Raw genomic sequence first — 109981 nt, forward strand, 5'->3', positions numbered from 1 at the left:
ATCCTCGTCGGGTTCAGCCAGGGCGCGATGATGGCGTTGCACACCGGCCTTTCGCTTAACCGCCAGCTGATGGGCATTATCGCCTTTTCCGGTGCCTTCGTGCCGCCCGACAGTTTCGGCTCTGCCGCCTTCGCCAAGCCTGCTGTCTGCCTGGTCCATGGCGATATGGATGAGGTGGTCGATCCCGAGCACAGCGCCGATGCCGATACGGCCCTGCGGCTTGCCGGCTATGATGTCAGCTATCACGTCAGCGCCGGCGTTGGCCACGGTATCGCGCCGGATGGGCTCGAATATGCGACGCAATTCATCACGCGCGTCTCGCAAAAATAACAGCTTAACGCCCGCTTCACAGGCCTGACATATTGGGCCTAGTATAAGAGGGCTATGGACTTACTCGATTCCCGTTCCGGGAGACTCAAGTGACGATCCACGTGTCGCCTGAGGCCTGTCCCGCACTGGTACTGAACGCCGACTTCCGGCCGCTCAGCTACTATCCCTTGTCGCTTTGGTCCTGGCAGGACGCCATCAAGGCCGTGTGCCTGGATCGCGTCAATATCGTCAGCCATTACGATACCGTCATCCATTCGCCGAGCTTTGAAATGCGGCTGCCCAGCGTGGTTTCGCTGCGCGACTACGTCAAGCCGGCGCGCCATCCTGCCTTCACGCGGTTCAATGTCTTCCTGCGTGATCGCTTCCAGTGCCAGTATTGCGGCAGCAAGGACGACCTGACCTTCGACCATGTCATTCCCCGCTCCAAGGGCGGGCTGACGACCTGGGAAAATGTCGTCGCCGCCTGCGCGCCCTGCAACTTGCGCAAGGCCGATCGCCTGCCAAGCGAAATCCGCATGTTTCCGCATCAGGCGCCCTATCCGCCGACGGTGCATGACCTGCACAATAATGGCCGAGCCTTCCCGCCCAATCACTTGCACCAGAGCTGGCTGGACTATCTCTATTGGGACATCGAACTCGAGCCGTGAACCTTGTCCTTGCTCAGTCCAATAACTATTATTGGCCAATCAGGACAGGAGCATGAGCCATGCCGATCAGTGCCGATCTGGGTGAAAACCTCGAAAAGGTCGTCAACGACCTCGTCGAAAACGGCCGCTACAACTCCAAGAGCGAAGTATTGCGCGAAGGCGTGCGCCTGGTGCAGGAGCGCGAGGCTGCATTTCAGCGATTGGCGGCCAAGCTGCAGGCCGGGCAGGACGACATTGATGCGGGGCGAGTTCAGCCAGCCGAAGAAGTGTTCGCTGAATTGAGAGAGCTTATCGATCAAATCTCCAAGAAAGCATCGTGATGCGCGTCACGTTCTCGATAGAATCGAAACGTGGCCTGCGCTACATAACCAGCTTTATCGCTGAAGACAGCCCGCACCGGGCCGGGCAATTTCTCAGAGATATTGAGGCGGCCTGTCTTGGTTTGGCCGATCATCCCCAGCAGTATGCTTTGCTTCCTGGGTTCGAGCGGCAGGCCTATCGCCGCCGGCCCTTCGGCCACTATGCGATTATTCTGTCGGCAGCAGCATGGTCACGATCGTCCGTGTCCTACACTCGGCAATGGATTTGGCAGCTGCGCTCGGGGACTAGCCTCGTTTGCTGCGAGTTGCCTGAGCCCAGATCGAAAAGACCAGGAGAGCGACAACGACGAGGGAGACCAGCGCATTATAGCCTGCCAACGAAATGCCCAGGAGGCGGAACTGGACGACGTCGCAGCCGACAACCGGGGTCAAGTTGTTGAGGGCGCTGAAATCCATGGTTTCGCCGACGCCGGTACAGGCGGTTGGGCCGGGCCAGAAACCCCATTCGACGCCAGCGTGATAGGCGCCCATATAGGTGCCCCAGAGGAAAATGCCGGTGGCGGCGGCCATGCCGACATACCAGGCGGGCAGGGGCAGACGGTTCCATGTCACCAGCACGAGGAAAAGCACAGGCAGGCCAATATAATAGGCCAGGCGCTGTTCGAGGCAGAGCTCGCAGGGCACGAGGCCGCCGAAGACCTGGCTGGCCAGGGCGAGCAGGATGGCAGCGAGGCCGAGGAGGAAGGCAAGTCCGGCAGAAATTTTGTCGAGTGCTGGACGACTTCTTGTAGGCATGCTGGAGACTTTCGAGATGACGCTGTGATGGTGGCTGGATAGAGCGCCATTGCGGCACTTTCCAGCAGGGAACGGGCTTGTGATCAATCGCCCGCTATCGTGATGCCGGCGGCTTGACGCAGCGCGATGGCATTGGCCGGGGCGTGCAGTTTGTCCTCGTGAACGAAATAGGCGAAGACGTCCTTGCCTTGCGCCGCCCAGGTCTTTGCCGTCTCGGCCCAGTTCGTGATCTCGGATGGACCATAGCCGGTGCCGGCAGGTGGGCCCTGCAGGCGGCAATAGGCGAAATCGGCGGTCAGGGTTCGGGCCGGGTTTTCCGACGTGTCCGCGATGACGCGGGCGACATTGTGTTCAGCTAGCAGGGCGTCGACTTCGGGATTGTCGAAACTGGCGTTGCGCATTTCGACCGCGTGGCGGATCGGACCGACGCCGTCGGCACCGAGATAGGGTTCAGATTTCAGCCGATCATCCGCCTTGCCAGCCAAGTCGACATAGTCGGCAGTGGTCTGTGGCAGGAGCTTCAGGAAATCGCCCAGCACGTTCCGGTCATAACTGACATTAGGCGGTAGCTGCCAGATGAAGGGGCCAAGCCTCTCGCCTAAGGCCAGCGGGCCGGAGGCGAAGAAATTGGCCAGCTCGGTCTCGCAATTTTTCAGTCGCTTGATGTGGGTGACCAGTTGCGGGCCCTTGATGGAGAAAACGAAGCCAGGCTGGCTGACCTCGCCGGCCCATTTGGCAAAGCTTGCCGGTTTCTGGTTGGCGCGGAAGGTGGCGTTGATCTCTATCGTGGTCAGGCGAGAACTGGCATGGGCCAGTTCCTTTTTCTGCACGAGGCCCTCGGGAAAGAAGCTACCGCGCCAGGGTTCGAAGACCCAGCCTGCTGTTCCTGTGCGTATCGTGCCCTGCGCCATGCTGCGTCCTCCGTTGCATCAGCTTTGCCCCGGTCCCACGAAAACCGCAACATCGCAGAGAACGCCATCGTGCGCCCGGGACTTGCCGAGGCGGTGCGAAGTCGGCAAGAAGCCGGCAGTTCCCCACGGCAGTTTTCCGATGACAGTGACATCTCCCAATGAGTGCTCGGCATTTGGCACGGCGGGCGGCTTTGCCTCCGTGCTGATCTGGTCGCTCACGGCGCCGGTGATGGCCACCGCGGTGGGGGTCGATCCCTTTCTTTATGTCGCCTTGGGCGATGGCGTGGGCGCACTCGCCTTTGTCGCGATGTGGATCATTAGACGGCATAATCCCTTACCCGAACTGCGGCGCGTACCCGTGTGGTTTTACCTGCTTGGCTTTGTCGGCATCGGGTTGCACAACCTGACCTGGGTCGCGGCCCTGCAGCAGGCGCCGCCGCTCGAGGCGACGCTGATCATCTATACCTGGCCGCTGCTGGTGGTGGTGTTCACCACCATCTCGCTGCAGCGAAAGCTTAGATGGTATCACATGGTTGCCGGCTCGCTGGGACTGGCCGGCGTCGCAGCGCTGATGATGGGGCGCGGGCTGGAGTTGGGATCGCCAAGCTTCACCTCGGGCCATCTGTGGGCTGTGTTGTCGTCGCTGACCTGGAGCATCTTCTCGGCGGTCGCGGCGCGGCATTCCTATCTCAGCAATAATTTCCTCGGGGGCGTGTTTGCGCTGAGTGCGCTGTTCAACGGGGTGATCTGGCTGGTCGTGCTGGGGGCACCGCCGGCGCCGGCGAGCAGTCTCTGGATTGTGGGGATTTCGTCCATCTTCTTTGCGCTCAGCTATGCCATGTGGGATTTTGGCATGAAGCACGGCAATGCGCAGTTGATCGGCGTGCTGAGCTTCCTCACGCCGGTGCTGTCGGCGGTCTATCTGGTCCTGCTCGGCAAGGCTGAGATGACCGTCTATTTGCTGGCGGCCCTGGTCCTGGTGGTGACGGGAATCGGTATTGCCAAATTCGGCGAGCAGATCACCAGTCGATAGGGTGCGAAAAAATTATTGCCATTGCGTGGAAGGCGGAGGCCCCGGCATCCGTATACCCAGCATGACACCGCCCAAACCACCCGCAAAGGTCATGGACGAGCTGCCGGCGTTGCGCCGTTATGCGCTGAGCCTGACGCGGCACGCCGCCGATGCCGAAGACCTCGTGCATGATGCCTTGGTGCGGGCACTGGAGCGCGGTTCGGGCTATCGGCCCGAGGGCAGCCTCCGCGGCTGGCTGATGTCGATCCTCCACAATCTTCATATCGACCGGCTCCGCTCAGGCCGGAGCGCTGCCGGGCGTGATCGGGCCATGGCGCAGGATGCCGAGGAACGTACTGCCCCCAATCAGGTCGACAGCGTGCGGTTGTCGCAGGTCCGCCGGGCATTCGACGACCTGCCGGTCGAGCAGCGCGAGGCACTGCATCTGGTGACCATCGAGGGGCTTTCCTATGACGAAGCGGCCGCCATTCTCAAGGTGCCCAGTGGTACGGTGATGTCGCGGGTGTCCCGTGGCCGCGAGGCCCTGCGGCAATGGGAGGCTGGTCCGGCGCTGAGACTGGTCAGGGGAGGCGAATGATGCAGAGGTCCGATGTAATCGATCCGCTGGAACTGGCAGCCTATATCGATGATCAACTCGATCCTGGAAGCCGCATTGCAATCGAACATGCGCTGTCGCGCAATCCGGCAGCGGCGGCGGAAGTGATGGCCGATCTGCGGGTGCGCGACGAATTGCGGCTGGCCCTGGCCGGCGGCGAGACCCGGACTATGCCCAAAACCGGCGATCTGGCGCGGCGGCTGCAGGGGGGGCTCGATCGTGGACGGTTCCTGCGCCGGGTAAGGCCGCTGATGGTGGCGAGTGTGCTTCTAGCGGCGGGTTGGCTGGCCAATGGGCAGCTCGGCCAATTCAGTAGCTTGCAGGCGTCGAGCGACGTGCCCGTTTTTGTGGCCGACGCCATTGCCGCCAATCGCACCAGCACCCTGCGCGCGCGGATGATCTCGCAGATCGAAGCGCCCGACTACGATGCTGACGAATTGCTTGCCGAGACGGCGATCCGCATGCCTCCGCTGATGGCGGACTGGCGGGTGACCGATGTTCAGGTCTTTCCTTCGCGCTTTGGCCCCAGCGTCGAAATGGCCGTCGAGGCAGGCGGCCTGGGCACGATTTCGATCTTTGCGGTGCGGCCGGGCGAATTCCTGATTGCCGAGCCGACGACGATGCAGGTCGAGAACACCACGACCGCCTATTGGCAGTTCGGCGACATTGCCTATGCCCTGGTGGCGCAGGCTGATGCAGGCGAGGTCAGCCTCGCGGCTGGCAAATTGCTGGACAGTCTTTACTAGCCAAGGAGAAAAGTCTTTTCTTGCAGAGGCATAGGCCGATGCGGGGAACGCAAAACGATGTCTGAACCCAGCCGAAGTCCCCTCGAGGGCCAGGAACTTCCGCCGCACGACCATCGCCTATCGGCAACCCTGTTGCGCATCGCCGCCAGGCCTGGGCGTGACCGCATCTATATCCGTGACCTGCTCGCCGAACTGGATCATCGCGCCATTGCCGCGATGCTCTTCATCTTCGCCGTGCCCAATACGATCCCGGTTCCGCCGGGGGTTTCCGGCGTGCTGGGGGCGCCGCTGCTGTTCCTTGCCACCCAGCTCATGCTGGGCATGCGGCCCTGGTTGCCGCGGATCATTGCCGACCGCAGCTTTGCCCGCGCCGATTTCGAAAAGGTGGTGACCAAGGTCGGGCCCTGGCTGCAAAAGGCGGAAAAGCTGATGAGGCCGCGCTTCGAATTCCTTGCCAGGCCGCCGGTGGAATATCTCGTCGGGGCAATGGTGCTGCTTCTGTCGATCGTGCTGTTCCTGCCCATTCCCCTGGGCAATATGCTGCCGGCTATCGCCATCTGCATCTATGCGCTCGGCCTGATCGAACGGGACGGCTTGTGGATCCTCATCGGCACAGTGACCTCGCTGGTGTCGCTGGTGATCGTCTCAGGCGTCATCGCCGCCTTCGTCTATGCCGGCTGGCTGGCCCTGACCACTTTCTTCAATTTCTAAAGGACGGTCGCCGAGAGGCGCCGCAGGCACATGTTTTTTGAATGGATGTCCGACCCCGCCGCCTGGGCTGGCCTCGGCACGCTTATTCTGCTCGAAATCGTTCTGGGCATCGACAATCTCGTCTTCATCGCCATCCTGGCCGACAAGCTGCCCGAGCATCAGCGCAACCGGGCCCGGGTCATCGGTTTGTCGCTGGCTCTGGTGATGCGGCTGGGGCTTCTGGCCTCGGTCGCCTGGATCGTGACGCTGACAGCGCCACTGTTCACCCTGCTCACCATGGACTTTTCAGGGCGTGACCTGATCCTGATCCTGGGTGGCCTGTTCCTGCTCGCCAAGGGTACGATGGAGCTACACGAACGACTGGAAGGCCATGCGACGGCGACGACCGGCAAGGTGGTGCATGCCGTGTTCTGGCAGGTGCTGGTGCAGATCGTGGTGCTCGATGCGGTGTTCTCGCTCGACAGCGTCATCACGGCCGTGGGCATGGTGGACGAGCTTTCCATCATGATGATTGCCGTCATCGTGGCGGTGGCGACCATGCTGGCGCTGTCCAAGCCGCTGATGGCCTTCGTCTCCAAACACCCCACAGTGGTCATCCTCTGCCTCGGCTTCCTGCTGATGATCGGTTTCTCACTGGTGGTGGAGGGCTTCGGCTATCATATGCCCAAGGGCTATCTCTATGCGGCCATCGGCTTTTCCATCGCCATCGAAGCCTGCAACCAGATTGCCCGGCGCAATCGGGAGAAGGCGCTGCGCTCATCGGCCCTGCGCGAAAAGACCGCTGATGCCGTGCTGCGCATGCTGGGCGGCCGGCGCGGCGATGCGAGCCTTGGCGAAACGGCCGATGTGATCGCCGAGCAGGCCGAGGCCAATGCGTTGTTCGCCGAAGAGGAAAAGGACATGGTTCGTGGCGTGCTCGACCTGGGCGACAGGACCGTCATGTCGATCATGACGCCCCGTCGTGAAATCGACTGGCTCGACCTCGAGGACGATGTGCAGGCGCTGCAGGACAAGATCCTCGATCTTGGCCATTCGCGGTTCCTGCTCGGTCGCGGCAGCCTTGATGAGTTGGCCGGTGTCGCCTTGGCCAAGGACCTCCTACGCGACATCATTGTCAGCAGGGCCATCGATCTCGACGGTTCGGTACAGGCGCCGATGATCGTGCATGAAAGCGCCACGGCGCTGAAGCTGATCGAGCGGCTACGCGAAAATCCGGTGCAGATGGCAGTGATCGTCGACGAGTATGGCGTGCTGCAGGGCATTGCCACGCCGATGGATGTGCTCGAAGCCATCGCTGGCGAATTCCCCGATGCCGACGACCCGCTGCCCCGCATCGAGCGGCAGGATGATGGTCGCTGGCTGATCGATGGCGATGCCGATATCCGCCTGGTGTCGGTGGCACTCGGGGTAGACCTCGTCGACGAGGCCGATCGCTATGCGACGCTAGCCGGCTATCTGCTCTACGAGACTGGCGATCTGCCGGCCCAGGGTGCGTCGATCACCATTGGCGACATGACGTTTACGGTCGCTATGCTGGAGGGATCGCAGATCACCACGATCGAGGCGCGCGTGGCGGAGGCAGCGGTGGCCTGAGCCACCGGAGCCGCGCCGGACGCGTCAGAGCCTGGCCTGGGATTGATCGGCAAAGCCGTGGTACAGCAGAACGCGTTCTTCCTCGCCGTCGAGGCTGGTGTAGGAAACCTCGGCGTAAAGGTTTTGAGGATCGCCCACCAGGTAGAGCCTGGTTTGCATGACGCGTTCGGCGGCAGCGATCGGATGGGCGGCGATGGTGCGCACGGGCTTGTCGAAATCGAGTGCGCCATCCGTGCCGATATAGCGCGCAACATGAAAGATGAAGACCAGATCAGCCATAGGTTCCCCCTTGGCAACAGCATCGCGCAAAGCGGGCGGCCCCGATGAGACGAGTGGCCGGACAACTTCGTTGGCTTTCATGCCGCTGCTTCAAATCGTTTCGGTCCTGCAGCAAAGCCGCCGTTCCGATCAGTTTATGCCGGTCAATTCATTGCCGATCGAAGGCGTGGTTACCTTATGGCACGAGCTTTCGACTGCGGGAATGTAACTGGTGGGGCGCCCGGTTCCCTGCTGTGCTTCAGCTCAGGCGCGTCACAAGTTCAATGAGCGTATTGGCCTGACGTCATCACTGCGTGATTGCAGTGAAGAGTCAGCGTGATTTATTCGTGATTTGTGTTATTGCTACTGACGTTCGGTATTGTCTATTCAGCAGGCAGAATGTCGATGCAGTCGGCCCAATTCCATCTTGACCTGCTGGGACCGTTCGAGGCTCGTTTCGAGGGTGGCGAACCGATCGACCTCAAGCTCAAGTCCGAACGCCTGATGTTGTCGTGGCTGGCACTGCGACCAAGGCAAAGCGGCAGTCGCGAGGAAATCGCGGCTCTGTTGTGGAGCGAGCGCAGCGATGCCCAGGCCTACCAGAGCCTGCGACAAACCTTGGCGGCGCTGCGTCGCGCGCTCGGTGGCAAGGCGCAAGATCTGCTGCGGATTGACCGCGAAAAGGTGATGCTCGTCGCCGGCGCCGTCGGTTCGGATGTGGCTTTCATGCTCGGCTTGGTGGCCAATAGCGCGGTCGAGGAGCTTGAACGGGCGGCCGCGCAGTATCGGGGCGAATTTCTCGAAGGCCTCAACATCCGTGACCCGCTGGTGCAGCAATGGCTCGAGGATCGGCGCGTTGAATTGCGCGTGGCGGCGGTGCAGCGGTTCGAATGGCTGCTTTCTGCCTATGCCCGGTCTGGGCGGCATGCTGATGCCGAAGCTATTGCCTCGCGGCTGATCGAGATCGACCCGCTGGCCGAGGAGGGCTATCGGGCGCTGATCCGGGTCTATCTGGCGCGCGGGGAGCGGGCCATGGCGCTGCGGCACTATCGGCGGTGCCGCGATGTGTTGGCGCGTAACCTCTCGGTCGAGCCCTCGGAGGAAACCAAGGCGCTGATGCGGCTGGCGAGCGAGCCGCAGATCAGCACGGCAGTGGCGGTTCCGCCGCGGGATCTGTCGCTTGAGCGGTCGCAGCGGGTGCATAACCTGCCGCGGCCGATGACAAGCCTGGTCGGTCGCGAGCGGACGGTCGAGGAAGTGGTGGAACGGCTGGGCATTTATCGGCTGGTCACCGTGACCGGGGCCGGGGGCGCAGGCAAGACACGCATTGCCGTGGAGACGGGTTTCCGGCTCGATGGCACATTTGCCGATGGGGTCTGGCTGGTCGAACTGGCGGGGATTGCCGATCCGCAGTTGATTGGCGAGGCGCTGTGCGGGGCGCTGGGGGTGCCGGTTTCGCTCGACCGTCCAGCGGTCGAGAGCGCCGTGGCCTATCTGGCGCAGCGGCAGGCGTTGCTGATCCTCGACAATTGCGAGCATGTGGTCGCGCAATCGGCGCAGCTTGCCGAAATGGTGCTGGCGTCGTGTCCCTCCGTCGCCGTGTTGGCGACCAGCCGCGAAAGCCTGGGCGTGGCGGGGGAAAGCCTTTATCGCGTGCCGCGGCTGACTTATCCGGCCGAGGCGGAGGGCATCAGTGCTGAAGCCGCCATTGCCTTTAGCGCGGTGCAACTGTTTGTCGACCGTGCGGCCGCCGTGGTCGAGCAGTTTACCCTCGATGATGCAGTGGCGCCGGCGGTGGCCAGCATCTGCATGCAGGTCGAGGGTATTCCCCTGGCCATCGAGCTGGCGGTGGGGCGGCTCAAGATGATGCGTCCGGAGCGGCTGGCAGCGGACCTCAGTTCGTCGCTCCTGACGCTCCGTCGCTCGACACGCGCCGGGCACAAGCATCACGAGACGCTGCGGGCCATGCTCGACTGGAGCTATGCCCTGCTGCAACCGGACGAGCAGACCTTTTTGCGCCGGCTCGCCGTCTTTGCTGGGGGCTGCTCGCTGGCCTCGGCAATGCAGGTGGCCCGCGGCGGAACGATCGAGGAGGATGCTGTCTTTGACCTCCTGTCGTCGCTGGTCGAAAAATCCCTGCTCAGCGTTGACCTCTCGGAGGCCGAGCCGCGCTACCGGCTGCTCGAGACCACCCGGCAATATGCGCTGCAGCGACAGCGCGAAAGCGGCGAACAGGGACGGCAGCGCGCCCTGGCCGACTATCTGGTGGCCAGGTTCGACGAGGCTGGGCAGTCTTGGGCGGGCACACCAACCCTTACCTGGCTCGGACGTTATGAGCCGGAGGTGGATAACCTTCGCGCCTCGCTCGACTGGGCATTCGGCGCCGGCGGGGATATGGCGCTGGGCATGGACCTGGTCAGTCTCAGTGTGCGGCTCTGGGACGAGCTGTCGCTGTTCCGGGAGAAGGAGCGCTGGGTCGAGACGGCGATGACCCATCTTCACGACGACTTGCCGCCTGCCATTGCTGCGCGGCTCTACCTGGCCAAGACATCGAACAGCGCGCATGGCAACCAGTCCTTTTTTGCCTATGCCGAGCAGGCGTCGCAACTGTTCCGGTCAGCCGGGCGCGCCGTCGATCTGGGCGAGGCGCTGGCGCGGGCCGGGGCCACGCTTCTGACCATCGACACGATCGTCGAAGCGCTGCCCTATCTTGAGGACGCCCTGAAGGTTCTCGAACCGCTGGGGCCGACCAAGCCGCTGGCGAGTTGCCTGCGCTCCAAGGGGATTGCGGCCTATCTGGGCGGTGACATTGCTGCCGCACAAACTTCCATCAACCGATCAATGGCGGTGTGCCGCAGCATTGGCGATACACGCGGGCTGGCGAGCGCACAAATCGCGCTGGCCGAAATGGATTTCGTCGCCGGCAAGGTCGAGAGCGCCATCGAGGGCATCAGGTATATGCTGGACGGGTCGGGGCACAATCACCGGCAGGCCGCCCTGGGCCTGAGCAATCTCGGCGCCTATCTCTTGGCCCATGGAAAAACGGCGGAAGCCCGCGATGCGGCGCGCGAAGGGCTGCGTGTTGCGAGAGCCTTGGGCTGGCCGGCGGCCGTCGTGCGTGCCGGCGAGCATCTCGCGCTGGTGGCCGTGCTGGGCGGGGAGCTTGAGCTGGCAGCCCGGCTATCGGGCTATGCCAGAGAGTTTTACGCCAGGGGCGTCTCCAGCCGGGAATGGACCGAAGAGGTGACGCACCGACGGCTGGTTGCGGAACTGTCGGAACAGCTCTCCGCTGCCCAGCTGGAAGGGCTGATGGCGGAAGGCGCAGCCTGGAGCGAACCCCAGGCTGCGGAAGCTGCCGAGACGATTGGCGGGCTGCGTTTCAGTCGAGCCTGAAGGCTCAGGCGGACTGCGGCGAACTGGGTATCGGCATGATCGCCTTCTCGCCGCTCGCCCAAGGCGTGCTCTCAGGCAAATACAACACTGGCGACACCGAGGGCGCGCGCGGCACCTCAAACAATCCCTTCCTCAAGGCCGACCGCATCAAGCCCGAAACCCTCGACGCCGTCGGCAAGTTGGCCGCTATCGCCAAGGCCCGCGGTCAGAGCCTACCGCAGCTCGCTTTGGCCTGGGTGCTGCGTCGCCCCGAGCTGACCTCGGCACTGATCGGCATTCGTACCCTGGATCAGTTGAAGGACAATCTAGGTGCACTCGACAATCTCGCCTTCGCGCCCGACGAAATCATCGCCATCGCCATCGACGCCGCGACTGCCAACGGCCTCACCCCGTCGCACCCGTGCTGGTGGTAAAAGGGAAGCAACGGTTTGACCTGGCTTAGCAATGTCCGCATTCAGGAAGCGGGGCAGTGCCGCTGAATGTCTGGTGTGGGGCGCGCTTCTGACGATAAAGCGCCCTCGCTCAGGTGGCGGTGGCTTGCCGTGCTGTCGCCAAAAACTGGGAAACTGACGGATTCGAAAGCGTCCGCTCGAAATAAATCGCACCAGAATGGCTGCCTGCGCCCACATCCTCCAAGGCAAGTGGAACGATGCCATACTGCCGGAACAGCGCAGCAAATCCACTCGATCCTGACATCAGAAATTGTGAACCCTTGAGAATTTGCAGCGCAGTCAGCAGCGTGTCCGCCCTGACGGCATAATCGCGCCGCTGGCGGCCCGGCAATGTCGTGTCGCTTGGGTCTTCGTAGCCGCTGCTGATCCAGCGGCATCCGGTAAGATCTTCCGTCGATACGACGCTCCGTGTAGCGAGGGGGTGGTGCAGGTCGCAGTAAACGTTTGTACCTTGTTGCGTGAGCGGTTCAAACACCACATCCAGAGCTGCGCCATAGCGCGTCGAAAGGGTGCCGAAGGCAAGATCAAAGGTGCCATTGCGTAGCCCTTCGAGGCGTTTTGATTCATCGGCAATGCCCAGGTGAACCACAATATCGGGATGCGTTCCGGCAAAACGGCTCATCACTGCAGGCAGGATGGCGAAGCCCCACAGATCGCCGGCGACAATCCGGATCGATGCCCTGGAGCGACCCTGGAGCTGTTCGATTTCATCCCGCGCCTGATCCAGTACGGGCAGCACTCGAAGCGCGTGCCCATACAAAGTGACGCCGCTCGGACTGAGTTCCATGCCGCCGCCGGTGCGCACGAAAAGCGAAGCGCCGTAGCTCTCTTCGAGCTTTTGCATGGCGCGTGACAGAGCGGACTGGGAAATATTCAGATGCCTTGCTGCCAGCGAAATAGAACGGCGGCCCGCCACTTCGACAAACTGACGCAATTCCTTCATTTCCAGGCACCATTATGCGGAATTTGCATAGGATATGCACGGTTTGCATTTGACTGGCAAGGCCCGGTTTGGCTCAATGTCTACAAGTTCAATCGAGAATTAAATCCCTGAATTGCTGAATGATGTGGCGCGTCTGCAGACATCGCCTGCCGAGAAGCCAAACCGACCTGACTTCAAACGGCTAGTTGCGGGAATGCAGTATTTGCATATCCAGCATTTTCGTTATTAACTCTCTTTCGAGGAGGAACGACAAATGAACAAGAATTGGACGCGCTCTGCCGCCATGACTTTGCTTGTGGCTGCTGGAGTTTATTCGGCATCGGCCCACGCCCAGGAGACGGTGCAACTCACTTTCCGGCAGTTCGATCCGCCCACAGAGATCGAAGGACTGGTAAAGGCGATCGACGCCTGGAACGCGGCTCATCCCGATATCCAGGTCAAGCTCGAGACGATGGCCGGCGCCGACACGCTGGCCCAGCTTGCCCGCGAAGTCCCGGCCGGGGCCGGTCCTGACATCCAGCACATGGCCTTCGTCTGGACGCGCGATCTTGCCCGCTCGGGCCTCGTCGCCGATTTGACTGACCATATCGCCGCCAGCCCACCGGGCGCCGGCATTGAAGATTTCCTTGCCACCGATCTCGCAACACTCGATGGCAAGGTCTATGGCATTCCCTGGACGTCCGACACGTTCGCCATGGCCTATCGCCCCGACCTGCTTGATGCCGCCGGCATCGCCTTTCCCGAAACCTGGGACGAGTTGCGGACGGCCGCCGGCGCACTGACCACGGGGGACGGTCAATATGGCTTCTGTTTTCCCGCCGGCAGCTCACCCGATAGCGGCATGTGGACGCTGGCCAACTATTACCTCTGGAGCAATGGCTCGACGCTGGTCGACGAGACCTTGCCCGGCAAATGGGAAGTGGTGGTCAAGCCTGAAGAGCTTGTTGCGGCCATGACCTATTTCAACGATTTTTTCGTCAACCAGTCGTCGCCGGAAAGCCTGATTACCGTAAACAGTTGGGGCGATCCCGAAATCATGGGCGGACTGGGCCGCGGCGATTGTGCCATCGCCGTCTTCCCGCCCCAGACCTTTCGTGCCGCCGAAGCGCAGTCGGAAGCAGCGCTGATGACGGCCAAGATCCCTCAGGGCGAGGTCAGGCGCATCTCCCATCTGGGCGGTCGAGCCTTGGGCATCAATCCCAATAGCAAGCACCCAGAAGAAGCCTGGCAGTTCGTTCAATATCTGGTCAGTGCCGATACTTTCGCGACCTACCAGCAATATCCGGCGCAGAATTCGCTACTTGAAGAGCTTCAATTCCCGCCGACCGAACAGGGTTATGTCGAAATGCTGCCGTTGGCGCAGACCTTCGAGCGCTACATTTCCTCGCCCATCCCCGTCTCGACCATGACGGCGCTGATTAACCGCGAATTTGGCGCGGTCTATTCCGGCCAGCGCTCACCCGATGAAGCCGCCCAGGCGGTCATCGCCGAATTGCAGGACCTTTTGGCTCGCGGCAAGAGTTGAGCCGATGGCCACCACACAACTATCGAACGCGCCAGCCTCCGGGCTGGTGCGTCCATTGCGCACGCGGCTCGAGCCCTATTGGCTCGTGCTGCCGGCCATGCTGATTCTCGCCTTCTTCTTTGCCGGACCGGCCATCTACAATATCGGCCTGTCGTTTCAGGAATTGAGCCTGTTCGATATCGGCAAGCAGGGCGAATGGGTGGGCTTTGCTAATTTCGCCGAAGTGCTCAACGATCCGGCGACGCGCCAAGCGCTGTTCAACACCACGCTACCGCTGACCATCGTCACGGTTGTCATTCGCCTGTTTCTGGGTCTTGGGCTTGCGCTGCTGCTCAACGCCTCGGTCTTTGCCCGTTGGCGGCTGGGCTGGCTGGTTCGTTCGCTTATCCTCGTGCCCTGGGTTACGCCGCCCGTGGTCGCCGTCGCTGCCTGGAAATGGCTGCTCGATGCGCGCTATGGCGTGGTCAACCAGTTGCTGGTCGGTGCCGGCATTCTCGATCAGGGCATTCCCTTTCTCGCGCGCACCTCAACCGTATGGGGCGCCATCGAGACCATGCTGATCTGGCGCGAACTGCCTTTCGTCGTCATCACCTTCCTTGCCGCCCTCCAGTCGATCCCCACTGACCTGCGCGACGCGGCCCGCATCGATGGCGCCAATGCCTGGCAGATCCAGACGCGCATCGTGCTGCCGCTCCTAAAGCCGGTTATGGCGGTGGTCGTGCTGCTTACCACGATCTGGACCTTCAACAATTTCGTCTATGTCTGGCTGGCCACGCGCGGAGGCCCGGGCGACTACACCCATGTACTAGCGACGCAGATGTATACCGCCTCCTTCATCGACTATCGCATGGGGACGGGCGCGGCCGTGGGCGTCGTGATGAGCCTCATCATGTTTGTCTTCGCGCTCATCTACTTCTTCGTGCTGTTCCGGGAGAAGTGAGCCATGGCCCTTGCCAACAATACCGGGCTGCGCCGCTTCGCGCTCGATCTCTTTGTCGCGGTCTTCGGCATCATGCTGTGCCTGATCCTGGCCTTCCCCTTCATCTGGGTGGTGCTGATCTCGTTTCGACCCGACAACGAGATCTTCACCCGCACCTTCCAGCTGATCACGAGCTTCACCCTCGACAACTATGCCAAGCTCCTGGACGGCTCACCTTTCCCGACCTATCTGCGCAACTCGATAATCGTCTGCTCCGTCGCGACGGTGGTAGCCGTTTCGATCTCGCTGATCACCGCCTATGGCTTTTCCCGCTGGCGTACTTTTCGCGGAAGGCAGTTGCTGCTGATCCTCGTCATCACCACGCAGCTTTTTCCCTTCGTCATCCTGATCACGCCGCTTTACGCGACTTTCTTCCAGCTCGGCCTGATCAACAATCCGCTGGCGCTGGTCATCTCCTACATCGCGGTCAATTTGCCGTTCTGCATCTACATGCTGCTCGGTTACCTCGACACCATTCCGCGCGAGCTGGACGAGGCGGCGCGTATCGACGGCGCCAATACGCTTCAGATCATCTTCCGCGTCATCTTGCCGGTCGCCTGGCCGGGTGTCGTCACGGTCGCCGTCTATGCCTTCGTGTCGGCATGGGACGAATTCCTCTTCGCCCTGACACTGATGACCTCGGATGAAAACAAGACCGTGCCGGTCGGACTGGCAGGCTTTTTCGGCGAATACACCACGCAGTGGAACCTGGTCATGACCGCTTCGGTCGTCTCTACCGTACCCACCCTCGTGCTCTTCATGTTCCTGCAGAAAAAGCTCGTATCCGACCTCGCCGCCGGCGCCATCAAGCAATAGGCCATTCTCAAATGAACATCATTCTCGTGCTCATCGACAGCGTCAATCGCAGCGCCTTGTCGGCCTATGGCGGCACCGAATTTGCGACGCCGAACCTGCAGGCTTTTGCCGATCGCGCTTGGCGCTTCGACAATCACTTCGTGGGCAGCCTGCCCTGCATGCCGGCCCGCCGCGAAATCTTTGCCGGCGTCATGAACATGCAGTGGCGCCCTTGGGGGCCGCTCGAACCCTTCGATCATCGCCTGCCCAAGCTGCTGGAACAGGCGGGCTACACAACGGCCATCGTCACGGACCATTACCACTACTGGGAAGAGTCGGCGAACGGTTACATTCAGAGCTTCCAGGGCGCCGACTTCATTCGTGGGCACGAGCTCGATTTCTGGAAGCCACTGGTGCCCTTCGAGGAGCTTCCGCAATGGGCGCTCAATATCGAAAAGTGGCGGCCCGGCTATGGCCACCGCTATTACTCCAACATCGCCCGGTTCGGCGATGACGCAGATTTCTTTCCGGCCAAGGTGTTCACCGCCGCCAGCGATTGGCTCAAGGAACACAAGCAGGACAATCCCTTCTTCCTCCAAGTCGAATCGTTCGACGTGCATGAGCCGTTCGACGTGCCTGAGCCCTACGCCTCCATGTATGGCGATGGCGCGGCACGTGACCGTTTCTCGCTCTGGCCGCCCTATCAGGATGCGGCCAAACAGGCTGAATTCCTGGCCCAGGCAACGCAGGAGGAGCTGGCCTTTGTGCGCGCCCAATATGGCGCCAAACTCACCATGACCGATCACTGGTTCGGCAAGCTGCTCGAGACCATGGATGAACAGGACTTATGGAAGGACACGATGGTCGTCGTCACCACCGACCATGGACACGACCTCGCCGACCGCTTTGGCTATGGCAAGCAATTCCCCCATTTCGACAGCCACGCCAATATTCCGCTGATGATCTGGCATCCCGATCATTCTGGGCAGGGGCGTTCCGTCGTCGGACTGACGAGCACGGTTGATCTCTTTGCGACCGTTCTGGCTGGTGGCGGCGTGGACTTGCCCTCGGGCACGCACTCCCGATCAATCCTGCCCATGATCACCTCAGACGACGATGGCCGTGACGTGCTCCTCTATGGCACGTTCGGGCAGGGTCTGTGCTGCACCGATGGCGAATGGACGCTGATTCAACCGCCCAACCGTGAGCTGCCGGTCTATGCCTACTCGTCCATGGTGCCTACCACTATCATCCCGCCCGACCAGCCGATCGGGAGCGGCCATTACATCCCCGGCGTCGACATTCCGCAGTGGAAAATCCCCTTCACCGTCGACCGCCCCAGCGACCGCCGCCCCCTCGACAGCGAGACTTTGCTCTACAACCGGAAGGCCGATCCAGGGCAGAGAGACAATCTCGTGACAAGCGAGCCCGAACAACTCGCCCGGATGCGGACGCTGATGGCCGATACCCTGAGATCTCTCGGCGCCCCATCAGAGCTTTTCACTCGGCTAGGTCTGGGCTAGCTGGCTACACACCGAAGGTGCGCCTTCGAAAATTGGTGGCCGGGGCACTCACTAGTCAGGTCCGCTTTTTCGGAACTGGCAAACTGCCAGCGAATAACCGGAATGGGGCGATCACGGATGGGCTTTGTGTTCCGGCACTAGGGCTGAATCCTTTGCCATGCAATAACGGTCAGAGTTTCGTGACGCCAATTGAGGGAGATGGTGGTGACTGGAGAGTCAATTCACTCAATCGTTCAGAATATCGCGAACCAAGTGACCCAGAAGCTGGGCGCGCAAGTCGGCGAAACAGTCGAGCGCTGTCTGATAGATATGCTCACCAGAACCGTCACTCATCTGCCCGACGGGACCGCGTTCGTCATAACCGGCGACATTCCAGCAATGTGGCTCCGAGACTCGACGGCGCAACTGGCCCCGTTCCTGCACCTTGCGCACCAGCATTCTGATTTGGCTGATCTGATTGCGGCAGTATCCCGGCGCCAGCTCGACTATGTTTTGCTTGATCCCTATGCCAATGCTTTCAACGCCAGCGGCAATGCAGCAGGACACCAAGACGCCTTTCCGCAGTCTCCTTGGGTCTGGGAACGCAAATACGAGATCGACTCGCTCGCCTATACGGTCCAGTTAGCCTTCGATCTGTGGGCGACAACCCGCCGAACAGACCATCTGCAAAGCTTTGTGGACGTGGCGAAAATCGTCATCCGCACATGGCGGACGGAGCAAGACCACGAGCGCAATTCGACCTATCGTTTTGCCCGTCTGGATTGTCCCCAGAGCGATACGCTGACGCGCGATGGGCTGGGCCCGGTCACCAGCCATACCGGAATGACCTGGGCTGGGTTCCGGCCGAGCGATGATGCCTGTGTGTACGGCTACAATATTCCCGGCAACGCCTTGGCTGCGGTGGCACTGCGATACATCGCCGAACTTGCCGTCCAGGTTTTTGGCGATCCTGATCTTGCCCAAGATGCCGATCTCCTTCGCGACGACATCGAGCAGGGCATCGAGAGCTTCGGCCTCGTTAAAGTCGATGGCCACGACCCGGTCTACGCCTACGAGGTCGATGGGCTTGGCAACAGCTTTCTGGCCGACGACGCCAATGTGCCGAGCCTGCTCTCGTTGCCCATGCTGGGCTGGTGCACGCCGACTGACCCGATCTATAAGGCGACCCGCTCGCGCATCCTGAGCAAGGCAAACCCCTATTTCTACGCCGGTTCGGCCGCGTCGGGCATCGGCAGCCCACATACTCCGCCGGACCAGATCTGTCCGATTGCTCTGGCCGTGCAGGGCCTGACGAGTGATAATCCAGCCGAAAAGCGCGACTTGCTTGCTCTGATGCTGGCTACGGACGGGGGAACAGGGCTCATGCACGAATCCTTCCACGTCGACGATCCAGAAAAGTTCACGCGGCCATGGTTCTCCTGGGCCAACGCCATGTTTTGCGAGCTTGCTCTGGACGTCGCAGGCCTGAGAACTTATCGGCGCCCTACTGTCCGCTTTTAGGAAGGCGCGTTCGTTAGGCGGATGACCGGAATGGGGCGCTAAGCGGTCTAAGTACTACGCCACTATGAACGTCAGGCACGGTCTGGCCATGTCACCGTCATTGGCCTTGCGCCATCTTGGTGATATCTGGGATCTATGACAAATTCCGACGGAACCGCCACATCCTTCGGTGGCATCTCGATCGTGTCTTCGCAGTTGCGGCTGACCGCTGCACTTCTTTGGCGTTTCTGGCCCCAGCTGGCGGCAATCTGGTTGCTGGGCTTTATCGGCAATCTCCTGCTCAACGAACTCGCGGCCTATATCGGCCGCTGGAATTCGCTGGCCGGTCTTTCCCTGCTGGCCGTGGTCGTTCTGCTCAAGCTGATAGTCATCGTGGCGCTCTTAGAGACGGTCCGGAAGGGCCTACCATCCCTTAACAGCGCATCCCAGGCTCAGGCCAATCAACCCGCCACCGAAGCCGTTGCGCCGACCCCGTCCGCCAGTTTCGTCAGCGCGTTGACGCTGACCCTCGTTCCCTTCTTCGCCTTCTATGCCGCCTGGGGCTTTCTGGGCGACACGCTGCGGGACTATTCCAAGCTGGCGCTCAGCCTCTTCCTGTCGGGCGAAGCCGGCAGCCTGCTTGAGGTAACCGGCGGAGCCTGGCTGACCGCACCCATTCTCGTCGCCTGGGCAGTGCGCTGGTTCTCCAAGCGAATGGAGAAGCGGTCGCGGGCCTGGATTTGGCCGGTGCTGACCGTGATCTGCGAGGCGAATTGGGCCTTCATCGGTATTTTCGTGCTCTCGCAGTGGCAGGGCGACGTCGTCAACTGGTTCATGCAACTGCCGGGAAACATCGCCATGCTGTTGGGCATCCTGTCGCCCGTCAGCGAGGCCGTGGCACAGTCGGCCATTCCGGTGCCACCCGAATTTGCCGGGCCGCCGATCGGCACGCGGCTGACCAGCCTCTTCTTCTACGGGCTTTATCCTGTCGTCTGGCTGGCGCTGGCCGCCCTCGTCTATGGCTATGACATCAATGGGACGCCGGCGCCTGCCCAGGGGCGTTTTGCCGATGCCATATCGCAATGGCAGGCGCTGCCCAAGTCGGTCCGCGAATTCATCGCGCGTTTTGCTGCCGGCACGGTCAAACGCTATCGCGCGCTCGCCGAGGGCATCGGCCTGACCCTGGGCGCAGGCGTGCCGCTGATCGTGATGGCAATTTTGGGCTATCGTTTCCTCGACTGGCTCTCCTCCTGGGCCTGGTATGGCCTGACCCAGGTCATCGGTCCGCATGATCTGCCGCTCTGGCAAGTCATCGCCCAGGTCATCTCACCCTTCATCGGCACGCCGAGCGATCCCGGCGAGGGCCTTCTGGTAACGCCGACCAAGATCTGCCTCCTGGCCGCGACGCTCGAAGTCGGCTTCGCCCAAGGCCGGCAATGGCGCGGGCGTATGCAGGCCAAGCCAGCAAGCTGACGTCAGTCTAGACCCAGCGGGAAAGCGATCGCAGTCGGTCGCAAACTGCCGGTGCTAAGCCGGACGGACAATGCCGGCACGGCCTCTGCCGGAACCACGAATTTTTCCTCGATCGTCGTCGCCTGGTCCTTTTGCGGCGGGTTGAGCGAGGCAATGCCGCAGCCATCGAGCGGCTCTGCGTTGGGATCGAGGTCGCGACTGATATCGCTGGAAAGGATGACATCGAGCGGCAGCCAGCGACGGCCCGTTCCATCGCCCAGGCTGACCTCGCATTGTCCCCAGCCTTCGCCGATGTCCTGCGTGGCCCTGGCCGCCATGCGAACGATGACCAGCCGCATCTCGCCGGGAAAGCGGACCTCGGTGTCGCGGCCGTCGCCGATCATCCGGGTCTGCTCAAGGCTCCAGGTCGCGCCGGCATAGTCGAGCTCGGGCGATCCCTGCACAATTTCGGTTTCGATGCCATGCCGGTACTCGCCAAAATTCCGCGCGGTGTTGATGCCGACGGCAATGGCGGCAAGGATCGGTACACTGGCCAGCGACAGCCACCAGATCTTTCTTTCGCGGTCAGATACCATTGGGGCCAATCTCAAGTCGTTCCTGCGGCGCGGTGGCGTCAGAGGCGAGCGACACGGCAATCTCGTCCTGGAGCTGTGGATCATATTGCTCGGAGACCCGCAGCGTCATCTCGGCGGTCTCGTCCTCGGGCAGCTCGAAGATGAAGAGCCCCGTCGTCGGCAGGCCCGGCTGCAGGGTTTTGAGCGAGAGGATGTTTGGCGCGCCTCCGGCCCGTTCCGATTGACGATAGAGCCGGCCCGAGGCGCCAACGATGGTCGCCGCGCGAATGGGCATAGTCTGCACGAAGCCGCGCAGTTCTGCCGAAACCACGATCCAGACGCCCGAACTCTCCAGCTCGACCGCCTTGCCAAACTGGTCATAGGCAATGATTCGCGCCTTGGCGATGTCACCCACGTCGAGACTGAATGTCTTGCCCGCGACTGTTTCTGAGGCAGCCTCACCCGTCCGTATCGGCCCAGTCAGCATGGCATAGGGCGGGGTCGTGGTCTGCAATGTGGCCAGCACCACTGCCATCGCGAGCACCGCGGAAATCCGCAGGATATGTCGCATCAGGGCGTACTCCCCGCCGGCTCATCTGTAAGCGGCAGATCCATTTTCGCGACGACACCCGCCGGAAACCAGCCGGGCGCGGCATAGAGATTGTCTCGCGGCTTGAAGAATGAGCCTTCGATATGAATTTCCAGACCCTCCGGTCGATCCATAGCGGCCGGAACCTCCCAGACGGCCGCCACCGTTTCGGGCATTCTGGGCTGCAGATCCCACAGGATGGCGTGGTCACGCACAAGATAATACTGCGGTTTTGGCGCGTCGGCGACATTGGCGAGAACGATGAGGTCGCCATAAAGGTTGGAGCTTTCGGACGAGATATTCTCCAGCGTCATATCGACGATGATCGCCCTCTTGTCAGGAGCGACAGTCAGTCCGTTCGGCAGGGTCGAGCCAAAACTGCTGCCCAATATCGCCACCGTCCACCGCCCGGCCTCGACGGGCGTGGCGACCTCGACCCTGGGGACAATGCTGCCGATGCTCTGCTGATAGACGGAGTAGCCGAGGGAGACGGCGGCCGCCATCAATGCGCCTACGGCCGTCAGAAGCCTGGTACGCCATGCCTTGGGCGTTTTTTGTGGAGGTGGTCTTGTCAAACTGCGGATCGTCCCGATGTGGTCGGCCGTGATTGTGCCATGTCAGCATTCCTCACGCCTCGACCGATTGCAAGAAGGGCGGCTTTGACGATTTCGCAGCGCCGCCTAGTTCTTCAGGATCCACACGATCGCCACCGCGGCAAGGGCGATAAAGGCGATAACACCCTGGAGCGCCGACGTGGTGAGCCAGGTATGGGCGACGCCGCACCAACCAAAGTTACGCTTTGCGACCGGCGAAACCGGATAGCCACAGTCCGGACAGCATAGGCCTTGTCAGAGATCTGCTGACTGCATTTGGGGGCAGGCAGTGAGTGCCATTTTATGCCTCCGCTTCTGGTGGCGTGTCCATCTCGATGGAAGCTCGGTGCTCATCCGTGGGCCGGTCGCACGGCAATGGGCGCGGACGGCTCAGCGGGCTCGCGACACCATGGAACTGGCCTTCGTCAAGACAGGGGCGAGCGCCGGGCCGGAATTTCTGGAGCTACAGCGATTGGGCGCGACAGGCTCGTACACGGCCATAGCGAGGGTTTCGGCGGACTGCGGCTGAGAACCTCTCTGGCGCAATCGCTGAAGACCGCGCCAGAGACGATTTTTCTACTGTTCGAGGGCCACCGCGTCGGCACCGGCAGGGATGCGCATCGGCGCTGACGGATCGGTCGCCGCCCGCCAGACGGCGTCGACGACATCCGACGACAGCGTCTTGGGCGCGCCCGGCGTGCGCATGGCGGAGATGACGCTATTGGCAAAACCCGAATAGGCTTCTGGGAAGCCACCATTGGCGTTCAGCAAGGCCATGGCGTTGCTGCCAAAGCTTGTATCGGGGGCCGCGCCGGGGAGGACGATCTTGACCGCGATCCCCAGCGGGGCCAGTTCGAGGGCGAGGGACTCCGTCAAAGCGTTCACAGCAGCCTTGCTGGCCGTATAGACCGACAGCAGGGGCAGCGGCTTCATGGTGACGCTCGATGTCACGTTGATGATGAGCCCGGCGCCGCGCTCGCGGAACTGCGGCAGGACCGCACGGACCATGCGCATGGTGCCGATGGTATTGGTCTCGAAGATAGACTGGGCAACATCGATCGGTGTTCCCTCGAGCGCATTGAGCCAGCCGATGCCGGCATTGTTGACCAACACGTCGATTGGACCGGCGGCCTCGACGGCGCTGCGAACGCTGTCGTCGCTGGTAACGTCCAGCGGCAGCAGGACCAGATTGTCGGATGCCGGGAAAAGCTCTGGCTTCGGTGACCGCATGGTGGCCACGACCTTCCAGCCCTGTTCGAGGAAGTGCCTGGCGGTGTCGAGACCGAAGCCGGAGGAGCAGCCGGTGATGAGAACGGTTTTCATGGAAATGTCCTTTGCGTGGATACCACGCTTATGTGGACTACCTGTGCCGGACCTTCTATAATGCGTTATCCTGATTGCATTAGAGATCGTCCGGATGATCGATCCGCTTGCCGAAATTGTATCCATGCTACAGCCGAGCTTGCCCTTCTCCAAGATGGCGAGCGGGTCCGGCCATTGGCGGGTAGACGGCGCCAGAGATGGCAGCCCCTTCTTCGCTGTCATTCTGGAAGGCTCGACCCGGCTGTCCATGAATGGACAGTCCGATATCCGGCTGGAAGCGGATGACTTCGTCCTCATCCCCGCGGCCTACACCTTCGCCATGACCAGCGATGACGCGCCGGACGATGGCGAAGATCCGTTGCGGGTCACAAGCCTGGGCGACGAAACGCGCCTCGGTGATCCATCAGGGCAGCCCAATATGCGTGTCCTGATCGGCCGGCTTGCCTTTGGAACGCCTGACACAACGCTGGTCTTCGCACTGCTGCCTTGCCTGTTGCTGATCCGCGGCCAGGCCCGTCTCACCAATCTTGTCCGGATGATCCGCGAAGAGTCGAAGGCGGAACGGGCCGCAAAGGGCATCGTGCTCGAGCGCCTCCTCCAACTGCTGCTGATCGAGGCGCTTCGGTCCGATGCCGCCGGCCTTGAAACCCCCGGCCTGCTGCGCGGCCTGGCGGACAGGCAACTCGGCCCCGCCATTCGTCTCCTGCACGAGGCGCCGTCGCGGACCTGGACTGTGGACGAACTGGCGCGTGCGGCGACCCTGTCGCGCTCTGTATTCTTCGACCGTTTCCAGAAGCAGACGGGCATGGCCCCGATGGAATATCTGCTGTCCTGGCGCATGGCTCTGGCCAAGGACATGCTGCGGCGTCGGGACGGTGGCATCAAGGAAATCGCGAGGCGCGTCGGTTATGGCTCGGCCAGTGCCTTTAGCGTGGCCTTCTCAAAATTCACAGGCTTGCCACCCAGCCTCTATGGTCGAGCTGAACAGACCACTGGAGTGTGACGTCTTGCGTCGCGGGCCATAGTTTAAAAGCGCACCGTCTGGCTTCCTTCCCGAACCGCCACTCGCCTGGCGCCGCGCCCATGTCCGCTTTTTGGAATTCGTGAAAGCTCCTCAAGCGGCCGAAATGGGGCGCATCTTAGAAGTTTTATCATCCGATCGCCAACTTGCGTGAAGTCACCAACGCATACCTGGTTGCCCAGCGGCATGTTCCCGGCGATAAAGCCGCATGTCCGACGCGCTCTCTATCCTTGTCATCGATGACAATGCCATACGCGCCTCGATCATCGAGGCGGGATTGCGCGAGGCCGGGCATCAACGCGTGCAGGTCATGGTCGATATCGAGGACGTAGCTAAGAAGATCGGCGCCATCGCGCCCGATGTCGTCATCATCGATCTTGAAAACCCCAACCGCGACGTGCTCGAGCATTTCTTCGCGCTCTCGCGCAGCCTAAAGCGCCCCATCGCAATGTTTGTCGACAAGGCGGACCTCAGCTCCATCGAAGCCGCGGTGGATGCGGGCGTTTCAGCCTATGTGGTCGATGGATTGCGCAAGGACCGCGTCAAACCCATTCTCGACATGGCCATCCTGCGCTTTCGCGCCTTTTCGCGCATGCAGGACGAGCTGGACGCTGCACGCTCAGAACTGCAGGGACGCAAGGTCGTGGACAAGGCAAAAGGCATTCTCATGACGTCCAAGGGCATTTCGGAAGAACAAGCCTATGGTCTGCTGCGCAGTGCCGCCATGAACCAGAACCGCAAGATCGCCGAAATCGCCCAGAGCCTGGTGACGGCGTCCGAACTGCTCGGGCCATAGGAGACGCGCATGGGGCTGACGCAGATCACTCTTGGCTTTGCGCCGCTGCTCGACAGCGCCGTGCTGATCGCGGCGCAGGAAAAAGGCTTTGCCGAGGCCGAAGGGCTGTCGCTCAAGCTGGTGCGCGAAACATCCTGGGCCAATATCCGCGATCGCGTGGCCATCGGCCATTTCGATGCCGCCCATATGCTGGGGCCGATGCCGCTCAGTGCCAATCTGGGCCTCACCCCGCTCGATGCGCCGCTGATTGCCCCTATGGCACTGGGGCTCGGTGGCAATGCCATTACCGTGTCCAACGCGCTCTGGGACGACATGGCGGCCGCCGGGGCACCGGCCGATGGCTCGGCCTCAGGCTCAGGCGTCGCGCTGCGGAAGGTGATTTCGCGCCGGGCAGAACAGGGCCTGCCGCGCCTGCGTTTTGGCGTGGTGCATCGCGAAAGCGGGCACAATTACGAATTGCGCTACTGGCTGGCGGCCTCGGGTGTCGATCCGGATCGCGACATAGAGATTATGGTCGTGCCGCCATCTTTCCAGCCCGATGCCTTGGCGTCGCACCGCACGGACGCCTACTGCGTTGGCGAGCCATGGGGTTCGGTGGCTGTCGCCCGGGGTATCGGCCGCATCGTCACCACCAAGTCCGCAATCTGGCGGCTGAGCCCGGAAAAGGTGCTGGGCACCCGCGTGCAATGGGCCAATCGCTATCCCGAGCAGCTTGCAGCCCTCATTCGCGCCCTGACCCGCGCCGCCCGCTGGTGCGGCGATCCTGACAATGCGCCGGCCCTGGCCGAGCTCCTGTCGCGTGACGACCGGCTCGGACTGCCTGCCGAGCTGTTGCTGCGCCCGCTATCGGGAAACTTGCTGATCGGGTCGGACGAAGAGTGCCAGGTCGACGAATTCTTCGTGCCCTTCCTGCGCGCCGCCAATTTTCCCTGGGTCAGCCACGCCATGTGGTTCTATTCCCAGATGGTGCGCTGGGGGCAGGTCGAGCATACGCCTGAAAATGCCGCCAAAGCGCGAGCCAGCTATCGCCCGGATCTGTTCCGCGCAGCGCTGGCCGGGCAGGGGATTGCCGTGCCCTCGGCCAATGCCAAGATCGAAGGCGCGCTCACCGAACCCACCATTGTCGGCGCCGCCGGCGGCACGTTGACCCTTGGCCCCGACGGGTTCTTCGATGGCATGCAATTCGACCTCGATCACCTCGATGATTATATCGCGAGCCAGAAGCGCTGATTGCTCATGGATTGAGCAATCAGCCGCAGGCTTGTGCGTAATCGGCGATTTTTCGTCATTGCGCCGCATGACTCGAAATATGCGAATGACCTGATTTTGCTGGATTTTCCGAAGCATCGGCAATCTGGCACGTTTCCTGCAATGTCTGTGACAAGCGCTTCGGCGCAATGACTTCCGGCGTCCAATGACGGGCGCCAACACATCTGGCAACGCCGCCAACCATCAAGACAGGTCTCCCCAAGGGGCAGACGGTCGTGACGGTTGGCGGCGTTTTCGTTTTTGGCCCGCGGATAGGCAAGCATCCGCCAGCAGGAAAGCAGACGACCCAATGGCTCAAAAACTCGTCATCATCGGCGCCGGCATGGCCTCGGGCTGCATGCTCGAGCATCTGTTTGAAACCGACCACGGCTATGAGGTGACCCTGTTCGGCGCCGAACCGCGCGGCAATTACAACCGCATCATGCTTTCGCCTGTGCTCGCCGGCGAGAAGGCCTATGAGGACATAGTAACCCATGACGCCGCCTGGTACACGGCCAATGGTGTCGATACCCGCTTCGGCCATGCCGTTACCAAGATCGACCGGCAGTCCAGGACTGTCTTCGCCAATGGCGTTGAAACCCCTTACGACAAGCTGGTCGTGGCCACCGGCTCGGCCCCCTTCATCCTTCCCGTCGCCGGCCGCGACCTGCCCGGTGTGCGTGCCTTCCGCGATCTCGACGACGTCAATGCGATGCTCACCGCAGCCGATCGTCCGGGCAGCCGGGCCGTGGTGATCGGTGGTGGCCTGCTGGGACTTGAGGCCGCCGCGGCCCTGCGCGGGCGCGGCATGAGCGTGACCGTGTTGCACCTGGCCGGGCACCTGATGGATCGCCAGCTCGATCCGGCAGCAGGATATCTGCTGGAGCGAGAACTCACCAGCCGCGGCATCAAGGTGCATTGCCGCGCGCATACCAAAGCTATTCTCGGCATTGATCGAGTCGAGGCTGTGCTGCTCGAGGATGGCACGATCTACGAAGCCGATCTCGTCGTTATGGCCGCCGGCATTCGTCCCGAAACGCGCCTCGCCACCGACGCCGGCATCGAAGTGCAGCGCGGTGTCGTCGTCGATGCCGCCATGCGCACTTCCGACCCGGATATTCTGGCGCTGGGCGAATGTGTCGAGCACGACGGTGCCGTCTATGGCCTCGTCGCCCCGCTCTATGACATGGCCAAGGTGGCAGCAAAAACGCTGACCGGGGCGGCTGCTGCCTTTTCTGCCCCCAAGACCGCCACCCAGCTCAAGGTCACCGGCGTCAGCCTCTATTCGGCGGGTGATTTCGCTGAAGGCGAGGGGCGCGAGGAGATCGTACTGCGCAATGCCGCCTCGGGCATCTACAAGCGCGTCGTCCTCGCCGGCAACAAGGTCATCGGCACGGTGCTCTATGGCGATACCGGCGACGGCGCCTGGTTCTTCGACCTCATCAAACGCGGCACCGATATCACCCAGCTGCGCGACACGCTGATCTATGGCCAGTCCTATGGCGGTGGTGCAGTGGCAGATCCGCTGGCTGCGGTGGCAGCACTGCCGGCCGATGCTGAAATCTGCGGCTGCAACGGCGTCTGCAAGGGCAAGATCACCGAGACGATCACCGCCCGGGGCCTGACCTCGCTCGACGATGTGCGCGCCCATACCAAGGCGTCCGCCTCCTGCGGCTCCTGCACCGGGCTGGTCGAGAAGCTGATCATGGCAACGCTTGGCGATGCCTATAACCCTGCCGCCATCCAGCCGATGTGCAATTGCACCGCGCTCGGCCATGACGAAGTCCGCCGGCTGATCGTCGCACAGGATCTGACCTCAATTCCCGCCGTGATGCAGGAGCTGGGCTGGAAGACCTCCTGCGGTTGCGCCAAGTGCCGGCCGGCGCTCAATTACTATCTCATCGCCAGCTGGCCGGGCGCATATGAGGATGATGGCCAGAGCCGTTACATCAACGAGCGCGTCCACGCCAATATCCAGAAAGACGGCACCTATTCGGTCGTGCCGCGCATGTTCGGCGGCATCACCAATGTCAAGGAACTGCGCGCCATTGCCGATGTGGCGGAAAAGTTCGAGGTGCCCACGATCAAGGTCACCGGCGGCCAGCGCATCGATCTGCTGGGCGTCAAGAAGGAAGACCTGCCCGCCGTCTGGGCCGACCTCAATGCCGCCGGAATGGTATCGGGCGCCGCCTACGCCAAGGGGCTGCGAACGGTCAAGACCTGCGTCGGCTCCGACTGGTGCCGCTTCGGCACCCAGGATTCCACCGGCCTGGGCATTCGCATCGAAAAATTCATGTGGGGCTCGTGGACCCCGGCCAAGCTCAAGCTCGCCGTCTCCGGCTGCCCGCGCAATTGCGCCGAGGCCACCTGCAAGGACATCGGCGTGATCTGCGTCGATAGTGGCTACGAAATCCATTTCGGTGGCGCTGCCGGCCTCGATATCCGGGGCACCGAAGTGCTCGGGCATGCGAAAACCGAGGACGAAACCATCGGGATCATCGCGGCCCTCACCCAGCTCTACCGCGAACAGGGTCGCTATCTCGAACGCATCTACAAGTGGATGAAGCGCGTCGGTATTCCCTCGATCAAGGAGGCCGTGATCGAGGATGCGACGCGGCGCAGGGCGCTGTTCGACCGCTTCGTTTTTTCCCAGCAATTCGCCCAGGTCGATCCGTGGGAAGAGCGCGTCAACGGCAAGGACGCCCATGAATTCGCCGCCATGGCCGAGTTCGCCATGCTCGAAGCGGCGGAGTAGGCATCATGACCCACATGTCCCCCATCAACTGGATCGAAATCGGCGCTCTCAGCGATGTGCCGCGCCGCGGCGCCCGCTGCATCACCACCCCGCTCGGCAAGGTGGCGGTTTTCCGCACCGCCACTGACGACGTCTATGCGATCGACGACAAGTGCCCGCACAAGGGCGGCCCTTTGAGCCAGGGTATCGTCCATGGCGTCCAGGTCACCTGTCCGCTGCACAATTGGGTGTTTTCGCTCGAAACCGGCACCGCCCAGGGCGCCGACGAGGGCGCTGTCCGCACCTATCCGATGCGCTCCGAAAACGGACGCCTTTTCATCGACGCCACCATTCTCGCGGCCGCCACGGCCGCCTGATCCCTCAGCAGCAATCCAAACCGGAGACTTCCAATGGACTATGTAGCCCCCAAGGACTTCGTCACCAAAATGATCGACGCCGGTGAGGCCAAGGTCTTCATGTCGACGCGCGACACCCTGATCCGCGCCTTCATGGCCGGAGCCATATTGGCGCTGGCGGCCGCCTTTGCCATTACCATCACCACCCAGACCGGCCAGCCCCTGCTGGGTGCCGTCCTCTTCCCCGTTGGCTTCATCCTGCTCTATCTGATGGGGTTTGACCTGCTCACCGGCGTCTTCACTCTCGTTCCCCTTGCCCTCATCGACAAGCGCCCCGGCGTCACCTTCAAGGGTGTGCTGCGCAACTGGGGTTTGGTCTTTACCGGCAATTTCGCCGGCGCTTTGACCGTAGCGCTGATGATGGCCATCATCGTCACCTTCGGCTTCAGCCAGGCGCCCGATGCGGTGGGCGAAAAGATCGGCCATATCGGGGAAGGCCGCACCGTGGGCTATGCCGCCCATGGCGCTGCCGGCATGCTGACGCTCTTTATCCGTGCGGTGCTCTGCAACTGGATGGTCTCTACCGGCGTCGTCGCCGCCATGATGTCCACCTCGGTTTCGGGCAAGGTCATCGGCATGTGGATGCCTATCATGCTGTTCTTCTACATGGGTTTCGAGCATTCCATCGTGAACATGTTCCTCTTCCCCTCGGGCCTCATGCTGGGCGGCAACTTCTCGATCATGGACTATCTGATCTGGAACGAGATTCCGACCGTGGTCGGCAATCTGGTCGGCGGCCTGACCTTTGTGGGCCTGACGCTTTACATCACCCATTCCCGCACCGCGCCACGCCGCCAGGTGAGTGTCCGGAAGGGGCAGCTCGACGCCAGCGTCGTCCCTGCCGAATAAATCAATACTCAAGGAGACCGACATGCATATCGTGCCAGACCATCGTGCCGAGACCGCCCCGCTTCGCATGGCCGAGCTGGCCACGCTGCCGGTCTTCTATACGCTCACCAACAAGCCCGTGATCGTTGCCGGCGGCTCGGATGCCGCCGCCTGGAAAGCGGAATTGCTGGTTGCCGCGGGTGCCCGGGTCACCGTCCATGCCCCGGGTGCCTGCGATCCACAAATGCAGGCGCTGGCCGATACGGGCCGGATCGTGCTTGTTCAATCGCACTGGGAGGAGGCGGACTGGAGCGGGCTCGCCATGGCCGTCGGCGATTGCGAGGAGGCCGAGGCACCCGCTTTGGCTGCCCATGCCAAAGCCATGGGCGTGCCGGTCAATGTCATCGACAAGCCGGCATATTGCAGCTTCCAGTTCGGCTCCATCGTCAATCGCTCGCCTCTGGTGGTCGGTATATCGACCACGGGCGCCGCGCCGATCCTCGGGCAGGCTGTGCGCCGCCGCATTGAAATGCTGTTGCCGCCAGCCCTGGCCGGCTGGGCCGAGATTGCCCGCAGCCTGCGCGACAAAGTCACCGTCTTGCTCGACCACGGGGCAGAGCGCCGAGCCTTTTGGGAAAGGCTGGCGGATGCGGCCTTCGTCGAGCAACCCAATGATGGTGCCATCACGCGCTGGCTGGGCGAGGCGAAGAAGGCGAAATCGGGCAAGGTCACCCTGGTTGGTGCCGGTCCGGGCGATGCCGAATATCTCACCATCAAGGCCGTGCGCGCGCTGCAGGCTGCCGATGTCATCCTGTTCGACGACCTCGTATCGGACGATGTGCTTGAGCTGGCGCGCCGCGAGGCCAAGCGCATCCTCGTTGGCAAGCGGAGCGGCCGCCCCAGCTGCAAGCAGGAGGAGATCAATGCTATGATGATCTCGCTGGCAAAGCAGGGCCGCCATGTCGTGCGCCTCAAGTCCGGCGATCCGATGATCTTCGGCCGTGCCGGGGAAGAGATCGCGGCGCTCGAGGCCGAGAATATCCCGGTGCAGGTCGTACCGGGCATCAGTGCGGCCATGGCGCTGGCGGCTAGCCTCAATATATCGCTCACCCATCGCGACTACGCGCAGTCGGTGCGCTTCGTCACTGGCCATTCTCGCCATGGCGGCCTGCCGGAAACGCTGGACTGGCGCGCGCTGAGCGACCCGTCGACTACACATGTTTATTACATGGCCGGCCAGAATGGCGCCGCCATCGCCGGACAATTGATTGCCCACGGTATGCCGCCGCGGACCTGTGTCGCCATCGCCAGCAACATCAGCCGCCCGGACGAGGTCGTGACCTATACCACGCTCGATGACATGGGAGCCACTTTGGAGGGCGCTTCCCTGACAGGCCCAGTTTTGATCATGGTGGGGGACGTGCTCAAGCGGAACGGAAAGACAGGCAGCGCCGAAACAACTGTGGCGCGGGCTTCATAGCATTCGATACGTATCCCGGGAGAGCTGGAGAAAATTCGACTCAACTGCTGGCTGCACCAGACACAGAACCACTGACGCCCTTGTTTGGCACCAGAGGATATTTCAGAGGCGTCGAAGCTGGGGCACAGTGGATACAAAGGTATCCGCAAAAACGCTCAGGACCCCAAGCAACCCAATTGTCCTGGGAAGCTCGAAGCCCTGTAAGCTCATTCCAAATGGGCGCGAGGATAAAAGGATTCACTCGCCTGTAAAATGAAATGGTCGGTCGACTAGAACTTGTAGTTCACGCCGGCGCGGACGACGCTGAAACGCTGCGTCACGTCGAGACCGCCGCTTGGTAGACCGGCATATTCCTGGGTGCCGAGGTCGACATAGAGATATTCGGCCTTGAGCGAGATGTTGGACGTCGCCTGGGCTTCGAGGCCCGCGCCGATGGTCCAGCCCATGTGGGTGGCCGACTGCGAGACCGTGGCGCCGCCGCCATTGGGCTCGCTGGTCGTACCACGGCCAGCGGCAAAACCACCGGTGACATAGGGCATGACCTGACCAAAGGTCATGCCGGCGCGGCCACGGATGGTACCGAAAAAGTCGATGTCGGACTTGAACTCGCCGCCGCCGGCGAGATCTTCGGAATAGCCGATAGCTGCCCACTGCAGATCGGCTTCCGTGCCAAGCACAAAGCCGCCCATGTCGAGATTATAACCGGCCGTCGCGCCCAGAGCGCCGCCACCAGAGTTATTCTCGGTGGTGGCACCGCCCGTGATCGGACGGGTCTCATGGTTGCCCCAGGCAAAGCCGCCGTTGGCGCCGATGTAGAAGCCCGACCAGGACGAAGCCGCGCTGGGCGAATAGAGGTTATTGCTTGGCGCGCTGTTCCAGTTGAGGTCAGCAGCGTAAGCCGAGGCAGAAGCCAGAAGGGAAGCAGAAAGCACAATGCCAAGGCGCTTCATGGAGAGGTCCTCACAAGACTAAGGGATCGATAAGGTTGAGGGGAAAATGCGACCTAAGCCCTTAACAGCGCGGTAAGGAACAAGGTTAACGCCATGCAGATGCGCATGGCTGGCGATCACAAATGCGTCGGCTTGCATGGAACGAAAACGGCGCTGCCGAAGCAGCGCCGTTAAGAGAAGACCGAGATCAGGCAGGGGCTACTGAAAAGTCGCCGGGCGCGGTCGCGGGAATGGCGTGGCGTCGCTGGCGGTTGGCCCCGCAAGACCTGGACGCAGATCACCAGTCAATGCGGCCTCATCGACCGGCACGGGGAACACCGGAATATGTGCGGGGCGCGGGCGCGGCAGGTTGACGCCAACGGCGATGCGGCCGAGGTCCGTTGCGGCATAGGAGGCGGGCACCACAGTGTCGATCAGGTTGGATGGCTGGCCCTTGAGGCCGAGCGGAAATTCGGCTTCCTGGCCGGCTACATAGGTCTTGGCATCCTTGCCGCAAATCAGCGGGCGCATGTCGACGGGCGCGGCGCCAACATTGTTGGCGAGGTTCAGCACGGTCTGTCCATTTGGCTGGACGGCGCCATTGAGGCCCTTGAGCACGAGATCGGCGGCGCGTTCGTTGCGGTCGCGGGCGGAGGAACCACCCAGCACCACGGCCAGCATGTGGCGGCCATTGCGTTCGACGGTGGCCACCATGTTGAGACCCGAGGCGCAAACGAAACCGGTCTTCATGCCGGTGGTGCCGGCAAAGCTGCCGAGCAGCTTGTTTTCCGATTCGAGGGTCTTGCCGTTCAGCACCACGGTGCCGGTGCCGAAGATGGGCAGATATTGCGGAAAGCTCTGGCGGATATAGAGGGCGAGCACGGCCATGTCTCGGGCCGAGGTGACTTGGGCCGGGTTGTGCAGCCCGTTGGCATTGGCATAATGCGTGGCGGTCATGCCCATGCGCTGGGCCGCGTCATTCATCAGGGTGACAAAGCTTGCCTGGTCGCCGGCCACGGTCTCGGCGATGGCTACCGAGACGTCATTGGCCGATTTGACCAGCATGACATAGAGCGCGTCCTTCATGGTCAGCGCCGAGCCGACGGGCAGGCCTGATTTTGACGGCGCCTCGTTGAAGGCCTTCTGCGAGATGACCACGGGTGTGTCGAGGGTGACCTTGCCGAGCGCGATCTGCTCGAAGGTGACATAGGCGGTCATCATCTTTGTGAGGGATGCCGGATGCCAGGGCTGGCCAGCCTCATCGGCATAGAGCACGTTGAAATTGTCCATATCGACCAGCAGCATCGGATTGGCGCGCGCCGGCGCAAGGCTCAGCAGGGCCAGGATCAGGGCGATGGCGATACGACGGGCAAACAGCACGGGCGGACGACTCCGGGATATTAAGAAATCGTGCCGCTTCTAACAGCGCGGGGCGCCGATCTCAATGCAAGCGGGCCACAGTGACGGCCAAGTGAACGCTGCTGACACGATCTGTCGCCCATGCGCCACAGTCTGGATCGCAGACAAGGAGAGAGACCCATGACCACGATCGTGACCATTCTGACCGAGGGCTATGCCGATTGGGAAACCGCATTGCTCAATGCAGCGGCCCGCAGCCACTATGGCATCGAGACCAGGTTTGCCACGCCGGGCGGTGTGCCCGTGACGTCGGCCGGTGGGCTCAGGGTGTCGCCGGATCTGGCGGTGGAGGATATCGACACTGCTGCGATCGATGCGCTGGTGGTCAATGGCGGCGAGGCCTGGAGCCGGGAGGATGCGCCCGACATTTCTGCCGCGCTGGTCGCAGCACGCGATGCGGGCAAGGTGGTGGGCGGGATTTGCGACGGCACACTGACCTTGGCCAAGGCGGGCCTGCTCGATGCGGTCAGCCACACATCCAACAGTGCCGACAACCTGCCTAAGACGGGCTATCGCGGCGCGGCCCACTATCAGGACCAGCCCCAGGCGGTTGTCGCCGGCAAGATCATCACCGCGCCCGGCACCGCGCCGGTCAGTTTCATGGGTGGAGTGATGCAGGCGCTGGGCCTGCGCGACGGCAATCTCGATTTCTACATCGGCATGTATGGCGCCGAGCATGCGCAGGGCTGACGTGCAGATTGTACCCTAGGCACAGAAAGGAACCTTGGCTATATAAGTGACCAAGTTGAGAAGCCGAGGTTCCGCCATGTCCCTGCACGATACGTCCAAGTCCGCCAATTGCCACGCCATGAGCGATGTTCTCAATCGCATCGGCGACAAGTGGAGCGTGATGGTGGTCGGCATGCTCGGCCGCAATGGCACGCTGCGCTTCAACGAGCTCAAGCGCATGATCAATGGCGTCAGCCAGCGCATGCTGACGCTGACGCTGCGCAATCTCGAACGCGATGGCCTGGTCACCCGCACCATCTATCCCGAAGTGCCGCCGCGCGTCGAATATGGCCTGACCGAAATGGGCAAGACGCTGGATGGCCCGATCAGCAAGCTGTGGGACTGGTCGGCCGAGCACCACACGGCGATTCTCGAAGCCCGTGACGTCTACGACGCCCGCGAGAATGCCGTTGCCGCGGCGGAGCCGCGCAAGGTCGCCTACGCGCAGTAGTTTTGCATGCTTTGGATGAGAAGGCGGGTCCGGGAAACCGAGCCCGCCTTTTTCGTCAGACCAAGGCCACTATCTTCTTTTTCTTCCAGACGAACTGATACCAGCTTGCCTGCAGCACCAGCATGGCCACGAAGCTGGCGGCATAGGCGACCCAGATGCCAACGAGACCGAGGCTGGTCTGGCTGAGCCAGATGGCGCCGGGCAGTTCGATCAAGAGGATGCAGGAGAGCGCTATGGCCATCGGCGCATAGACCGTGCCGCTGGCCCGCATGATGCCGGAGAAGATGACGCTCCAGCCAAAGCAGATCATGCTCCAGAGCACGACATGCAGCAGGCTTTCGGTCAGTTCGACCACGGCCGGATCGGTGATGAAAAGCGCTACCAGGTGCTGGCTGAACATATAGGCCAGCAGCACCAGCGATCCGGTGATGATCAGGTTGAGCATCAGGGCCGTGCGGGTGATGGCGCCAAGCTGGCTGATCTGGCCGGCGCCGATGGCCTGGGCCCCGAAGATCGAGGCGGCAATGCCGATCGACATGGCGGGGAACTGCACATAGCTCATCACTTGGCCCAGCGCGCCATAGGCGGCCGTGGCGTCGGAGCCGAAGCGGTTGACCAGACCAACCACGACAATGCCGGCGACCGACGAGATCACCATCTGCAGTCCCGCCGGCACGCCGAGCTTGAGAATGAGACCCAGCAATTTGATGTCGGGGCGGACGATGGCGGTCAGCAGCACGCGATCGGGTGCCAGCGGCATGTTGCGGGCGCGCATGTAGACGATGAGGAAGATGATGACCGTGACGAAGCCGGCGATGGTGGCGACGGCAGCGGCATTGACGCCGATCTGCGGCAGGCCGAACCAGCCCAGGATCAGGGCCGGCGTTACCACCAGGCCGACCAGCATGGACATGATCAGCGAGAACAGCGGGGTGATCGTATCGCCAACGCCGCGCAGCACTGATGTGGCCACGAAGAAGATGAAGAAGGCCGGCATGCAGACGAACATGATGCGGGCATAGCCCACGGCGATATGGATGATGTTGTCCGGCGCGCCGAGGATGGAGAGGATCTGTTCGGTCCAGATGCCGCCGACCACGGCCACGAGCAGGCCCAGCATGATGGCGGTGGCCATGGTGGTGCCGGTCACCTGCTTGACCTTGTCGATGTTTCGCGCGCCCCAGGCCTGGCCGATCAGAACGGTCGAACCGGCGGAAAGGCCGATGGTGAAGCTCAAAAGGAAAAACAGGATCGGGAAGAAGGTGGCGATGGCAGCCAGCGCCTCAACGCCGATCAACTGTCCGACATAGATGGAATTGAGCGTGCCCGACAGCGCCTGCAGAATATTTGAAGCCATCAGGGGAAGCAGAAAGACAACGAACCTTTGCCAGAGCGGCCTGGTTTTCGGGTTCATGCGAAAACTCCGTGGGACCTCGAACAATGCGCATCACGTCCCGGATCCCGGGGGGCAGCTGCAGGCGGGGAGCCTGATGACTGCGGGGACCTATTCACAACCGATGATTCGGATGCCGGCAGGACGGGCGCTGGAGGCGTGGAAATGACACGTCGCGAGGATTACGCCTGACCAGGATGGGCGTCAATCAGCGCAAAGAATAGATGCCATCAGCACTTGTCATGGCGCGCCTGCCGATTTGCCGATGCGGAATGCCGCGCTGGCAGATAGAGAGAGTGCCATGTCCATGGTTGCGCCGACCTATCGCTTTTCCGACCAGTTTGCCGCCGGCGCCCGCGCCTGCATTCCCGTGGTCATTTCGGTTTCGGCCTATGGCGTGGTCTGGGGTGTGCTGGCGCGCGGGGCGGGGTTGACCCTGCTCGAAGTCATCATGATGAGCGGCATATTGTTTGCCGGCTCGGCGCAATTTGTGGCGCTTGATCTGTGGAGCGCGACGCCCGCCAGCCTGCCCATCGGGCCGCTGGTGCTGGCGGCGTTGATCGTCAACCTGCGTTATTTGTTGCTGACCGCGACCCTGCGGCCATTGTTCGGGCCGGGCGAGCAGATCAAGGGCGTGCTCTCGACTTTTCTCGTTACAGACGAGAATTGGGCCATCACCATGGGCGAGATCGTCAAGGGGCGCGGCACGGCAGCCTTTCTGCTCGGCGGGGGCGCTCTCACATATAGCTGCTGGTTGGCCAGTTCGGTGATCGGGCATAGCCTCGGTTCGGCGATCGACGATCCGCGTACCTATGGTCTCGACTTTGCCTTCACCGCCACATTCCTCGCCCTGCTGCTTGGCATGTGGAAGGGCAAGGGCGATCTCCTGCCCTGGCTGGTCGGGGCGCTGGTCGCCATCATCTCGGCCAAGCTCATCCCCGGCAGCTGGTATATTCTGATCGGCGGCATTGCAGGGAGCCTTGCTGGCGCCATTTCCGACAAGGTACGCCATGTGGACTAGTCCCGAAGCGCTGATCGCCATCTTCGGCATGGCGGCCGTCACTTTTGCGGTCAAGGCGAGCGGACTGCTGCTCGCCAACCGCCTGCCGCAGCACGGCTTTGTTGCCGCCTGGCTCAAGCATATCCCGGGCGCGGTCCTCGCATCGCTGGTGGCCCCGGCGGTAGCGACCGGCACGGCGGCCGAGGTGGTTGCCGCAGCGGCGACGGCTGTCGCCTATTTCGCTACGCGCAATATACTGGCGGCCATGGCTGCCGGCGTTCTGGTTGTCTATCTGGCGCGGCTCTGGCTTGCAGCCTGAAGCGACCTGCGCTAGAGACCTTGCTCGTGCCCCTCTGGCGGAATGGTAGACGCAGAGGACTCAAAATCCTCCGCCGCAAGGCGTGCCGGTTCGAGTCCGGCGGGGGGCACCAGTTTTCCTGACAGTCTGCACATGGACTCCGCTGATTGGGCGGAACCGTCGTCCTGCACTCACCATTGGCCCTGCTCGTTTTCACAAGGAGCAGACCATGTCCGATCGCCTCACCATGCAGGATCCGCGCAAGCAATATCCTGCCCCGCCCTTTCCGCAGCAGAAGCAATCGGCGCCCGGCATCGCGGCCCGCATGGAGCCAAAGCCGGATCACGGCGAAGAAAGCTACAAGGGTTCGGGCAAGCTCATTGGCCGCAAGGCGCTGATTACCGGCGCTGATTCGGGCATTGGTCGTGCCGCCGCCATCGCCTATGCGCGCGAGGGCGCCGACGTCGCCATCGGCTACCTGCCGAGCGAAGAGGCCGACGCCAGGGAGGTCATCGCCCTGATCGAGGCCGAGGGTCGCAAGGGCGTGGCGTTGCCGGGCGACGTCAAGGAGGAGGACTTCTGCCGGCAATTGGTCGAGACGGCGGTCAAGGAATTGGGTGGGCTCGATATCCTGGTCATCAACGCGGCGCGCCAGCAGTTTCGCGAGGATGTGTCCAAGGTCACGACCGAGGACTTCGACGCAACGCTCAAGACCAATCTCTATGCGCTGCATTGGATCGCCCAGGCGGCGACGCCTCACTTGCCGCCGGGAGGAGCGGTGATCACCACAGCCTCGATCCAGGCCTACGAGCCCTCGCCGATCCTGCTCGACTATGCCACCACCAAGGCAGGCATCGTTGCCTATACCAAGGCGCTGGCCAAGCAGCTGATCGAAAAGGGCATTCGCGCCAATATCGTGGCGCCCGGACCGTTCTGGACCGTGCTGCAGCCGAGCGGCGGTCAGCCGGACGAGAAGGTGGAAAATTTCGGCAAGGACAGCGACTTCGGTCGGCCCGGCCAGCCGGTCGAACTGGCGCCGATCTATGTGCTGCTGGCCAGTCAGGAAGCCAGCTATATCAATGGCGAAGTGTTCGGTGCCACGGGCGGCAAGGGCGTCGCCTAGCAACCTCGACCAGCACAAAAGGGAAGGGCGGCAATCCGGATGGATTGCCGCCCTTCAAACCTTTCGCGTCAGGCTGACGCGGAGCGGTTCTTAGAAGTGGTAGAACACGCCGACGGTTGCCTTAGCGTTGTCGAAGAAGTCGTCTTCGAGGTCGTCTTCGAAGCCGCCCTGGCCAACGACTTCACCGCGAACGGTGATCGAGTCGGTCACGGCCAGTTCAACACCGCCACCGAGCTGGTAGACGCCAGTCGAGTCGCCATCAACGGCAGCAACGCCAACACCGGCGAGAGCGTAGACGAGGACCGAGTCGGTCACGATGGCACCGGCGCGGACGTTGGCGTAGAAATCGCCGTAGTCTTCAAAATCGTCGGACCAGACGTAGTCAGCAGTGGCTTCAACGCCGAGCAGGAAAGCGTCGGCCGGGAGGAAGTTCACGCCAACAGCGCCACCAACTGCGAGACCCGAAACGTCGTCAGCGAACACGCCGCCGATACGGGCACCAGCATAGAGGCCTTCCCAATCGAAGCCGGCAGCTTCGTAGATCGGCTCGGGAGTGGTCGGGATGATCAGGTCAGCAGCGTTGGCAGCGGACGAGAGAAGAGCAACGGCAGCAACGCCGATAGCGAGCGAACGAACGAGCATGAAAGCCCCCTTTGGTTTTGGTGATTCCTATTTGCACTCCGCTCGGAGCGGAATCAATGGGCTCACGCTAAAACTTGGGCACCCGGCCGACATTGCAGGCAGGGGTGTGGCACAAAATCACCACTTCCGGTTACGAAGCCTTAATAATTGTGAAGCGCAGCAAGTCATTAGCAGCGTCCAGCCGGCATTCGTGGTGGTTCTGCCTGCAATAGAGCGGAATGTCGATCCTCGCCATCGAATCGGTAGCCAGGACCACGAGAACCGCTCCGGGCGGCAGCGCGCCGAGTCGTTTTTCCATCTTGAGGACGGGCAGGGGGCATTTCAGCCCCCGCGCGTCGACGAGCTCCGGCTCAGTTGCCAAGGACGAGGACCCAGTGGATGCCATAGCTCGAGGTAGGGTTGAACATGACGGCCACGCCCGCCTTGGTGGCATTGGCACGCAGGCCCGCCGCATCGGCCGGATTGTTGCGCCAGCCCGAGAAGGTTTCGGCGAAGGTGGCATAGCCGGCGCTGAGCTTCATCACCGTCAGGCCCTGGGGTGTCTTGGGCGGGGTGCCGGTCTGGGCATATTCATTGGCCAGGGCCTGGGCGGTACCATCGAGCGCGGCGTCCGAGGTGAGGGCGGGCAGGCCGGTGGTGGCGCGATAGGCATTGACGATGCCGATGGCCTCGGCGCGGTTGAGCGTGGCGCCCGGCTGGTCCATGCGCGCCGACAGGCCCGGCGACAAGGCTGTCGCGGAGGTGTTGCCGGCCATGCCACCCATGCTGCAGGCCGCAATGGTGGTGGCAGCGAGAATGGCGGCGAGCGGCAGCAGGGCTGGCTTGATGAGGCGCGACAGGGTCATGGTCAATCCTGGGTCAGGGGCGAAAGGGCGAATGCTGGCCGAATAGGCAGCCAGCAAGGCCAAAAGATGGTTGTCTTTCCCTACCTCGCATCATCCTCCCATCCTCTTAATGGCGGAGAAGCGATCGCCGGGGAAAAATGCTGATGCGCATATTATATAGAGTGAAGATGGTGATCTCGACGGGATCTCAATGCAGAGCCTCTGTTCTGGCAAGTTATTGATATTGAACGTTATTTTTCAAGGTGCGGGGAAGCAATTAAAAGGTGCGGGGATAGAATGTTCCCGTCCTGTCCTTCTCCGAGCATTCTCGCGGCCTCTCCGGCGAGCTTCCAGCGGCGTGCTCGGCGGGTATAAAGTCCGGCTTGTCGCTCGTCCGTCCATCCCCACATCGCCATCAATTGTTGATCGCTAGCGCCATTTTCAGCGGCAATCGTTGCGCCTGCTTTCCGCAGTCCGTGGGCGCGACCCGGCACTTTTGCCAACTGACACTGCTTGCGAAACCAGTTGCCGAAGCTCGCTGCTGACTTGAATGGACCTCCATGCTCGGTGACCAAATAGGTGAGATCGCCAGTCTGCGTTGCAGCAATTGATTCGTTGAGAGCCGATAGAATCGGGAAATCGACCTCGATGCCGGTCTTGACCGATCGGTAGTGTGCCCAGCCGGCGCGAACGTGCTGCCGTCCGAAGAGAACTGCATCGCTGCTGCGCATTCCAGTCAGCAAAAGAATGTCGAGCGCGAGGCGCGGCTTAGTGCCGACTGGATGTCTGGCCCAGAATCGCTTGACCTCCTCCACCGTCCAAGTGTGATGCCCTTCTGTTTTCGGGGCTGGGTTCTTGAGGTCCGCTGCCGGGTTGGACGGCATTATTTCAGCCTCTACAGCCCACGCGAAAAGGGCCTTCATCGCCTTCACGAAGTTAGCGGCCGCTGCTGGCGTGTCCTTGCGCCGATCGCGGCCGGACACAACGGTGCCGCGCGAGATCTGGGCGAGTTTAAGTGTACCGCCCGTTTCCTTCACTCTCTTTAGTATAGAGCGGCGAGCTTTTTGGGTGCCGGCAGCAAGGTTGGCAAAGGTCAGGCTGTCCTGGTAGCGGTCGATCAGCCATCCCAGAGTGCCTTGTGTGGCCTTGGCCGGCGCCGGATCCGAATTGATGATGCCGAGGGCAGCGTCATAGTCCGCCAGCCATTCCGGGCTTTCATAATCGCCACGCAGACGAACGCGCGGTCCATCTCCCTTCCGGAAATACCAAACCGTCTTTTTATGACGGGTTTTTTCTCTTTGAACGTAGGGTTTGCGAGGGCGCGGCATGGTGCGCATCAAAGATATCCCTCGGGCTCCTTGTCAATCGGCTTGGGCTTCCCGGCCAGGGCGGCCGGGATAATTCGTATTGTGCCGATCGGCGTCTCGACCTCGACAATGCCGCCGGCCTTATCCGCGGCGGCGAATAAGGTGTCTGCCTGGCGGCGAGTGATGGCGAGTACGCGGGTCATTAGTGAGCGGCCTCGTCCAGTGCCTTTCGGCCAGTGGCCGTGATGTCGGCGAAAAGCTTGCAGTCGTAGTCGGCCCAGGAGAAGGCTTCGCCATTCGCCTCAAGACGATCGAGAATGGCGACCGTGGCGCTATGGGTGATCTGGATCGGACCGGGCGCGCGGAGAAGCTGGCGCAATAGCTGCAACTCCCCCGCACGCGGGTTTGGTTCGGTGGACATCAGAGCGTGCCCGCTGCGAGATAGGCGAAGCCCGCGAAGGCAAAGCCGATGGCGTAGGCGAAAATGATGCTCACCTCTGCACCCCATCGGCGTGGGTCTTAGCTACATGCATCTTGAGGCCTTTGCTGCCGCTTAGCTTCTTGCCGCAGTAAGGACATGCCGCATCAGCACCAGACCGGCTGCGCTTTTTGGTGCGCGTGGCCATCAGTTGACCTCGCCTGGCGCAGCGCTGCGATGCTCGACGACGAGGCGGCAGGTGCGGTCTATGACGTCCGGGTAGATTTCCGCCAGTTCCTTGGTCGGAAAGCCGCTCTTGCGAAGCGTTTCGAAGATCAGACCTTCGTTCGACAGGATCTGGCCGGCGACGAGATGGGCGGCCTTCTCGACGCGGCCTTCCCGATCATAATCGGCGCCGGCACTTGCCACGTCGCGGCTGGCTAGCGTTTCTTTGGCGATGCGGCGAGCGGCGGCATAAAGGCGGATAATTTCGCCAGGGGTGAAGCCCTCGGCTTCGAGATCGTCCTTTGTGGTTGGATAGCCGAGACGGTCATTGCGAATGAACAGTTCGGCCATTCGGACGGCGACGGGGTCATCGTTGGCACGCACGCGGGGACGTTCAGATTGGGCAGTGGTATCGGTCGCGAGCATGATGCACTCCAGTTTGAAACTGGAGGCATAATATACGCATACGTATAAAGTGCAACTAAAATATACGCCGACGTATTATCAGTGGCGCCATTGGAAGGACGCAATCACGCGACCATAAACCCGTAACTCGTCCCGTTGCAGCTCATAGTTAGAATAGCGCTCGTTGTCGGATATGATTTTGACGGTATCGGACCTGGGGACTAGCTCAATGCGCTTGATCATCAGCCCGTCACCGTAATCAATCGCATAAAGGTCAGGAGGCGACGGCATGTTGTGCGTTGTATCAACGAACACAACAGAACCGCCTGGTAGGGTCGGCTCCATGCTGTCTCCCTTCACCGGGAGTGCGTGAGTGCGTGATGGGTGGCTGATCCCCGCGCGAATGCTGTCGGGGAAGGTCCAATAACCATCAAGGTAGTTCTGGTCGGTCAGCTGGCCGTTAGCATCTACCTCCACGTGCTCCAGCCCGCCGCTACCTAGGCCTGCGTGAATAGTCAAATTTGGCACATCGCCCGAAGTCTTGGCGGCTTCGACAGGTGCCGGCCGGGCGACCGCGTGGTCGTCATCCTCGATCATCGCCATAAGGGCGTCGCGGTTCTCAGTCTCGGGCATCGTGCCTCCCAGCCATCTTTGGATGGTTGGCTGGGTAACGCCAAGCTCATCGGCCAGGCGAGCCTGGGTCCACTTTTTCTTCTTCAGAATGGTACGGACGATGAGTGCGATTTCGGTCATGAGATTCGCCTAGCACCGGGAATAGCCGAAGAAAAATACGTCTGCGTATAATTTTGCTTGCAGAAATATACGTGCGCGTATTATACGTTGGCGTATGAACCCGATCCGCTTCATACGCACATCGTTGTTTGGCATCTCGCAGAGCGAGTTCGCCTCGTTGATCAATCGCACTCAAGCGAGTGTTTCTCGCTGGGAAGCCGGCGGTCCATTCACAAACGAGGACATGTCAGCAATTCGTGGAGCGGCTGCGGCTCGATCCATTGATTGGGATGACAAGTATTTCTTCGAGCCTGCAGAGGCTCAATCATGATCCGCCCCCTTTTCTATCCGATGCGCTATGCCCCTCATGGCGTCATCGTGGCCCGGCGTGTCGCGCGCAGCATTGACCTCCTCCACCTGCGTGCGGCCGCTGGCTTTCTCATCCTTGGCGCGCGCCTCGCGATATCGCGTGATGGCCTGACGCAGGTCGGTGCTGGGCTCGTAGCCCGGAAATCTCTTGCTCATGGCCAGGGTTTTCGCGCAGGGCGCGACTGCTGTCACTGCGTAAAGTCGGAAGGTTTTACGTCATGACGGACAGAAGGCATCGCGCCGATTTCTATCGTGCGCTGAAAACTGATTTTGGTTTGTTGGTGGACGAAATTGGAACGCAGTCTCAAGCCGCCGAGCTTACCCGTGTCGATCAGCAGGCGCTTTCATCCTACGAGAACCGCAATAGGCCAGAGTTTGCGCCAATCGACGTGGTTGCGGACCTTTTGGACAAAGCTGGTACGACACACGTCGTTCGCATGTTGGCCGATGTCATCGGCGCGATCGTCGTTCCTCTGCCGCGAAACACTGGGCCAATGGTTGTCGTTGAGGGCGCTGGTCAGATGGCCCAAGCTCTCGGCAAAGCCATGGTGGCGATCGGGACCGCTTTAGCCGATGGAAAAATCACGGCCGAAGAAGCCGAGATTATCATTCCTAAGCTACAATCGATAATCCTGAGTGCGCATTCGCTGATCCGCCAGATCAACGCGGAGGTGGGCAAATGAGCGCGTGGGCAAAGCCGGGCGCCAAGTGCGTCTGCATCGTCGCGGCGCCTGGCTGCTGGATCAGTCCCAATGGGACGATGCCAGGCCCATTGGCGCCTCAGCACAATGGCACCTACACCATTGCCGCGATCGAGTTGAAGCTCGGAGAGATCTACCTCGTGCTCGCGGAATGCGACAGAGAGGAGATGTTCCACGTCAGCTGCTTCCGGCCTGCCGCCAACCAAGGCAGTGATGTCGCCCTGTTCGCCCATCACCTCGCTTACGCGGGTGAGCCGGCATGAGCACGGAACTCGCCCTCTTCGACCATGCCAAAGAAGCCCTCGCCGCAGCCGTGCGCTTCGACGAAGTGCAGTCCATCCGCAGTGCGGCCGAACAGGCCAAAGCTTATGCCCGCATTGCCCGCGACCGCAAAATGATGGCCGATGCGCAGGAAATCATCGCTCGTGCCGAGCGCAAGCTGGGGATCATGCTGCGCCAGGCAAAAGGCGATGGCCTGTTGAGCCAAGGCGGGCGCCCATCTGCCGAGCGCAGCAATGTGAGCGAGCCTGAAACCGGTGCCGACGAGGAACCGGTTTTCGACAATACGCCCTTCACCCTCTCCGATATCGGCGTGGACAAGAAGCTGTCGAGCCGGGCGCAGCGATCGGCAGAGATGGCTGACGATGAATTTGAAGCGGCTGTGACCGCCAAGCGCGAGCAAACGCTCTCGGCCGATGCTGCCGTCGTGAGCCCGCCGAAGGTCCATCGCGCGCCGGCTGCGCCCAAGGCACCCGTGGTGAAGTCGCTGGGCGAGGAAGAGTGGCACCGCTTCGCATTCTCGGTCATCGCACTGAGCATGGCCAGCGACCGCGTGTCGAGCGAGGCCATCCTCCTGATGGCTGAGAGCCGCGGCATCGTCGAACTGGACGGCGACACTATCGATTTCACGCCTGAGGCAATGAAGGCGATGGGGCCGCTTGGCGAAATCGCGCTGCGGGCCATTGAAGGCGACTTTGAAAATACCCCAGAGGGGTCCGGCACGGCTCGCGAGGCCTCCGGCGGTCAACCTCTCCCCAGCAATGGGGACATTGGAGACCTGCAACACGGGACACAGTCCGCCCCTCGTCCCCATCCGTCTGAGCCTCTCTCGACCGAGGAGGCCGATGTCATTATCCGCGCCGGTTACATGGCCGATCCGCCTGCCTCTGTCTCCAGCCTCGCCGATGCGATCGGTCGCCCGTGCAACAAGGCCTATGTGCGCAACCGCGCACGGGTAATGAAGATCTCGGATCCCGAGAACCAGCGCTCAGCCGCCTCGGCCTTTGCCACAGCGCTCAATGCCTCGCGCAAGGCAGGTGACGCATGAGGCCTGCCCCGCGGATCACGCCGGGCGAGATCGTCGCCCGTGCCATCCTCTATCCCAACGGCGCCCATCTGCTCGAAGTGGCGGTGCCCAGCGGCATCGTCGGCATGAAGTTCGATGCCGGTCAGGTGGCGCAGCTCGAAGCCGCTATCGTCGAGTTCAAGGCCCAGGCTGTCAGCGCCGATGGCGGCCCCGATTTCCATCACATCAAGTCTGTTCCCCTGGAGGTTTCCCGATGAATGCCCTCGCGCGTAATCCGCAGCAAATGTTTGGCGTCTTGATCGGGCTGGAACAGGGGCTAGACCCCGCGAGCTTTGCCGCGCGCCTGGGCACCGGCGCCAACGCCCTCCTCGACCTCGCCGAAGCCGCCCGTGCTGGCGAGTTACCACGCCAGGCATACTGGAAGGGCGAACGCATGCGTAGCGAACTGACCCGCGAGCAGCAGGTCAAGCGCTATCAGGGCACGGAACTGTTTCTGACCGACTGGTACCGGCCGGCCATCGAAATGATGCTTCGTCCGGAAGGCGCACTCAGCGGCGAACTCATGGCCGTCTGTACCAGCTTTGGTCGCAGCCGAAGCAATTCCAAGCTGGTCATGCGTTTGCGCGAATGCGTCGAAAGCCATGGTTTTGCCGTCGATTTCGAGCGACACGAAACCAGTAGCCAGTATCGCTACACGATCAATGCCGAGGATGCGCCGCGGCTACGCGCCATCATCGCCAATGGCTGGGTGTCGCTGTGATCGCCTTCGACCCCGTCACCTGCGTGCTCGGCTTCATCGCCCTGATCGCCATCTTCGTGGGAGCCTGCATCTTCTTCGTGCCCTATCGGGCGATCGAGCATGGGCGGCAGGGCTGCGCCGTGGAACTCAACCCCGCCTATTTCCTCGACGGCTGCCACTACGTGAAGGCTGAAGCCGACGAGAAATCCATGCCCGACCTGTTCCGGCTCATGACCCTTGAGCATGAGGAGAAAGTGGCATGAGCGAATTTCCATTCCCGTATGAACCGGCTCTTTCCGCCAACGTCATGCATAGAGACGATGAGGCCGTGGCCTCGTTCGTTGGCGCGATGTGCTTGAAGCTTGCACATAGGCGTCACGAGGGCCGAGAAGGCTGGGAAGACAGAGATCAGTGCTCCGCAGAATTCCTGTCTCAGCTTCTCCGCGAACACGTCGAAAAAGGCGATCCGGTAGAAGTGGCTAATTTCGCCATGATGCTGCACCAGCGCGGCGAGCGCATCGCCACGGCTATGCAGATAGCGGCTTGGGAAGATCTCGAGGCGAACCGCCATGGCTGATCGCTCAAGAGCAATGCGCACAATGATCCTAATCGTAGAGATATATCGAGATAGGAACTTTGTGATGTCCTCCTGCGCCTTTGGGCTCGAAGTAGGCGTTGAGGGTAACCTCAACCGTGCCGTTGGGGGCACGAACGAAGATGACTTGCGAGATCTGTCCCGCTTTACCCGGCGCGAAAGGGAAATCCACGTCAACTTTCAGCAGGTAACTTTCAAAAGGCATGTCGTCGAATGGACGAAGCACAGAACTTCCAGCGGTGTTGTATTCGTACGCATCTGCCTCAAGGCATGCTTCAGTTTTTTTAGAGCGATCAAGCCCAATCCTCGCCCATCGCAGCCAGTCGTTACTGTCGGTAGCAGTAGCGATCAACGAAACGCGCCATATTTGGTCACTACCGCTGCGAACAGGCTTTTCCACCGAGTGAACGTGGAGAAGAGGCTGGCCTTTCATGGCCTGGGCGGCCCTGTGTTGTCCGTATGCCCAGAGGCCACCGACAACTGCGACGACTGCCGTCACCACATTCGCGCCAGCGGATATCACATCGGTCCAACCATCCATTTACTACCTCAAATACAGCAGGTTTTATCCGACAGTATTTATGCCCGCATGCGTCCGCCACTCAATGAGCAGCAGGCGGCAGTATGAGCCTTCCGCCTGAGCTTGCATCCCTGCGTGACGAAGCCGACGCCGTGACCTGCTGGAGTTGGTCCAGCTTCAAGGGCTGGAAACTCGGCCCTGGCCCGGACAAGGCTGGCCCTTGCCCCAATTGCGGCGGCACTGATCGCTTTGCCATCCACACCACCAAAAACACTTTCAACTGCCGCCGTTGCGGCCTTTCTGGCCATGGCGTGATCGACCTCGTCATGAAAACCGAGAAGGTCAAATTCGTGCCCGCATGCGAAATGATTACCGGTCGGCGAGTGGCCGATCCGATCTCGGCCGAGGAAGCGGCGCGCATTCATATGGAGGCTCAAAAGCGCGAACAGGACCGTGCGGCCGAAGAGGATCGGCGCCGCCTGCGTGCTATTAGCGAGGGCCGTGCGATCTGGGGTCGCACCAGCCAGCCGGAAGCGGTCGGCGCTGGCGGGGTAGCGGACTATCTCGACCTTCGAGGCGTCGGTGGCTTGCATTTCGACAGGATCATGCTGCGCGAAATCGCCCGGCTCGACTACATCGTCGAGGTAACGAGCGATGATGGTCGCAAGACGTATCCCGTGCTCCATTCCGGGCCAGCTATGGTCGCAGCCGTGGTCCTGCCTGACGGCAGCTTCGGCGCCGTGCATCAGACGTGGATCGACCTGGCGCAGGCCAATGGAAAAGTGGCGCTGCACCACCCCAAGAAAACGAATAATGACGGCTCGGCCTTTGCGTTGCCTGCGAAGAAGGTGCGCGGCAGCAAGAAGGGCGGCGCGATCAAGCTCTACACGCCCAAGACAGTGACGCGTATCGTGATGGGCGAGGGTATCGAGACCACGCTGACCGCCCTGCGGCACAATTTCGAGCAGAACACGGCCTATTGGGCTGGTGTCGATCTCGGCAACATGGCCGGCAGAGCAGCAATCGGCTTCGACAATAAACGCCATGAAGACGAGCCGAACCTCGATGATCTCGAATGCTTCCTGCCGCCCGACTGGTGCGAGGAACTGGTCTTTCTCTGCGACAGCGACGAGCCCGAGACCAAGACGGTGGAGAAGGTCAGTCGCGGGATGAAGCGCGCACAGCATTTCCGCGATGTCGCAAGGCAGACACGGCCAGAGCTGCCGCCCCTGGCCACGGCATATGTGGAGCCGATCGGCGACGGAAAAGACCTCAATGACCTGGTGAGGGTTGGGGCATGACCGACACGCCAGACGACGAGAATGCCGTCAAAGAGGCCATGGGCAAAAAGCGCACGGTGAAACTCACCGTGGTTGATGGCGGCAAGACCGAGGATAAGCCGAAGCGCACGCGCAAGCCAAAGGTGAAACCAGAAGAAGAAACGCCACCGGCGCCCGAGGCTGGCGATCCCGGCCCGGACGAATCCGACGTGATGAGCGGGCCTGATGACTTCGGCAACAATGAAGGCCTTGAAGAGGCGGAGCGGATTGTCATCCGCTGGTGCGCTGGTCTCGACCAGAACGACCGCGACAACGGCCGGCGCCTCGTTGCGTGGTTCGGCGAGAACCTGCGCTATGTGACTGGCCTTGGCTGGCTGTTCTGGCGCGGGAGCCATTGGGCGCGCGACGAAGCCGATCTCGAAGTGCGGCTGCTTGCCCAATACATAGTCGACAAGATCAAACTCGAAGCGATCGAGCTGGAAGCTAGCGAGCGGCAGAAACGCATGCTGGAGCGATCGGCCGAGCTGCTCAAGAAGAAAGAGGATCTCAGCACGGCAGAAGAGCGCGTCATCAAGACTGCCTCCGAAATCATGGTGGCGCTGTCGAAGCGCCGGTCCTCCCGCATCGCCTGGGCGGTTACCTCGGGCAATTCCGGACGCACCAAGGCCATGCTGGAACAGGCACAGTCGCTCAAGGCCCTGCCGATCGAGCGGCTCGACTTCGACCATATGCTGTTCAATGTGGCCAATGGCACGCTGCGCTTCTGGCGCGAGCTTGACCCCGACCAGCCCGAAGGCGGCGACCGCAAGATCGGCCGCTTCGAATTCCGGCCGCATGACCGGGACGATCTGATCACGAAGGTCGCCGAGGCCGAGTATCATCCGGATGCCACCTGCCCATTCTTCATCGAGGACTTTCTCGGCAAGGTGCAGCCGGAATCTCGCTGGCGCACCTTCATCCAGGTGTCCACGGCCGTGGCGCTGCTGTTCGGTGGCAATGACGAGCAAAAGCTGTTCTATCACTACGGTACCGGCGCCAACGGCAAGTCGGCATTCTTCGAACTGATAGGCCGCCTTGCTGGCAGCTATCGTCAGATCGCCTCACCAGAAACCATCACGGGTGATGGTCAGCGCGCCGGCCAACAGGCGAACCCCGACATTGCACGACTGCACAATGCCCGCCTCGTGACGATCGAGGAACTGCCGAAGAATACGCCGCTAAAGGAAGAGCTGATCAAGGCGCTGACCGGCGGAACGAAGATCCTTGCGCGCTTTCTCAACAAAGACTTCTTCGAGTTCATGCCGCAGTTCACGCCAATGCTCTCCGGCAATAACAAGCCGGCCATTTCGGGCACGGATGAAGGTATCTGGCGTCGTTTCCTGTTCATCATCTGGGGCGTCAAGATCCCGGAAGGCGAACGCATGGCGCCGACGCTCTTGGCCGCACGGCTCGATGCCGAGCGATCGGGCGTGCTCAACTGGTTGATTGAGGGTGCCTTGCTCTATCTGACCCATGGCCTGGATCATTTCACGCCCCACGAGGCCAAGGCATTTGCCCAGGACTATCGCGAAGAGCGGGACAATGTGGGGGTCTTTGCCGAAGCCTGCATCGAGCGGATCGACGGCCAGAAGGTCAAGGCGGGCGTTCTGTTCGAGGCCTATGAGACCTGGTGCAAGGGTAACGGCCTGCGCGCGGCCAGCCAGCGCAGTTTCGGCGATCGCCTGAATGACCTCAACTACAAGAAGCAGCGCGGCAACTTCTACTTCTACCTCGATGTACAGCTAAAGGCCAATCAGGCCACGCCGGCCGATGCCGACGGCCCGCCGCAGCGCGACCCAAGCGACCCGGGTTTCTAACTCGCCAGTCCGAGCGAAGCGGCGCCAGAGGTTCGATCCCTCCGCGCCGCGCCCCGCACCCCTTTTCAGAAAGAAAATGGAAGTCTTGACCCTCTCGCAGCTTGCGCGGCGCGATAGAGGGTCAAGAGGTTTGCGAGAGGGTTAAATGCAAACCTCTGTGCTGAATTTCAATAACTAAATCAGTCGCTTGCAAGATTTTTGAGAGGGTCGAGAGGGTCTTGGCTCGCCTATATATGAGAGGGGCGGGGGTGCCCTGTCGTGGATGCTGATAGCGGCAAAATGCTCATAGGGCGTGGGGCAACCCTCTCAACCCTCTTTTTGCTCTCTAACCATCTACATCAATTCATCTATTTCCGAAGAGAGGTTTGAAATCAAACCTCTTAGACCCTCTAAGAGGTTGAGAATGGCCAAGACGATCGATGTGGAAGACCTGCTGGTCTGGGCCTTTCGGGATCAGAAGATCGAGAACGTGGCCAATGGCATGCGGCCAAAGGCGCCGAGAGGTTCCAGCGCAAGCTCGCTGGGAGAATTGCTGACGCTGGGTACCAGGGTTGATACTTCTTCAGCCGGCGCCAACTTTCTCGGTTCGGCGCGATGCCATGAAGATGCGGCAGTGATTTATGATGCGGTGATGTCTTTACCGCCGGAGGCATGGTTCGTGGTGATTAAGCATGCCCGCACAGGAACTCGACCGGATTGGTACCCGGAAGGTCCAGGGAGATGGGTGACGCCGCTTGATCGCAGCGGGAAACCGAAGCGTCTTTGGCGGGACCCGGCCCGGCAAAGGGGCGATCTAGGCCCAGCCCCTGCCGAATTCATTGGCACCCGACATTCAACCGTCGCGTCAGGTCGTGCTGAGTATGTGCTCTGGTATGCTGCGCTCGCCGACTTGGTCGGGATGCTTAATGTCGAAATGGTCGATCATGCGGCCACTGGTCCAGAGGCGCCGCTCGCACCTTGGAATATGCCAAATTAGCATGGACAGGGCGAGGCGTTGACGGGGGAAGAAATTTGACACATGTTCCGTCACAGCAAATCAGGTCTTTGAACAGGCGCACGGGTCACCGGGCGCCTTTTCTATTTTCTCTCAAAGCGCCTGCTCGATCTGTAGTGAAGCCTGTCGTGCGTGGTACTGCGCAGCAGCAAACTCCCCAGCAGCTAAGGTTGGCAGCACCATCGCCATATAGGCCATGGCAAAGTTGATGGTCGCATCAACTGGCAAGTGCGTTCCCGACAGGTCGGGCGTCTGCAGACCGATGGCTTCTGACAATTGCCAAAGCGTTTCGATCTTGGCGAGTTTCTCAGGGATACGAGACGGTTCTGTTAGCGGCTCGGCGTCTTCGTCAGTGGCTAGCTGAGAGCGCAGCAGCGTCATGAAGCGAGCGATCGCGAGGCCTTTTCGGTTCGTCATGGCAATCTCCTCGGTCGCTTAAAAGAAACTAATGTCCGCAACCTCCCGTCGGGTCCTTTATTCCGCATCACACTTTCGGGGGAGGTGGCCATGGTTGGACTGAAGATAACCTGGGCCGACGTTTCTGGGCTTCGACGCGTCCAGGCGATGATTGAAGCTCTCGGAGATGACCGTTTTCGCACGGTAGCTGCGAGGGCCATCAACCGCACTGGCGATATGGCTAAAACACAGGTCGTCCGGGCGATGATCAGGCAGACGGGACTGAAGCGTCCGGTGTTGGTCAAGGCCATCGGTAAACCTAAGGGGTCCTCATCGACCGACCTGACTTATGTCATGACCACGCGCGGCGGTGATATCGCGCTGAAATACTTCGATGCCCGAGAGGTGGGGCGCGGTGTCTCGGCCAAGCCATTCGGCAAGCGGCGGCGGTTCGTGGGCAAGTTCATGAAGGCAGGCTGGACGCCGAACCGTGTGGCTGTGCGCAAGTTCGCCGGACATGTCTTCGAGCGCGCCAGCTCCGACCGAACGCCGATCGAGAAGGTCAAGTCTGGCGTGATCATTCCGGTCGAGATGGTGCAGGGCCAGTCGGCTCAGGCCTTTGAGCGAGCGGTTCGGACCAATCTACCGCGCCGCGTCGAGCACGAGATCAAGCGGCTGTCGAAGGGCACGCTGAGCTGATCGACACCCCCCGGGGTCAAGGGACCGTACGGGTGCCCCCGCCTTAGCGCGGTGCGGAAGCGGCCCAATTCCTTTTCAGTTTTTCAGTTCCCGGCGAACGGTTAACAGGGTTGACAGAGTTAACACCCATGGCAGATCGGGTTAACAGCGACGGCCTGATCGTAATGTGGTCGATCGGCCAGATCGCCGAGCGCGACGGAGTGTCGAAGGCTGCCGTCAGCAAGATGGTGGCCAAGCTTGTGAGCGAGCACAATCTGCCGGTGCGGCGAGACAGCCGCGACCGCGTCGCCGGTGTCAGCATTGCCGATTACGACCATCATCGCGCCTTCTTCGGATCCTCCGAGCAGGATCAGACGCCACAGGTCGGCACTGGCGCGAAGGGCCCGACGCCTAATTTGCCGCCTTCCGAGAGCCGCGATGAAGCGCTGCGGCAAGAAGCTTGGATGCGCGTGCGGCGGCAGAAGCTCGAAGACGCAAAAGCTGCTGGCCAGTTGGTGCGAGCCGACATCCTCGCCGAGGCTTTGACGGTCGCCGGCCGGACGATCCAGGCAGAGGTGGCGAGGCTACAGCACCGCGCAGACGACATTGCCCTGGCTGTATCGAAAGAGGGGACGAGCGGTGCTCGGATCGCGCTGAGAAAGGCCGCTGAGGAGATCAGTAACAGGATCGCCGACGCCCTAGCAAAGGTCGCCGAGAACGCGCCGGAGATGGATGAGGCGATTGAGGGGATTGAAGAGTGAACTTCCATCCTGGTGCTCACCACATCGTCGCTTCGAAGCTTGCCGATGCGATCCGGCCAGTGCCGCCTCTGCCGTTTCGTAAGTGGTTGCCGAAGAATATCGTTCTCGTCGACGGGCCGAAGAAAGGGGAACTCTGGTCAGAGCTGGATGCGCCTTACCTTGGCCCCATCGCCGAGGTCCTGGACGTCGATCATCCCAGCAACCTTGTGTCGATTAGAAAGAGCCAGCAGACGGGCGTATCGATCCTGGGGCTGGCGTGGTCGCTGTATCTGGCAGAGATCGCACCGGATAACATCCTCTATGCCGTGCCTGGTATCGACGCCCTGCAGGACGTGAATGGCAAGAAACTGCAGCCGATGATCGAGGCTTGGCAGGATCGCTCGGGCAAGAAAATCATACTGCCGACCGTGGCGCGGTCAGGATCTGGCTCGACAACATATGAAAAGCGTTTTGTCGGCGGCTCTCTGAGCCTGGCGAATGCCAACTCGGTTATGGACCTGTCGAGTAACACCTCGCGCTATGGCGTGAAGGACGAAGTTTCGAAGTGGCAGAATTCGCCCAATGGCGATGATCCGGAGGTTCTGTTCTTCGGCCGCTTCACAGCATTTCGGCGTTTGAAGCTCTGGAAGATCCTTGAGCTTTCGACGCCCGAACTCGATAGCGGTGACCCGCTGGGCGACGAGCCCGGTCACTGTCGCATCGACAGGTCATTCCGGCGCTCGGATCAGCGCTTCTGGAACATAAAGTGTCCCGAGTGCGGCAACGAGTTCGTGCAAACGATCCTGGGCTTTGTCATCAATAAGGCTCACCCGCATCTCAGCACTTATGAGTGCCCGCACTGCGAACACCATGTCAGCGAAATGGAGCGGGTGCCCGCGGTGCGCGCTGGACGGTTTATTCCGACCAGCGAGGGACACCCGGGGTTCCACGTCGATGCCTTCATCTCGCTGATGATGAGCTACGAGGCGATCGCAGAGGAGTGGCTGGATCGGCAGAACAAGGGGGAGGAAGGGGCTAAAGGCTTCACCAACCTCGTCGGGGGTTTGCCTTACGCCATGAAAGGCGATGCGCCAGACCACAAGCGATTGCTTGAGCGTCGAGAGAGTTATCACCGTGGCGTTGTGCCAGCAGATGGATTGATCCTGACGGCCGGCGCCGACGTTCACCACAACAACATCATGGTCGAAACGGTCGCTTTTGGTCAGGACAGGCAGAGCTGGTCGGTCGAGGTCGCCTATCTCGACGGCCCGACTGACGACATCAATGCCGGCGCCTGGCTCAAGCTGGACGAGTACTTCCGCACTCCAGTGCGAGATGCGTTCGGCCAGGACCGGCGGATAGAAGCGCTGGGTGTCGACTCCGGCGACGGGCTTCGCACCACGCAGGTCTATAGCTGGTGCGCCAATAGGGTCGGCACCCATGCGATCAAGGGTATGCAGGGACGCGGAGTTCCGGCCATCGGCCTGCCGCAGAAGGTCTCGGTTCGAAAGAGCGGCAAGAGACAGAAGGTCGGCGCCGCCAAAGTCTGGCCGGTTGGCACCTGGACGCTCAAAGGCGAGCTGATGGGCAATCTCCATAAGGAGATCGTCCGCGATGACGGCCGGACGATTGTGCCGGGCGGCTACTGCCACTTCGCCGACTGGCATGACGAGAGCTACTTCAAGCAGCTGACCGCCGAGTATTTCCAGCGCAAGTTGGTCAAAGGCAAACCGCACGAAGGTTGGGACAAGCTCCGCCGCGAGAACCATTGGCTCGACGTTCGCGTCTACGCCATGGCGATGGCCGAGCTTCTCGGGATCTCCAAACTAACAGCTGACGGGTGGGCAAGCCTTCGCGCTCTGTGGCAGCCGACCGAGCCCATCGACCTACTGTCCAGCGTTACGGCCATCATCGCTGCAGAGCCTAACGCGCCGACGATCGTCGTAGCCGTGCCGCAACAAGTGCCTGTCGAAGCCACCAACATCGAGGAAAGTAGGAAAGCATGGAAGCGACGGTGACCAAGCCCCGCATTCGGGTGAAGGCAGGATCTGCCGCATCTCGCCCGATTGGGAGCGTGGCGCCGCGATCCGAAGCATACTTGCGTGACACCAAGTCGGGCATCATTGCCAGCCGTCGAGCACCACTTCGACTGCATCGCGATGATGTCCGGCATTCGTGGGTTCAGGCGGCTGCCATCGCGTCCGACATCATGCAGAACTCGGGCCGGATCCGGGGTGCTGCCGACCAGGTCATTTCCGACACCGTCGGCGCAGAACTGATCTTCAACCCGCAGCCCGACCTGACCGGGCTTGGCTACGACGACAAAGAGAAGGCTGATCTGGTCAACCTGCTCAAGCTTCGTTGGAAGCAATGGGCATGGAACCCCAAAGAATGCGACGCGCGTGGCAAGTTCACCGTGCCGCAAATGATCGACATCGGTCTGCGCTGGGACATGGTCTATGGCGAACTCACCGGCGTCATCACCTACATGACGCCAGCGGAACGCCTGCGCTATGGGCTGACCACCGGGACCAAGATCACCATGGTACCGCCACCTCGGCTGGTGCAGGACACCAACGAGATCGAGGGTATGGTACAGGGCGTCATCCACGATCCAAACGGTCGCGTGGCCGCTTATCGGTTCCGCGAGCGGGAGGGTGGCATCAATCGCCTCAAAGACTGGCGCGCCTTCGATGCCGAAGGGCGAGCGCAGGTCATGCATATCTTTGACCCGCAGGATGCTGAGGACGTACGCGGCATCTCGCGGTTGGCGACGGGTTTTCGCCAGCACCTGCAGCACGAAGTAGCGCAGGACACGACGCTGCAGACCTTCATCCTTCAGACAATGTGGGCCGCATCACTGACCAGCGAGCTGCCGTCGGCTGAGGCATTTGAAGCGATCGAGGCTGTCAAAGACATCCCGGATATGAAGGGGGTCTACAATGACTTCATGGGCATGCTGGCCGCCCAGCTCGAAGCCGCGAAAGAAGCGCGCATCGGCATTGGCGGAGATCCTCAGGTCAATCACCTCGGTCCCGGCGAGCGTCTGCAGTTCCATGCGTCAGCGACGCCTGGACCCCAGTATCAGCCTTTCACCGCAAGCCTCGCGCGTGATTTCGCTCGAGCGATCGGCATCACTTACGGCGCCTACACGCTCGATTACACTGACGCGACTTATTCCAGCAATCAGATGGAAAACGCGTCGATCTTCCCGGTTGTCGTTCGCCGCCGCGAGCGTGTGTCTGGGCCCCAGTGCCAGATGATCTATGAGGCTTGGCTCGATGAAGAAATCGGCGAGGGTCGCATACCCTTCAAGGGCGGGTATGAGGCCTTTGCCGCTAATCGACAGCGTGTCGCCTGGTCGCAATGGCGCGGTCCGGCCAAGCCGACAGCAGACGACACGAAAAGTTCGCGGGCGGCTTCGGAGCGGATCGCCAACGGCACCTCGACGCTGGAGGGCGAGATCTCGCTGATTGGTGGTGATCCCGACGAAGTCTTCGCGACGCGCCTTCGGGAGCACAAGCGCTACGTCGAGGCGGGAATGGTGTCTCCCTTCGAGCGAGGCTTCAACATCGCCCAAACTCCGGGCGAGACGGAAGAGACCAACAGTCGGAGAGCATCGCAATGATGGTCGATATCGCCGGCCAAAAAGTCGACACTGATGATCCCTGTGCCGTCGCCTCCGCTCTTCGCGTGGCACGCCTGCAAATTGCGACGGGTGGCGGCGTTGTCGTCACCCGTTTTGGTGATGACGAAGTGCGCTTCAGCTCCGCCAATCTTGACCGCATCGATCGCTTGATCGTCGATTATGACGGCCAATGTGCCGTCAAGAACGGCAAGCCCCGCATTCGCCGCGCCGCGCGGCGGTTCACCTACCTCTGAGGTTCACAACATGGCTGCGACTATTGAAGACGGAAAGCTTCGGCTCTCCGGCTATGTCGGCGACTATTACTATGACGATGGCTTCACTTCGAGCGACGTCGTTCTGGCCTTGGCCCAGATCAACGACACTGACGAGCTGGACTGCCACATCAACTCCCCAGGTGGCATCGCCTCTGAAGGCGCTGCCATCCATGCGCTGCTGGCTGCACGCGCCGGTGTCACCAACATCGTGGTGGAAGGCATCGCCGCTTCAGCGGCATCGCTGATCGCCATGGCCGGCGCCACGGTCACCATGTCGGCCGGTGCGGTGATGATGATCCACGATCCATCGGGGATGACCTGGGGAACCTCCGATGATCACTCCAAAACGATAGAAGGTCTCGAAGCTCTCGCGACCGCCTATGCCCGTGTCTATGCCGCCAAGTCCGGAAAGACCGCCGACGAGTGTCGGACGATCATGAAGGAAGAGAAGTGGTTCACGCCGCAGCAGGCGGTCGAGACCGGTTTTGCCGACGCGACTACTGAGGGGCAGACCGAACCCGTCGCCGCTTTCGATTACCGGCTCTTTGCTCACGCGCCCAAACAGCTCGTCGCTTTGACGAAGAAGAAACACTGGTCACCTCCGACCAGCTCGGCGGCCCCTGCCGCCAAACGTCCAACAAAGGAAACACTGATGAAGGACACGACCGAGGGCGGGACCATGACCGCCGACATCGCAAAGGCGACCGCCGATGCAAAGGCCCGCATCAAGGCCATCATGACGTCTGGCGAGGCCGAGGGGCGTGAGGACCAGGCTCAGCATCTGGCTTACGAGACCGAAATGTCGCTCGAGGATGCCGTTGCGATCCTGGAGAAGGCGCCCAAGCCGACTGCTGCCCAGGAGCCCGCGCCTGTCGATTACGCTCAGCGCCGCACCGCCGCGGCCGGTCTGGCAAGTCCGGGCGGCAAGCCGAACACCCTCAAGGTTGATCTCGTGGCCGGCATGAAGCGCCGCCACGGCGTGCAGTAAGGAAAGGGACCGAAATGGACACCCATAGCTTCAAGACCGACGCCGACGTGGTCAAGGACGAAGGCAAGAACCGCTTCTCGCGCGATGACGACACGCTGGCCTCCGGCTCCGGCAAGGTCATCGTCGGCACCGTCCTGGGGATGGTCGCGGCAACCGGCAAGTTCAAGCCGCTGGCACCTGCGGCCAATGACGGCACGCAGACCGCAGCGGCCATCATCCTCGAAAACGCCGATGCCACTGGTACCGACGTCACCGTGGTCAATCTCAAGCGGCGCGCCCAGGTCGTGCTGCAGGCGCTGATCTGGCCGGCCGGCATCACCGCGCCGCAGCAGGCCGCAGCCCTGGCCGCCCTCGAAACGCGCGGCATCGTCGCCCGCAACGGAGTTTAACATGTCCACAGCCCTCGATTATCTCCAGGCTCCCGAATTTGCGGACGATCGCCTGACCGAAACGATCAACGTGCCGCCCTATGAGACCGGTCGCCCGGCCCAGCTCGGCATCTTCACCGACACGCCGATCGCCACCACCTATGTCCGCATCGCCGTTGTGGGCGGCGAGATCACCATCATTCCGGCGCGTGAGCGTGGTGGCGAGAACAACCTCAACATGCGCGGCGATCGCCAGGGCGTCATCATCGACATCCCGCACTTCCCGCTCGATGATGCGATCACGCCCAGCGACATCCAGAACCTGATGGCTTTCGGCGAGAACTATGTCTTCGAGACGCTTGCCGGCGTCTATCAGGACAAGCTGGGCAATATGCGGTCCAAGCACGATGCCACCTGGAACCACCTCGACTGGGGCGCGCTGAACGGTTTGGTCCTCGATGCCGAGGGCGAGATCCTGGTCGATCTCTACGACAAGTTCGATATCGAGCAGACCGTGGTCAACTTCGCCCTCGATACGGCCGGCACCGATGTTGCAGCGAAGAACCGAGCCGCCAAGGCCGCCATGAGGAAGCAGCTCAATGGCTCGCCCACGCGCGGAGCGATCGTGCTGGCCGGTCCGACGTTCTTTGACAAGTATGTCGGCCACCAGTCGGTGCGCGAAGCACTCAAGAATTATGCCGGCGCAACGGCCAATCCCGCGCGTGACGATGTCGAAGACACCTTCACCTTCGCCGGTCTCAAGCTCGAACGCATCGACGAAGAGTTCCAGGTTCGTCAGCCCAACGGCACCTTCCTCGCTAAGGAAGCTGTGGCGGATGACGAGGCCATCCTGGTCCCGCTCGGCACGCAGTATTTCAAGCGCTATGTCGCGCCGCCTGACACGATCGCCGACGCCAATCGGGCGCCGGTGCCGGGCGACAAGGTCTTCGTTTCGACTGACGACCTGCCGCACGGCAAGGGTCAGGAAATCCACACGGAATCCAACCTGCTTCCGATCTGCACCCGTCCGCAGATCCTGACGAAGTTCACGGTTGGGCAGTAGGAGCAAACCATGGCATTCCGTCGTTTTCGCAAGCGTTTCGAATACATCAATGACGAGGGTCAGAAGGTCACCGTCCCGCGCAATTGGGCGGGCGAACTGCCCGAAGAGATCGTAGCCAAGGCTGACAAGTCTGGCGCCACGCTCATCGACAAGTCAAAGCAGACTGAAAAGCCGAAGGCCAGCGATGAGCGCACCAAGGATCAGCTCTTGGCTGAAGCCTCGCGTCGCAAGCTGGCCATCAAATCCTCTGCGACCAAGCCGGAGATCCTGACGGCATTGCAGACGGCCTCCGCGCCGTTTGCCAAGCCGGTCGAGGATCTGACGGATGCAGAGCTTGCGGTCGAGGCGAAAACGCGTGGCCTCGATATCGACGATGAGGCCGATAGCAATGCGCTGCGCGCGGCCCTAATGCTGGCTTTCGAGCCTCTCAGTTGACCATGCGGCAGTCTCGCTTTCAGGCCTTGCGAGACCGCTCCGCTGCGATTGTCGATCAACAGTTTGCCGAGCCGGTGAAGCTGTCCTTCCTCAAAGGAGGGGCGGTTGATCAAGCTCGGCCAGCTGTCGAGATCGATGCGCCGCTGCGGGTTGGTGGCGGTAAAGAGACAAATGCCGACGGCGGCGTTGGTCGCAGCTGGCGGACGCAGCTGGCCGCCGGCAAGGCGGAGCTGCACATCGATCGCGCGACTTATGTCGGCCCGTCCATCAAGTCGGGGGATGCGGTCCAGGCACTGTCCCGGCCCGGGCAGCCATGGTTCGAAGTGTTGCGGGTCGATGACCGCGGCGAAACCCGACTGGTGTTGGAGCTTGGCGAAAAATGAGCCTTTGCAGGATTGCCTTGCGCATCTCCGCCGTCGAGGCCCTCAAGGGGCGCACTCTGGTCGGCAGCAATGTTCTGGATACCCCGAATGGTGCACTGGATGTGCAGGCCGATGGCTCTTTGCGGACTGACGAAGAGCGCCCCTTTATTTCTGTCTTCACGGACGCAAGCGAGGGAGATGACACCGAGCGCGGCATGTACGGCGGTGCTCTGACCGACATCGTCTTCGAGATGGGTATCTCAATGCCCATGGTTGAAACGGATCAGGAGACGGGCATTTCAACGGTCGTCGGGATCAATATTCCGGCTTCGGATGGAGCATTCGAGTTCTTTCTCGACATCGTGCAGCGCCAGATCGTGAATGCACTCTCGGATCCGGACAATGCCTGGGCCGAGATCTATCGTGATCTGTTCACCAATGTGGTCAAGACTAAGTACGTTGGGGCTCGTAACAGCGAGGATGGACAGCGCCTGGCAGGCCATCAGTTGCGTCTGACCGTCGACCTCTGCGGCGATCCTTCCGGCTCTGCTATCGAGCCTGGATCTGCACTGGCGCGATTCCTTGAAACGCTCGATGGCAGTGACGATGCGGTGCATGCAGATATGGCGGAAGCCATGCGCGCCACCATCGACGGCTCTGCTCTCGAATGGGAAACAATCCAACGAAAATTGGGTCTTACTCGTGGTCAGGTCGACGCCCTGGGGCTCGGTCCTCTCAACGACGACGCTGGCGAGATGTCCGACATCTCGATCGAGGTTGAGGGGCGCCAGCCATGATTTCGGAAATCGTCGCGCAGCGTGCCGACATTGAGCAGCTCAAGACCCTATTTGGCCGAATGCTTCGCGTCGGCTCGATTGCAGTTGTGGATCCCGAAAAGGGCTTTCGCGTCAAATGGGGAAATGGTCCCAAGGGGGAACCGTTTCTGTCGCCTTTCTATCCGCATCCGGAATCGGGCGGAGCAACATCGACATGGTTCCCTCTCAGCGAGGGTCAGATCGTCGGCGTCATCAACCCCGGCGGCGACCCTAAGCAGGGCCTGCTCATTCGCGGCGGCTTCTCGGGTGAGAATGCTGCGCCCAGCGGCAGCCTTGATGAAAACGTGCTGAAGTTCGGCAGCGTGAAAATCACCATCGGCAATGATGGGGCGGTGACGATCGACGCCGCCCAGGCGGTCACCGTCAACGCGCCGCTGGTGGATCTCGGCGGCACCGGCGGGAAGCCCGTCGCGAGGGTCGGCGACATGGTTCGTGTCACCGGCGGATCATCCTCTGGTCTGTGGCCGATCGTCGAAGGATCCAGCGTCGTCAACGCGGTCTAGGAGCAAGGAATGCATAGAACCTCTTACCTGGTTGCTGATGGCGTCGAGTGGGTCGACGGCAAGCCGGTGCCGGCCAATCGCCGCATGTCGCTCACCGATGCCGAGGCGCTCTATGATCTGGCGCAGGGGCGTATTGCCCTGCCGCCGCCCAGGCAGCCGCGCAAGCCGCGCATTAAGGCGGCAACATGAGTGGCGTCGATCGGCGCACCGGCAAGCTGATCAGCAACTATGAACATGCCCTGCAATCGGTTGAGGTGATTTTCACCACGCGGATCGGCGAGCGCGTCATGCGCCGGCACTTCGGCGCCGGCATGGTCGAGCTGCTCGGCCGCGCGATGACGCCGAAGCTCTTCGCGGCATGGCAGTTGCTGCTCGCCGTGGGGATCGACCTTTGGGAGCCGCGCTTTCGCGTTCGCGGCGTCTATGTCTCGGCAACGCCAACCGATCTTCGGCTCGGCCGCGCCGGCGTGCGCATCGAAGTCGATTACCGACCCCGCGCGCTCTCGGGCGATTTCTCGGTCGAAGGCGTGCGCAGCTTCACCATCCGCTTCGGGCCTCGGGTCCAAATTCAATAGGTAGGATATGACTTCGCTTCCTCCGGAACTTACCAATCTGCCGGCGCCGACGCTGGTGGAAGAGATCAGCTTTGACGCGCTCTATGCATCGCGCAAAGCCCGCCTGGTCGGGATCTTCGCTGCCGCTGGCATTCCCTATGACGTGCAGGATCTCGAAACGGATCCAACACAAATTTCCCTGCAGGAAGCTTCGTTTAACGAGACGCTTCAACGCCAGCGCATCAATGAGGCGGTGCGGTCTTATTTCCTGCCATTCTCCGGTGGGACCGATCTAGACGCTCTGGCAGGCTTTTATGATGTCGTTCGCCTGGTGGGCGAGGATGATCATCGCCTGATGCTACGCGTCGTGGTCGCCATCCAAGGGCGGTCAACTGGCGGCACGGTCCCTCGATACAAATCCATCGCTCTGGCAGCCGATATCAGGGTCGCGGACGCTGCGGTCTATACGGTCGGCAGAGATCCGACGATCCATGTCGCCGTGTTTTCGACCGCCAGCGGCGGCGTAGCTGACGCGGCTCTGTTGGCAAAAGTAAATGCTGCCCTGCAGGCTGCGCCCATTCGGATGGTCAATGACACGATCGTTGTCGCCAGTGCGGCGCAAGAGACGATCCCTGTGACCGCGCGGATCTGGCTGCTGCCACAGGCGCCGCAAAGTGCCATCGCCGCGATCGAGGCGAACCTGCGCACGGCGTGGGCGCGCGACATGCTGCTGGGCCGGGATCTCACTGAAAGTTGGCTCAAGGCCCAGCTGCAGCGTGACGGCGTCCACAGCGTCGAGCTGGTCACGCCTGCCGCAAATATCGAAATCCCGTTCAACCGCGCAGCCGCCCTCGGTGCCGTGACGCTTACGCTTGAAGGCAGGAGCTACTGATGGCGCTTTTGCCTGAGAACGCGACCCCATATGAGATCGCGCTTTCCAAGGCGATCGAGCCGACAGCGCTGGTCGAGAGCGGCATCAACGCGATGCGTCGGATCAAGCATGTCTCGCCTCGGCCGAGCATGCTGCCGTTTCTAGTCTGGGAATATGGCCTTGGCGAACTGACGCCCTATGTGCCGAACCTCTACCAGCTGATTGATCAAGGCGTGCGTTGGCAGCGGCTGCGGGGCACTGTGAGTGCAGTTGCGATTGGCCTGGGCTGGATCGGCTACACGGCGACGATCGAGGAAGAGTGGACCGGCCGCACCTGGTGGAACAGCTTTCAGCTGCGCTTTCCGCAGTTGCCCGCGCAAGATGATCCCGATCTTGAGCGGATCGAAGGCATTACGCGCCTGTCGGTGCCGCTGCGGTCGCAGTTGCGCCGTGGCGTGCACTATTTCGATGTCGATGCCGTGCAGCTCGACCACAATCGCCTTGACGATACCTATCTCGATTTCGAGAGCGGTATTGCTGTTACCGACGCCGGCACGCTCTGGTCGTTCGGCCGGCCGCTCGAATTCGAGCATGAGCTGACCGAGGCCGAGGGGTCAGCGATCGGCAATTGGATCGCGCCAGTCGGTAATGAGGGCATCAAGTGGGTGACCCTGACCGTGCCATGGGTCGATGCCCATTACCGATGGGCAGAGAACCCGGCCGCCCTGCGTCGGGCAGTCATGGCCGGATGGTTTGTCGCCAAGCCGCTATGGATGCGCCTGCGGGCGCAGAATGGGGCCGTCATCGGCTTCAGGCGCTGCCGGGCAGTCTCTGCCGTGCAGCAGCAGCTTGAGGGCCCCTATGCCTTCGGCGGCGGCACTTATGAGCCGGCCGCCTCGGGACAGATCCTGTTCGTCGAGGCCATGACAGATTTCGATGACGCCGCCGGCGTCGTCTGCACTGAGATCGCGCTGATTGTCGGCGCCACGATGGCCCCAGGCGTCAAGCCGGGTCGCTTGTGGCTCGGGCCGGATCAGCTGCTTGATGGCGAAGCAATCGCCGTCAAGCCGGTCTCAACCCCGCTGCGCCGCACCGTGCGCGAGCAAATCAAGTTTCTGATGAGGTACTGATGTTTGAGCACCCGAGCGGCCTCCCGCTGGCCTATGACGGCGTCGGCGATCGGCAGGATTTTCAGGGCGTCGTGTTCCACGGCAAGCGCCCCTATCTGCAGGCCCGTGAGCTGAATGATCTGCAAAAGATCATCCGCAACCGCGCCGAGCGCATGGGCCGCCTGGTCGCCATGGATGGCGATCGCTTTGAAGGCGCTTTTGCCCTGGTCGATATTGCGGCCGGCACTGTCACCCTGACCGAAGGCAAGATCGTCGTCGCCGGCGACGTGTTCCCGGTGACGGCTGCTGTCCTTGCCGATGTGCCAATGTCGGGCCGCTTGCAGATCGGCGTGCGCCTGGTGACCACGTTCATCACCGCCGAGGATGATCCGACCCTGCGCGGCCTCGCGCCCGGTTCCAAAGCGCAAGGCGACGGCAGCCCTGCCGCCCGCGAAGTTTCGAAGATCGTTTGGGGCCGCGCAGATGTCGCAGAACCCGGCACGTTCTATGCCGTATATCTGCTGCAGGATGGGGCAATCCTCGACCAGACGCCGCCGCCGGCACTCGACGGCATGATGCAAGCCCTCGCGCTCTACGATGCGCCGCATGGCAATTACATCGTGAGGGGCTGCCGCGTCTCGACGCTGGGCCTCAACGCCGGCGCCCGCATTTTCTCGATCGAGGAAGGCGAGGCCAATATCTCGGGCCGCAAAGTTGTTCGTCACGCCTCGCTGCGCCATACCGAGCCGCAGGTTTGGGACGTGGCGGCTGTGCCGGGCGAGACGCATCCCTATGCGGGCGGTGTCAACCAGACGATCACCCTGGCGCATGCGCCACTCGACGCGATCACCTCGATCCTTCTGACCAAGCGCCGCACCGTCAATGTCACGCGCGGCGCCGTCGCCAACGGTATCGACGGCCTGCCGAACAATTCCGTCAAGGATATCGTGTCGATCGCTGGCTACACCAAGGGTGTCGACTTCAAGCGCACCGGGGATGGCGTGGATTGGGGCCTGGCCGGCGCCGAGCCGTCGCCCGGCTCAATCTATCAGGTGACCTTTGACTATCGCGAGAGCGTCAACGCCGATGCCTTTACCGACAGGACGATCACCGTCTCGGGCGGCGTCGAGGATCCGGAAGGCATCATTGTCGCCTATACCTACAAGCTGCCTCGGATCGATCTGATCGGCGTCATGCCGAGCGGTGCCCCGACCTACATCAAGGGCAATTCGGCGGCCAATCCTGTGCGGCCGCCTTCGCCCGCGAACGTCTTGGCGCTGGCCGAGATCCGGAACACGTGGATGGGCGAGCCGACCATTGTCACCGACCGGGTCTATACCGGCGTCAAAATGCCGACCTGGTCGGACTTCTGGCGGGTCGCCAATCGGCAGGACGATCATGATCGTTTGATCCAGCAGAACCGCCTGCGGTCGGACATCGATCGGCGCGACCCGGCCGCCAAGCGCGGCATGTTCGTCGATCCTTTCGTCACCGACGAATTCCGTGATGCCGGTATCGAGCAGAACGGCGCAGTAGGTGATGGCATCCTGCAGCTGGCGATCGAGCCGACCTTTTACGATAGCCTGCTGACCCAGCCGGTAACGCTGGATTGGGTCGAGGAAGTCATCGTCGAACAGGGGTTGATCACTGGCTGCGAGCTGATCAACCCCTATCAGAATTTCATCCCGCTTCCCGGCGCGATGATCCTGACGCCGGCAGTCGATTTCTGGACGGTGCCACAGACCGAATGGGCTTCCGAGGTCACTCGGGAATTCCAGCGTGGTGTGCAAAATTGGGGCGGCCCGCTGACCAATTCGACCGTGACGGTCGAGCAGGCTGGCCCGCGCCGCGAAGAGGCGTTGCCCTTCCTGCGCCAGCGGGACGTTGCATTTCTGATCCGGGGCTTCTTCCCTGGCGAAGAGCTGCGGACTTTGACCTTCGACGGTGTCGATGTCACGCCGGCCGGCCTGGTCGGCGATGCCAATGGTGAGATCGGAGGCGAGTTCACGATCCCCGCCAATATCACGGCCGGATCGAAACGCGTCTTTGCAGAAGGCTCGGTGACCAAAACCGCCGAGGCGATTTTCACCGGTCAGGGCACGCTGCAAGTCGACGTGATGCGCCGCGTCACGACGATCGAGACGTGGAGCCGCAGGCAGGAAAGCAACCGCGACGGCCCCGGCATGAATGGCTCGGATCCGCAAGCGCAGATCTTCGTGCCGCCAGAAACGCGCCAATTGCTCGGCGTGGATTTCCACCTGTGCGGGATCGGCAATCGTGCGAACCATATCCTGGTGCATCAGACGACCGTCGAGACCGGCTTCCCGACGACCGAGCTAGTCGCCGAGGGCCTGGTGCCCATGGCTGGGGCAGTCGAGGGCTGGAAGTCGGCGCGCTATGGCCTGCCGGTAACGACGCCAAACGACCGGGCACATGCCTTTGTCGTCAAGACAGATGACGGGGCGCATGCGATCTCAACCGCCGCCCTCGGTGCATTCGACGCCGAGACGCAACAGGCGGTCACCGCGCATCCCTACGCGATCGGCCCGCGCCTTTCGTCGGTCAATGCCTTGACCTGGACGGCGCACCAAAAGGAAGCCTTGAGCTTCCGCCTGGTGGCCGCCCGGTATCCCGTCACCACCAAGCGCGTGCCGCTCGGTACGTTCAATCTGGTCGAGACGAGCGATCTGCAGATCCGCGCTGTGTCGGATCTGCCAAGCCCGGCCTGCGGCGTGATGTTCGAGGTCAGACGAGCCAACGGCACGGTCTACAAGGCGCAGGCCTACCAGAACTTGACCTTTGGTGAGTACTTGACCGAAATTGTCGAGATCTCCGCTGTGCTGACTGGCACGGCAACGCTCTCGCCCATTCTCTACGCGCCGGTCGAGATCCTCGCCGGCCGTATCGAGCAAGACGCCTTCTACGTGACCCGTGCCTTCGCCATCACCGATGCGATCCGAATGCTCGCCAGCCTCAAGCTGGCTTTGCCGTCCGGCTCGGCGATGACGATGCGCGCCCAGGTCGACGATGGTGATTTCGAGCCAGTGCCGCTTGATGCAACCGAACTGTCGCCCGATCCGGCTTGGATCGAGCAACAGCACCGTCTCGACGGTCTGTCGGGCAACACCATGCGCATTGAAATCAAGCTGACGGGCGGCCCTGCTGCCCGGCCGCGTGCCGCTGACTTTGGACTTGGGGTGATCTGATGGCTCAAACCACACACCGGCAGTATCCGCTGCCGGATACCGAAGCCGACATTGACGAGGAATTCTATCGCCTCGCCAATGTCACCCTGCCAAAGATCGACCTCGACATGCACTCGCTGTTCGAGGCGATCGGCGGCAAGGCTGACAGCGATCACCGGCATGGCATTGCTGAGATCGAGGATCTGCAGCAGGCACTCGATAGCAAGATGGCAGCCGACAGGGTGTTTTCCTTGTCGGACATCGGCGAGTTCACCGGGTTTGAAGCCGCGCCTGACGGCTATATCCCGGTGAAGGTTGGCGATCGGATCGTGTTTCAGTCGGGGCTTTCGGCTCTGGGCGAGCATCATCATCCAGTTCGCGAAGTCGACGGGCTCGAAGATGCGCTCGACGACAAAGCCGACAAGAGCAATTTCTGGTCGGGAACGCAGGCTCAGTACGACGCGCTACCGGAAAAGGTGGCGGGCCGGTATTACTTCATCATCTAGGGGCTTTCGATGCCAATTCGAATTGGGACGGCGGTCGCCGGCCGCCTGATGATCGGCACGTCAACCGTGCACAAAGTCTTCCTCGGAACGGTGCAGATCTGGGCGAATGAAGTCGTCAACGTCCTCGGCAATCGCGCCAATGTTCTGCTGCGGTCGCTGTTCACGGCCGAGCAGTGGGGCGATCAAAATCTGAAAAAGCGGGTGGTGGTGCCTGTCGGCGGCGAGATCGGCGCCACCGTTCGCGACTTCGCCATTGCGATTGCAGAGATCGGCACCGCCCAGGCAGACTCGTGGGGCAGCGATCTCACCTTGGAAGTGCGCGGGACGGTCTCGGGTATGGGCGGCGCCCCAAACTCTGGCACTGGTGGCAATGTCATCTGGGGCAACTTGCTCGGTCGGCTTGGTCAAAAACTCAAAGTTATCCTAACCGGCCTTTTGCGGTCAGGCGGCGGGGGCGGCGGCCGAGCAGGAAATGGCGGTGCAGGCCAATACCCTTACACGCTTACTGAAAGCCGATCTTATCAGAACAATTACAACGGCTTTTTTGACGGAAGTTGGAGTAGTTCGAGAGAAAGCTGGTCCTCGCCATGGTCTGTCAGATGGGACGGCGCCACCGTTGCGACCAGCGGTAATAGCAACATCGGTTCTAGCCCCCCTTCGGTCGCGGTCGGAGCTTACACTTACATACGGGGTGGTCACGCGAACGGGAGTGGCGTCAGCAAACAGTATCATGTCTCCCGCACCTCGACCCAGCAGCAAGCTACCCAAGGTGGCATTGCTCCGGATCCCGGCAGAGGGCAAGGCTATGACGGCGATGCAACATTGGGCGGCGCTGCGGTCGGCGGCGACACGAACGCTGGCGTTTCTGGCAAGAGTGGTGATGGTGGAGGCTGGGGCCTGCCGGGTCAGGCCGGCGCCAACGGCACCAACGGCAATGTCAGTGCCGGCCTCGCCGGCGCGACGGCGGGGCTCGCAGGCTTCTACCTGCGCGACATCGCAAACATGGAATTCACAAACGACAACGGCACGGCCCTCGGCCGCGTAGCTTAAGGAAAGATCATGCCTGATCAGAACGAACCGACGCCAGAAGAGCTGGCGGCGGCGGATCTGCTTGCCCGCGTCAAGCAGCGCACGCGTGACGCCATCATTTCCCATATGAATGGCATCGGCGCCAACATCATCGCCCAATATCCGATGATCGAGGAAAAGAGCTGGCCGATCCAAAACCCGGAATCGGCGGCCGTCATCGCGCTCGGCCGCGATGCGGTGCTGGCGATGAGCGAGCCCCAGCTGCGCGGAGTCGCAAACTTCCTGGTCGATGTCTGTGTCGCTCATTACGGGCCGGCCGAAGCCGACGCCAATTTGGCCGCGCAGCTCTGGGCCAAGGCCTCGGCCGTGCGCGCCAACGCCGTGCCTTGGGCGTCAATGACCGCCTACGTCAACGGCCTGCGCGCCCGGATGGACGATCGCATTGCCGCCGCCACGACGCCGGCAGAAGTGCTCTCGATCGAGAGCGAAATCCACGCCGAGCTTGGCGCTTTCCGCAATGAGCATGGGGTGTAGCGATTGAGCAGCTTCACCGATCCACTTGTGATCACACCCGGGGAAAAGGGGCGCTACCGATTGGAGCGCCCCTTTTCTTTTGACATCGGGCTCAAGGGCTCTGGCCTGCTCGTCACGGTGCCTGCCGGCTATGTAACCGATCTCGCGTCGGTGCCGCGCTGGCTCTGGTGGTTCCTGCCGCCCTTCGAGCCGCAGTACGCGGCTGCAGCCGTCTTGCATGACTATCTGCTGACCTGGTCGGGCTTTGACCGGCTCACCGCTCACACAACCTTTCTCGACGCCTTGAAGATCCTCTGCGTCGAGCGCTGGAAGGCGACAGCCATGTTCCTGGCTGTCGTCATTTACGACAGCGCGCGGCGCTGATTTCTCAACCATCAATGTAGGAGATGCCCCGATGACCACTCCGGTTTTCGGCATGACTTTTTCGCGCCCCGAGAGTGAGCCGGTTCCGGTTCTGGGCGCCGACTTCTCGAAAATGCTGCTGCTCGAAACGTCCGCTGACGCCGATGCGGCCGCATTTCCGATCGGCACGCCCGTTCGCATTTCGACGAGCGATGGGGCCATGGTTGCCAAGCTCGGCACTGGTTTGCTCGCTGATGCCGTGCGCGGCATCAATTCGCAGCTGACCGGCCTCAATGCCGGCGCTGACGTGACGATCTATCGCGTGGCCGAGGGCGCCAATGCGGCTCAAACCGCTGCGAACATTGCTGCCGAGCTTTCGCCGACCAATATCGCTGCGATCCCCTCGGCAGTGAACGCCACGCCACGCCTGGTCTGGGCGGGTCGCACGGCGTACCGGGCAGATCTCGATACGGTAAATCCGGTGGTGGCCGCGCTGCCTACTGCATGCGAGCGCCTGCTGGCAATCAACGTGACTGACGTTGATGACACCGACACCGCAAAAGCGATCGATGCTCGCGAGACTATGAACAGCGAGCGTCTGATGCCGCTCGGCATTGCCGCCCGCGTTTATGAGGGTGCCAACCTGGTCACGCGGGCAATGGGGCCACGCATCCTTGGCCTGATCGCGCGTATCGACAATGCGCATGAGGGCAAGCCCTTCCAGCCCTTCGCTAACCGCCCGATCTATGGGCTAGCGGGGCTTTCGCGCAAGCTGCCCTTCTCCCTGCTCGACGGCTCCACGGCGGGCCAGCAGTTGCTGGAGTCGGAAGTGGCGATCGTCGTCGAAGGCGAAACCGGCGTCGACGGTGCCGTGGCTGATGGCGGCTATGTGTTTATCGGCACCGACAACACTACGACCGGCGAACTGTGGAAGCAGATCCACCAGGTGCGCGGCGCTGACTATATCACCGTCAAGATCATGCAGATCACGCGTGAATTCCTCGGCAAGCGCATCTCGCCCGATCTTACCGAGACGTGGATCAACTCGATCAAGTTCATGGTGCGCGAGCACGTCATTGCGGAAGATATTCTCGGCGGCAATGTGGAGTTCCTCGCGGCAAAGAACAGCCCTGAGCAGATCCGCAACGGTCATCTCAAGGTCAATCTCGGCATTGAGCCGGTGCCGGCCTTCAAGGTCGCGCATCACGAAGTGGCTCGCTACCGCCCGGCGCTTGATGACCTGGTGAACAAGATCATCGCCCGCACCACTGTTACGGCCGAGTAAGCGCCGCTCACATATCGACCCGGTCGGCGTGGTGCCGGCCGGGCGCTTGCTCAATATCATGAGGATCAAATGCAGCCGCTCTATCAGCTGACTGCCGTCGACGTGCGCCGGGCTCTCGAAACCGGCACTTCGCGCGCGACCAATATCACCAAGCTTGCCATGCCCGGTCTTAAGTTCGCCGGAGCCGAGCACAATCCCGGCGGCGGCGTTCTGGCCGTCAACTTCGCCCAGCCGCGGCTTGAGGCGCTTGAGCCGAAGTTCGAGACTAAGGGCCTCGATCTCGACGTGTTCCGTGGGCTTGGCACTTCGGGCAAGTGGATCTTCGCCGGCGCCTATCGCGAAAAGAGGCCTGGCGGCGGCAAGACGGTTGGCGCGCGCGCGGTAATCGAAGGCGCGATCACCAGCTGGGAGCCGGACGAAAGCGACCCGGCGGAACTGCAGGGCTGCAATCACCTGTTCACCGAAGTTACGCACTACGAGCTGGTGCTGGACGGCCGTGAGCTGTTCTACATCGACTTCCACGAAAACGTGCTGCGCGTCGACGGCGTCGACCTGTTCGAAGCCGATCGCCGGGCGTTGGGGATCTAAGTCATGGACACTGTTACCACCTCGACGGCCGAAGCGCCGAAGGATCCGATGATCGTTGTTCTGGCGCATCCGATCACCGTCAATGGCCTTACCTATACCCAGCTCAATCTGCGCCGCATGAAGGGCCGTGACGCCCTGCTGGGGGAAGGCGAGCAGAGCGAAGTGATGGCGGGCTACAAGCTGTTCGCTGCGCTCGCCCAAGTTGATGTTGATGTCGTGCTCGATCTCGACATGGAAGATCTCACCGAACTTGGCGTGGCGATCGCTCCGCTGATGGGAAAGCGGGGAGCGGCGATGCTGGCGAAGCTGACGGCGCCGCCGTCCAATGGCGAGACATCATCGTCGCCGTAGCACGGCATTCCAACACCTCGATCGACCTGGTCGAGGAATGGGAGATCGACAAGCTGGTGAGCTATTCGAAGACGCTGTCGCGGCAGCTCGCCAAAGAGCGACCGAAGCGGAAATGAGAAAGGGGGTGTCGGTTTGACCGACACCCCCTCAATGCGGCCTCGTCGGTGCCCGCAGAGCACAATAGCGCCAAGGCGATTCATCCCGCAGTTCCCTCCTTCAATCCAAGCCCTCCTGTTGGTTCATCGCCGATAGCGGGCAGTCTATGGAAAGCCTATCATGGCCGTCCTCATCTCGAAACTGATTGTCGCTCTGGTCGATCAGGCGACAGCACCTGCGCGCGTCCTGAGCGGTACGTTCAAGGATTTGCAGGCGTCGGCAAAGTCCAACGCCATGCAGATGGACCAGATGCGCGGCCGCATGGTCGATGCCGCCGGCGCCGCGTGGGCGCTGGGCAAAGCTCTCGCCAATCCGATCCAGAAAGCGATCGAGTTCGAAAGCGCCATGGCAGATGTGGCCAAGGTGTCTGGTTTCTCAGACGTCGGGCTTGACGACTTCGGCAACCAGCTGCGCGCGCTGTCGACCAGCGAGATCCCTATGGCAGTGACCGAGCTGGCGGCACTAGCAGAGAATGCTGCGGCATCTGGCATTCAGGATTCGGAGCTGCTCGACTTCACCCGCATGGCGGCAAAGGCGGCCTTGGCTTGGGGCGTGTCTGGCGGACAGGCCGGCGAGGATCTTGCGAAGATCCGCGAGGCGCTGCGCCTGACTACGGCCGAGACGATGACCTATGCCGACGCGATCAACTATCTGTCGGACAACACTGCCTCGACAGCTCCGGATCTCACGCAGTTTTCCCGAATGGTGGCGGCGCAAGGCGAGTTCTACGGCTTCACAAAAGAGCAAACTCTCGCATTCGGCTCGGCCATGATCAGCGCCGGCGCCGAAGTCGAGGTCGCGAGCACCTCGTTCCGCAACATGGGCAAGGCCCTGACGATCGGGGGTCGTGCGACCACAACGCAGCGTAACGCCTTCAAAAAGCTCGGCCTGGACGCCAACAAAGTCGCCAAGGCTATGCAGGAAGATGCGGTCGGCACGACCATGGAGGTCATCAAGCGCCTCGGGCAGCTTCCGGCAGAAATGCAGGCATCGACCATGGGTGCCCTCTTTGGCGATGAAGCCCGTGCCCTCGCGCCACTACTCGGCAATGTCGAGTTGCTGGAAAGAACGCTTGGCTTGGTCAATGACGAAACGGCCTATGCCGGCAGCGTCTCGGAGGAATTCGCCCGTCGCGCGCAAACCACCGAGTTCGCCATGCAACGTCTGAAAAATCAGGTGGATGGGGTGGCGATCGCGATCGGCAATGCGTTGCTGCCCGCCATCAATGGTGTCGCTGCCGCGATCGGCCCGATGATCATTGGGCTGGCTGACTTTGTGGCGGCCAATCCGGAAATTGTGCAAGCCGTTGTGGCACTGATCGGCGGCATCGTCGGACTGCGCGTTGCCACCCTTGCTACCCGCTGGGCATGGCTTTTCATGCGCGGCACCATTCTGGACACGGCCGTGATCATGGGCCGAGGCGCGGCTGGCATTCTCGGGCTGATCAATCCGCTCAACTTGGTCAAGAATGCCGTCAACGCCCTGCGCTTCGCCTTCATGGTGTCGGGCATCGGCCTCATCCTCGTGGCGATCGCAGCGGCCGGCACATGGATCTACAACAATTGGAGTGGCTTGACGGCATTCTTCGAAGGCTTTGGCAATGCCTTTATGAAGGCGATCGAGCCGCTGGTGCCTGTCCTGCAGCCGGTGATCGATGCCGGTAAGGCCATGCTCGATTGGGTCACTGGCCTGCTCGGGCCGGTCGATGCTAGCGCGGAAGATTGGACGGCATGGGGTGAGGCAGTTGGCACGGCCGTAGGCGAGAGCGTTCTAGCCGTGGTCAATAAGGGCAAGGAGATCATCGCCTGGTTTGGTGCGCTGCCGGGCGAGATTGGCAAGGCATTGACGGGCATGGCGGCGGTCGGCGGCCAGATCATCCAAGGCATTTGGGACGGAGCGGTCCTGAAGTTCCAGGAGATGCTTACCTGGTTCTCGTCATGGCCGGGAGAGATCCTGAAATCGATCGGTCAGATCGACATCACCAAAGCCTTTGTCGGCGGACCAATTACCGAGCCGACAATGGGTCACGGCGGTCAGATGCTCTATCCGGTTGGACAGGTGCCGGGTGTCGACGGTGCTCGCGCAGCCGGCGGCTCCATCGTCGGTGGCAAGACCTATCTTGTCGGTGAGTATGGTCCCGAGCTGATTACGCCCGGCCGCAGCGGCTATGTCCACGACGCTGGTAGCACGGCCGGCATGCTCGGTGCCGGCGGCGCTGGCGGACTGTCTCTGAGCTTCGGTGACATCATCGTTCCCGGCGGCTCGGATCCCAAGGCTACTGCAGAAGCTGTTCTGCAGATGATCAAGCAACAGGTCGCCGATGCCTTGAGCGGCATCTACGCAGACACCGAATTCGCGGGGTAAATCATGCTCTACCAGGTCGGACCTTTGCCGATCGACACCACGCCATTCTCGGCCACAACGTTCGGCCGCACTGTTGGCGTGGATCTCGCGACGAAAGCGATCATGGGGCGACGGCAACCCCATGAGATGATGGGTGAGGCTGAGGAAAATATCAGCCTCACCGGCCAGCTGCTGCCAACCAAGCTCGGCGGACTGACAGAGCTTGCGCTGGCCGAGAGCCTCGCGACATCAGGAACAATCGTGCCAGTTATGCGCGGCGATGGCCGGATGCTTGGCTGGTACGTGATCCAAAAGGTCAGCGAGCAGCATGTTGACCTGACGCGCTATGGCGTCGGGTTTGTCATCCGCTACACGCTGGACCTTGTGCGCGAAGATATCGACGCCGCTGCCGGCGGTGCGCAGTTCGGCGGCCTGGTCGGCATGCTCGTAAACCTGTTCGAGGAACTCTGATGATCACTGTCACCGTCAAGCGCGGCCGCACGTCGATCGACCTGCTGCTTTGGCAACAGCATGGCATTGCTGGTTCCGCGCTACTTGAGCGAACGCTGGCAGAAAATCCCGGCCTTGCCGGATTGGGGCCAGAGCTGCCGATCGGCACGGTCGTAAAGCTGCTTGAGGCGCCGCCACCCCGCCGGGGCCAAACCCTTAAAGTAATCGACCTGTTCGGGGAAAGCTGATGGCTTGGTCTGTAGATTGGCGCGTCATCCTCGGCGGACAGGATCTGACGGCCGCCTGGCAGAAAGTGCTGATCGATATTTCGATCAACGATAAAGCCGGTGAAGCGTCCGACACCTGCGACCTGACCATTGACGACAGCCTTGGTCAGGCTCGCCTGCCATCAGAGCGGATGCCGTTGCTCGTGATGTTGCAGGGTGCCAAAGCGTTCTCGGGCTTCGTCGAAAAGCCGCTCTCAACTGGATCTCGGAGCGCCGGCCGCCTGCTCAAAATCAAGGCCAAGGGCTTTGATAGCGGCGGCAAGGCGAAAGAGCCGCAGAGCTTCCACGTGGATGATGCGGATCTCGGCACATATCTGGAACGCCTTGCTGGCAATGCTGGCTTGTCGATCACCGTCGACCCCGCCTTTGCCAGTTTGGGCAAGGGCTATTGGGCTGCAGACGGCGAGAGCCTAATTGCTGCAGGCGAGCGAATAGCACGCAAGCTCGGCGGCACCTTCAAGATCCGCGGCGATAAGGCGATCATCGCAAAGCGGGGTACGGGCCAGGCTCCCAATGGCTCAGCTATGCCGCAAGTCACGGCCGAGTGGGGCAAAAACCTTGAAAGCTGGTCGATAACGCCGCGAGATCCTCGGGCGCAATTCACCGCTGGTCAGGCGCGCTGGTTTGATCGAGCCAGCGCCGCCTACAAGACTACCGATCTCGACTTCGAAAACGCAGAGGTCGAGGCCCTCAATGTTATCCGCTCGATTTCAGTCGATGAGGGAGAGGCCCGGGCCATGCTCGATGCCCGCAAGCGCGACGGAGAGCGCGACGCGGGCAGCGGCACCGTGGATCTAGATCTGACGGTCGGTGCGGTCGTCGAGGGGATTTGCTTGGTGAAGGGCACGCGGCCCGGAGTTGACGGTCGCTATGTGATCGAGGGCGTCAAGCATGGCGCTAGCCGCGGCGGCGGATCAAAGACCACGCTGGATCTCAAACAACCAGGTGGCGGGGCTGGAAAGGACGGCCGAAAGGCGGGCGACGCGACAGGAACCGAGTTATCATTAGGGAAGCATGCTACGTTGGGATGAGGGCCTCGTGGTTCAAATGTCGCCGAGAATCCCGATAACCTTAAGACGGGCGATTAGGTTCACCTCATCGTCTGACGTTGGCGGCTTTAGACAGCTCACCCACGTCACGATGGAAAACGGCGAGCGCCCTCTCTTGCCCGTGGCGCTGAAATCCAGGCGTTTATCTTCGAAGTTGTAACGCCACCAAACGACTTTGAAATCCATGCATCCACCTGCCGACGCAATTCAGTTGTCTATCTTTCGCAGATGCTCCGAACTTTGTGAGTTTCCTCTAAAGGAGCCATAAATTGCGCAAGTAAGCGCCATGTATAACGCCCTGGCACCGCGGGGAGCGAGTGCCAGGGCGTTATGCGTATGGTTTGGAGAACGCACACGCTGACGCTCAATGAGGATGAGCAATTAAGGTTGCTGCGGAAGTGTCCCTATATATCGGATTGCCAGCCAGACGATAAGAATACCAAGAGACAGCAGAACCATTTGACCTGCCCAAATCGCAAATTTAGACGGCCGGTTATTCTTGGCTGTGTTTTTCATCTCCGAGTAACGAGCTGTCTTATTCCGGGTTGCACCTGCACACCGGCAATTAACCCACAACGCCGGGAATAAAATTTCTTTTGGCGTGAAAGGAGAATATCCATGAACGCTCCACCGGTGGGCGGGCGTCCTGTTGTCGACTTCTCTGTCGCCATGGAAGTCGCTGGCCACGAAGCTCTGATCCGCCAAACCTACAGAGACAGCGTCGGCGTCCTGACCTGGTGCGTAGGCATGACCAATGCCACTGGTCATACTGTTGAACGCTACATCGCAAAGCCCGCTAGCCTGCAGCACTGCATGAACATCTATGCGTGGGCGCTAGGCAACTACGCCGCCGGCGTCTATCGGGCATTCAAGGGTCACAACCTGACCAAGGCTCAGTTCGCGGCCGCTCTTTCCTTCCACTGGAATACTGGGGCGATCGAGAAAGCGTCCTGGGTCAAGCTCTGGAAGGCTGGCGACATCGAGGGCTCGCGGAAGGCGATCATGAATTGGGTGACGCCCAAGGAGATCATCGGCCGGCGCGAGAAAGAGCGCGATCTTTTCTTTGCTGGCAAATGGTCGAACGATGGTCGAATGACCGAATACACCCGGCTCACAGCCAAGATGACGCCAGTCTGGTCCAGCGCCAAGAAGATCGACGTCTCCGCCGAGCTGCGCGCCGCATTCGGTCAGCCCGTGCCGGTCGAGATCGATATTCCCATGCAGTCTGACGCTCCGGTCCAAGTCCCGACGCTCAGCCCTGTTAAAATCGGTTCCGACGAAATCCGCCGGCGTCTCAAATCTATCCGCGCCGAACTCGACGCGCTCGAAGCCGCGCTCTAAGCGCAAAACCACCTCACATCATTGGAAAACACCATGCGAACGATCATTCGGGCGGCGATTGCTGCTGCCTTCTTTATCGCCCTCTGGCCCGTCGCGGCCTTCGCCCAGGCCGCTTATGCCGATCCGGTCATCCTCACCGAGCAGACCTTCACCCAGCAGCTGATTACGGCTGTTCTCCCGGCGTTGGGGCTCGTTATCACCGCCGTGCTCACCTGGGCGGCCAATCAACTGCGTAAGCGCACTGGCATTGACATTGAGGCCCGGCATCGCGAGGCCCTCCAGTCGGCGCTGATGAATGGCATCCTGTTCGCCCTACAGCGTGCAGGGTGGACTGCTGGCCAGCCAACTGACCCGCTGCTGAATGCCGCCCGGGGCTATGTCGAGCACTCGGTTCCTGATGCCTTGGCAAAGTTTGGGATCGACACCGCGACGGCCACCGGCCGCGCCATGCTCGATCGGCTGCTCACGCCGCATCTGCCCTTGCCCGCGGGCACTGTCATGCCGAACGGCGACAAGCTTGTCGGTCGCGCCAGCTGACCTTCCTTCCAATAGAGGCTTCGACCAGTGACCCAAGAAACCATGTCGGATTCCGAGCGCCAGATAATGGCTCGCTTGGCCGAGGCCCTAAACCAGGAGAAGCCCAATGAAGTCGTTGTCTTCACCCGTGATGAAGCGGAGGTGTTGAAGGAATGGGCAAAGTTCATGATGGCGTGGAAGACCCTGGGCCGATGGGGAGCCAGCCTGCGCCAGGTTATCCTGTTCTTTGGTGGGGCGTTGGCTTTCTTGGCCGCGCTCCGGCTTGGGCTTCTGGACTGGCTGGGCATCCACGGAGTGCCAAAATGAGGCGCACCATCATTTCTGCCGTCATCGGCGCTGGCCTGGCTTTCGGCACGATCACCGGGCTCGACGCCTACGCCAACCTGCAGGCGGCTGCGGCCTTTGGCGAGCTACAAAAGGATGCACCCAGTGATTGGCTCCAATTGGATGATCTCCAGGCCCGCGGCGCCGTGTTCCCCGAGCAGCCGACCATCCGCTTTGTCGCCACGCCATCGCGCGATCTCTTGATCCGCATGGCAATCTCTCCGCGCAATGCTGACACAGGCAATGTGCTTTGCAGCGGGGGCGGGCGGACAGTGCTCTACGAGCGCGGCGTCCCCATCACTTTTGATGAGACAGTGTCGCAATTGACCGGGCTCGATTCCTGCGACTGGCCCCTCGGTCGATATCGTGTCCGCATGACGTTTCTGATGACCGAACCCAAGACCCAGATCGCCAAATCCCTCTTGATCGAGACTGAAGATTTGGAGGTCGTCGCGCCACCGTGACCCTGCGGGCAAAAAGAATGGGAGCTACATTTCTGCAACTCCCAGTGGCAACTGCGCTGTCGAACCACAGCTGCTTTGTGTCCGTCGCGTCAACGGACCGGGAGAGAATGTCCGAGGGTGGCGATTGTTCCCATCCAACTTGAGGATCTACCGGATGCTTCCACTGTCCTGTGCATTATAGCGAGTTGACGAAGTTCATTATTTTCCCCGTTGTGGACGATCTGCCAGAACTGGAGTGGTCTTACCCTTGGCGACGGTTTCCAATGCCTCCCGATCAGACGCGAGCCTGTCTGCTCCATGCAGCTCCAATATTCGCCTAGCAACCTCAACAGGGATGCCATGACGTCGTGAGAAGGTGAAAAGTTCGTACGGTTGACCCGTCTGTTTATCTGTCGAGTTTTTCATGCCCTAGATTACGAGGCGGCCGGAGAGAAGTTTCGCTTACCTGCCATGCTGTTTTGCATGGAACTTCAACACGCTTAGCATCGACACCTTTTGAAGGATCGAAGCCTTTATCCGTGCGTTCTAGGTTCCATTCGAAATCGCTTTGGAGCTGGGAATGTCCGACGACTACACGCCATACGCCCTCGTTGCCGACGACGATGCGCTCATCCGCATGGACGCGGCCGATATCCTAGCAGATGCAGGATTTCGAGTGCACGAGGCAGGCAATGTCGAGGAAGCCAAGGCCATTCTTGAGCGATCTCACGAATCTATCCAACTGCTGTTCACTGACGTCCAAATGCCTCCCGGGGAACTTGACGGCTTCGATCTGGCGCGGAAGTGCCACGAGAGCTGGCCACATATCTCCATCCTCGTCGCCTCCGGCCAGATCAGGCCCGATGATGGTGACCTTCCTCCTGGCGCTGTTTTCGTCAGCAAGCCATTCTCATCTCAGGTTGTCATTGATCGACTGACGGAAATCCTGCCTGATCATGTAAAGCCGGAGCCGCTGAAGCGTGCCGTCCGCAGCTAAGTTGGTTTTGCATACCCCGGATGGCCGCTACATCGTCGTAGACGGCCAACTTTGGCGCGCAAGCAATCCGAGCCTACCCGAGAGCGAACGAAAGCGTTTGGTCGATGAGTTAATGGACGCGCGTCGGCGTATGCAGTCTGAAACCGGCGATAAGCGCTCAGCCATTCGCAAGGAGGTTGACGCAGCCAAGCGTGCCCTGGGCGAGCGTGGCCCGGTGTGGTGGGACGACGGCGCTCCGGATCACAACCGGCGTCAGGTGCAGAACACCCCATACGCCGACTGGTACCTATCCGTTACACGGGCTGAGGATCATTTGCCTGCATGAACGCAATCTGGGTAGACAGTTTGAACCGGATTCCTTCCGGCAGGTAGTCGACCTTTGCGTGGCCAGACACCGATGCCGACAACGCTCGCTCGATCATTCGAGAACCGAAGCCGGTGCGCGTGGGCGCCGTCACGGAAGGTCCGCCGGTTTCAAGCCAAATTAGCTCGAACCGATCGCCATCGATCGACCACTCGATCCGGACGCGACCAGTCTCGCCGGATAGCGCGCCATACTTGACGGCATTGGTCGCCAGTTCATGAAGCGCCATCGTCAACGCGCTGCTGGCGCGATGAGAGATTTCGAGGTCCGGTCCGAAATGATGGATACGGCGATCGCTGTTGAAAGGCGAGACCGCGCGCTCGACCGTTTGTCGAAGGCCGGCGACGTCCCAATCCTTACCGGTGAGCACGTCGTGGGCGCCACCGAGTGCTTCAATACGCTGAGCGACTATGTCCTGCATGCCAGACGCCGGCGTTTCAGTTCGGAGAGACTGGCGTACAATCGACTGCACAGTTGCAAGGATATTCTTGATGCGATGGCTCATCTCGCGGTTCATCAGCTCGCGGTAGGCTTCCGCCTCGCGACGCTCGGTGATGTCGATGGACACGCCGCTCATCAGGAGCGGACGGCGGTCGTCGTCGAACCGGGTTTCGGCACGAACTTCGATCCAGTGGATGGACCCGTCAGGCCAGACAGCGCGGTACTCGACATGAAGGTCACCATTACCCGCTGCAGCGTCCGCAACCTTCTCGGCCCAGTAACTGTGATCATCTGGGTGGATCGAGTTTTCGAGATCCTCGTAGGAGAATGTATCGGCAGGCATCCGCCCGAAGTTGGCTTTACAGATTGCTGAAGCGACCAGGCGGCGGGAAGGAACATCGAGCGTCCACGTGCCCAGGCCGCCGGCTTTAAGCGTGAAGTTGAGACGCTGCTCGCTGGCGGTGAGGTCGGCGATCCGCTGTTGCATGCCTTCTTCTAATGCGTCGCGATCGGGCGCGTAGCCCGCAGTACGTTCGCGGGTGACATCGAGCTGGGAGGCGAAGAAATAGGTCAGATCGCCTTCGTCGAACACCGGTGAAACCAGCAAGCGGTTCCAGAAAAGCGTGCCGTCCTTGCGGTAATTAAGCAGATCAATTTCGATCGGGACCAGATCCTTAATAGCCTGACGGATGCGGTCCACGTCTTCGATGTTGGTGCCCGGGCCCTGCAAGAAGCGACAATTGCGACCGAGCGTCTCGTCTCGGGTATATCCCGTCAGCCGCAAGAATGCGTCGTTGACGAACACGATGGGGTTGTCCGACTGCCTCGGATCTGTGATCAGCATGGGCATGCGGGTGGCCCGCATCGCGGCTGCGAAAGGATCGGAACCAGGCTTGCCGCGATGGATCTCGCGGTCGATACGGCGTTCTTCGGACGAGTTGCTCATAGCGCCTTATAGTAGGTCTCTTCGACGAGCGAACTAGCCAAAGTTGGTGTATGTTCACATTTTGTTCAGAAGAGTTACCTAGGCCGATAAAGCTTCGGTCAAAAGCGTTTTGGCGAATGGTTTCGCCAGGAAGCGCGTGTCGACAGGCAACTGGCCAGGGGATGGCTTCCGGCCTGCGGAGACGACGATAATCTTGAGGTGTGGCCAAACGTGCTTGGCATGGTTGGCAAGGACGATGCCACTGCGCGTGCCTGGCATGTTGATGTCAGTGATCAAACCAGAGAAAGCGTCGCCGGAAAGGTTTAATATCGACAGCGCCTCCCCGACATTGGCAGCTTCCCAGCTCTCGTAGCCATGTTCCTTCAGGATATCGGCCAGATCCATGCGGATAATCGGCTCGTCGTCGACGATAAGGAAACCACGGCTAGGAGTGTGATTGGTCATGCGCAGAGAATGCTCGCTCCCTCGTCAGGTTCCACTGCCTAGCGAGCGATGATCGAATTTACGCAGGCTAAGAGGTTGGTGGCGCGGACGATAGGCGAGTGCCAAAGGGCGCGTCTCCGCGCTCAACAAATGGCGCTAATCGCCTAGATTGTCCCGGCCAAGTCGGCGCTCGGCCGGGACCGCAGTCTTCCCCAAGACTGCGATATCGACACTCATTCGCCCAAAGCAGCTTGTACTAGGACAGTGTCCGTGTGCTGAACGAAACGAGCGAGTTTTCCATCCTCGACAGTCCATACGTGCACAAATGGCGCTTTGAAACTCCGGCCTGTCGCCTTGTAACGACCTTGATAGACACCTATCGCCACGACGGTGTTTCCTTCCGCGACCAGATTTTCGGGAACAGCGGTGTATCCATCCCACTCGGTGGCCAGCCTTCCGAAAACTCCGGCGACGACGGCGTCATGCCCTTCGTATGTTCCGGCGTAAGGATAGCCCTCCGCCTCTGTCCACTGGACGCCGGGCGACATCGTCCCAAGAACTGCTCCGAGGTCGCCAGCGGCGAAGCCCTCGTACAGCCTCTTAACCAACGCCTTGTTGTCTTCGATCTCACTCAACTCAAATCCTCCCGAATAGTGCAGCCGATCGCGATAAATCGGCTGGCCCATGCCTAAACGAAAAGATTCCGGATTTTTTGACAGGGTTTGCTATCTTGTCGCTAGTCATTGGGGAACGGCATGGATCCTAGAATCGCGAAAGCTCAGCTCCTGGTTGAGCAGCAGCACATGGACGAATTGAGCTCGAGAGGGTTGGCTGCCGAAGTCGGGATGTCAGAGTTCCACTTCAACAGGCTTTTTAAGTCAGAAACCGGCACCACGGCCGCCGCCTATATCCGCACCCATCGGCTACGCCTGGCGGCGGTACGTTTGGAATGGATGACCGAAAGTCTTGACGACATCGCGATGCAAGCTGGCTACGGTAGCCTATCTGCCTTCTCCCGAGCCTTCAAAGCCCATTACGGCACTTCGCCTTTGGCTTATCGGAGGGGGGACGACTTGGACCGCCGCCGGTATGCAAAGGGTTGGAAAGTGTCTGACGACGACGGCCGGGCTGTACGGATTGTCGAGATGAAAAGTCGGCCCTTCGTCAGGCGACGTTATCTCGGGCCCTACTCGATGTTCTCTTCGCACTGGGAAAACTTCGTGGATTTGGCGGGCTCAAGATTCGTCAGTCCTGCGACTTCGTGGGTCGGGTTCATCTACGACAGTCCGTCTAACGCCGAGGCCGATCAGATAAGATATGATTGCGGCATACTGTTCCCCCCATCCACTCCGACATTGATCCTAAACTCGGAGGAGGTGGAGGCCGGCCTAATGGTCGGATATACCCGCGCTGGGACCTATGCAGTGATGGAGCACACAGGAAGCTACGCTCGGATCGGAGAAACCTATTCGCAGTTAATGGATCACTGGATCGGATCTCAGGATAGATACACCTTTACCGACGACCCCGCGTTGGAAGTCTACAACAACCCACTTGCGCATATCGACGACCCGCATTCGCTGCGGATAGAAATCCATGCCCCGGTTTCGACTGCTTTATTTCACAGTCAATCTTCATGAAGCTGCAGGTCACGGCAAAAATCCTGTGATTTAATCAGCTGTTTGGGGGCTCTCGGACGACTGCAGCAACGGCTTCTAGCCTACCTCTGTTTCGCTGGAGGTTAGGGTTGGCGGCCGAAAACCTTCGCGTAACAAATCCTAGAATTCACACAATCTGCGGCTGGTGCCTCAAGGCTGCTGAAGGTCTCAATAGGGGCCGGGAGCGGACTGGCAGCTTTTGGCCGTTGGTGGGCAGAAGCTGACATCGGATTTGTCTGGGGGTGTAAGTTTCGCCCATACGGAGTTGCTGTTGTTCCAGCCGCGGAGGAATCAAAGAGCGCTTTTGATGAAAACAACAAAGTTGTGCTCTAACAACCAATGTTTTGCATTGAGTCTCAATCTGAATTGATTGAGCGAAAAGTTACCAACAGTCGGTCCGACGTCGAATCGTTCGCTTTTTCGGGGGGATGGTGGCTTCAGGGACGCCTATTTGCCGGCTTTGGGGGGCGGTCCGCCCAGGTCAACCGGCCGGCGAAGCCCTCCATGTTTCTGGATCCAGCCGTAGGGCTGCCTCTAACGGTGGCCTGACCGTGAATATCTTGGGCTTCTGGGCGAACAGATGAACCCGATAGAGGTGCCAGTGATCTGATCGTTCCTGCGCAACCGCAAGCTCATTCCGCGTCATAAAGAACGGCGTCTGCGCGGCGCCGTTGGTAGTCTTGACCTCGATCAGGCGCTCGCGGCCCTGGTGGTCAAAGGACCTGATGTCAAAGCCGGCGCCGTCACCGTCCTCCATTGCCACCCACCTTACTTTGCCGGCGAGATCCGCGCGATCTTGCGTAATGAGTCGCCGGCGCTCTATCTCGACGACGAACTCTTCACCGGCACGGCCGAGCTGTCGGTTTCGGAAATCTCGTTCGACCGGGTCGAACTTGCGTATCAGTCGCTCGAGACTAGCGCGCCTAGGTCGGCCTGTGCCGGTCGGCATTGTGGTGAAAATGTCGTCGGGTATGGCGGCGAAGGGCGGTGAGGCGACCGGCTGGTTTTCCACGAACTCGCGATGACCGGTCAGATAGCGGTCCACGGCCTGGAAGAGAGCATCTTGATAGTTGGGCGCCGGTTTGTAGCCCCATATCCACGGCAGACCCAATTCCTGCAGGACGGCAGAAATGTTGCGGTGCTTGAACTCAACCGACGCGGCAGATCGCCCCGTCATCTGCATCAGGGCTACGCGATGATGTGACTTAACATAGGGCCGCTGGGCCAACTCGTCGCCCAGCATGGCGAAATAGTCGGCGATGATGGCGTCGAGCTCGATCGCGCTCCAATCTTCACCCTGTCTGGTTTGCTCGGCCATGGTACCCCCATGGCCAGGATGCCTGAGTTCGCACCTGGCTGGAAGCCATTGCTTGGACAGCGAAATCTGTTGGGGATTTGGGTCTGCAGTCGATAAAAGTTAGGCGGCTATAAACGGCCGTCCTTGATGTGGCTGCCTCCCATCCTGGAGGCCCTGAATGCCAAGACAACGCTCCCTTACGCCCCGCATGATTTCCGATTTCTGCCGCGTGCGCCTAACCGGCCCAATGCAAACAGATGGGGTTGAAAGGATCTCTGCATACCTTACCGGTCTTCTCGAGTTGATGGCATTTCCGCCATATCGCGGGAAGTGGATCGACTGGGCACAGGTAGCGGCATCCACCGGTCTGGAAGCGGCGACGCTGGTGGAAAACCGCCAGCAACTCCAACCCGTCTTCGATGCGCTATCGCGTGCCGTGGCCATGCAAGAGGGCGATGATCCAGTTCGTCCCCCGAAGATTTCAAAGCCGGCGACGGTTACGAAGCCTGCGGCTTTGCCGGCTGCTACTGCAGGGCGTGCGCGACGAGGACCGAGACCGAAAGCCATCGTAGAATTCCCCGAGCCCATCACCATTGACTGGGTCGACGCCGATGACTTCGGCACCGCCCTGGTCATGCACATGAGACGACACGGCGATAGTGTTCGGCATCTCTATCTGGCACTGGCATCTCGGGGGGAGGCGCAGGATCAACGGACGCTGATGAAGTGGTGCACCGGCCAACTATTGCCGCGCACGGTCCGCAGCCTGGTCGTCCTCAACAACATAGAGCGCCGATATCGGCTGCCGATGGGGTATTTCCGCGCAAAACTGCCGCATCAGGCAAGGGCAATAAGGGGCGTCACATTCTCCGGCTTGCCAGCGGCAGAGCGCCGGCGAATGGCTTGGCATCTGCCCGAAGATTTCCCTACACGTCCAAAGGCCGAACAGGAGGAAATCATCGAGTGGGTCCGAACGGTCGTTATCTCCGGGTCGACTGACTACCGGCGGTTCCAGGCCGCGGCCATGAAGCAGCGTTATGCCGTCCGCTTTACCGCGTTCCAAGGATCCACCAGGCGGCCCGCATTGCCGCAGGTGGAGGATGAGGTCAGCGATCTGGATCTCGAACTGCAATCCGCAGTCACCGACGCCCCAGTCGCTCTAGACGTCGAGATGAACGACCTACTGCGGTTCAAGACTGCGACGCTGACGGCCTTCGGTTTCCAACGCAATGGCGTCTGGAATGATGAAACCGCATCGCAGAAGGTGGAGCATCTGGGCCTGATGTTCGGCGCGTTGGCGTCCGATCCCCGCAGCACAGTCAAAGGTGCAGGTGTGCCGCCCGATAGCTTGTGCTTCGCTATGCTGATCTTCCCGGCGGTTTGGGACTGGTACCTCCAATGGCGTGAACGCCGCCGCGGCTTCTATACAAAGTGGGAGGTGGACATGCTGAGCGTGGTCTTGAGCATGGCCCGTGCGGAAACCGGATGGATCCGCCAGAACCCCAGCCTGGCCGACCGTTTGAGAACTATCCCAGGCATGATCAGTCAGGCCGAGATCGATCGTGTACGGAAGGACTGGGATGGTTCCTGCGACGCCTTCTACAAGCATGCTAGGCATCGCATCCGCGAGATTCAACGTGTTGCTCGCATCCACCGCGATCCCTTCGAGCCTATCCTGCCGGTGCTTGAGGCGGATAGTCCGGTTGGCGAATACCGCAAAATCACCGAGGAGATCGTGCGCCTCATTCCGGACGAAGCTCGATACCCACGAGCTGCAGCCGAGGCCGTGAGATCTTTTCTGCTGATCCGTCTGGGCATGCATACGGGTCTGCGCCAACGTAATCTGCGCGAGCTGTTGGTTTGTCCGCGTGGTCGGATGCCGACATCGGAAAGGCACCTCGAGGATAAGAAACGCGGCGAGTTGAGGTGGAGCGATCGTGACGGTGGATGGGAAGTTTTGATCCCTTCCGTGGCATTTAAAAACTCGACCTCGTCCTTCTTCGGGTCGAAACCGTTCCGGTTAGTGCTGCCGGATCTGGCTGGCCTATATGATGCGATCGACGCTTACATTGACCGCCACCGCGCACGGCTCATCGCCGATGCAAAAGATCCGGGCACCTTTTTCGTCAAATCGGTAAAGCGCACCAGCGCGGACGCGGCCTACAACCAGAACACCTTCTACGAAGCGTGGCGGCTAACCATTCAGAGGTATGGCATCTACAATCCGTACACTGGTCGCGGTGCCATCGAAGGGTTGCTGCCGCATGGCCCGCACAACGTTCGAGACGTGCTCGCCACGCATATTCTCAAGCAGACCGGATCCTATGAGCAGGCGAGCTACGCCATTCAGGACACGCCCGCCATGGTGCAACAGCACTACGGTCGGTTCCTCCCCCAGGACAAGGCTGCGATCGCGGCTAAAATTCTCAATCGGGTGTGGGAGGCCGCCTAACCTACACGCCCATACCAATCATAAGTGGTTCTGAGGCTGGCTCGCTCTCTGGCCAGCAATAGCCGGCGGCGAAGAGGGCGGTGAGTTCATGCTGCTGACCGTCCTCAAGCCTGGCGGCGTGGTAGCCGTTCAGCTCGAGGCGCTTTCTCCGTCGATCACGGAGAGGATGCTGGAGGACTATGCATATAACCAGGTGCCGCCCTTGCCCGGATAACTGTGCTGCGGCATGTTGATGTCAGAGCGCATTGGGGAGAGCGATGCGGGTCCCGGACCATCCACCAAAGCCCATCCAGCCGATTACCCGCCTATCCCAGTTTCACGATGCTGGCTTTGTGTTGATTAGCCACTGCTCTTCGGGCCGTGGCCATCAACATTTGATAGTCTATGAAACGGTGATGGCGCGCATGGGCGACGCCGAAGTCGACTACGCCCTCAAGGTCGCGATGACCTGTCCGGAATGCGGTGCCAGCGGTGGCGGCATGACCATGCTGATGCCTACCGCATGAGCTAAAAATGGCCGCGCCTTTTCAGGGCGCGGCCATTTTGCATCAAGCAGGTTCGGCTGCTTTCACTTGTGTCTTCTCGGCCAATGCCGGTTTATCCAGGTCGATAGCTACCCGGCCCAACGTTCCAGGGCGATAAGTGCCATCCAACTAACGCTTGCGCGCGGATGGAGCCACGTCCGACAGCAGCTGCGGGCCAGATCGGTCTTTTGTCACCATCGACATCGCCAATGAAGTAAACGACCATTTTTGGGCGCTGATGTTCACCAGAGGGACGGTGTGGTCCACAGTCTTTGCTGCAGCGTCCAACAGGCTCGTGTGCAGTTGCAACCCCTTGGCCATCGCACCTTCCGCAACCCAAAGGAGGGCATCATCGGACAGGCCAGTGATGTCCCCGCCGCCGCCGACTGAACCATGATCGCCCGGGAACCAGAGCTGCTGGTAGGGTAGCGCCTCTCCCTCAGGGCGACGGGCGTTCAGCTCGTCAAGATTGTCCCATGGAGCGGCCGGGAAGGTAGCTCGACGTTCGTCGATGGCGATAGCATGGCGTGCGGACGCCACGCTGCTTGAAAGGGCGAAGTCGTGGAAGGTGTACTTCCTGTTGAACAGTTTCGAGATCCAGAGAAACGACGGTACCCCCATCGCTCCCACTGTGTCCCACACGCCGAGATACGCAATCTTGAGCGGTACCACGACGGCCAGGTCGGTTTCGGGATGGTGCAGCTTTCGCCATTCTCGTTCCGCGCTGCCAGTCGTAACGCCTCGAGAGTTCTCCCAGCGGAAGGCACAGTTTTCGGGTGTGTCGGGATGCCCAGTGGTACCTCGGTTCTGATACCGCTTTATTGCCTCTGGAAGCATATGAATGCGGTCCCGGTCCAAGATACCGACCGAGCGGATCATCCCGGCCAAAGACCGCGCGGTATGGGCACCGCGAGAGAAGCCGAAAATGTAGATCTCGTCCCCAGGGCGGTAGTTGAACATGAGATTCTTGTAGGCTTCGACGACGTTTTGAAGCAGGCCCCAGCCGAACATCCCGCCGCCAAGACGGTCGATCTTCTTGGCAATGCTGCCGGTGCCGCGACCTGTGCCTACACCTTCCAGATAGAAGACGACCTGCGAAACGCCGTCGTCAGCTACCCCTGGAATCGCGCGGGCGAGTTTGAGGACATTGGTTGGATAGGCGGATTCGATGTGGTTCCAGGTCCCATCGCAGCAGAAAATAAGTCTTCTCATTTCGATCTCCTCACGACACCGGGCATTTGAGGTAGACATCGGCCGTGTCGCCGAAGAACATCGAGTTGACATGCTGGCCAGAGCTCTCGGCCATGCTGCGCGCAACGGACGGCAATTCTCGGACCGCCCTCTCGACATCATCGAGGGCAATGGGATTGTCACCTTCGGCCGGATCAATACGGATCAGATTGGGCTTACCGATCAGCAGTCCGGCCTGGCCGTTGGCGTTATGGCTCTGGGCCTTGACCGCAGCCCGGAACAATGCCGGCCCGCCAGCCCTGAGCGGATTGGTCCAGCCAAACACGCCCGATGTCTGAAGGTCTGCCGTCGAGAACAGGTCGTCACCAGTGCCGATGCTGAGAATGCGGATATTCTCGCTGGGCACGTCATAGCAGACCATGACATCGACCAGTGCCTGCATGACGGGGTTGTTGGCCCATAGGCCGCCATCGACCATCGTGTGCCCATCATTGGCGACACCGGAGTAGATCGTTGGCGCGGCTGCCGTGTGCAGTGCGACCCGAGCCGCCGTTACGTGCCGATCCTTCTTGTAGTCAGGGTGATGTGGCGTCTTGTAGATCCAAGGCTCGCCGTGTTGCCCTTCGAAGCTCGGGATGACCAGGCGAACCTCGGCGTCGTCGATATACATGTCGCCGAAAACTTCGAGTAGTTCGTCCATAAGGGCGTTCTGGTCGTGCTTTGCCTTGAACAGCCAGCGCAGCTTTTGGCGGATTGCAGCGAACCTTTTCGGCTTCGGAAAGATCGTGTGGCCGCGTTTGGTGTAGATGGTCATCGCTTCAGTCGCGGTCATGCCCTTCGCCAGCGCCAATGCGATGATGCCGCCGGTCGAGGTGCCGGCGATCATGTCGAAATGGTCGGCAACCGGTTTGCCGTTCAAAAAGCGGCGCTCAAGCTCGGCAAGATAGGCCGCAGGAAAAACGCCCCTGATGCCGCCGCCGTCGATGGAAAGAATGCGGAACAGCCGTTCCTCCGGCCATGGCTGCTTGACGCGGTTGTGCTGGATTGTGCCGTCTGAGCGACGGGGAGCGATATAGTTCATGATGTCACCTCGTCGATGTGCTGCTTGATAGTCGTCGGCACGGGGTCGCCTGGATGGCGACCGCCACCGAGCCATTTTCCGGTCAAAGACCAAGTCTCGTAAAAGTAGAGCCAGTCGCTGATCCAGCCGACAAAACGGTCCGAGATGGCCATGCCGTCGTTCCATTCGTTCTGCGCCGGGTCGAACAGGCACAAGAATGGACGATCGTTACGCCAATAAACGTGTGGCAATGGGCCATCTTGAAAGTCAGGCCTTTCGCGCAAGGAGGGGCGAAGGACGCGAACCCAGGGGAGGTTGTCCCCCTGGGTGAAGCTGATCTCGACGGAATAGGTGTCGTATTCGGCTTCCACGGCGCCGCGCCAGACCACGGTGTCTTCGGTCTGGGTGCGCACCTTGAACTGCGGCCAGGTGGCCTGCATTGAGGCGATCTGAGCAGGAATGGTCATGGCCTCGGTCACTTGCGCAGATCTCCGAAGAAGGTGTGAGCCACCGGCTTAGGAGCTGCGCTGGCGATCGATGGCACGGTGAGCGCGGCGGCGGCCGCCGAAGGCAGGACGACCTTCCCCGAAGGTGCGTAGGAGTGGCGACCCTCGCGAACGGCGGTCGCTTCCTTGGCGATACGGTCGACCGCATTGGAGACGACGCGGTCACCGAACATCTCACGCAGCCAGTCGCCAATTTCACCGGCTGACATCTGCATGGCTTCTTCCAAGCCCGCGACCAACTCGTCGAGATATCGAGCAAACTGGATCTGCTGCTTCTGGTTTTCAGGCCAGCGATCGGTGAAAACATCCTCAGCGTGAGACGGGTTCGAGACGTGAAGCAGCTCACCGCGGGCGCTCGCGGCGCGGATCTCGCGGGCAATATGGCGGCACAACTTGACCAGCATCTGGGACAGGGTGAGGCCAGGTTCGGCCACAAAGCCTGCCATGCACGACATCATCACCGACGGTGGAATGCGTGCGTCATAGTTCGCATAGCGGATGTTGCGATAGCGCTTGGCCAGCTGAAGGGCCAAGGTGGCGGTATTTTTCGCCACAAACTCCCGCTGATCAGGGACTTCATCGACCTCGGCATCTGCGCGATAGTTGGCAGCTTCGAACAAGCGCCAGCGGCGGTTAAACTCCGCGACAACCTGGACTTCAAACGGCGTGCGGTCCGTGTACCAACTCGCGAAGCCGTAGGCGTTCATCGGGACGAAGTCGTCATCGCCACGTGCGGCCGGCCCCTTTGAATGAGTGATGACGCTCTGGCGGTCAGGCGTGTTCACCTCACGAAAAGCAGGCGTGATGTCGAGGTGCATACCGTCCGCGTAATAGAGTGTGACGCAGCGCGTCTGGCGGACGACGGTCAGGCCCTGATATCCATCGAGGGCGTCAAACAGCTCGTCGAGAATCTCGTTCGGCTGCATTGAGCGGAAGCGACCGCCAAGCTGGGCGACAATGTCGATATCGAACTCGTCATCGGTTCCGCGGTTCGAAATCGTGGCGTCGATCGCCATCGATCCCTGCGGATAGAAGTGCTCGATCTGATCCTCAAAGGCCTTGGTGCCTTCGAGGAAGGTGCGGACAGCCTTGTAGCGGCTAGTCGCCTTGCGGTGCAGCGATGGCGGCAGCTGCACGTTGAATGCGATCTCGGCCAAGATGCGGTCGAGACGGGTGATAAACGGATTAGCAGTCGAGGTCAGGCTGGAAGTCATAACAATACCCTTTGCTGTCCGGCGGACGGTGGTTGTTCAAATCTGCGAATGTCATGTGGTCGGACATTTCGAGTCTCCTTGAGATGGCGGTCGTGCACTCGCCGCTGTTTTCTTGTTCGCGCGGAATCGATTTCCGCTGGGACCATAAGATTCCCGATTCCAGGTAATGTCAACTATACGCGCAAGATTGAACCGAACTGTGCATGACATGCACCGGTCTGTGCATGTCATTGACAACTTCCGCGAACACGGTTCTTTTCGCTTGCATGACGGAGATGGACCTATACATAGCGCTCGGGCGCAAGGTGGCCGCATCGCGCAAGCGACTAGGTCTGACGCAGGCCGATCTGGCTGCTCAGATCTCACTAACGCGTGCATCGGTCGCGAACATCGAGACTGGCCGGCAGCGCGTCATGCTCCATGACGTCTTCGCTCTCGTGGAGGCGCTGGGGGGCAAGTCGATCTTGGACTTCGTGCCTGAACGAGTGCCCAGGGCCATCGTAAAGGATGTTGCCTTCGCGGGCGACGGAGCAAGCAAAGAGGATGAACGAGCGATGCTTCAGATGATCGAGCTCGCGACCGCAGCTCCCCGGCGGCGGGCGAAATGAACGCGGACGACGCCAGGGAGGCAGCTCGGAAGCTCCTGAAGGACCAGAACGTGACGTCGGCGCCCGTGCCTGTGGAGCGCATCGCTCGACAGCTCGGCGTACGGGTGCAGTATGGACCGCTCGACAACGACCTCTCAGGGATGGCGCACATTCGCGATGGAGTCGTGATCGTCGGCGTGAATTCTCTTCATGCCCCTAACCGGCAACGGTTTACGCTTGCGCACGAGCTCGGACACGTGGTGCTACATCGCCCGATCCTCGAGGATAACGTGCATGTCGACCGAGTGCTGCTCCGGGACCGCGACTCTTCGTCCGGGCTTTACGAGCAGGAGATCCAGGCCAATGCCTTCGCCAGCGAGCTCCTGATGCCAACCGATCTTCTGAACACCGTCCTCGGCGGGCGGCAGGTCGTCCTCGACGACGACGAGGAGGTCGCCGCCCTCGCCAAGAAATTCCGCGTGAGCGAATCCGCCATGCGGTTCCGCTTTTTCAAGTGAGCCGCTCTTGTCCTTGGTACTCTACGATCTGGAGACGACCGGGCTCAGCAGTCACTTCGATCAGATTGTACAGTTCGGCGCAGTCAGGCTCGACGACGCCTTCGAGGTTGTCGAGCAATACGAGACGAGCTGCCGACTGCAGCCCCACATCGTCCCGGCTCCGTCCGCGCTGCACGTCACGGGCACGAGCTATTCGGACCTGATATCGCCAGCGCGTCGTTCGCATTTCTCGATGATCGTCGAGATCCACGAACTCTTCACCAGATGGAGCCCTGCGGCATTCATCGGCTACAACTCCATCAAGTTCGACGAGGAGTTCCTGCGGCACGCCTTCTATCAGTGCCTGCTCGAGCCGTACTTGACGAGTAGAGGGAATGCTCGGGGCGATGTTCTCAGGTTGGCTCGCGCGGTCTCCAAGCGCCGCCCGGACGTGCTGCCAACGGCGTTCGGACCGAACGGCGAGAGATCGATGAAGCTGCACGATGTGGCGACCGCATGCGGGTTCCGATCCGAAGGCGCGCATGAGGCGATGGCCGACGTGGAAGCGATGCGCTGGATCGTAAAGGTCGTGTCCGACGGCGCTCCAGATATCTGGTCGCGGTTCATGCAGTTCTCGACCAAGGCGGCAGCGCAGGACTTCATCCGAGAGGAAGATGCGTTCGTCTCGTTCGAAGCCGATCGCCCCGGCCAAGGGTTTCGCCTCCTGACCGCTTTCGGCCAGCACCCCGTCCAGGACGCCGTCCGCTACTGCCTCGACCTCTCGGTCTCAGTGGATGGCCTGCGCGCCGCCACGGACGAGGAACTGATCGAGATGTTCAAGCTGCGCGACGGACCGTTGCGCCGCGTTAAGGCCAATGGGTCGCCTCTTCTTTTCCCCCTCTACGAAGCCCTGGATACGACCTTCCCAGATCTTATCGAGGACGACGTGCTCCGACAGGCTCGTAGCATTCGGACGGATGAGGCTTTCACGGCGCGGTTGAACTCGGCGGCATCAGCCGCCGAGCGGGTCTTCGAGGAGTCCGACCACGTCGAGCAGCAGCTGTACGGCAGGTTCATCCCAGACTCCGAGAAGCCGATCATGCAGCAGTTCCATGTCGCGCCGTGGGAGGAAAGACTCAACATCCTGCGGAGATTCTCGGACGCGAGATTGCGGCGCCTGGGCCAGCGCGCGATCTACTTCGAGGCGCCGCACCTGATCCCCAACGAAGTGCGAGCGACGTTGGACGCGGCAGTTAGGCAGCGGTGGACCGGTGATACTTCCATGCCATGGATGACAGCGGCCAAAGCGATCGCCCAGATCCGGGCCATGCCCCCGGACCTGGATCGTTCCAGCCTTGCCGAATACGAGGCCTTCCTTCTTCAGGCCGTCTCGATTGCTTCGTAAGCGATCGGCCAGCCACGATCAGCGGGAAGTGAGAGTTCACACGGGATCTCAGTCACCTGCAAACACCCAAGTGGTCGAAGGCGATGGCAGCTTTCGGCAGACTTGTGGGGCCAAACGAACGTCCGAACTGGGGCGCACGGTCGTCAGGCTGCTCCCGAACCATCGCCGCCCTTCGCGGCAGCCATGCTAGACCCCGAAAACAGCTGTCTGCCAAACGAATTGCCTAGTGTCCACCGTAGCATGACCGCGACCCGTCGTCAGACCTGCTAGTACAGATCGCCGCTATCGCTATGTACGATCTTGTCTACAATGACCTGCATGATGATCGGATAGGGCACACTTTCCTCTTCGATTATCCGCCGACGCTTGTCGCCCAACGCGGACTCGGACTCCCAGCGTGACCGATCCCGCTCTCTGACTTCTGCTAAGATCGTGCTCTCCGCATCAAGAGCAGACGCGGAGGCTTCGCTCAGAAGATAGGCAGCCGCCCCACCGGTACTTGCGAGGGCGAATAAAAGGCGCTCAGGGAAACGATTTGAGAATGCCTTCGCCAAGGCCATACTCTGCTTGTCTCCTCCAATGCAGACCAGAGCGACGGGATCCTCCATCTCCAGAAGGTCAAACGCGGCCGTACCAGTGGATTGCCGTCGCGTGGCCGCCAGTCCAATGCGATCGAGGAACTCCTCGTCTTGCCTCTCCCTCTCCGACAGCTCGATCTGTCTATAGAGACGCACATTGGGCCGTCGTGACACCGCTTCGAGTCCACGCTCGGCAAAACTTGGCTCTTGATATTCGCCGGCCACCATGGCGACAAGATGCCCGACCGTCGGGCCGCCGTGCACCGCGACCTCGCCCCTTTCCGCCAGGACGGCACGGGCCAGACCGGCGACCGCCTGATCGATTCCCCATTGCCCAAGCCTGGATTTCTCGAAGCCAACTGTTTCGCTGGAAGGCGACGCCGTCACGCAGACGGTGCGACCCTTAAGCCGTGCTCCTTGAGACATCTTCACAGCAACCCTTGAAGCATGCGCCGCGTCGCCACCGCCATCGACCCCTCGTCTACGAGATCCATGTCGCACACGTCGGTCAGCCAGTCATGCTGCTGCTGACGTGACCGTTCCATTAACTGCGACAATCCGATGATGACGCTGCGGATGGGTGCGGCATTGGCAGTATGAGCACGGTGATAGTCCGACAATTCCGGGGGTCTAGGCGTCAGCCAAGTCGCGTAGGTCACCCCATGGGCGAGCAAGTGGTATGAACCATCGGCTCGCCTGACCGGAGCGGGACCGCCGGCCATGGCAACGGCTTGCTCGAAGGATTGCTCGAGTGCGACGCGACGACGGAGGATCGCTCTGTCGTGCTCCTGACGAATGAACTGCCGCACCGTCTGGAGAGGGACATCTTCAATGGTGAAATCCGTCCTGAGCTCTGAGCGGTGCAATAGTCGGCGCAGTCCTGGGTCGATGCCCGGGTCCTGCGGCGCTCCATTGAAATTCAGGGCGATGATGCCAATGCCGCAGGCCCTCGCCTGCGCAATCTCGAGTGCCACCCACGGCGACTGTGCGAGATTCGAGGATTCGAGGAGAAGAAGCAACGCCTTGTCACCGAGCTCCTGCAGAAGGCGAGCTTGGAAGTCCACGCCAGGCGCGATCCTGAAATGATCGAGAAAGACGTCGAACCCATCGTGAGACAAAGCGTCGAAGAGCTGTACCGCGGCGGCCGCCGTGTCGCTTTGCCGGTAGCTGATGAAAATCCGCGCCTGACTGGCCGTGATGGCTCCCGCCTGCAGCACGGCTGGGAGAGCTTCTTCCTCCTGCACACTCCAAAAGACGGCATTGATTTTATCGAGCGGCGACGGAAGGAGCCTCTTGGATGACGGCCGCGCCGTTTCTGGCAGCACCGGCAGGATGGAGAAAGTATTGTCATTCCCAATCCAGAACGCCAAGGGGTCGATGCTCGTCGGCGCAGGGGTGCAGTCATCGCCCACGAGCACCAGGAGCTTGTGGCAATCGTGCTCGAGTAAGGCATGACACACGTCGCACCACCCGCCGCAAGGCGCCACTACTTGGGTAGCATGGGCACCCGATCGCAGCTCCCGCAGCAAGGCGACAGAAAGCGCTTCCATTGAACGCGCGGCGGCTGCGGATCCTACGTGGCAGAACTCGATGAGCATGGAGGTTGGCATCGCAAGGCCGTTGAAGGTCTCGCATTGCTTCATGCCGCCAATCTCGGTGCGTACCACGAATTGTATGTCTTGATGCAAAGGCATGTGGCACCGCGGACGCTGTTATCCTCTAAAGCAGTAGCTGAAGCGCAAGGTGTTGTCCAAACCGCTCAAGCACATCGCAATGGCGATTTGACCCGCAGCGGTAAACCATGTTCTTTCTCTGACGACATTTCCAGCAGTCAAGGTGACATACCGTGGACCAGAACGGCACACTCGAAGCAAAGATTGCTTATCTGGGAATGATCCAAGGCGTGATCGCTCGCATGGCAACGGATGGGCAGACGATGAAAGCGTTGGCCATCACCGTGGGGGCCGCAGTCGTCGCTCTCTCTCCGGATGGAGGTCGCGCGGTCATCTGGCTGTCGATCGCGGGTCTGGTCGCGGTTTGCCTGTTCTGGTGGCAGGCCGCTTACCATTTGCACGTTGAGCATGCCTATCGTCGGCTCTATGACCTTGTGCGGCAAGACAAGCCGTTGCCGGCCTTCTCGATGGATTGGCGTACATACGGGGGTGAAGTGCCCTCCACCTTCGCACTTGCGAGACGTTGGGCGGTCGCGCTTCCATTTGGCGCCACCTTTGTTCTTCTTGCGACGTTCGCGATCAGCACGGCCACGACGCCTTTGGCCCCCACGGCCAACCACACATCGGTGCAGCCAACAAAATGAAACGAACTCTCAGGCTGTTCGATCGCCTCTGGAGAAGCTCAAGTGTCGAAAGGTCGGCATTTTTTCATGTCGATCATCATGCACAGACTGACGGTTACCCCAGTCATACACTGGCTTGACCGTAGTCAGGACCGAGACCCCGATAGCGACACCGTCCGCCCCTGGTCGTCAGGGCACGGCCTACAGCGCCTGAACCAAATAATATTGGCTGCTTTTGGGAATTGTGGCGGTTGGCTGGAAGGGCGGAAATGGGGCGCGTAGGCGAGTTCCATTGAGTCGCTTGATCGTTGTCGTTCGATTTATCTACTGCCCTTCCTACTTCCAGTTAGCGGGCATTTCTTCGGTAGAGTACAAGCCAACGCGTGAACACCAACGCGAACGAGCTCGGCCGTGACAGTCAACGCGCACAAAGTTATCACGGCAATATCTGTCCGCTACCTCGATGCGGCTAGGGTGCTACACAAGAACTCGACAACAGCGGATACTTTCTGGGAGCCCTTAAATCATCTCTTCGCGATGGCCGCGGAGTTGGCGCTCAAGGCCTTCCTCGAACGCGCCGGGGTTTCGGAAAAAGAACTCAAGCACCAAAATGTCCGGCATTCTCTAAATTCCCTCCTGCTTCTGGCGATCAGCAGGGGCCTTCGGACTAACCACGAGGTTGCCGAGGTACTAATGGCGATGGATGCAGCCCACTCGTCTCACGCCTACCGTTACGTTCCACGCCCTGAAGAAGGTGCCTCGGTCACTATACACTCCGCTCGCCCGGCCAGCGCATACCCGGCGATTCAGCGATTGCTTGACCAATGCGCCGATGATCCGACATTCCTCAGGACAAAGACGAAGTTTCCAGAGGAATGGCCGCCAGCCTCCTTACCCGTGTATCCCGTCACCGTTGAGCAGATGCAGGAATGGATAGCGGAGAAGCAAAGCCTTTGGGAGTTTGCGAGCACGGTCCAGCAGTGGCGACCGGTCGCCAAAGACTGATTTCCACCAAGCTGGTGGGCAAGTGCGTCGAACGACAACGTCCGCTTTCGGCAGATCAAAATCGCGAGCCAAACGGCGGGAAAGGGGCGCTTAGTCGCCCGCAATCTGAGTGAGGCGTGGGGAAGAATAGACGGTCGGGAAGGCGGACTTTCCCACTACGCTTCCTTGCGGCCGGCGATGCACTTTACGCAATAACCGCCCCACACTCCATGAAGAAGCCGGCCAGCATGGCCGGCTTCTATCCAAATTATATCTGGCCCTACGCTTCTGAGCGGCGGGAGAATTCCTTATTCACGCGAGCTACGGCCGCTGACAACAGGGCTGTTTTGTAGCGGTTGCCGGCCTCAGTGGCGCCAGCTTCGGTGCCCCGCGCGGCACGAACGTGCCTTCGATCCAGGTTCTGCGCCCGGTCTCTGCGCTCGCGCAGCCGTTTAGCCAGTGCTCTCAAATCGTCCGCAGACATGCCCGAAAGAGCTGGGTGCCGCGCCTCGGACACCATCTCTCGCTCTCCATTGTCCAGATACCGCTCTTCGTTCTTTCTGTTGCTGGCCATTGCTCTTCTCCTTGGGTGTATGAAGGCGAATGCAACTACCGAAGCACCGTTCCCCGATCTAGGTGCGATCCATTGTCTCGCCAGCCAACTCCCCTTCGCCCCACAATCCATGCAAGGGTAGCTGCAGCCCCGCGGCTGAAAATGCGAATGTTGCCGATGGCGGCATCAAGAACGCCAGCGAGGAGAAAATTCAATTGGGGTCAGGGCTCTGGAATCCCTGGCATCTGCGGCTGCCAGAGGCACGCTTGGGCTATTGGCCGCTCACTAGCGACTGGCCGGCCCGTTTTCCTGGTCGGGGATATTGAGGCGGTCGTTAGTGAACTGCGACCAGACAGCGATGAACAAGGCAGCCACCAGCGGGCCCAGTACGAAGCCGTTCACACCGAACAGGGATAGACCGCCCAGCGTGGAGATCAACACCACATAGTCAGGCATTCTGGTCTCTCGGCCAACCAGCAGTGGCCGCAGAAGGTTGTCGATCATGCTGATGACCAAGGCGCCGACCAGTGCCAGAATGATGGCCTTGGTCATTTCCCCATTGAGGCCGAGGTAGACGGAAAACGGCGCCCAGACGAGTATTGCACCAACCGCCGGCAGGAGCGACAGCACGGCCATGACAACGCCCCATAGGAGCGGCGCGTCAATGCCAAGTGCCCAGAATGTCAATCCGCCAAGCCCGCCCTGAATGACGGCAATGAGCATGTTGCCCCGGACGGTTGCCTTTACGACCGAGACGAATTTTGCGGCGATTTCGTCCGTGCGATGCCGGTCGAGCGGAATGGCATTGCGGATCATTCCGGTGAGCGGCTTGCCGTCGCGGAACAGGAAAAACAGCAGATACAGCATGATCGCCAGACCGATGACGAATTGCAGCGTCGACTGGCCAACACCGAGTGCACCGCTGGCTATTGTCTGGCTGGCCGTCGAGAGCGCTGACACGATGCTTTCCTGGATTTCTTCCAGATTGCTCAGGTTCATGCCCGCCAGAGCGTTATTGGCGAAATCCGGCAACATGTTTTGAAGCTGGGCCAGAGCATCGGCCAAGGTGTAGTCGCTGTCGCGCACCTGCCGGTAGAGCGAGGCGGCTTCGACCGATATTGAGGTGATGATCAAGATCGCTGGAATGAGTACGACGCAAATGCAGACCAGCACACTGGCAACAGCGGCCAGACTGCGTTGCCCGCGAAACATCACAGTCAGGCGCCGTTGCAGGGGGTTGAACAGGATTGCGAGGATGACAGCCCACAGAATGGCGCTGAAGTACGGCAGCAGAAGCAAGGCGAACGCCGCCGTAATCGCCACGACCAGCGCCAGAAAGGTGAAGTTTTGAATGCTCTGTCTAGTCAAACGTGTCGCCCTCGGTCATGCAATGGACTGCAAATGTCCATCGACCGAACGCAGAGTACCTTAGTTAGGTTGTGTCTGCCCTGCGAGAACCTGCCACATTCACCAATCCACACGACACTTTCGCTCGTTTTGTCGCGCCGAAGGCAGCTTTTGGGAAACGTGGAATGGTCGGTCGAACGGCCGGAAGGGGGCGCATAGTTGCCTGCATATTCTTCCTTATCTACTGCGCCAGCACTCGCTCTGGATGTCGACATGGCCCGGCGTTAATTCCGTCAGGAGATGCTGAGCAGGTGGGCAAGCGTCGATGTTTGAACGGTCAAACTTACAACTAGGATTTGCTCCGTATGTTTCCAAAAACCGACCAATCGGTGCGGTTAGTTAGATACTCCAGCCCTAGAACACCAAGCCAGCTATTTCCAAATGGGTCCAGCGCAGGAGACCAAGCAGCGATGGATGCAGTGTGTGGCACGACCGCGAGGATGCCGCCTCCGACACCCGATTTTGCTGGCAGGCCTACCCGAAAGGCGAAGTCTCCGGAGCCGTCGTACATACCGCAGGTCATCATGATTGAAAGAATGCGTCTGGCGCGCCGAGATGCGTGAAATCCTCGGTCTGATCTGGCACCCGGACCCTCGTGCATCAGAAAGCGTCCTGCTTTGGCCAGCCCGGCGCAATCGACGGAAATGGCGCACTGATGCACATAGGCTTCCATCACGTCATTGACCTTATGGCGCAGATTGTCATGATGTTTCGCCATAAACAGCAAGGACCGATTGAGATCGCCGCTCGAGCGATCACTTTCCAGGACGTCGGTGTCGAAAGTAGCGGCTTCGTCGTCCAGCTGCTGTTTTACGAAACTCATCACCGAACCGTTTGCATCTTCCCCTTCAGCATCGAGCAGCGAGTCGACTACGACTAGTGCGCCAGCATTGATGAAGGGGTTTCGCGGCACCCCTTTGAAGCGCTCGAGATCAATAATGGAATTGAACGCGTCCCCCGAAGGCTCCCGGCCAACTCTCCTCCAGAGCTTGTCACCGTGTCTTTGCAGCGCCACTTCCAGCGCGAATACCTTAGAAATGGACTGGATCGGAAAAGCGGTAGATGCGTCACCAGACTGGATGAGACCGCCGTCGCGGGTAAATACCGACAACCCGAATTTAGCGAAGTCCACTTTTCGAGGAGCCGGTTTGTCGTGCTCGTCCGCCGCCTCTTTCGCGTTGACATAGATTTGCTCAGCGCGGTCTTTTACTTCGACGACCGTCTCATCAAGGATTGCCTGTAGCTCAACAACGCTATGCAGATGTTCTTTCACTCAGAACCCCCGTTTTCGGGTCAACGTGCAGCGGGGACTTGAGTGGCAGAGTCGGAAGGATAATTATCGATGCTTTCCGCCCCTCCAACGCGCTTTAAGCACAAGCACCTAATAGTGAACCCGCGCCTGAGCGCGGGTTCATTGGCTTTGTGCCGTGTTAGGGCTAGTCGTTCCAGAGCTCGAGCTGCTGCGCGGCGGTAGGCTCGATTGCCAACGACAGTCGATTGGCTTCCCAGGTAAACTGATCGATCGGAACGATCACATCGCCATCAACGTAACCAGCGGCCTGTTCGAAATCGACAACCAGGGCGGTCGCGGTGGTCGCGTCGGTTCCCAGCACGGCTTCGATTTCACCAATCTTGGTGCCTGCTGCGTCGTAAAGATCCCAGTCCTCTATCTGGTCAACCGTGCTGTTGAATGCAGCTACCTGCGCATTGTCCTCTAGCTCGACCCACGGGGCCTGAGCCTGTGCCACTGCGGGTGCCGCGACAAAAAGAGCGACGACGGTAAGAAGTGGGAAAGTTGCTTTTTTCATTCTAAGTCTCCGTTTGCTATGGGAGGACACGCCCCAGGCATCGCATGCGGTTGCCGGGCAAAATGTCGCAATAGTCGGCGCTGGGTGAGTGCCGCGGATCGCGGCCGTTGAAATGTAGATTAGGTGATCGCAACGCTGTGTAGATGGACCTGTTCCGGTCGTGAGTGCTTCAGCACGCTTGGCCCTGGCGTGACGGTTGCTGTCTCTCCCATTTAACCGTGATGTCCGCTTTCGGGAATGAGGGAAGGTCCGTAAAGCGACCGGAGCGGGGCGCATTGCTGAGCTCAAAACGATCCAGCCAAACTCAGGGCTTCGCACAAGCCAAGTCGCAGGCGAAGAGTAGACCGATGATCTACAGCGAACAGTGCCTTGGCAACGAGCGCTGGGATGACCAGATCGACAAAGCTCTTCAGGTCGGCAGGCATGACGGGAGCCATGACGTTGAAACCGTCGGCTGCGCCACTTTCGAACCAGAGCTGCATAGTGTGGGCAATATCGTCACCCGTACCAACGGCGAGCATATGCCCCCTCCCACTTGCAAGACGCATCAGCAGTTGCCGCAAGCTCAAGCCTTCGCGGCGGGCAATATTGACCAGAACGGCGACGCGGCTTTGGCTAGACTGGCTTTGCGTGGCATTGGCGCCGACGCCGTCGGGTAGTGGAGCGTCGAGATCGGCCTGCGAGAGGTCGGCGCCCAGGAATTCGGAGAGCTTGGCCAGCACGTGCTCGATGACCATGAAACTGTTCATCTGCGCCAGTCTGTCCTCTGCCTGCTGCCTTGTGGGGGCGGCGATGGGCACAATGCCGGGATAGATCAAAAGGCTCTCGGGCGCGCGGCCATGCCGGTCGGCCCGTGCCTTCATGTCCTTGTAGAAAGCTTGCGCGTCAGCAAGGTCGGACTGCACGGTGAAAACCATGTCGGCATAGCGGGCGGCAAAATCCCGTCCTGCCTCGGAAGCACCGGCTTGCGCCAGGATCGGCCGGCACTGCGGTGAGCGCGGCACGTTGAGCGGCCCGCGGCTACGCACGAAGGGGCCATCGTGGTTGATGGGCTGCACCTTGGCGAGATCGAGATAGCGGCCTGATTGTTTGTCAGCGATGCGGGCATCTGTTTGCCACGACTCCCAGAGGGCAATTACCGCTTCGGTGACGTCGGCGGCGCGGGCGTAGCGCTCGGCATGATTGGGCATGGCATCGAGCCCGAAGTTATAGGCCTCAAGCGGATTGGACGAGGTGACGATATTCCAGCCTGCCCGGCCCTTGCTGATGTGATCAAGTGAGGCAAAGCGCCGGGCGAGGTGAAACGGGTGATCAAAGCTGGTCGAGGCGGTGCCGATGAGCCCGATGCGGCTGGTGACTGATGCTAGGGCCGAGAGGATGACGACAGGGTCCATCGCGTCGGACAGGTGTCGGTCGGCGCTTTGCTGTAGGGCCAGCACGTCGCCCAGGAACAGGGCATCGAAGCCACCATTCTCGGCGCGACGCGCCGTATCGATCCAATAGTCCAGATCCGTGGAGGCGAGTGCATTGCTCTCGGGCATGCGCCAGCCGGCCTCATGGCTGCCCAGCCCGAAGATGACGGCATTGAGTCCCATGCGCCGGCTTTTGCTCATCGCGTGGTGCCGAGATAGTCGTTGGAATAGTAGGTGCGAAAATCGGGCTTGGTCGCAATAGGCGCGCCATTGCCGTCCTTGAGGATTCCGGCCTCGAAGAGGAAGGTGCCGATGGCGTCCATCTTGGCGGGTTCAATCGTGCCGATGGCGCCGCTTTCGGCCTTGAGATAGTGGCCGTCGATAAGGGCTTGAAGCGAGGCGCGGACGAAATCGCGGTCGAGCAGGACGTCGGCATTGGCGGCGACTAGAATGTCGGTGGCTTCGTCGGGGTGGGCGACGGCATAGTCATAGCCGCGCTGGCTGGCGCTGATGAAGGCCTTGGCCGTTTCGGCATTGTCGGCAAGATAGGCGCTGCTGGTGCCGATGAAATTGGTGTGCTGGTCGGGCACGCCGAAATCGGCATAACGGAATGCGCGCTGCGCCGGGCCGTCGCGCTCTGCCTTGACGCCTTCCCAGGTATAGACCTCGAGGGTGAAATCGACGGCACTATTGGCGAGGGCCTCATAGGCCGAGGTGCCAAGTGTGACGGTTTCGAATTCCCCGGTGCCGCCATCGTGGCGAATGATCGTGTCGATGAGCGCCGTTTCCCAGGCGCTGCCGAAGCCGCCATAGGTCTTGCCGTCGAGATCGCTGGGCGTCCCGATGTCTTGCCGGTCGGCATTGAATACGAGGCGCCCGGTTTCGGTCTGGACCAGGGCATAGGTGGCGACGAGATCGGCGCCGGCCGTGCGTTGGGTGAAAAGCCCGATTGAGCCGAGAATTCCAAAATCGGCGACATGATTGGCGACCAGCGTACCCGCGGAAGTATCGGTATAGGCTAGGATTTCGACAGCGAGACCGGCCTCGTCATAGAACCCCTTGGCGTCCGCCACATAGAGGCCGATGTGATTGGTATTGGGCGTCCAGTCGAGGGCAATGGTGACGGGAACAGGTTGGGCAAAAGCCGGTGTTATGACCAGACTGGCCGCAAGGCCGATAGTCGGGATCAGGCGGAAAAGGGGCATGGTTTAGTCCTCCGGATTGAGCAGGGTCTGCAAGATTTCGGCTTCAATGGCGGCACGGGCGGGTGATCCGATGCCCCTGCTGGAATGATCGAGCGGAACGGAAAATTCGCGGACAACGCGGGCTGGGCGGGCCGACAGCACATAGATGCGGTCGGAGAGGAGCACGGCCTCGCGCACGTCGTGGGTAATGAGGAGGACCGTCCAGCGGTGGCGGGTCCACATATTGGCGAGCCAGCGCTGCATCTGGGCGCGGGTCAGCGCATCAAGCGCCCCGAAGGGTTCATCGAGCAGGAGCATGGGGCGCTGCTGGACCACGGTGCGGAGCAAGGCGGCGCGCTGGCGCATCCCGCCGGAAAGCTGGGCGGGATAGTGTTGCTCGAAACCGGTAAGACCAAATTCGGCAAACAGTGGAGCGACCCTGGCGCGGGCTAGTGGGCGGCTGAGGCCCTGAATTTCCAAGCCAAGCGTGGTGTTGTCGATGATGCGGCGCCAGGGCATGAGGGCATCACCCTGCGGCATGAAGGCAAAGCGGTCCTGGGTTGGGGAAAGTGGCCGTCCATCGAAGAGCACTTGGCCAGAACCGGGCCTGGTGGCGCCGGTGAGCAATTGCAGAATAGTGGACTTGCCGGCGCCGGAAGGTCCGAGGATGGAGACAAATTCGCCTGGCTGAACGCTGAGGCTGATATCGGCAAGGACATCGGTGGGCCCAAAGCTCTTGCGCAGGTTTTTGAGGTCAAGACGCGCCGGGATCATGGTCGGGTCTCCGTCAGCCGAGCCCATGGCATGGCGGTGCGTTGCAGCAGCACGGTGGCACCGAACAGCAGAAGCGTCAGTGTGGCGCTGACGAAAACCGCCGCCAGCACGAGATCGGGGCGGAAGTTGTTTTTGGCATTGAGGATGTAGATTCCAAGGCCCCGGGCGGCGCCGGCATATTCGGCAAAGATGGCGCCTACCACGGCATAGGTGATGGAAATGCGTAGACCGGCAAAGAAATAGGGCAAGGCCGAGGGCAGCCGGGCCATGACGAAAATGCGCCAGGGCGAGGCTCCCATCGAGGCAAGCAGAGCCGAGATATTGCGGTCGGTGGCTTGGTAACCCTGCGCCAGGGCAACGAGCATGGGGAAGAAGGTAACGAGCGCCACCAGGACGATTTTGGGCGTCAGCCCGAAACCGAACCACAAGACGATCAATGGCGCTATGGCAACCAGCGGCAGGGTCTGGGTGATGATGAAAACGGGAAACAGCGCGCGGCGGAGCGGTCGGAAAAAATCGATGAGGATCGAGAAGAGAAAGGCGGCCATGAGCGACGAGGCAAAGCCGAATGTGGTGGCCTGAAGCGTTGCGAGGCTATGGCGGGCCAGGGCCTCACGCTGCTCGAACCCTTGCATGATGATGCGCGACGGGGCGGGCAAGGCGGTGGGCGAAATGCCCGAAAGCTGCACATAGGCTTCCCAGCCAAAGATCAGTGCGGAGAGTGAAGCGACGGCGGGGCCGGCATGGCGGAAAAAGCGCGCGAGCATGCGCGGCAAGGCGGAGACGTTCGACATGAATCGGCCTTCCGTTCAGCGCGCGCTGGGGCTGTTGGCCGAAACCGTCAGATCGATCGTGACATGGCCTTGCGGCGGGCCGAAGCGGCAGAAGGCCTGCTCGACCGTGGCAAAGAGGGCGCCGGTATCGCCATTGAGCTTGGTGGCGAGATGCTTGGACTTTTCGAACGTGCCCGACTGCTTGAGGAAGTCGATGCAACCATAGATCTCCTCCATATGGTTGCCTTCGCCCAGCACGTAGAGCGACAGCTGGGCGACTGAAAACACGCCCATATCCGGCGCGTTGCGCACGGCGGATAGCGCCGCGGCCTGCCGTTCGGCCAATGGCGCGACCGGGCCGTCGAAATGGGGCGAATTGCAGATGGCATCGTCGGGCTCGCCGGGGCAGCCGCGCGAAATGGTCGCCGAGAGGACGCAATGCTTACCGTTTAGGGCCGCCGCGCTGAACAGATCGCGCAGGACCGGGAACAGCTCTTCGGGCGGGCCGACCAAGAGCGTTGAAATATCATCGGTCTCGATGCGCAACCGGTCCCGATAGGGATCGAGCGCGACAAGGGCGCTCGTGATGACGCCGACGAAATCGTCGGTCATGGGATAAAGAGAAATCTGTGCGCCCGAAAACATGGCCCGCCTCGCTCCGCTGGTATTACCCAGATCAGCTATAGGGTCCGAAGGCTTTGCGCCCTCATCTCAGCCCCGACCTACGGAGCACCCCTGTGGATAGGCGCACCATAGTCGCAGCCGGTCGTCGAATGCAAGCCTGCCTATACGGGAGGTGCGCGCATGGCTTGGCGCGGGCACGTCGGCTTTTGGGTGTAGCTCCGGTGTGCGCAGCGACCGGAATGGCGCGCTTCTCAGACCGGAAGGTGAACTTCGATACCAACGTATCGGCAATTGCGCCGAAGTTGAACTGTTCAGGAGGCACGGTTCCCGCGACGATCCAGCTATCGATGAAAGACCGACCCGTCTGGCTCGGCTCCTCAGAGGATGGAAGGATGGCAATGCAACACTCGCTTTTTCTATCGCCAGTGATGGCGTTTCTGATGGTGTCGACGCTGGGCGGCACGGCTATGGCGCAGACCGCTTTTGCGCCGGCCCCACTGACCGCCGAAGAGGTCGGCGCCGGTCCGCGGCTGATTTATCTCCACAATGAATATCCCTCGACGCTCGATCCCCAGAACACCTCGGCCTTCGTCGGCCAACTGGCGATGGAGATGTTCGATACGCTCGTGACCTACGAGATCGATCCGGCGACCGGGATTGCCGACCAGACAAAGATCGTGCCGCGGCTCGCGACAAGCTGGGAACTCTCGGACGACAACAAGACGCTCACCTTCCATCTCAACCCGGCGGCAAAATTCTGGGATGGCTCGGCGGTGACGGCTGAGGACGTCTACTGGTCGATCGAGCGGGCGCTTGTCGGGCGCATGGGCTGGGGCACGACGCAGATCGAGACCGGCGGCATTTTCGCTATCGACCAGATGGAGGTGGTCGATCCGCAGACGCTGAAAATCACCTATCCTGATGGGCTCGGCCGCTATTCGCTGCGCAACTTTGCTTCGATGTCCCTGACCGTCATGTCGAGAGCTGCCTGCGAGGCCGGGCGTTCGGCGGCGGATGAATGGTGCGTCGACTGGATCAAGACCAATGCCATGGGCTCCGGTCCATATATGCTGGGCGACCAGCAGAGCGGGGAATATATCATTGCCGTGGCCAACAAGGATTATTGGGGCGATGCGAAGCCCTATTATTCCGAGGTGATGTTCCGAGTGGTGCCTGATGCGCAGACCCGCATGCTGCTGCTAGAAAGCGGCGAAGCGCAGATCGGCTTCCTGACGCCGAACGAATATTCGGTGCTGCAGAATTCGCCCAATGCCAAGGTCTTCTCGGTGCCCTCGCAGCAGGACGTCGCCGTCTTGCGCTGGAAGCCGGAGGTGGCGCCATTCGACGATCCGAAAATCCGCGAAGCCGTGATCAAGGCCATCCCCTATGAGCGCCTGGTGTCCGAGGTTTGCCGCGGTTTCTGTACGCCGGTGCAAAACCTTGTCGGCGTCAACACACCCGGCTATGTCGCCGATCCGCTCTTTACCACCGATATCGAGGGGGCCAAGGCACTCGTCTCCGAGAGCACCTATGCCGGCAATGTGCCGGGCTTCGAGGTGCCGGTGGTCAATGGATCCACCAATATGGCGGCGGGCGTGATCATTCAGGATGCGCTGCGCGAAATCGGTCTCGACATGCAGATCAAGCCGCTCACCCAGAATGCGTTCGATGACCTCGCCTGGGGCAAGCGCGACCTGAAGGTATCCATCCACTCGATGGGTCCTTGGTGGAACGACTTCATGTACTGGACCTATTGGATGTATCGCACCGATAGCGCCACCAACCACATCCAGTATTCCAACGCGACGCTGGACAAGGATGTGCTCGAGGCCCTGCTGATCCCGCAGGAAGACGAGGCCGACTACATGGTCCTGCAGGACGAAGTGCTCGACATCCTCAACGGCGAATACCTGGCGGCCCCACTGTTCCAGGTGAACTGGAACGCTGCTGTCGCCAGCAATGTCTGCAACGTCAACAAATTCCCGTGGGGCACCATCGCCTTCTCCTGGCTGCGCCCCTGCGCCTGATTTCTCCCTGCGACCCCGCCGCACAGAACCTCCATTCGGTGCGGAAACTCCTCCCTTATGCACGGAGACTGGCGATGCGTATTCCTCCCCTGACGATCTACATCC

Annotated in this window: 125 protein-coding genes, 1 tRNA gene and 1 riboswitch (2 of these 127 running past the window's edge); of the genes, 84 read left to right on the forward strand and 42 right to left on the reverse strand. The window is 61.0% G+C overall.

Going from position 1 to position 109981, the window contains the following annotated elements:
- The 3 genes from P0Y65_20335 to P0Y65_20345 all read left to right on the forward strand — a co-directional run.
- Window positions 1-330 carry the 3' portion of an alpha/beta hydrolase gene (locus P0Y65_20335; protein ID WEK04493.1) on the forward strand. It extends 330 nt beyond the left edge of the window, so the window shows 330 of its 660 coding nt (coding positions 331-660); the start codon falls outside the window, past its left edge; its stop codon occupies window positions 328-330.
- An 89-nt stretch (window positions 331-419) separates the two neighbouring features.
- A complete protein-coding gene (locus P0Y65_20340) occupies window positions 420-977 on the forward strand; it encodes an HNH endonuclease (GenBank protein ID WEK04494.1) in 558 nt (185 codons plus the stop codon).
- A 59-nt stretch (window positions 978-1036) separates the two neighbouring features.
- Window positions 1037-1297, forward strand: a complete 261-nt coding sequence (locus tag P0Y65_20345) for a type II toxin-antitoxin system ParD family antitoxin (protein ID WEK04495.1) — start codon at window positions 1037-1039, stop codon at window positions 1295-1297.
- 285 nt (window positions 1298-1582) lie between these two features.
- Here the strand turns inward: P0Y65_20345 and P0Y65_20350 are convergent, their stop codons facing one another.
- Together P0Y65_20350 and P0Y65_20355 are read right to left on the reverse strand one after the other, a co-directional pair.
- Window positions 1583-2092, reverse strand: coding sequence for a disulfide bond formation protein B (locus tag P0Y65_20350; protein WEK04496.1), 510 nt, complete (start codon window positions 2090-2092; stop codon window positions 1583-1585).
- An 83-nt stretch (window positions 2093-2175) separates the two neighbouring features.
- Entirely contained in the window at window positions 2176-3003 is an 828-nt protein-coding gene (locus tag P0Y65_20355) for a DUF72 domain-containing protein (protein ID WEK04497.1), read from the reverse strand.
- 139 nt (window positions 3004-3142) lie between these two features.
- Between P0Y65_20355 and P0Y65_20360 the strand changes: the two genes are divergently transcribed.
- The 5 genes from P0Y65_20360 to P0Y65_20380 all read left to right on the forward strand — a co-directional run bounded on the left by P0Y65_20360 (window position 3143) and on the right by P0Y65_20380 (window position 7681).
- Window positions 3143-4036 (forward strand): DMT family transporter, encoded by an 894-nt coding sequence (locus tag P0Y65_20360; protein WEK04498.1) that lies wholly within the window; start codon window positions 3143-3145, stop codon window positions 4034-4036.
- 61 nt (window positions 4037-4097) lie between these two features.
- Window positions 4098-4613, forward strand: a complete 516-nt coding sequence (locus tag P0Y65_20365; GenBank protein WEK04499.1) for a sigma-70 family RNA polymerase sigma factor — start codon at window positions 4098-4100, stop codon at window positions 4611-4613.
- Window positions 4610-5377, forward strand: a complete 768-nt coding sequence (locus P0Y65_20370; protein ID WEK04500.1) for an anti-sigma factor — start codon at window positions 4610-4612, stop codon at window positions 5375-5377. Before P0Y65_20365 ends, P0Y65_20370 begins: the two co-directional genes overlap by 4 nt.
- 57 nt (window positions 5378-5434) lie before the next feature.
- Window positions 5435-6088 (forward strand): exopolysaccharide biosynthesis protein, encoded by a 654-nt coding sequence (locus P0Y65_20375; GenBank protein WEK04501.1) that lies wholly within the window; start codon window positions 5435-5437, stop codon window positions 6086-6088.
- Between the two features lie 45 nt (window positions 6089-6133).
- The gene (locus tag P0Y65_20380) at window positions 6134-7681 is read left to right on the forward strand and encodes a TerC family protein (protein ID WEK06857.1); all 1548 of its coding nucleotides are present in this window, start codon (window positions 6134-6136) and stop codon (window positions 7679-7681) included.
- A 24-nt stretch (window positions 7682-7705) separates the two neighbouring features.
- Here the strand turns inward: P0Y65_20380 and P0Y65_20385 are convergent, their stop codons facing one another.
- Window positions 7706-7960, reverse strand: coding sequence for a hypothetical protein (locus tag P0Y65_20385; GenBank protein WEK04502.1), 255 nt, complete (start codon window positions 7958-7960; stop codon window positions 7706-7708).
- A gap of 378 nt (window positions 7961-8338) precedes the next feature.
- Here P0Y65_20385 and P0Y65_20390 point away from each other — a divergent pair, with 378 nt between their 5' ends.
- Window positions 8339-11332, forward strand: coding sequence for a BTAD domain-containing putative transcriptional regulator (locus tag P0Y65_20390; protein ID WEK04503.1), 2994 nt, complete (start codon window positions 8339-8341; stop codon window positions 11330-11332).
- Window positions 11333-11355: 23 nt separating this feature from the next.
- Window positions 11356-11745 carry an aldo/keto reductase gene (locus P0Y65_20395; GenBank protein WEK06858.1) on the forward strand — a complete coding sequence of 130 codons (390 nt, stop codon included), beginning with the start codon at window positions 11356-11358 and terminating at the stop codon, window positions 11743-11745.
- 109 nt (window positions 11746-11854) lie between these two features.
- Here the strand turns inward: P0Y65_20395 and P0Y65_20400 are convergent, their stop codons facing one another.
- Window positions 11855-12727: a LysR family transcriptional regulator gene (locus tag P0Y65_20400; protein WEK04504.1), complete on the reverse strand. Its 873-nt coding sequence runs from the start codon at window positions 12725-12727 to the stop codon at window positions 11855-11857.
- Window positions 12728-12980: 253 nt separating this feature from the next.
- Here P0Y65_20400 and P0Y65_20405 point away from each other — a divergent pair, with 253 nt between their 5' ends.
- The 6 genes from P0Y65_20405 (at window position 12981) to P0Y65_20430 (ending at window position 20501) form a co-directional block, all read left to right on the forward strand.
- Window positions 12981-14252: a sugar ABC transporter substrate-binding protein gene (locus P0Y65_20405; protein WEK04505.1), complete on the forward strand. Its 1272-nt coding sequence runs from the start codon at window positions 12981-12983 to the stop codon at window positions 14250-14252.
- A 4-nt stretch (window positions 14253-14256) separates the two neighbouring features.
- Window positions 14257-15192: a sugar ABC transporter permease gene (locus P0Y65_20410; GenBank protein WEK04506.1), complete on the forward strand. Its 936-nt coding sequence runs from the start codon at window positions 14257-14259 to the stop codon at window positions 15190-15192.
- 3 nt (window positions 15193-15195) lie between these two features.
- Window positions 15196-16047: a carbohydrate ABC transporter permease gene (locus tag P0Y65_20415; protein ID WEK04507.1), complete on the forward strand. Its 852-nt coding sequence runs from the start codon at window positions 15196-15198 to the stop codon at window positions 16045-16047.
- An 11-nt stretch (window positions 16048-16058) separates the two neighbouring features.
- Window positions 16059-17549, forward strand: a complete 1491-nt coding sequence (locus P0Y65_20420) for a sulfatase (GenBank protein WEK04508.1) — start codon at window positions 16059-16061, stop codon at window positions 17547-17549.
- Between the two features lie 204 nt (window positions 17550-17753).
- The gene (locus tag P0Y65_20425) at window positions 17754-19049 is read left to right on the forward strand and encodes a glycoside hydrolase family 125 protein (GenBank protein WEK04509.1); all 1296 of its coding nucleotides are present in this window, start codon (window positions 17754-17756) and stop codon (window positions 19047-19049) included.
- 135 nt (window positions 19050-19184) lie between these two features.
- Complete coding sequence (locus tag P0Y65_20430) at window positions 19185-20501, forward strand: hypothetical protein (protein WEK04510.1); 1317 nt, start codon at window positions 19185-19187, stop codon at window positions 20499-20501.
- 2 nt (window positions 20502-20503) lie between these two features.
- Here P0Y65_20430 and P0Y65_20435 read toward each other — a convergent pair whose 3' ends face one another.
- From P0Y65_20435 to P0Y65_20450, 4 genes are all read right to left on the reverse strand, one after another.
- Window positions 20504-21076 carry a hypothetical protein gene (locus tag P0Y65_20435; protein WEK04511.1) on the reverse strand — a complete coding sequence of 191 codons (573 nt, stop codon included), beginning with the start codon at window positions 21074-21076 and terminating at the stop codon, window positions 20504-20506.
- Complete coding sequence (locus tag P0Y65_20440; protein ID WEK04512.1) at window positions 21066-21626, reverse strand: hypothetical protein; 561 nt, start codon at window positions 21624-21626, stop codon at window positions 21066-21068. The genes P0Y65_20435 and P0Y65_20440 overlap by 11 nt, the downstream gene beginning before the upstream one ends.
- Window positions 21626-22147, reverse strand: coding sequence for a hypothetical protein (locus tag P0Y65_20445; protein WEK04513.1), 522 nt, complete (start codon window positions 22145-22147; stop codon window positions 21626-21628). The genes P0Y65_20440 and P0Y65_20445 overlap by 1 nt, the downstream gene beginning before the upstream one ends.
- A gap of 666 nt (window positions 22148-22813) precedes the next feature.
- On the reverse strand, window positions 22814-23560 hold the full coding sequence (locus P0Y65_20450) for an SDR family oxidoreductase (GenBank protein ID WEK04514.1): 747 nt from the start codon (window positions 23558-23560) through the stop codon (window positions 22814-22816).
- A gap of 94 nt (window positions 23561-23654) precedes the next feature.
- Between P0Y65_20450 and P0Y65_20455 the strand changes: the two genes are divergently transcribed.
- The 7 genes from P0Y65_20455 (at window position 23655) to cysG (ending at window position 32083) form a co-directional block, all read left to right on the forward strand.
- The gene (locus P0Y65_20455; protein ID WEK04515.1) at window positions 23655-24563 is read left to right on the forward strand and encodes an AraC family transcriptional regulator; all 909 of its coding nucleotides are present in this window, start codon (window positions 23655-23657) and stop codon (window positions 24561-24563) included.
- A gap of 226 nt (window positions 24564-24789) precedes the next feature.
- Window positions 24790-25377: an ANTAR domain-containing protein gene (locus tag P0Y65_20460; protein WEK04516.1), complete on the forward strand. Its 588-nt coding sequence runs from the start codon at window positions 24790-24792 to the stop codon at window positions 25375-25377.
- Between the two features lie 9 nt (window positions 25378-25386).
- Window positions 25387-26607 carry a CmpA/NrtA family ABC transporter substrate-binding protein gene (locus P0Y65_20465; protein WEK04517.1) on the forward strand — a complete coding sequence of 407 codons (1221 nt, stop codon included), beginning with the start codon at window positions 25387-25389 and terminating at the stop codon, window positions 26605-26607.
- 328 nt (window positions 26608-26935) lie between these two features.
- The gene (gene nirB, locus P0Y65_20470) at window positions 26936-29380 is read left to right on the forward strand and encodes a nitrite reductase large subunit NirB (GenBank protein WEK04518.1); all 2445 of its coding nucleotides are present in this window, start codon (window positions 26936-26938) and stop codon (window positions 29378-29380) included.
- A 5-nt stretch (window positions 29381-29385) separates the two neighbouring features.
- Window positions 29386-29736 carry a nitrite reductase small subunit NirD gene (gene nirD, locus P0Y65_20475; protein ID WEK04519.1) on the forward strand — a complete coding sequence of 117 codons (351 nt, stop codon included), beginning with the start codon at window positions 29386-29388 and terminating at the stop codon, window positions 29734-29736.
- Window positions 29737-29769: 33 nt separating this feature from the next.
- Entirely contained in the window at window positions 29770-30624 is an 855-nt protein-coding gene (locus tag P0Y65_20480) for a formate/nitrite transporter family protein (GenBank protein WEK04520.1), read from the forward strand.
- A gap of 22 nt (window positions 30625-30646) precedes the next feature.
- The gene (gene cysG, locus P0Y65_20485; GenBank protein ID WEK04521.1) at window positions 30647-32083 is read left to right on the forward strand and encodes a siroheme synthase CysG; all 1437 of its coding nucleotides are present in this window, start codon (window positions 30647-30649) and stop codon (window positions 32081-32083) included.
- A 269-nt stretch (window positions 32084-32352) separates the two neighbouring features.
- On the opposite strand, the gene P0Y65_20490 is transcribed toward cysG, so the two are convergent.
- Both P0Y65_20490 and P0Y65_20495 read right to left on the reverse strand, forming a co-directional pair.
- Window positions 32353-33033 carry a porin family protein gene (locus tag P0Y65_20490; GenBank protein ID WEK04522.1) on the reverse strand — a complete coding sequence of 227 codons (681 nt, stop codon included), beginning with the start codon at window positions 33031-33033 and terminating at the stop codon, window positions 32353-32355.
- A gap of 198 nt (window positions 33034-33231) precedes the next feature.
- Entirely contained in the window at window positions 33232-34392 is a 1161-nt protein-coding gene (locus P0Y65_20495) for a D-alanyl-D-alanine carboxypeptidase (GenBank protein WEK04523.1), read from the reverse strand.
- A 159-nt stretch (window positions 34393-34551) separates the two neighbouring features.
- Here P0Y65_20495 and P0Y65_20500 point away from each other — a divergent pair, with 159 nt between their 5' ends.
- Together P0Y65_20500 and P0Y65_20505 are read left to right on the forward strand one after the other, a co-directional pair.
- Window positions 34552-35121, forward strand: coding sequence for a DJ-1/PfpI family protein (locus tag P0Y65_20500; protein ID WEK04524.1), 570 nt, complete (start codon window positions 34552-34554; stop codon window positions 35119-35121).
- Between the two features lie 76 nt (window positions 35122-35197).
- Window positions 35198-35611, forward strand: a complete 414-nt coding sequence (locus P0Y65_20505) for a helix-turn-helix domain-containing protein (protein WEK04525.1) — start codon at window positions 35198-35200, stop codon at window positions 35609-35611.
- A 55-nt stretch (window positions 35612-35666) separates the two neighbouring features.
- Here P0Y65_20505 and P0Y65_20510 read toward each other — a convergent pair whose 3' ends face one another.
- A complete protein-coding gene (locus P0Y65_20510; GenBank protein WEK04526.1) occupies window positions 35667-36968 on the reverse strand; it encodes an MATE family efflux transporter in 1302 nt (433 codons plus the stop codon).
- Window positions 36969-37305: 337 nt separating this feature from the next.
- Between P0Y65_20510 and P0Y65_20515 the strand changes: the two genes are divergently transcribed.
- From P0Y65_20515 to P0Y65_20530, 4 genes are all read left to right on the forward strand, one after another.
- Entirely contained in the window at window positions 37306-38025 is a 720-nt protein-coding gene (locus P0Y65_20515; GenBank protein WEK04527.1) for an AzlC family ABC transporter permease, read from the forward strand.
- Entirely contained in the window at window positions 38015-38323 is a 309-nt protein-coding gene (locus P0Y65_20520) for an AzlD domain-containing protein (GenBank protein WEK04528.1), read from the forward strand. The genes P0Y65_20515 and P0Y65_20520 overlap by 11 nt, the downstream gene beginning before the upstream one ends.
- A 28-nt stretch (window positions 38324-38351) precedes the next feature.
- Window positions 38352-38435, forward strand: a tRNA-Leu gene (locus P0Y65_20525).
- A 96-nt stretch (window positions 38436-38531) separates the two neighbouring features.
- Window positions 38532-39425 carry an SDR family oxidoreductase gene (locus tag P0Y65_20530; GenBank protein WEK04529.1) on the forward strand — a complete coding sequence of 298 codons (894 nt, stop codon included), beginning with the start codon at window positions 38532-38534 and terminating at the stop codon, window positions 39423-39425.
- 90 nt (window positions 39426-39515) lie between these two features.
- On the opposite strand, the gene P0Y65_20535 is transcribed toward P0Y65_20530, so the two are convergent.
- The 9 genes from P0Y65_20535 to P0Y65_20575 all read right to left on the reverse strand — a co-directional run bounded on the left by P0Y65_20535 (window position 39516) and on the right by P0Y65_20575 (window position 44503).
- Entirely contained in the window at window positions 39516-40067 is a 552-nt protein-coding gene (locus P0Y65_20535) for an outer membrane beta-barrel protein (protein WEK04530.1), read from the reverse strand.
- Window positions 40068-40197: 130 nt separating this feature from the next.
- Window positions 40198-40428, reverse strand: a complete 231-nt coding sequence (locus P0Y65_20540; protein WEK04531.1) for a sulfurtransferase TusA family protein — start codon at window positions 40426-40428, stop codon at window positions 40198-40200.
- Window positions 40418-40912, reverse strand: coding sequence for a CAP domain-containing protein (locus P0Y65_20545; GenBank protein WEK04532.1), 495 nt, complete (start codon window positions 40910-40912; stop codon window positions 40418-40420). Before P0Y65_20545 ends, P0Y65_20540 begins: the two co-directional genes overlap by 11 nt.
- Window positions 40913-41142: 230 nt before the next feature.
- Window positions 41143-42228, reverse strand: a complete 1086-nt coding sequence (locus P0Y65_20550; protein ID WEK04533.1) for a tyrosine-type recombinase/integrase — start codon at window positions 42226-42228, stop codon at window positions 41143-41145.
- Window positions 42228-42401 carry a hypothetical protein gene (locus P0Y65_20555; protein WEK04534.1) on the reverse strand — a complete coding sequence of 58 codons (174 nt, stop codon included), beginning with the start codon at window positions 42399-42401 and terminating at the stop codon, window positions 42228-42230. The genes P0Y65_20550 and P0Y65_20555 overlap by 1 nt, the downstream gene beginning before the upstream one ends.
- A complete protein-coding gene (locus tag P0Y65_20560; protein ID WEK04535.1) occupies window positions 42401-42619 on the reverse strand; it encodes a hypothetical protein in 219 nt (72 codons plus the stop codon). The genes P0Y65_20555 and P0Y65_20560 overlap by 1 nt, the downstream gene beginning before the upstream one ends.
- 204 nt (window positions 42620-42823) lie before the next feature.
- Window positions 42824-43267, reverse strand: coding sequence for a hypothetical protein (locus P0Y65_20565; protein ID WEK04536.1), 444 nt, complete (start codon window positions 43265-43267; stop codon window positions 42824-42826).
- Window positions 43268-43345: 78 nt separating this feature from the next.
- On the reverse strand, window positions 43346-43999 hold the full coding sequence (locus P0Y65_20570) for a S24 family peptidase (protein WEK04537.1): 654 nt from the start codon (window positions 43997-43999) through the stop codon (window positions 43346-43348).
- 300 nt (window positions 44000-44299) lie between these two features.
- Complete coding sequence (locus P0Y65_20575) at window positions 44300-44503, reverse strand: hypothetical protein (GenBank protein WEK04538.1); 204 nt, start codon at window positions 44501-44503, stop codon at window positions 44300-44302.
- Between the two features lie 62 nt (window positions 44504-44565).
- Here P0Y65_20575 and P0Y65_20580 point away from each other — a divergent pair, with 62 nt between their 5' ends.
- The 7 genes from P0Y65_20580 to P0Y65_20610 are packed head-to-tail and all read left to right on the forward strand — an operon-like array spanning window position 44566 to window position 47670.
- Window positions 44566-45030 (forward strand): hypothetical protein, encoded by a 465-nt coding sequence (locus tag P0Y65_20580; GenBank protein ID WEK04539.1) that lies wholly within the window; start codon window positions 44566-44568, stop codon window positions 45028-45030.
- Window positions 45027-45311: a hypothetical protein gene (locus P0Y65_20585; GenBank protein WEK04540.1), complete on the forward strand. Its 285-nt coding sequence runs from the start codon at window positions 45027-45029 to the stop codon at window positions 45309-45311. Before P0Y65_20580 ends, P0Y65_20585 begins: the two co-directional genes overlap by 4 nt.
- The gene (locus P0Y65_20590; protein ID WEK04541.1) at window positions 45308-46375 is read left to right on the forward strand and encodes a hypothetical protein; all 1068 of its coding nucleotides are present in this window, start codon (window positions 45308-45310) and stop codon (window positions 46373-46375) included. The genes P0Y65_20585 and P0Y65_20590 overlap by 4 nt, the downstream gene beginning before the upstream one ends.
- Entirely contained in the window at window positions 46372-46611 is a 240-nt protein-coding gene (locus tag P0Y65_20595) for a hypothetical protein (protein ID WEK04542.1), read from the forward strand. The genes P0Y65_20590 and P0Y65_20595 overlap by 4 nt, the downstream gene beginning before the upstream one ends.
- Entirely contained in the window at window positions 46608-47114 is a 507-nt protein-coding gene (locus tag P0Y65_20600) for a hypothetical protein (protein ID WEK04543.1), read from the forward strand. Before P0Y65_20595 ends, P0Y65_20600 begins: the two co-directional genes overlap by 4 nt.
- Entirely contained in the window at window positions 47111-47356 is a 246-nt protein-coding gene (locus tag P0Y65_20605) for a hypothetical protein (protein WEK04544.1), read from the forward strand. Before P0Y65_20600 ends, P0Y65_20605 begins: the two co-directional genes overlap by 4 nt.
- Window positions 47353-47670 carry a hypothetical protein gene (locus P0Y65_20610; GenBank protein ID WEK04545.1) on the forward strand — a complete coding sequence of 106 codons (318 nt, stop codon included), beginning with the start codon at window positions 47353-47355 and terminating at the stop codon, window positions 47668-47670. Before P0Y65_20605 ends, P0Y65_20610 begins: the two co-directional genes overlap by 4 nt.
- A gap of 28 nt (window positions 47671-47698) precedes the next feature.
- Here the strand turns inward: P0Y65_20610 and P0Y65_20615 are convergent, their stop codons facing one another.
- Window positions 47699-48229 (reverse strand): hypothetical protein, encoded by a 531-nt coding sequence (locus P0Y65_20615; GenBank protein ID WEK04546.1) that lies wholly within the window; start codon window positions 48227-48229, stop codon window positions 47699-47701.
- Window positions 48230-48312: 83 nt separating this feature from the next.
- Here P0Y65_20615 and P0Y65_20620 point away from each other — a divergent pair, with 83 nt between their 5' ends.
- The 3 genes from P0Y65_20620 (at window position 48313) to P0Y65_20630 (ending at window position 52320) form a co-directional block, all read left to right on the forward strand.
- Window positions 48313-49509: a primase-helicase zinc-binding domain-containing protein gene (locus P0Y65_20620; protein ID WEK04547.1), complete on the forward strand. Its 1197-nt coding sequence runs from the start codon at window positions 48313-48315 to the stop codon at window positions 49507-49509.
- Window positions 49506-51344: a phage/plasmid primase, P4 family gene (locus P0Y65_20625; protein ID WEK04548.1), complete on the forward strand. Its 1839-nt coding sequence runs from the start codon at window positions 49506-49508 to the stop codon at window positions 51342-51344. The genes P0Y65_20620 and P0Y65_20625 overlap by 4 nt, the downstream gene beginning before the upstream one ends.
- Before the next feature lie 403 nt (window positions 51345-51747).
- Window positions 51748-52320, forward strand: a complete 573-nt coding sequence (locus P0Y65_20630; protein ID WEK04549.1) for a hypothetical protein — start codon at window positions 51748-51750, stop codon at window positions 52318-52320.
- A gap of 111 nt (window positions 52321-52431) precedes the next feature.
- Here the strand turns inward: P0Y65_20630 and P0Y65_20635 are convergent, their stop codons facing one another.
- Window positions 52432-52755 (reverse strand): hypothetical protein, encoded by a 324-nt coding sequence (locus P0Y65_20635; GenBank protein WEK04550.1) that lies wholly within the window; start codon window positions 52753-52755, stop codon window positions 52432-52434.
- Window positions 52756-52845: 90 nt separating this feature from the next.
- Here P0Y65_20635 and P0Y65_20640 point away from each other — a divergent pair, with 90 nt between their 5' ends.
- The 28 genes from P0Y65_20640 (at window position 52846) to P0Y65_20775 (ending at window position 77231) form a co-directional block, all read left to right on the forward strand.
- Complete coding sequence (locus P0Y65_20640) at window positions 52846-53433, forward strand: hypothetical protein (GenBank protein WEK04551.1); 588 nt, start codon at window positions 52846-52848, stop codon at window positions 53431-53433.
- 128 nt (window positions 53434-53561) lie between these two features.
- A complete protein-coding gene (locus P0Y65_20645; protein WEK04552.1) occupies window positions 53562-54173 on the forward strand; it encodes a hypothetical protein in 612 nt (203 codons plus the stop codon).
- Window positions 54170-56170 (forward strand): phage terminase large subunit family protein, encoded by a 2001-nt coding sequence (locus P0Y65_20650; GenBank protein WEK04553.1) that lies wholly within the window; start codon window positions 54170-54172, stop codon window positions 56168-56170. The genes P0Y65_20645 and P0Y65_20650 overlap by 4 nt, the downstream gene beginning before the upstream one ends.
- 80 nt (window positions 56171-56250) lie before the next feature.
- Window positions 56251-57780, forward strand: coding sequence for a phage portal protein (locus tag P0Y65_20655; GenBank protein WEK04554.1), 1530 nt, complete (start codon window positions 56251-56253; stop codon window positions 57778-57780).
- Window positions 57777-58034 carry a hypothetical protein gene (locus P0Y65_20660; GenBank protein ID WEK04555.1) on the forward strand — a complete coding sequence of 86 codons (258 nt, stop codon included), beginning with the start codon at window positions 57777-57779 and terminating at the stop codon, window positions 58032-58034. The genes P0Y65_20655 and P0Y65_20660 overlap by 4 nt, the downstream gene beginning before the upstream one ends.
- A complete protein-coding gene (locus tag P0Y65_20665; protein ID WEK04556.1) occupies window positions 57961-59043 on the forward strand; it encodes a Clp protease ClpP in 1083 nt (360 codons plus the stop codon). The genes P0Y65_20660 and P0Y65_20665 overlap by 74 nt, the downstream gene beginning before the upstream one ends.
- Window positions 59044-59057: 14 nt before the next feature.
- A complete protein-coding gene (locus tag P0Y65_20670; protein ID WEK04557.1) occupies window positions 59058-59432 on the forward strand; it encodes a head decoration protein in 375 nt (124 codons plus the stop codon).
- Between the two features lies 1 nt (window position 59433).
- A complete protein-coding gene (locus P0Y65_20675; protein ID WEK04558.1) occupies window positions 59434-60474 on the forward strand; it encodes a major capsid protein in 1041 nt (346 codons plus the stop codon).
- A gap of 9 nt (window positions 60475-60483) precedes the next feature.
- A complete protein-coding gene (locus P0Y65_20680; protein WEK04559.1) occupies window positions 60484-60909 on the forward strand; it encodes a hypothetical protein in 426 nt (141 codons plus the stop codon).
- A 2-nt stretch (window positions 60910-60911) separates the two neighbouring features.
- The gene (locus P0Y65_20685; GenBank protein WEK06859.1) at window positions 60912-61292 is read left to right on the forward strand and encodes a hypothetical protein; all 381 of its coding nucleotides are present in this window, start codon (window positions 60912-60914) and stop codon (window positions 61290-61292) included.
- 17 nt (window positions 61293-61309) lie between these two features.
- Entirely contained in the window at window positions 61310-62068 is a 759-nt protein-coding gene (locus P0Y65_20690; protein ID WEK04560.1) for a hypothetical protein, read from the forward strand.
- On the forward strand, window positions 62065-62610 hold the full coding sequence (locus P0Y65_20695; GenBank protein ID WEK04561.1) for a baseplate assembly protein: 546 nt from the start codon (window positions 62065-62067) through the stop codon (window positions 62608-62610). The genes P0Y65_20690 and P0Y65_20695 overlap by 4 nt, the downstream gene beginning before the upstream one ends.
- A 9-nt stretch (window positions 62611-62619) precedes the next feature.
- On the forward strand, window positions 62620-62799 hold the full coding sequence (locus P0Y65_20700) for a hypothetical protein (GenBank protein WEK04562.1): 180 nt from the start codon (window positions 62620-62622) through the stop codon (window positions 62797-62799).
- Complete coding sequence (locus P0Y65_20705; protein WEK04563.1) at window positions 62796-63185, forward strand: GPW/gp25 family protein; 390 nt, start codon at window positions 62796-62798, stop codon at window positions 63183-63185. The genes P0Y65_20700 and P0Y65_20705 overlap by 4 nt, the downstream gene beginning before the upstream one ends.
- 7 nt (window positions 63186-63192) lie before the next feature.
- Window positions 63193-64056 carry a baseplate J/gp47 family protein gene (locus P0Y65_20710; GenBank protein ID WEK04564.1) on the forward strand — a complete coding sequence of 288 codons (864 nt, stop codon included), beginning with the start codon at window positions 63193-63195 and terminating at the stop codon, window positions 64054-64056.
- The gene (locus tag P0Y65_20715; GenBank protein WEK04565.1) at window positions 64056-65165 is read left to right on the forward strand and encodes a phage tail protein; all 1110 of its coding nucleotides are present in this window, start codon (window positions 64056-64058) and stop codon (window positions 65163-65165) included. Before P0Y65_20710 ends, P0Y65_20715 begins: the two co-directional genes overlap by 1 nt.
- Entirely contained in the window at window positions 65165-68350 is a 3186-nt protein-coding gene (locus P0Y65_20720; GenBank protein ID WEK04566.1) for a DUF4815 domain-containing protein, read from the forward strand. Before P0Y65_20715 ends, P0Y65_20720 begins: the two co-directional genes overlap by 1 nt.
- The gene (locus P0Y65_20725; protein WEK04567.1) at window positions 68350-68835 is read left to right on the forward strand and encodes a hypothetical protein; all 486 of its coding nucleotides are present in this window, start codon (window positions 68350-68352) and stop codon (window positions 68833-68835) included. Before P0Y65_20720 ends, P0Y65_20725 begins: the two co-directional genes overlap by 1 nt.
- 48 nt (window positions 68836-68883) lie before the next feature.
- Window positions 68884-69885 (forward strand): hypothetical protein, encoded by a 1002-nt coding sequence (locus P0Y65_20730; protein ID WEK04568.1) that lies wholly within the window; start codon window positions 68884-68886, stop codon window positions 69883-69885.
- Window positions 69886-69894: 9 nt separating this feature from the next.
- Window positions 69895-70398, forward strand: coding sequence for a hypothetical protein (locus tag P0Y65_20735; GenBank protein ID WEK04569.1), 504 nt, complete (start codon window positions 69895-69897; stop codon window positions 70396-70398).
- A 3-nt stretch (window positions 70399-70401) separates the two neighbouring features.
- Complete coding sequence (locus P0Y65_20740; GenBank protein WEK04570.1) at window positions 70402-70761, forward strand: DUF1353 domain-containing protein; 360 nt, start codon at window positions 70402-70404, stop codon at window positions 70759-70761.
- A 31-nt stretch (window positions 70762-70792) separates the two neighbouring features.
- Window positions 70793-72025, forward strand: a complete 1233-nt coding sequence (locus P0Y65_20745) for a phage tail protein (GenBank protein WEK04571.1) — start codon at window positions 70793-70795, stop codon at window positions 72023-72025.
- 69 nt (window positions 72026-72094) lie between these two features.
- Window positions 72095-72613: a phage major tail tube protein gene (locus P0Y65_20750; protein ID WEK04572.1), complete on the forward strand. Its 519-nt coding sequence runs from the start codon at window positions 72095-72097 to the stop codon at window positions 72611-72613.
- Between the two features lie 3 nt (window positions 72614-72616).
- Window positions 72617-72964 carry a phage tail assembly protein gene (locus P0Y65_20755; protein WEK04573.1) on the forward strand — a complete coding sequence of 116 codons (348 nt, stop codon included), beginning with the start codon at window positions 72617-72619 and terminating at the stop codon, window positions 72962-72964.
- Window positions 72965-73240: 276 nt separating this feature from the next.
- Window positions 73241-75484, forward strand: coding sequence for a phage tail tape measure protein (locus tag P0Y65_20760; GenBank protein ID WEK04574.1), 2244 nt, complete (start codon window positions 73241-73243; stop codon window positions 75482-75484).
- Between the two features lie 3 nt (window positions 75485-75487).
- Window positions 75488-75934, forward strand: a complete 447-nt coding sequence (locus P0Y65_20765; GenBank protein WEK04575.1) for a phage tail protein — start codon at window positions 75488-75490, stop codon at window positions 75932-75934.
- On the forward strand, window positions 75934-76161 hold the full coding sequence (locus P0Y65_20770; GenBank protein ID WEK04576.1) for a tail protein X: 228 nt from the start codon (window positions 75934-75936) through the stop codon (window positions 76159-76161). The genes P0Y65_20765 and P0Y65_20770 overlap by 1 nt, the downstream gene beginning before the upstream one ends.
- Complete coding sequence (locus tag P0Y65_20775; GenBank protein ID WEK04577.1) at window positions 76161-77231, forward strand: late control D family protein; 1071 nt, start codon at window positions 76161-76163, stop codon at window positions 77229-77231. Before P0Y65_20770 ends, P0Y65_20775 begins: the two co-directional genes overlap by 1 nt.
- A 12-nt stretch (window positions 77232-77243) precedes the next feature.
- On the opposite strand, the gene P0Y65_20780 is transcribed toward P0Y65_20775, so the two are convergent.
- On the reverse strand, window positions 77244-77435 hold the full coding sequence (locus P0Y65_20780) for a hypothetical protein (GenBank protein WEK04578.1): 192 nt from the start codon (window positions 77433-77435) through the stop codon (window positions 77244-77246).
- Between the two features lie 432 nt (window positions 77436-77867).
- Between P0Y65_20780 and P0Y65_20785 the strand changes: the two genes are divergently transcribed.
- From P0Y65_20785 to P0Y65_20810, 6 genes are all read left to right on the forward strand, one after another.
- Window positions 77868-78590: a hypothetical protein gene (locus P0Y65_20785; protein ID WEK04579.1), complete on the forward strand. Its 723-nt coding sequence runs from the start codon at window positions 77868-77870 to the stop codon at window positions 78588-78590.
- Window positions 78591-78623: 33 nt separating this feature from the next.
- The gene (locus tag P0Y65_20790; protein ID WEK04580.1) at window positions 78624-79127 is read left to right on the forward strand and encodes a hypothetical protein; all 504 of its coding nucleotides are present in this window, start codon (window positions 78624-78626) and stop codon (window positions 79125-79127) included.
- 27 nt (window positions 79128-79154) lie between these two features.
- The gene (locus tag P0Y65_20795; GenBank protein ID WEK04581.1) at window positions 79155-79433 is read left to right on the forward strand and encodes a hypothetical protein; all 279 of its coding nucleotides are present in this window, start codon (window positions 79155-79157) and stop codon (window positions 79431-79433) included.
- On the forward strand, window positions 79430-79915 hold the full coding sequence (locus tag P0Y65_20800) for a hypothetical protein (protein ID WEK04582.1): 486 nt from the start codon (window positions 79430-79432) through the stop codon (window positions 79913-79915). The genes P0Y65_20795 and P0Y65_20800 overlap by 4 nt, the downstream gene beginning before the upstream one ends.
- Window positions 79916-80474: 559 nt before the next feature.
- A complete protein-coding gene (locus tag P0Y65_20805; GenBank protein WEK04583.1) occupies window positions 80475-80891 on the forward strand; it encodes a response regulator in 417 nt (138 codons plus the stop codon).
- Window positions 80875-81216, forward strand: a complete 342-nt coding sequence (locus P0Y65_20810) for a hypothetical protein (GenBank protein ID WEK04584.1) — start codon at window positions 80875-80877, stop codon at window positions 81214-81216. Before P0Y65_20805 ends, P0Y65_20810 begins: the two co-directional genes overlap by 17 nt.
- Here the strand turns inward: P0Y65_20810 and P0Y65_20815 are convergent.
- From P0Y65_20815 to P0Y65_20825, 3 genes are all read right to left on the reverse strand, one after another.
- Entirely contained in the window at window positions 81185-82642 is a 1458-nt protein-coding gene (locus P0Y65_20815; protein WEK04585.1) for a PAS domain-containing protein, read from the reverse strand. The genes P0Y65_20810 and P0Y65_20815 overlap by 32 nt on opposite strands.
- 78 nt (window positions 82643-82720) lie before the next feature.
- Window positions 82721-83086, reverse strand: a complete 366-nt coding sequence (locus tag P0Y65_20820; GenBank protein ID WEK04586.1) for a response regulator — start codon at window positions 83084-83086, stop codon at window positions 82721-82723.
- 212 nt (window positions 83087-83298) lie between these two features.
- Entirely contained in the window at window positions 83299-83700 is a 402-nt protein-coding gene (locus P0Y65_20825) for a nuclear transport factor 2 family protein (GenBank protein ID WEK04587.1), read from the reverse strand.
- 120 nt (window positions 83701-83820) lie between these two features.
- Here P0Y65_20825 and P0Y65_20830 point away from each other — a divergent pair, with 120 nt between their 5' ends.
- On the forward strand, window positions 83821-84705 hold the full coding sequence (locus P0Y65_20830) for an AraC family transcriptional regulator (GenBank protein ID WEK04588.1): 885 nt from the start codon (window positions 83821-83823) through the stop codon (window positions 84703-84705).
- Between the two features lie 499 nt (window positions 84706-85204).
- On the opposite strand, the gene P0Y65_20835 is transcribed toward P0Y65_20830, so the two are convergent.
- Window positions 85205-86041 carry a DUF3883 domain-containing protein gene (locus P0Y65_20835; GenBank protein WEK04589.1) on the reverse strand — a complete coding sequence of 279 codons (837 nt, stop codon included), beginning with the start codon at window positions 86039-86041 and terminating at the stop codon, window positions 85205-85207.
- Window positions 86042-86198: 157 nt separating this feature from the next.
- Here P0Y65_20835 and P0Y65_20840 point away from each other — a divergent pair, with 157 nt between their 5' ends.
- The 3 genes from P0Y65_20840 (at window position 86199) to P0Y65_20850 (ending at window position 88978) form a co-directional block, all read left to right on the forward strand.
- Window positions 86199-88472 carry a hypothetical protein gene (locus P0Y65_20840; protein ID WEK04590.1) on the forward strand — a complete coding sequence of 758 codons (2274 nt, stop codon included), beginning with the start codon at window positions 86199-86201 and terminating at the stop codon, window positions 88470-88472.
- An 88-nt stretch (window positions 88473-88560) separates the two neighbouring features.
- Window positions 88561-88686 (forward strand): hypothetical protein, encoded by a 126-nt coding sequence (locus P0Y65_20845; GenBank protein ID WEK04591.1) that lies wholly within the window; start codon window positions 88561-88563, stop codon window positions 88684-88686.
- Between the two features lie 160 nt (window positions 88687-88846).
- Window positions 88847-88978 carry a hypothetical protein gene (locus P0Y65_20850; GenBank protein ID WEK04592.1) on the forward strand — a complete coding sequence of 44 codons (132 nt, stop codon included), beginning with the start codon at window positions 88847-88849 and terminating at the stop codon, window positions 88976-88978.
- Between the two features lie 147 nt (window positions 88979-89125).
- Here the strand turns inward: P0Y65_20850 and P0Y65_20855 are convergent, their stop codons facing one another.
- Genes P0Y65_20855 through P0Y65_20870 form a run of 4 tightly spaced genes read right to left on the reverse strand, consistent with a single transcriptional unit; the run spans window position 89126 to window position 92967 of the window.
- Window positions 89126-90208 (reverse strand): DUF2235 domain-containing protein, encoded by a 1083-nt coding sequence (locus tag P0Y65_20855; protein WEK04593.1) that lies wholly within the window; start codon window positions 90206-90208, stop codon window positions 89126-89128.
- 10 nt (window positions 90209-90218) lie between these two features.
- Window positions 90219-91268: a CBASS cGAMP-activated phospholipase gene (locus P0Y65_20860; protein WEK04594.1), complete on the reverse strand. Its 1050-nt coding sequence runs from the start codon at window positions 91266-91268 to the stop codon at window positions 90219-90221.
- Window positions 91265-91726 carry a hypothetical protein gene (locus P0Y65_20865; protein WEK04595.1) on the reverse strand — a complete coding sequence of 154 codons (462 nt, stop codon included), beginning with the start codon at window positions 91724-91726 and terminating at the stop codon, window positions 91265-91267. The genes P0Y65_20860 and P0Y65_20865 overlap by 4 nt, the downstream gene beginning before the upstream one ends.
- Window positions 91723-92967, reverse strand: a complete 1245-nt coding sequence (locus P0Y65_20870) for a nucleotidyltransferase (protein ID WEK04596.1) — start codon at window positions 92965-92967, stop codon at window positions 91723-91725. Before P0Y65_20870 ends, P0Y65_20865 begins: the two co-directional genes overlap by 4 nt.
- Before the next feature lie 275 nt (window positions 92968-93242).
- On the opposite strand from P0Y65_20870, the gene P0Y65_20875 reads away from it, so the two are divergent.
- The 3 genes from P0Y65_20875 to P0Y65_20885 are packed head-to-tail and all read left to right on the forward strand — an operon-like array spanning window position 93243 to window position 95456.
- Complete coding sequence (locus P0Y65_20875) at window positions 93243-93575, forward strand: helix-turn-helix transcriptional regulator (GenBank protein ID WEK04597.1); 333 nt, start codon at window positions 93243-93245, stop codon at window positions 93573-93575.
- Window positions 93572-94072, forward strand: a complete 501-nt coding sequence (locus P0Y65_20880; protein ID WEK04598.1) for an ImmA/IrrE family metallo-endopeptidase — start codon at window positions 93572-93574, stop codon at window positions 94070-94072. The genes P0Y65_20875 and P0Y65_20880 overlap by 4 nt, the downstream gene beginning before the upstream one ends.
- Window positions 94073-94079: 7 nt before the next feature.
- Window positions 94080-95456, forward strand: coding sequence for an exonuclease domain-containing protein (locus P0Y65_20885; GenBank protein ID WEK04599.1), 1377 nt, complete (start codon window positions 94080-94082; stop codon window positions 95454-95456).
- A 266-nt stretch (window positions 95457-95722) separates the two neighbouring features.
- Here P0Y65_20885 and P0Y65_20890 read toward each other — a convergent pair whose 3' ends face one another.
- Together P0Y65_20890 and P0Y65_20895 are read right to left on the reverse strand one after the other, a co-directional pair.
- Window positions 95723-96421: a hypothetical protein gene (locus P0Y65_20890; GenBank protein WEK04600.1), complete on the reverse strand. Its 699-nt coding sequence runs from the start codon at window positions 96419-96421 to the stop codon at window positions 95723-95725.
- A gap of 41 nt (window positions 96422-96462) precedes the next feature.
- Window positions 96463-97701: a toll/interleukin-1 receptor domain-containing protein gene (locus P0Y65_20895; GenBank protein WEK04601.1), complete on the reverse strand. Its 1239-nt coding sequence runs from the start codon at window positions 97699-97701 to the stop codon at window positions 96463-96465.
- Between the two features lie 179 nt (window positions 97702-97880).
- Here P0Y65_20895 and P0Y65_20900 point away from each other — a divergent pair, with 179 nt between their 5' ends.
- Window positions 97881-98351 carry a hypothetical protein gene (locus P0Y65_20900; protein WEK04602.1) on the forward strand — a complete coding sequence of 157 codons (471 nt, stop codon included), beginning with the start codon at window positions 97881-97883 and terminating at the stop codon, window positions 98349-98351.
- Between the two features lie 390 nt (window positions 98352-98741).
- Window positions 98742-99335, forward strand: coding sequence for a hypothetical protein (locus P0Y65_20905; GenBank protein WEK04603.1), 594 nt, complete (start codon window positions 98742-98744; stop codon window positions 99333-99335).
- 259 nt (window positions 99336-99594) lie between these two features.
- Here the strand turns inward: P0Y65_20905 and P0Y65_20910 are convergent, their stop codons facing one another.
- The 9 genes from P0Y65_20910 to P0Y65_20950 form a co-directional block, all read right to left on the reverse strand.
- Window positions 99595-99888, reverse strand: coding sequence for a hypothetical protein (locus P0Y65_20910; protein WEK04604.1), 294 nt, complete (start codon window positions 99886-99888; stop codon window positions 99595-99597).
- 264 nt (window positions 99889-100152) lie between these two features.
- The gene (locus P0Y65_20915; protein ID WEK04605.1) at window positions 100153-101235 is read right to left on the reverse strand and encodes an AI-2E family transporter; all 1083 of its coding nucleotides are present in this window, start codon (window positions 101233-101235) and stop codon (window positions 100153-100155) included.
- 328 nt (window positions 101236-101563) lie between these two features.
- The gene (glsA, locus tag P0Y65_20920; GenBank protein ID WEK04606.1) at window positions 101564-102547 is read right to left on the reverse strand and encodes a glutaminase A; all 984 of its coding nucleotides are present in this window, start codon (window positions 102545-102547) and stop codon (window positions 101564-101566) included.
- Between the two features lie 163 nt (window positions 102548-102710).
- Window positions 102711-103082 carry a hypothetical protein gene (locus P0Y65_20925; GenBank protein ID WEK04607.1) on the reverse strand — a complete coding sequence of 124 codons (372 nt, stop codon included), beginning with the start codon at window positions 103080-103082 and terminating at the stop codon, window positions 102711-102713.
- Between the two features lie 284 nt (window positions 103083-103366).
- A complete protein-coding gene (locus tag P0Y65_20930) occupies window positions 103367-104677 on the reverse strand; it encodes an LLM class flavin-dependent oxidoreductase (protein WEK04608.1) in 1311 nt (436 codons plus the stop codon).
- Between the two features lie 14 nt (window positions 104678-104691).
- A complete protein-coding gene (locus tag P0Y65_20935; GenBank protein ID WEK04609.1) occupies window positions 104692-105699 on the reverse strand; it encodes an ABC transporter substrate-binding protein in 1008 nt (335 codons plus the stop codon).
- A gap of 3 nt (window positions 105700-105702) precedes the next feature.
- Window positions 105703-106452, reverse strand: coding sequence for an ABC transporter ATP-binding protein (locus tag P0Y65_20940; GenBank protein WEK04610.1), 750 nt, complete (start codon window positions 106450-106452; stop codon window positions 105703-105705).
- Window positions 106449-107246 carry an ABC transporter permease gene (locus P0Y65_20945; GenBank protein WEK04611.1) on the reverse strand — a complete coding sequence of 266 codons (798 nt, stop codon included), beginning with the start codon at window positions 107244-107246 and terminating at the stop codon, window positions 106449-106451. Before P0Y65_20945 ends, P0Y65_20940 begins: the two co-directional genes overlap by 4 nt.
- Before the next feature lie 15 nt (window positions 107247-107261).
- On the reverse strand, window positions 107262-107870 hold the full coding sequence (locus P0Y65_20950; GenBank protein WEK04612.1) for a YkoF family thiamine/hydroxymethylpyrimidine-binding protein: 609 nt from the start codon (window positions 107868-107870) through the stop codon (window positions 107262-107264).
- A riboswitch (TPP riboswitch) is annotated at window positions 107861-107972 on the reverse strand. Its footprint overlaps the gene before it by 10 nt.
- Before the next feature lie 269 nt (window positions 107973-108241).
- Here P0Y65_20950 and P0Y65_20955 point away from each other — a divergent pair.
- The gene (locus P0Y65_20955) at window positions 108242-109876 is read left to right on the forward strand and encodes an ABC transporter substrate-binding protein (protein ID WEK04613.1); all 1635 of its coding nucleotides are present in this window, start codon (window positions 108242-108244) and stop codon (window positions 109874-109876) included.
- Window positions 109877-109950: 74 nt separating this feature from the next.
- Window positions 109951-109981, forward strand: partial view of an ABC transporter permease gene (locus tag P0Y65_20960; protein ID WEK04614.1) — the beginning only. Its footprint extends 1001 nt past the window's final position; the window shows 31 of its 1032 coding nt (coding positions 1-31); its start codon is at window positions 109951-109953; its stop codon lies off the right edge, out of view.

The organism is Candidatus Devosia phytovorans (assembly GCA_029202405.1).
Classification (GTDB): domain Bacteria; phylum Pseudomonadota; class Alphaproteobacteria; order Rhizobiales; family Devosiaceae; genus Devosia; species Devosia phytovorans.

What these genes read in the sequence shown, in the direction of transcription:
- P0Y65_20345 (WEK04495.1), top strand. Translation starts at nt 1,037, where the DNA reads ATGCCGATCAGTGCCGATCTGGGTGAAAACCTCGAAAAGGTCGTCAAC.
- P0Y65_20350 (WEK04496.1), bottom strand. Translation starts at nt 2,092, where the DNA reads ATGCCTACAAGAAGTCGTCCAGCACTCGACAAAATTTCTGCCGGACTT.
- P0Y65_20355 (WEK04497.1), bottom strand. Translation starts at nt 3,003, where the DNA reads ATGGCGCAGGGCACGATACGCACAGGAACAGCAGGCTGGGTCTTCGAA.
- P0Y65_20360 (WEK04498.1), top strand. Translation starts at nt 3,143, where the DNA reads ATGACAGTGACATCTCCCAATGAGTGCTCGGCATTTGGCACGGCGGGC.
- P0Y65_20365 (WEK04499.1), top strand. Translation starts at nt 4,098, where the DNA reads ATGACACCGCCCAAACCACCCGCAAAGGTCATGGACGAGCTGCCGGCG.
- P0Y65_20370 (WEK04500.1), top strand. Translation starts at nt 4,610, where the DNA reads ATGATGCAGAGGTCCGATGTAATCGATCCGCTGGAACTGGCAGCCTAT.
- P0Y65_20375 (WEK04501.1), top strand. Translation starts at nt 5,435, where the DNA reads ATGTCTGAACCCAGCCGAAGTCCCCTCGAGGGCCAGGAACTTCCGCCG.
- P0Y65_20380 (WEK06857.1), top strand. Translation starts at nt 6,134, where the DNA reads ATGTCCGACCCCGCCGCCTGGGCTGGCCTCGGCACGCTTATTCTGCTC.
- P0Y65_20385 (WEK04502.1), bottom strand. Translation starts at nt 7,960, where the DNA reads ATGGCTGATCTGGTCTTCATCTTTCATGTTGCGCGCTATATCGGCACG.
- P0Y65_20390 (WEK04503.1), top strand. Translation starts at nt 8,339, where the DNA reads ATGTCGATGCAGTCGGCCCAATTCCATCTTGACCTGCTGGGACCGTTC.
- P0Y65_20400 (WEK04504.1), bottom strand. Translation starts at nt 12,727, where the DNA reads ATGAAGGAATTGCGTCAGTTTGTCGAAGTGGCGGGCCGCCGTTCTATT.
- P0Y65_20405 (WEK04505.1), top strand. Translation starts at nt 12,981, where the DNA reads ATGAACAAGAATTGGACGCGCTCTGCCGCCATGACTTTGCTTGTGGCT.
- P0Y65_20410 (WEK04506.1), top strand. Translation starts at nt 14,257, where the DNA reads ATGGCCACCACACAACTATCGAACGCGCCAGCCTCCGGGCTGGTGCGT.
- P0Y65_20415 (WEK04507.1), top strand. Translation starts at nt 15,196, where the DNA reads ATGGCCCTTGCCAACAATACCGGGCTGCGCCGCTTCGCGCTCGATCTC.
- P0Y65_20420 (WEK04508.1), top strand. Translation starts at nt 16,059, where the DNA reads ATGAACATCATTCTCGTGCTCATCGACAGCGTCAATCGCAGCGCCTTG.
- P0Y65_20430 (WEK04510.1), top strand. Translation starts at nt 19,185, where the DNA reads ATGACAAATTCCGACGGAACCGCCACATCCTTCGGTGGCATCTCGATC.
- P0Y65_20435 (WEK04511.1), bottom strand. Translation starts at nt 21,076, where the DNA reads ATGGTATCTGACCGCGAAAGAAAGATCTGGTGGCTGTCGCTGGCCAGT.
- P0Y65_20440 (WEK04512.1), bottom strand. Translation starts at nt 21,626, where the DNA reads ATGCGACATATCCTGCGGATTTCCGCGGTGCTCGCGATGGCAGTGGTG.
- P0Y65_20445 (WEK04513.1), bottom strand. Translation starts at nt 22,147, where the DNA reads ATGGCGGCCGCCGTCTCCCTCGGCTACTCCGTCTATCAGCAGAGCATC.
- P0Y65_20450 (WEK04514.1), bottom strand. Translation starts at nt 23,560, where the DNA reads ATGAAAACCGTTCTCATCACCGGCTGCTCCTCCGGCTTCGGTCTCGAC.
- P0Y65_20455 (WEK04515.1), top strand. Translation starts at nt 23,655, where the DNA reads ATGATCGATCCGCTTGCCGAAATTGTATCCATGCTACAGCCGAGCTTG.
- P0Y65_20460 (WEK04516.1), top strand. Translation starts at nt 24,790, where the DNA reads ATGTCCGACGCGCTCTCTATCCTTGTCATCGATGACAATGCCATACGC.
- P0Y65_20465 (WEK04517.1), top strand. Translation starts at nt 25,387, where the DNA reads ATGGGGCTGACGCAGATCACTCTTGGCTTTGCGCCGCTGCTCGACAGC.
- nirB (WEK04518.1), top strand. Translation starts at nt 26,936, where the DNA reads ATGGCTCAAAAACTCGTCATCATCGGCGCCGGCATGGCCTCGGGCTGC.
- nirD (WEK04519.1), top strand. Translation starts at nt 29,386, where the DNA reads ATGACCCACATGTCCCCCATCAACTGGATCGAAATCGGCGCTCTCAGC.
- P0Y65_20480 (WEK04520.1), top strand. Translation starts at nt 29,770, where the DNA reads ATGGACTATGTAGCCCCCAAGGACTTCGTCACCAAAATGATCGACGCC.
- cysG (WEK04521.1), top strand. Translation starts at nt 30,647, where the DNA reads ATGCATATCGTGCCAGACCATCGTGCCGAGACCGCCCCGCTTCGCATG.
- P0Y65_20490 (WEK04522.1), bottom strand. Translation starts at nt 33,033, where the DNA reads ATGAAGCGCCTTGGCATTGTGCTTTCTGCTTCCCTTCTGGCTTCTGCC.
- P0Y65_20500 (WEK04524.1), top strand. Translation starts at nt 34,552, where the DNA reads ATGACCACGATCGTGACCATTCTGACCGAGGGCTATGCCGATTGGGAA.
- P0Y65_20505 (WEK04525.1), top strand. Translation starts at nt 35,198, where the DNA reads ATGTCCCTGCACGATACGTCCAAGTCCGCCAATTGCCACGCCATGAGC.
- P0Y65_20510 (WEK04526.1), bottom strand. Translation starts at nt 36,968, where the DNA reads ATGGCTTCAAATATTCTGCAGGCGCTGTCGGGCACGCTCAATTCCATC.
- P0Y65_20515 (WEK04527.1), top strand. Translation starts at nt 37,306, where the DNA reads ATGTCCATGGTTGCGCCGACCTATCGCTTTTCCGACCAGTTTGCCGCC.
- P0Y65_20520 (WEK04528.1), top strand. Translation starts at nt 38,015, where the DNA reads ATGTGGACTAGTCCCGAAGCGCTGATCGCCATCTTCGGCATGGCGGCC.
- P0Y65_20530 (WEK04529.1), top strand. Translation starts at nt 38,532, where the DNA reads ATGTCCGATCGCCTCACCATGCAGGATCCGCGCAAGCAATATCCTGCC.
- P0Y65_20535 (WEK04530.1), bottom strand. Translation starts at nt 40,067, where the DNA reads ATGCTCGTTCGTTCGCTCGCTATCGGCGTTGCTGCCGTTGCTCTTCTC.
- P0Y65_20545 (WEK04532.1), bottom strand. Translation starts at nt 40,912, where the DNA reads ATGACCCTGTCGCGCCTCATCAAGCCAGCCCTGCTGCCGCTCGCCGCC.
- P0Y65_20550 (WEK04533.1), bottom strand. Translation starts at nt 42,228, where the DNA reads ATGCGCACCATGCCGCGCCCTCGCAAACCCTACGTTCAAAGAGAAAAA.
- P0Y65_20555 (WEK04534.1), bottom strand. Translation starts at nt 42,401, where the DNA reads ATGACCCGCGTACTCGCCATCACTCGCCGCCAGGCAGACACCTTATTC.
- P0Y65_20560 (WEK04535.1), bottom strand. Translation starts at nt 42,619, where the DNA reads ATGTCCACCGAACCAAACCCGCGTGCGGGGGAGTTGCAGCTATTGCGC.
- P0Y65_20565 (WEK04536.1), bottom strand. Translation starts at nt 43,267, where the DNA reads ATGCTCGCGACCGATACCACTGCCCAATCTGAACGTCCCCGCGTGCGT.
- P0Y65_20570 (WEK04537.1), bottom strand. Translation starts at nt 43,999, where the DNA reads ATGACCGAAATCGCACTCATCGTCCGTACCATTCTGAAGAAGAAAAAG.
- P0Y65_20575 (WEK04538.1), bottom strand. Translation starts at nt 44,503, where the DNA reads ATGAGCAAGAGATTTCCGGGCTACGAGCCCAGCACCGACCTGCGTCAG.
- P0Y65_20580 (WEK04539.1), top strand. Translation starts at nt 44,566, where the DNA reads ATGACGGACAGAAGGCATCGCGCCGATTTCTATCGTGCGCTGAAAACT.
- P0Y65_20585 (WEK04540.1), top strand. Translation starts at nt 45,027, where the DNA reads ATGAGCGCGTGGGCAAAGCCGGGCGCCAAGTGCGTCTGCATCGTCGCG.
- P0Y65_20590 (WEK04541.1), top strand. Translation starts at nt 45,308, where the DNA reads ATGAGCACGGAACTCGCCCTCTTCGACCATGCCAAAGAAGCCCTCGCC.
- P0Y65_20595 (WEK04542.1), top strand. Translation starts at nt 46,372, where the DNA reads ATGAGGCCTGCCCCGCGGATCACGCCGGGCGAGATCGTCGCCCGTGCC.
- P0Y65_20600 (WEK04543.1), top strand. Translation starts at nt 46,608, where the DNA reads ATGAATGCCCTCGCGCGTAATCCGCAGCAAATGTTTGGCGTCTTGATC.
- P0Y65_20610 (WEK04545.1), top strand. Translation starts at nt 47,353, where the DNA reads ATGAGCGAATTTCCATTCCCGTATGAACCGGCTCTTTCCGCCAACGTC.
- P0Y65_20615 (WEK04546.1), bottom strand. Translation starts at nt 48,229, where the DNA reads ATGGATGGTTGGACCGATGTGATATCCGCTGGCGCGAATGTGGTGACG.
- P0Y65_20620 (WEK04547.1), top strand. Translation starts at nt 48,313, where the DNA reads ATGAGCCTTCCGCCTGAGCTTGCATCCCTGCGTGACGAAGCCGACGCC.
- P0Y65_20625 (WEK04548.1), top strand. Translation starts at nt 49,506, where the DNA reads ATGACCGACACGCCAGACGACGAGAATGCCGTCAAAGAGGCCATGGGC.
- P0Y65_20630 (WEK04549.1), top strand. Translation starts at nt 51,748, where the DNA reads ATGGCCAAGACGATCGATGTGGAAGACCTGCTGGTCTGGGCCTTTCGG.
- P0Y65_20635 (WEK04550.1), bottom strand. Translation starts at nt 52,755, where the DNA reads ATGACGAACCGAAAAGGCCTCGCGATCGCTCGCTTCATGACGCTGCTG.
- P0Y65_20640 (WEK04551.1), top strand. Translation starts at nt 52,846, where the DNA reads ATGGTTGGACTGAAGATAACCTGGGCCGACGTTTCTGGGCTTCGACGC.
- P0Y65_20645 (WEK04552.1), top strand. Translation starts at nt 53,562, where the DNA reads ATGGCAGATCGGGTTAACAGCGACGGCCTGATCGTAATGTGGTCGATC.
- P0Y65_20660 (WEK04555.1), top strand. Translation starts at nt 57,777, where the DNA reads ATGATGGTCGATATCGCCGGCCAAAAAGTCGACACTGATGATCCCTGT.
- P0Y65_20665 (WEK04556.1), top strand. Translation starts at nt 57,961, where the DNA reads ATGACGGCCAATGTGCCGTCAAGAACGGCAAGCCCCGCATTCGCCGCG.
- P0Y65_20670 (WEK04557.1), top strand. Translation starts at nt 59,058, where the DNA reads ATGGACACCCATAGCTTCAAGACCGACGCCGACGTGGTCAAGGACGAA.
- P0Y65_20675 (WEK04558.1), top strand. Translation starts at nt 59,434, where the DNA reads ATGTCCACAGCCCTCGATTATCTCCAGGCTCCCGAATTTGCGGACGAT.
- P0Y65_20680 (WEK04559.1), top strand. Translation starts at nt 60,484, where the DNA reads ATGGCATTCCGTCGTTTTCGCAAGCGTTTCGAATACATCAATGACGAG.
- P0Y65_20685 (WEK06859.1), top strand. Translation starts at nt 60,912, where the DNA reads ATGCGGCAGTCTCGCTTTCAGGCCTTGCGAGACCGCTCCGCTGCGATT.
- P0Y65_20695 (WEK04561.1), top strand. Translation starts at nt 62,065, where the DNA reads ATGATTTCGGAAATCGTCGCGCAGCGTGCCGACATTGAGCAGCTCAAG.
- P0Y65_20700 (WEK04562.1), top strand. Translation starts at nt 62,620, where the DNA reads ATGCATAGAACCTCTTACCTGGTTGCTGATGGCGTCGAGTGGGTCGAC.
- P0Y65_20705 (WEK04563.1), top strand. Translation starts at nt 62,796, where the DNA reads ATGAGTGGCGTCGATCGGCGCACCGGCAAGCTGATCAGCAACTATGAA.
- P0Y65_20710 (WEK04564.1), top strand. Translation starts at nt 63,193, where the DNA reads ATGACTTCGCTTCCTCCGGAACTTACCAATCTGCCGGCGCCGACGCTG.
- P0Y65_20715 (WEK04565.1), top strand. Translation starts at nt 64,056, where the DNA reads ATGGCGCTTTTGCCTGAGAACGCGACCCCATATGAGATCGCGCTTTCC.
- P0Y65_20720 (WEK04566.1), top strand. Translation starts at nt 65,165, where the DNA reads ATGTTTGAGCACCCGAGCGGCCTCCCGCTGGCCTATGACGGCGTCGGC.
- P0Y65_20725 (WEK04567.1), top strand. Translation starts at nt 68,350, where the DNA reads ATGGCTCAAACCACACACCGGCAGTATCCGCTGCCGGATACCGAAGCC.
- P0Y65_20730 (WEK04568.1), top strand. Translation starts at nt 68,884, where the DNA reads ATGATCGGCACGTCAACCGTGCACAAAGTCTTCCTCGGAACGGTGCAG.
- P0Y65_20735 (WEK04569.1), top strand. Translation starts at nt 69,895, where the DNA reads ATGCCTGATCAGAACGAACCGACGCCAGAAGAGCTGGCGGCGGCGGAT.
- P0Y65_20745 (WEK04571.1), top strand. Translation starts at nt 70,793, where the DNA reads ATGACCACTCCGGTTTTCGGCATGACTTTTTCGCGCCCCGAGAGTGAG.
- P0Y65_20750 (WEK04572.1), top strand. Translation starts at nt 72,095, where the DNA reads ATGCAGCCGCTCTATCAGCTGACTGCCGTCGACGTGCGCCGGGCTCTC.
- P0Y65_20755 (WEK04573.1), top strand. Translation starts at nt 72,617, where the DNA reads ATGGACACTGTTACCACCTCGACGGCCGAAGCGCCGAAGGATCCGATG.
- P0Y65_20760 (WEK04574.1), top strand. Translation starts at nt 73,241, where the DNA reads ATGGCCGTCCTCATCTCGAAACTGATTGTCGCTCTGGTCGATCAGGCG.
- P0Y65_20765 (WEK04575.1), top strand. Translation starts at nt 75,488, where the DNA reads ATGCTCTACCAGGTCGGACCTTTGCCGATCGACACCACGCCATTCTCG.
- P0Y65_20770 (WEK04576.1), top strand. Translation starts at nt 75,934, where the DNA reads ATGATCACTGTCACCGTCAAGCGCGGCCGCACGTCGATCGACCTGCTG.
- P0Y65_20775 (WEK04577.1), top strand. Translation starts at nt 76,161, where the DNA reads ATGGCTTGGTCTGTAGATTGGCGCGTCATCCTCGGCGGACAGGATCTG.
- P0Y65_20780 (WEK04578.1), bottom strand. Translation starts at nt 77,435, where the DNA reads ATGGATTTCAAAGTCGTTTGGTGGCGTTACAACTTCGAAGATAAACGC.
- P0Y65_20785 (WEK04579.1), top strand. Translation starts at nt 77,868, where the DNA reads ATGAACGCTCCACCGGTGGGCGGGCGTCCTGTTGTCGACTTCTCTGTC.
- P0Y65_20790 (WEK04580.1), top strand. Translation starts at nt 78,624, where the DNA reads ATGCGAACGATCATTCGGGCGGCGATTGCTGCTGCCTTCTTTATCGCC.
- P0Y65_20800 (WEK04582.1), top strand. Translation starts at nt 79,430, where the DNA reads ATGAGGCGCACCATCATTTCTGCCGTCATCGGCGCTGGCCTGGCTTTC.
- P0Y65_20805 (WEK04583.1), top strand. Translation starts at nt 80,475, where the DNA reads ATGTCCGACGACTACACGCCATACGCCCTCGTTGCCGACGACGATGCG.
- P0Y65_20815 (WEK04585.1), bottom strand. Translation starts at nt 82,642, where the DNA reads ATGAGCAACTCGTCCGAAGAACGCCGTATCGACCGCGAGATCCATCGC.
- P0Y65_20820 (WEK04586.1), bottom strand. Translation starts at nt 83,086, where the DNA reads ATGACCAATCACACTCCTAGCCGTGGTTTCCTTATCGTCGACGACGAG.
- P0Y65_20830 (WEK04588.1), top strand. Translation starts at nt 83,821, where the DNA reads ATGGATCCTAGAATCGCGAAAGCTCAGCTCCTGGTTGAGCAGCAGCAC.
- P0Y65_20835 (WEK04589.1), bottom strand. Translation starts at nt 86,041, where the DNA reads ATGGCCGAGCAAACCAGACAGGGTGAAGATTGGAGCGCGATCGAGCTC.
- P0Y65_20840 (WEK04590.1), top strand. Translation starts at nt 86,199, where the DNA reads ATGCCAAGACAACGCTCCCTTACGCCCCGCATGATTTCCGATTTCTGC.
- P0Y65_20845 (WEK04591.1), top strand. Translation starts at nt 88,561, where the DNA reads ATGCTGCTGACCGTCCTCAAGCCTGGCGGCGTGGTAGCCGTTCAGCTC.
- P0Y65_20855 (WEK04593.1), bottom strand. Translation starts at nt 90,208, where the DNA reads ATGAGAAGACTTATTTTCTGCTGCGATGGGACCTGGAACCACATCGAA.
- P0Y65_20860 (WEK04594.1), bottom strand. Translation starts at nt 91,268, where the DNA reads ATGAACTATATCGCTCCCCGTCGCTCAGACGGCACAATCCAGCACAAC.
- P0Y65_20870 (WEK04596.1), bottom strand. Translation starts at nt 92,967, where the DNA reads ATGACTTCCAGCCTGACCTCGACTGCTAATCCGTTTATCACCCGTCTC.
- P0Y65_20875 (WEK04597.1), top strand. Translation starts at nt 93,243, where the DNA reads ATGGACCTATACATAGCGCTCGGGCGCAAGGTGGCCGCATCGCGCAAG.
- P0Y65_20880 (WEK04598.1), top strand. Translation starts at nt 93,572, where the DNA reads ATGAACGCGGACGACGCCAGGGAGGCAGCTCGGAAGCTCCTGAAGGAC.
- P0Y65_20910 (WEK04604.1), bottom strand. Translation starts at nt 99,888, where the DNA reads ATGGCCAGCAACAGAAAGAACGAAGAGCGGTATCTGGACAATGGAGAG.
- P0Y65_20925 (WEK04607.1), bottom strand. Translation starts at nt 103,082, where the DNA reads ATGAAAAAAGCAACTTTCCCACTTCTTACCGTCGTCGCTCTTTTTGTC.
- P0Y65_20930 (WEK04608.1), bottom strand. Translation starts at nt 104,677, where the DNA reads ATGGGACTCAATGCCGTCATCTTCGGGCTGGGCAGCCATGAGGCCGGC.
- P0Y65_20935 (WEK04609.1), bottom strand. Translation starts at nt 105,699, where the DNA reads ATGCCCCTTTTCCGCCTGATCCCGACTATCGGCCTTGCGGCCAGTCTG.
- P0Y65_20940 (WEK04610.1), bottom strand. Translation starts at nt 106,452, where the DNA reads ATGATCCCGGCGCGTCTTGACCTCAAAAACCTGCGCAAGAGCTTTGGG.
- P0Y65_20945 (WEK04611.1), bottom strand. Translation starts at nt 107,246, where the DNA reads ATGTCGAACGTCTCCGCCTTGCCGCGCATGCTCGCGCGCTTTTTCCGC.
- P0Y65_20950 (WEK04612.1), bottom strand. Translation starts at nt 107,870, where the DNA reads ATGTTTTCGGGCGCACAGATTTCTCTTTATCCCATGACCGACGATTTC.
- P0Y65_20955 (WEK04613.1), top strand. Translation starts at nt 108,242, where the DNA reads ATGGCAATGCAACACTCGCTTTTTCTATCGCCAGTGATGGCGTTTCTG.